Below are 88,229 nucleotides of genomic sequence, written 5' to 3'. Positions count from 1 at the left end.
TTAAACATAAAAAATATTTCTTATCCATCGTCCCGATGGATAACCCTACCAGCTTACACAAACTTCTTGACGCTACCAAAAAGAAGGCGAAAGACGCTCAAATGTGCACGTCTTTTTCACAAAATGGGGCCATTTCGCAAAAATCGCTCCAAAGACGTGCATTATCGCTTTAGAATAGGGCATTGCGTGGCTTTTTCTAAAAAAGACGTGCATTATCGCTTTAGAATAGGGCACTCCGCGGTTTTTTCCAAAAAAGATCTGCAGTTTTGCTTGTCTTTTACACCATCCGGTAGACGATCCGGGGTTGTCCAAAAAAGTTCACTACTAAAACGAAAATCAAGGCTTATCTGCCGAATTTAAGCTGCGAAAGTTGAATTATTAAGCTCTAATATATTCAAAGATTGATAGGAATTATCTTTATTATCTCTTCCGGGTTTATTATTTTGCTTGGTAAGCTCAATGGTTCAATGTTCGTTCATAGATATACCTCTGATATTAAACTTTCTTCCTATCTGTTCCAATTGACCATCTATATAATCGAAATTCTTCAATAAACTGTCAAAGCCTTTGTTCGGAATAATCCAAGCCTACTTGCCTACTGCATCCATTCACTCTTGAGAATTTTGTAATGATTATATGGCTCCTGATCAATCTCAATCTTGTTCACAAGGTCAAACCCGCATTTTTGAATCACTTTATTGGAGGGCAGGTTATGGGTCAGAGCTACCGCGTTCAATTCCTCCACCTTCGTGTGCTCAAATAAATACTTGATTGTCGCCTGTACGGCCTGGGTAGTGTACCCCATACTTCTATGATCTCTGGAGATGGCAAACACAATCTCTCTATTTGGCGGCGGTAATTCCTCCTTTATCCCCGTACAGCACCAGCCTATAAACTCGCGGTTGCCTTCAAAATAATTCCTAGACGAAGACGAAGCTGACCAATATGCCCTCCTTCTGTGATCGCTCGGAGGAATTTTTTATTCTCGACCGTTTCATAATGGATTAACCAGTGAAGCCTTTGCTCCTTAGGAACGTTCCAATCCGGCAAATACTGTGTAATCTCGGGCTGTTGCGTCAGAGCATATAAGTCATCCAAATCTTCAACTCTATATTCTCGTAAAATAATTTCGCTGCATTCAATGGTGAACTCATCGTCCGCGCTCTTAAGCTTCTTATCCGCATTCATATAAACCCTCCTATCCTAAACTTTGCTTGATCTCCTGAAAACGACGAAGTTTGTCCGGGTTCATGACCATATAAATGTTCAAAATTCGTCTTGAGCGCGGTTCCCGGTGAAAACAAATTGCCAGAACGGCTCGCCATTGGCGGGTTAACAGCACCCCGACCTCCCCGTTCAAATGAACGGCTGCCATCTCCCCGTCGAAGGTGCCTTTGGTCTTCACGCCACGCAGGAAAGCAAGTACGCGGTCCATGCCAAAGATCGGCCTGTAGGCTGCTTTTGTTTTGCCGCCGCCATCCGTAATGAGCGTCACTTCTTCCCGCAAATGCTTGACGAGGCCTTGGACGTCCCCGGTTTGAACGGCATGAATGAACTGTTTGACAAAAAAGGCCGCCACTTCACCTGACTCTTCCTCCAAGCCCTCTGCCGGCTCCGGTGCTGCCTGATTCATCTTCTGCTTGGCCCGGCTGAATATTTTCCGGCAGTTGCTCTCGGTCCGCTCCAGCATCCCAGCTATTTCCGGGTAGCTATATCCCAAAATATCCTTCAGGATAAAGAGCGCCCGTTCCTGCGGAGACAAAGTTTGCAGCATGACCAGCAGCGCGTATCTCACTCGCTCGTCCCTTTCCGCCTTCTCTTCCGGCTGTCCATCGATGCTGTCCAGGATCGGCTCCGGCAGCCACGGGCCCACATACTGCTCCTTCTGGCGGGCACCGGACTGCAGTAAATTAAGACAGCGGTTAATTGTCGTTTTCACTAAATAGGATTTTGGGCTTACCACCTGGTTCCAATCCTGCCTGGATAAACTTACAAATACATCGTGCACGATATCTTCCGCATCCGCTACCGATCCCAGCATGCGGTAAGCGATCCGGAACAGTTGGCCTTTGTAATCGGAGTAAAACTCTTCGAGCAACAACTCCATCTCCTTCCCGTTTAATCAACCGGCACCCTCCAGACTTGATGCGCCTCTGCTCTTTCTGACATATTATACTTCTCTCTAAGCTGAATGTCACAAATCGGGGGGCTTGATTGTCTTAACTAATGCAAGCAAACATTTAATCAGGAGGAATTGGAAATGAGTCTAAGAATCAATCACTATCAAGCAAATTCTGGGGCCTACGAGGCCATGATGGCACTGGAAGCCTTCGTCAAAAAAAGCGGCCTGGATCCGGTCTTATACGAGCTGATTAAAGTGAGGGTTTCGCAAATCAACGGCTGCTCATTCTGTATCGATAAGCACGGTAAAGATATGCTGAAGAATGGCGAGAGCATCGACCGCCTCCTGCTTCTGACCGCTTGGCGTGAGGTCTCCCTTTATTCGGACAAGGAAAAGGCCGCTCTGGAGCTGGCCGAGCATGTTACCAACATTGGGGAAGCCGGAGTGCCGGACCATGTGTACGATCAGGTTCGTGCCCATTTCGACGAGAAGGAATATATTGACCTGATCATGGCGATCAATACGATCAACGGCTGGAACCGGCTCGGAATAGCTACCGGAATGTCGCCGGGCTGTTTCGTCCGCTAATTTTCCGGCTTCGAGCGGATCCGTTATTATCATAGCAATACGACAAAGGCAGGCCTACCCTCGTTATCCGAAGGATGGTCTGCCTGTTTTTCGTTCCTATCCTATTGTCCCAGTAGATAATTTGAAGTTTCCGCCCCGTGCAGCTTCTAACGTTTACTTCCCCTCCGGTTGGTGCTCCTGCTGCTCCATCACGACAGAACCGTCATCCAGTCGAAGCCAGGTGTCGAACCGTCGTTCACCGGCGTGAAGGCGAATCATTCTTGCGCCGCGCGGGAACCCTTCGCGTCCGTACGTATTGAACCCGGTCGCCCGTCCGTAACAGAGCCTGATTCCGTGAAGCCAGCCGGTATAATCGTTGATATGGTCATGCCCGACGAAGGTTCCCATGACGTCGCCCCTTTCAACCATGGCCGAGAATAATCCGCTGTTCACCTGCGGACAGCATACTTCCTCATACTTATGCCCGTAACACACCTCTCGCTCCCATACTTCGCGGTACTCAGGCAGCGGAATATGGAGAAAAGCAAGTCCCGGCAGCGGGCTGCCCCCATTCTGTGCCGTCAAGCGGACGGATTCGCGCTCATACCAGGCGACCTGGTCTCGCCGAATCCAGTCATACCCTTTGACATGCGGAATACAGGACATATTTCCGGAATCGAAGAAATAAAGCACCGCTCCGGTTTTCCCATCCGCATTTTGTATTTGTATTATATAATTTCCGACTCCGCTGATTTCGTCCGGGCCGGGTTCGGCAACCGCATAGCGGTATTCCGTCACCGCCTCCATCAGTTCCTGTCTCGTAATCTGGGCTTCCGTATCATGATTGCCGAATACTACCGCCCATGACACCTGATGATCCTCGACAACGGAAACGGCGGCGCGAAACGATTTAACAGGGTCATGACATCTTCCTGCGGTAATCACATCACCGGTAAAAACGACAAGATCGGGCTGCTCCTCCCGAATTACCATCTGCATCAGTTCGCGGGAGCGGGTATTTTCCCGTTCGCTATCCAGTCCGGGCTCTCCCCAATCATTCCAATGGACATCCGTAAACTGCGCAATCGTAAAGGTGTTATTTTCGCGAAAAGTGAACACAGACTTCATAGGAATCTGTTCCTCCCATCTTAATCTTGCAAGGATGCGGTAAGCTTGCTTGCCTTCCATTCCTGAAAAACTAACGACTGCCGTATAGCTGAAGCCAATAACCGCTCGGCTGCTTCATCGGGCAACATACCGCAATATCAATTTAATTGAATGCGCTTTCGAAGTTTAGCCGTACGCAGCAGCCACCCTGTCAAATGGAGCCCTTCCTCCGGATAAAATCAAACTAACCTTCACCCACTCCTTCACTACTCCGCCAATCTGATTTCTACATTTTTCTCCTGCAGGTGCCTGATCCATTCCGCAGGGCAATTCCGATCGGTCACAATCATCGATACTTCCTGAAGATCTGCAATTTTGGCAAATGTAGTCACCCCCAGCTTGGAATGATCGGCCAAGACGATTGCTTCTTCCGCGCGCTCGATCATTTTGCGGGAGATGCTTGCCTCGTTGACATCGTAGTCCGTAATTCCATCCACCAGCGAGATACCTCCGACGGAAATAAACGCTTTATGAACCTTAAACTGCTCAAGCATCCGTTCTGTCAGTGATCCGCCAGCCGACTGCAGCTTGATGTCCACCTCGCCACCGGCAAAAAAGATCCGTCCCGGAAACATCTCCGCCGCCAGCAGCATGGCCGAGATCGAATGTGTAACAATCGTTACATCTGACCGATCGTGCAAATAACGGATCACTTCAACTGTAGTCGTCCCGTTGTCAATCATGATCGTTTCCCCGTCTTTGACGAGCCGGGCAGCGCATCTGCCGAGCGCCTCCTTCTCCTCCCGGTGCATTTGCGCTCTTTGCAAAAACGGTGGCTCGATCATGTTCAGTCGCGTTTTGACGGCCCCGCCGTACACTTTTTTGAGCAGGCCTTCTTTTTCCAACCGATCCAGATCACGGCGTATCGTTTCCATCGAAACGTTCAACTGCTCCGATAACTGAGGTACCCGGACCTTTTCCTCTTTCATCAGTTGCTCCAGAATCGTCCTTTTCCGCTCTTCAAAGGTTAATGACATCCCTTCACCTCCTGAAATCACCAAATCGGGCGGAACTCCTCTGCAAAACCACATTCTAAATGACTGTTCTGTTGGTTTTTATCTATAATACAAACCATTCTTGACTGTTGTCAATGGATTTTTGTTGTATGATGTGGTTTTCGTATTGGTCAGCCACAAAAAAAAGAGAGAGAACCTTAACGTTCTCCCTCTTCCTTCACATTCACTCTCAAGCTAGCCGTTCCCGTTCCCAAACCTTCTGGCAGCTCTGGCACGAGCCCGTTCGATCTCGATCTCCCGATTGCGAGGCCCGGCCTCGGTCACGAGTGAATCCAGCAAACGGCGGGCCGCCAAAGCCACTTCATCGACAGCGCGATCGAACGCCTCCTCGTTCGCCTTCGAAGGCTTGTTATAGCCCGATAGCTTCCTTACGAACTGGAGGGCGGCCGCCTGTACCTCCTCATCGGTGGCCGGAGGATCGAAATTGAACAAGGTTCTGATGTTTCGGCACATAGCTTTCTCCTTTGGATAATCGTTATCTATTATCCATCTTACTACTTATTGATCACACTTGCATCCATATACATTACTTCCCACAGATGGCCGTCGAGATCCTCGAAACTCCGCTGGTACATGAATCCATGGTCCATCGGCTCGTTCGTCTGCTTTCCTCCGGCGGCCAGAGCCCGGTTAACCATTTCATCCACCTGTTCCCGGCTCTCTGCCGACAAGGCGATGATCGCTTCCGTACTCTGCGTGGCATCGGCAATTTCCTTCTTGGTGAAATCTTTAAAGCGGCTTTCCACCAGAAGCATGGCAAAGATATTGTCGTGTATTACCATGCAGGTCGCCTTGTCATCCGTAAATTGGGCATTGAATTCAAACCCTAATGCCGTGAAAAAATCAATCGACTTCTGCAAATCTTTAACTGGCAAATTAATAAAGATGTTTTTCGTAATCATTTTCATTGATATCACCTCTAGGTTTATGAATTACTTTGATTGTAGCACATGACCCGACAGCAAATTTCTTATGGATTGCTATGATGACGACAATGATAATGACAACGAAAAAGTCAAGGGAACGATATTTAAACCAACCCGATCTTTATTTATGGATGTCTGCCTGGATTTCATAAGCTGATTTGCCTCTAATTGCACTTGAAATCGCAGCTTTTTCAGAAACCGCTTTATTGATCAACCTAGCTGCGATTTTCAACTTACTTTTCGTCCATTGCCCTATTGTTCATTGAATTTACCTGCGCTAAAGCGTTTACCATCGAAGCGATGGTTTTCTTCACTCAGTGAGAGCGGTCCCGGCTCATAATGAATGGGTATGCTGAAGAACGCGATTAAGAAACTGGTTCATCAATAAAGGCAGCGAAATGAGAATGGGCGGATCGTCCAGGCGAGGTGTACGCAGCATGACCTGCTGATAAGGAACTGCGGAATAAGGCTCCACAATAATGGGCTGCCTGGACCGGGTACGCAAGGTGGTATGCGGCAGCAGAATATCCTTCGCCTGCATCCCCCAGGAAACCGATGTGGCCATTAAATAGTATGTGCCCGGCTTAACCCCCTCGAAGCAAAACTCCCCGACGGAGGACAGAAGAGTTCCGTATAACGGAATCCCTTCGGGAATAGGCTTGGCAAACAAGCCGATCAGAATGACCCCTTCGAACGGAATCTCTGACTGGATATTCCCTTCTACACGTGAATACGCGCTTGCCGATGCATGAGAGACAGACCAGCGCTCCAGCCTCTGCAAGGAACGGAAATGGTTATCCGCCTGCAGCACCTGATTCCGAAAGTCTGCCGGAGTCACGCCTACCCGTTCGGTAAAGCGGGTCGTGAAGGTTCCGAGACTCTGCTGGCCGATCTCCAGACCGATATCGCGAATGCTTAAATTCGTGTTCAATAATAAATCCTTGGCCTTCTGAAGCCGCAGGGAGGAAATATAATAGAGCGGGGGAAGCCCCATCCGCTCCTTGAAAATCCGGGCGAAATGATAGGGGCTGTAAGCCGCATAACGAGCCAGACGGTCAAGCGATAACGGTTCATAGATATGCTGGTGAATATAGGCAATGACCCCGTCTATTTCCGGATATCGGTCGGTCACAGTCCCACACCTCTCTTCTGCCGGGATCGGAATAACAGAACGTTAGTTCGTGTAATATTATATATTAATGAGCTCACCTAATCAACTGTTCAGATGAAAAAAATGGTTCCGCTGCATGAACCGTTTTTATAGAAGCCCGGGACAGCCAAGAAACTAGAGAAAAGGACCAGACAGGATCGGCAAAGTGCACGACCAAAAGAACGAAGACCAGCAAATGTGCAGGTCTTTGCAGGCATTATGGCCGATATCCGCAAATGACATGCAAAAGTGCAGGTGAATTTGGCAATTTTGGCTGGCTTTCCGCTTTTGGCGGGAAAAGACCTGCAGATTTGTCCGTCTTTCCCAAGATTTGCCGAATTCGTGCAAAAAGATTTGCACTTTTGCTCTTCTTTGGGGACAGTACCGACAAAGTGCACGTGTCTTGGCCGGGTTTTGACGGATTCTTGCCAAAAGACATGCATTATTGCTTGTCATGGATGTATGCTTCTTTACTTTCGTTCCCCGGCACTCCGCGGCCTATGGACTTTTTCGCTATATGGGATAATAACGCAAAACTTTACATACCAGCTTACAGATCATATCGATATTTTCAGATATAAAGTTCATCTATTCCCTGAGCATGGCAGCCAACAACAGGTCACCAGCCGGTAACAGGATGGTCTTGTTCTATTCTAATGCGATACAAATTCATTATCCGCGCCTGCTCCTCGCTTAGCTTCCGCTGGTCCCAGTACATATGCATCAAGCTATATTCGAATCTTCCAATTGCTCTTCATAGGTTCTGTATTGGCCGATCCGTGCATAATATATCCCTTGATTTCCGTAACAGCGGTACATTCCGTCGCTCACGGCTTCAATTTTTTGCAGAACGACAGGATACCTTTCATTAAGAAAATTCAAGATATCTTCACTCACAAGTTCGCACCTCCTCACCATCCTTCTTGGTTCCATGCAGGTTAACCCGGTTCGATCAACAAACTTCCTTACCCGTCCGTTGAGCCGGTCACAGTGCTCTACTGCTGTTCCTTAGTCCAATAATTCCTTCATATAAGCTTTGCGGTTCTCTAAAAATCTCCTCGTGATTTGATAATGAGAGGTTTCCTCGTACGGGATCGGACGAATTGGCGGTTCGTCAAAATGATAAATCTCCGCATCGGGATAGCCAAGCAAAATGGGAGAATGAGTGGCGATAATGAGCTGCGAATCTTTCTGCAGCTCGTGGATGATGCTCAGAAAAGCAAGCTGCCTTGCCGGGGAAAGGGCGGCTTCCGGCTCATCCAGCAGATAGATTCCTTTCCGCCCGAACCGGTTTTGGAACAGCGCCAGGAAGGACTCTCCATGCGAATGCTCATGCAACGATTTCCCCCCGTACGCCCGGTAGATTCGCGGGTCTTCCTTGGCTATCTCGTCTATGTGGTTGGCGAAGGAGTAGAAGGATTCCGCCCGCAGGAAGAAGCCCTGGTTGATCTTGGGCAGCCACGAAAGCCGTATATAGTCCCCGAGCCTCGCCTCGGAGGCTGCAAGTTCAAACAGATTGTTCCGGCTCCCTCCCGCGGTATTAAAACCGCATTGGTAGGCGATTGCCTCCAACAGGGTAGATTTCCCCGAGCCATTCTCTCCGACGAAGAAGGTTACATTTTTCCTTAGCTTCAAGGTCCCCAAGGTTCGAATCGAAGGAATGCTGAACGGATATTCCTTGGGGTTGCGGATCTTGTCCTTCAGCAGAGTAATTTCATGAAGATACATGATCGGATGATTCACCTTTCGTTACTGCTATATTGCTTAGAAAACATAGCTTTTGCTCTATCATAACAGAAACGTTACGTCTATTACCTCCTATATTCTCCTGCGAAATCATAGATATTATCTTACAAAGTTCATAGCAGAACTATTTCGGTTGCCAAACTCTCATTTTTGCTTGGTTGCAAAATATGAACTTGCACACAACCTCAATCCTTAAACCGCGATTACTGTCATTTCTTACAATGTAAAAAATATGCTTTTTTTGTAACAACATCACTTTACGAAGCGTCATTAGTTTGAAGTAAGTTATTTATTAAGCTAAAGACAAAATATACATAAGTTTTAGTATATTCTATTGGCTAAAGAAGGCGAAAATATGAAAATCAAAAAACAATTACTTTGGACGTCTGTAGTTACCATACTTCTAGTAATCCCCAATACTTCTCATGGGGCATCTTCTAATTTAGACAGTGACGACGACCGAGAAATTCGAATTCATGCCTCCGAATCAAAGAATTCCAATGAAGATGTAGAAGAATTAAAAAAGAAAGAGGAGATGGCAAATGACTTACAGCAGTTAATTACCAATGTTAAAAATGCAGGCTTTGAACCGGATGGCTTCTATTATGATGATGATGGAAATTTAGTTCTGCAATACCAAAATTTATCGCAAGAGATTAAAGATACCGTATTGAGTAAAACAAGTTATACGGAATATTTAAAATTTGAAAAAGTGAAATTCTCAAAACAAGAATTAAAGGAAGCGAAAGACACGATCGATAACTACATCCGTTCTTATGGAATTAATGGTGTATCAGTCGTATATAAAGATCTGGAAAACAAAGTTATTGTAATTACGGATGTTAATCAAACCAATCCGGAAGAAATTAAAGAATGTTTAGCAGATGTTATCGACGAAAATATGGTAGGTTATATGAATTTGAAGTTTAAAGATCAATGAACAAAAAATCATACCGTAATAAAATGATTTATGTTTTTCCCAGGGGATCCTCCCTTTATATCAACCTTCAGATATAAACCCCTACCTTCTCACGGTGCCGAAGGAGATTTTCATGGCGGGAGCATAAGCTAAATAGGAATCCATGTTAAAAAGCCCGGAAAGCAGGACCTCAGCTTCATATTGTCTGCGTGCTTCCTCCGGGGTCAATCCCCGCTTCTCTAAAGAACGGACAAACTGCTCTTGGTTTCCCGGTTTGGCCGCGAATCCGTCCGCCTGGATAGAGCGAAACAGATCTTCCTTATCCGGCTGCTCCATCGTTTGATCCAGGAAATTCACCTTATCGCTTACTCTGCACTGCACATTCCGCAAGCCCAATTGGCTCATGTATATAGGCAGCTTAATGCCGATGTTTCCGTCTTTGCCCGTTCGGGCCCCGTCCTTCTCATACAGCTTCTGCAGGATGTCCAGCGGAATGATCCGGGAGGAGTCGGCCCCTTCGAGATGGTAGCCGGCCATGCCGGTGATCCAATGAGGCTCGAAGCAGATCACCCTTCCTTCGTCAACGACACTGTCGATCATCTTGCGGAGCATCTTTTTTGGCTCTGTCATATGTAACAGGAAGGCATGGCAAACCGCAATGTCGTACTTTCGCTCCACTTGGAGTTCTTCCAAATCTCCCGCGATAAATCTGGCCGAATAAGGCAGCGTTCGAAAAACCTCCCGAGCCGTCCGAATCAATTCCTCACCTCGATCCAACCCGGTGTAAGAGGAGCCTTCCGGCAATAGCGGCAGCAATTTCAGGCCCAGATAGCCGTAACCGTAGCCGAAATCGATCACGTTCACGGGAGCGTTGATTTTCCAAACGGTTCCCACCAGAAATTCCAAATAATCGTCATTGTAATACAGCCCTCGGGTGTTGCTTAAATAGTCCACCTTGTTATCCCAATAGTACTCGGACATCGAATCAAGCTCCTTTTTGAAAATGGACTGGTCCTACCTTGGCCGGTTGAAAAGAGAAAGCAATTTTCAAGAAGTATAAGCATCGTGAGTATACCTTCAAAGTGGTCTGGCTGAATACATGGCCGAATTCCAGATGCAGACGATGAAGCTCCGATATCCACCTTTTCCAGCAACCTGTGCTGAGCATCGGCCGCGAGCGGGAAGGATATTGGGTCAAATAAATGAGAGCCAGGGGGGTAGAAGCAAACGGAATTGTCCGGATCGCGGACAGCGGTGAAGGTCAACCAACTGGAACCTTTTTGAGATGAAGTTTGAAGAAGGTCGATGGGGAACATGGCTTTTTCCAATCATACCGGGCATCATTTCTACCATGAAATTTATGGAGATCCAGAAAGCGCCAAAAAAAGGCGGGGGCTTTATCTTCAGTCCCGCCATTCCGTTCCTCGAACCGGTTATTCAAATAGTAACAGCTACTACTTAATACTTCAAGACAAGGATAAACGGCTATCGCCGTCCTTTGGACAGGCGCGTTAACCGATGAAATATGAGAAAAACTCCTATCGGAGTATTTCATGGATGAGCGACCGCGTTTAAAGGATGTTTTTATCGCCAAATAGAATTTGAAGTTATTCAGGACGCAATAACTTATAAATTCTGATTGTGGTAAAAAAAGCTACTAACGGAGCCTCTTCGAAGATGAATAACCCGGTATTAGAAGATGCCAATTAGAAAGTTTGTTCCATTTTAATGCTTTAATGAACTTAAACTTTCTAATGTGGTAAGAACAGGTAACCGTGCTTAAGCAATGGGAGTCCCGTCTTTAACGGCCTCATCCGGACGCAGCAGAACGACATCCCCTTCCTCCGGGACCCCTCCCAGCACCAGAACTTCGGAGACATAGCCCGCTATCCGCCTCGGAGGGAAATTGACCACCGCCACTACCTGGCGGCCTGTCAACTGCTCGGGCGAGTACCTTCTCGTAATCTGCGCACTGGAGCGTTTGATCCCGAGAGGGCCGAAGTCTATCTCCAGCTTGATCGCCGGCTTCCGCGCTTCCGGGAACGGCTCGGCCTTCTTGATCGTCCCTATACGCAGATCCAGCTTCATAAAATCGTCTATCGTCGCCATTTTCATTCCTCCTCTAAAGGTCTGCCGGGAATCCTTATGTCCCGACTTTCACCAATCGAACCGTGAAGCCCGCTAGGCCATTAAGTGATTCATTGCCGGAGCAGACCCTGGAATTTTACTTTGGGGCCTTCTTTCCTTATCTATCATTTCGTTGATCCAACCGGCAGTTTCTGCGCCTCCCCGGCTGAATGTGCTAACTTCATCCATAGCAAAAGAACCGTCCACCCGGATGGACCTCCGGCAGGCATACAGCCACCCTGAAAAATTATCTTCGTCGGATGCTGCCGTGCCAGCGGAATACGGGTCTAAATGGATTTCATCCAGGTAAATGGGCTCTTTCCGATGAAATATCGAAAACTTACTGGAAAACCTACAGTTATTTTGTGCCAAAAGGGCGATATCTGCAAAAAAGCACGAATCTAAATGTAGTTTTTCCAGCTACTTCAATCATCCTCCGCCATTCACATCAATCTACCTGCATAAAATACAGTTAGATTGCCTCTCTCACGCCAAAAAAACTATACCCATGGGCATCATAGAGGAATTTCTTGCCGCAAAGCAATAAAGCTAAATCAATGCAGACAAGTAACGGATCAGCATCACCGCAATAATCCCGGTCACCACCGTACCAAGCAGGCTCCGGGTAAAATACGCCACGGCAAAAGCCGGCAGAGCGGCCAGCAGCCCGATCCACGACGGCGCCAAGGAGCCGCCGGACACCAGCAGCTCCTGAGCCAGCAAGGCGGACATGACCGCTATCGGAATATGCTGGAGCCAGCGCAGGCCCCATTCCGGCAGTTGTATGCGGCTCAGTACAACAAGCGGCAGCACCCTCGGCAGTAAGGTGACTGCCGATGCCCCGAGCAGCATCCATAGAAAACTCCATCTCACTTCCATTTCTCCACCCACACTCCTATACTTGCGGCAATCACAATGGCAATCAATACACCGGCGCTCTCGGACAGAAAGACCGATCCGGCCACCGCCACCACGACGGCGCTGATTGCAACGATGAGATCCAGCCCATATTTTTTGCGCTCGGTCAGTTGAAGCATGAACAGGCCGATGAACATGGCCGCCAAGGCGAAATCAAGCCCGTAGGCCTCCGGCGAAGCTATCCACTGCCCGAAGATTCCTCCCGCCAAATTGGCCAGCAGCCAGTTGAGATAGGCGGTCAGATTGAGTCCGAACATCCAGCGGTAGCTTCCCCTGGACTTCCCGGCCAGCTTGGTCACGGCGACGCCGAACGTTTCGTCCGTTAGCTGGGAGCCGATCACAACATTCTTCCATACGGGCAGATGGCGAAAATAGGGGGCCACCGCCGCACTCATGAGAAGATGGCGCAAATTGACAAAAAAGACAGTAAAAATAATGGCTGTGGCCGGGCTGCTCAAGGCAAGCATCCCGGCGGCGATGAACTGCGCCGATCCGGCATAAAGCAGCAGCGACATGAGGGCGATTTCCGCCAAGGATAAACCGGCCGTCTTCTCCAGCACACCGGCGGCAAATCCGATACTTAAATAACCCAGCACCGTGGGTAGGCAATCCTTTACCCCTTGCATGAAGCTCTCCTCTTGACCGGCTGGATACCGCAAAAGAACTTCCTTTTTACTCATGGTTCCTCCATAGCTGTATTTTTCTATTTATTGATTAGCTCGTTTAAAATAATGCAACTGCTCTACAGGGGGAAAGCGGATAAAGCTGCTTTCTCACCCAATACAGGGCCTGCCCATAAATGATAGGGGATTAACCCGATCCAGCATAATGTTAGCCGCACTTTACTCCAAATCATTTAGCACGTCGGGCCTCCGCCCCGTCATCACGTGCACAAGATCGGGGTTATTGCGCCAGAGAGCATCCAGCCGCTCGGGACCGAACTGTGCCGTTACTTTTTCGATCATGATGTCATGTCGGATATATTCCGTCGCCACGAGGACGAGTACGGGATCATGGGTTTTGACCGCCCAGGAGGTGGATTGATCCGTAAAATTGGCGATGATGACCTCTTCCCCGTCCCGGGCTGCAATGGTGAGGTGCCCGCCCGTCCTGTCGCGGACCACCTCGGGCGTCATGTAATCATGATGGAAAGTTGTTCCAATCGTCTCGTCCGGGGACCCGAACAGAACGGAGAAAACATGAACCCCTTCCCGCAGATGACGTTCCACTGCCGCCTGAATCATCGGAACCTGCGGCTCCCAAACCGAGAGCCATAGTTCTTTCTCAGTGCGTGCGATCATCTCTGTGATTTCATTCATGACCATCTCGTCGCTGCGGATGTGCCAGATCACGTCTATGTCCCGCTCCTGCTGCAGCATCGTCAACTCTTTCTCCAAATAGGAAAGCGATTCTTCGAACTGCTTTCTTAGCCGGTCTATTAACTCCTCCGCAGGCACCGGCGAATATTTAACCGGTTCGGAGGGCACCAGATGAACGGCCCCTTTGTCCATCAGCTTCCCCAGCACCTCGTAGATCATCGACCGGGGAACACCGGAGCGCTTGCTGATTTCATATCCCGTAACCGGATGTGTCTTCAGCAATCCGACATAGGCCTTACACTCGTACGGCGAAAAGCCGAGCTTCTGCAGTTCTTTAAAAACAGCATCCATATTTCTCGCATCCCACCCTTTATTATTGCTCCTGCTTCCTCCGACCCGAACCTTCATTCCTTTAACCGGGTTATAGAAGTTATATTTATAGCTACTATAGTTTCGGCTGAAGAAAAACGGTTCATCTCCATGTGAACCGTTAATCATTTGTGAAGGTAGATTCGCGAGAATGTAACGCGCATGATTCCGGGCCGAAAACAACAGTTGTTATGTTACTAACAACTATAATTTGAAGACATTATGCCTGTCAAGATATACCGGTCATAATTCTGTTTGGTTTCGGAACAGAATGGTTTTCCTTCTATTCTTCCCCATGAAAAAGAACTCCTCCGGCCGATAAAGAAATGCCATTCATCCCATATCTCCTCCTTATTAACCGCTTAATAACAGGAGTGTACAGGAAATTTCCTTATAACAGAAATATATAAAACCAATATATTCAATAGGAAATATCTATAAAATTTAAACGAGATGCAGGGCGCTGGGCAAAATACTCCTTCCGGAGGCTCAGCGCCCGCTTCTCTGTCCACCCAGCGGGTGAAACGCTCGATATGCGGACTTCGCACCGTTTGCGAGTTGTCGGAGCTGTGGGCGTTTACTCTCTTATGTCATATATAAATCCCGCATCATCCTTCCATCCGCATGGACCCAAACCATTTCCTGTAGATTGGCCGCAACATCTCCCGTTTCAAAATGAACGGCGACCTGCTTCTCACCCACGTTAAGATGAACCCGTTCCACTTTCGGCTCGGTTGGATACACATGAAGCACGCCGTCCTTTTCTTCGGCGCGGCAGTTCCACGTCCGCAAGCTTCCATGCTCGTCGTATGCCGCATATGCTTTGCCCAGCGCCACCTCGGCCAGGCATTTAAAATGCTCATGCACGTCGTTATCCTGCAGATTGGTCTCATGCCAATCCGAGATCATCCCGATGTACTGCTCGCCGATGACGAATTCCTGCGAAGGATATTTCAGCGTATGATGATGCCCTTCCTGCGCACGGCTCCGATCGCTTACCATCATCTGCTTGCTGATCTGCCTTGCCCGAACGTACGGGTCGGGAACAAACGCCCATCTTAACGCTCCCAAATTCATGTCGACCATCTGCACGCAGCTGCCCAGCGCGTTCATCGTCTGCTCCAAATAGTACAGCTTGCCGGTCAGCAGATAAGCATACCAGGTGCTGTAGGTGCGCCAGGAAGTCCAGGCATGCGGCGAATTCAGCATATTCGGCTGGATGGCCACGTCATATTGCGATTCCCAGAACCGTCTGGTCGCCCCTCTTTGGCGTCCGTCCGGGATCAGAAGATTGGCCAGGCACTCATGTCCGTCCACCAGCTTCAGCGCCGCTTCCCGGTATACGGCACGCTCATTCTCCGGCTGCATCAGCGCAAATAACCCGAGCTGCAGCGCACTGCAGCTAATCATGCCGTCCTCATAAGTCAGCTCGCCTTCCGTATCGATGTCGCCGTCCGCCGCCGCCAGCTCATCCATCGCTCTGCGCACGGAAGCGGTATGCCGGACAAGCCGTTCACGCCATAGCGGATCATCGGCGGCCAAAGCTTGTTCCGCCAGGATCAGCTCCATCAGGCTCTTCGCCGGATAGATCACCGACGTATAATGTGTTTTCCCGGCGCGGTAGGAGCCGTCCGGGTGCTGTGCATGCCGTATGAGCCAATCCGCCAGATCGGAGGCTCTTTGCAGTACGGCTTCATCCCCTGTCGCTTCGTAGCGGTCGACCAGAATCCCCACCATGGAGCTTACGTTCTGGATTCTGTGCTTCACCAGCAGCGGTTCATGGCTTTCCATATCAAACATCAAGGGGTAAATGGATTCCATAATTTGCTCCGTCCGTTCCAGCAGCTCCCGATCCGGAAAATACTGCTGTGACAAGTAGAGCGTATACAGCCCGTACCAGCTTTCGCAGTGCGACGTCGCTCTCGGCGGATAGACAAGCGCCGCCGCCCTCGCCTTGTCCATAAACCACAGCCAGTCGGGTCTGACGGAAACAATCGCTTCGCTCTGCTTGCCCGAGCTATTCTCCACATCGATCCGGATATGCCCCCGGGCCTCCCCTGCCTGGATCAATAGCTCATATTTATTCCCGCCGGCTGCTTCCGGCCGCACTGTCATCCGCTGCCCATCCGGCATCTGAATCCGCGCCGTGACGCTCTCGTCGGAATGAATAATCATGCGGGTGCTTTCACCTTTCGCCAGCGTCGTCCGTGCGATTTCCAGCATGGGAGCGGCACAGACCGGCGCAAGCGCCGGCAGCAGCCCATCCAGACGCTGAAGCGGAATCAGCCGGAGCGTCCATTCCTTCGTCTTGCCCGGAAGCAGTTGGAACTGCGTCTGCGGGTGGCGCTCAGGCAGGGGGCCTGCATGAAGGAAATCAATCGTAAACGTTTCGACGCGGTGGCCGCCCCATTCCAGTTCCCCTTCCATGTAGCCGACGTTGTACTGCAGGCTCCAGGACGCTATCGGCTGCGGGCATGCAAGGGCGATAAGCGCCCCTTCCGGTCTCATGCAGTAGCCCCAGAAATGCGTTCGCTCGCACCGCAGCAGCGTCGGGAAAAATTTATCATTCCAATCCGGGAACTTCTCCATATAGGAATCGATTCCGGTCATCAGCCCCAGCGATTGCGGCTGCAGCGGAAGCCTTCCCGTATTGGTGACGGCCGCGCTAACCGCCAACTGCCCGCCTATACTGTGATAGCGCAGCGAACATTCCAAAGCGCCCGAGCCTCCCGCAAAAACCGCCTCATCCGTCTTCTGCGCATCAAGCGTTACGCCGATCACATGTTTTTCGCCGTTCCATTCCCCTACCCACGTGAAGCCGGCAAACGGCCCTTTTCTGAAATCAACATCGATCCAGCCTTCATCCGACAACAGCCGCATGCGATCCACCTGACCGTTCCGGTGCAGCGCAGCTTCCCAGCGGGGACCTCCGATCCGGATCAAAGCATCCTGTGCGGGTAATGACATGATTGACTTCCTCCTCTATCGGTTCTGGAATTGCGGTATCGCACTCCTATTCTTTTACCGAGCCCAGCATAATGCCATGAATGAAAAAACGCTGTAAAAACGGATACACCACCAGAATCGGCAGCATCGAAATTACGATTTTCGCCGCATTTAATGTTTTATTGGACAACTGTGCCATCTGGCGCAGCTCTTCCGTCGTCATGTTATCCGTGTTGATCTGCACCACCAACTGCTGAATGTAGGTTTGCAGCGGATAATTCTCCTGCTTGTTCATCAGGATAAGCCCGTCAAAAAACGAGTTCCAGTGACCCACGATACTAAACAGTGTGATGGTCGCAAGCACGGGCACCGACAGCGGCAAATAGATTTTGATCAACATATACCAGGGTCCGGCCCCGTCCATCATCCCGGCCTCATCCATATCCTTCGGGATGCTCCGGAAGTAGTTGACAAGCAAAATGACGTTGAACACCGGAACGGCCGTCGGCAGCACCAATGCCCAAATCGTATCCAGCAAGCCGTACGACTTGATCGTAACAAACCAGGGAATCAGCCCGCCGCTAAACAGCATCGTAAATACGATAAACCACATATACACATTGCGGAAGCGGAACTGCTCCGGTGTGCGGGACAGCGGATACGCCATCATGGCGCAGACGACAAAGTTGATGATCCCTCCCAAGATAACCCGTTTGAGCAAAACGCCGAATGCCGTGAAGAAGGCCTGTTCCTGCAGGATTTTTTTGTAAGAGGAAAGCGTAAAGTCCACCGGCCAGAAGGTAACCATGCCTGCAGCCACTGCGGCCTTGTCGCTAAAGGACACCGCAATCGTGTACCAGATCGGAAAGATACACAGCAGTGACGAAATGACCAATATAGCGATAATTATGGTATCCGCCGTACGCGACATCAACGTGACATTTCTAACCATAACGATCCGCCCCCTTAGAAAATGCGGTAGTTGGCGAATTTCGACGCCAGCACGTAGGAAAGGATGATAAGCACAAAGCTGATGACCGATTTCAGCAGGCCGACAGCCGTTGCCAGACCGTATTGAACCTGCAGCAGACCGGCGCGGTAAACGTAGGTGTCGATAATGTCGCCGGAATCGTATACGAGAGGATTGTACAAGTTGAAAATCTGGTCAAAACCGGCATTCAGCACATTGCCCAGGCTCAGCGTAGCCAGCAGGATGATCGTCGGCTTCAGGCTTGGCAGCGTAATATATCGCAGCTGTTGAAGCCGGCTGGCGCCGTCGATTGCGGCCGCTTCGTAAAGCGCCGGACTGATCCCTGTGAGCGCGGCCAAATAAACGATCGTCCCGAACCCGAACTCCTTCCATACATCACTGGCCACGACAATCCCCGGGAACCAGTTATTGCTGGCCATAAACATGATCGGTTCCATGCCGAAAACGGCCAAAAGCTGGTTGATCAATCCGTCCATGGACAGCAGGTCGGTAATAATGCCCGCCAAGATAACCCATGACAGAAAATGGGGCAGGTACACGATCGTCTGGACGCTGCGCTTAAACAGCACCGTTCTGACTTCATTCAGCAACAGCGCAAATAAGACAGGCACCGCCAAATTGGCCACAATTTTGAGCACGGCGATATAGATCGTGTTAAAAAAGATTTTGCGGCTGTCAGGCAGCTCGAACAAATAACGGAAGTTGTCCAGCCCGACCCATTCCGAACGCCAGAAGCCCAAATTCGGCTTGAAGTTCTGAAACGCGATCGTAACACCGAACATCGGTACGACGCTGAACAAGATCAGCAGCACGATCCCCGGCAGCAGCATCAGGTGATAATGAAGCGCAAACGGCTGTTTTTTCATCGTTCTCTCTCACCTCTCATCGATGATCGGAAAGGGCGGGGAAAGGCAGGCGGTCCTTTTGCTTTCCCGCGCCCGTATTGAACTACTCCCCAAGCGCATCCCGGACTTCTTTTGTAATTTGTTCGCCGCCCAGCTTCTTCCACTGCTCAACGAAGTTGTCAAACGCATCCAGCGGCTCTTTGCCCATAATGATCTTCAGGAATGTTTCTTTCTCCATCTTGTTGAGGGTGGCGTTCTTCAGCTCCATCGTTTTGGTTATGGAAGTAAACAGATTCTCCTCGGGCTTGAGCGGACCATGCAAAGGGTCGCTTCCAACCGTGTAGGCGTAAAACGGCTGCCATGCCCCCAAATCCTTGGCCGGATCAAAATCCGCGGCCTTGGCTTTCGCATAGATTTCCTGCATTTCAGGAATCATATCCTCCGGCTTGGCTTTGCCTTCCAGCACATCTCTGAGCATATCGTGCTTACGCGTAACCGTGTCTGCATTTTCAATAACAAGCCGCATTGGCCAATATCCCGGATTCACCCGGTTATCCAGTTTTTTCGCATCCGGATCTATTCCCCTCTCGGCGGCCACCGTCGTATTCACGGCGATCATCACCGCTTCCGGATGCTTGATCCCTTTTTTGACCACCACGAAGGAATTGCTGACCGGAACGGTATGCGTTCTGAAATTTCCCTCGGCATCCAGCGGTGCGGCCAGCGCGATCCAATTGGATTTCGGATCGTTTTTCACTGCGTCGCCAAGCGGCCCCCAAGGCATCCACCACGGGCCAAAAAACATGCCGGCCTTGCCGCCTGCAGTCAGCTCGAAAGCTTCCTTCCGAAGCGCAAATTCCTGATCGATCAGCCCTGCGGCATACCAATCTCTCAGCTTGGCCAGGGCATCTTTCACCTCGGGTTGGATCGAGCCGTAGGTGATCTGACCTTCTTTATCTTTTATCCAGTAGGTCGGATAAGCCCCGAAATAGCTGAAAATCGAAGCAAACCCGTTATTCCCGAAAATAAGATCCGTAGGCGAACCTGGCAGTCCGACCGTATCGGCCTTGCCGTTGCCGTCAGGGTCCTTTTCGATAAAGGCGTTGGCAACAGCCTCAATGTCCTCCATCGTTTTCGGCTCCTGCAGCCCCAGCTTATCCAGCCAGTCTTTGCGCACCCACAGAAAATACGGAGCGTCGCCCTGAGGCACGATATTCGGAATCGCCATCAGCTTGCCGTCGAACGTTGCTTTCTCCAGCGCCTTGCCTTCCGTTGTAGCATAAAAGTCCTTAACCTGAGGCGATGCATATTTGTCATAGACTGCGGTCATATCCTCCAATTGGTCCGCTTCCACCATTTGCCGCAGCTCTTTCTCGCCGACGACCATCACGTCCGGAATATCGTTGCTGGCAATGGCCACTTGAACCTTCTGGGTGAACGGATCGCCGCTTTTGGCGGTGAGCGTGTAATCAAATTTAATGTTGGTCTTGTCGAAAATATAGCGGGTGAACTGGTTGTTATCTACGGTGTCCTCTGCCGGAAGGGTCTTGTCCTCCGGATTCAGCGGCTTGGCAATCGTGAGCGTTACAGGCTCGGGGAATTTATAGAATGGGTCCGCCGGCGTCTTTGCTTCTTCTGTTGTGGAAGCCCCCTGATCTTTTGCCCCGCATCCGCTTGCGAGCAGCACGGTACTTGCCAGAACTACAGTCATCCATTTTTTCACGAAAACTCCCCCTGTCTCATAATTGTTTGCGCTTACAACTCCCTTGGCGCAAAGCCGGCGGAAGTCGTAAGCCTTACCATTATTGTAGCTTCCGCCGGAGTTGCGGGAGTTTCATTTCGTCGTCAGATCAGGCCTCATTTCTTATGCTAAAATCTTTCCTTCTGGCTTTCCCCTGAATCTTTCAATCATTTGTGTACCTGCTTGCGGATCATTTGCAGACCCCAATCGGCAAATCATCGGCTATGGGGAGCCGCCGGCTGCCGTCAGGCCGCCCTACTTGCTTGACCGATAGGCGCTGGGAAGCATCCCGGTTTTGTCCTTGAAGACACGGCTGAAATATTTTTCATTCGGATATCCGGTCTGTGTCGCGATCCAATAAATCGGCTTGTCGGTGTCTCGCAGCAGCTTCTTGGCCCAATCGATCCGGGCCCGGCGGACATATTCATTGAAGGATACGCCAACAATATCCCGGAAGCACTGGCTCAAATAGCTTTGGCTCAAATTGACTTCCCCGGCCACCTCCCGCAGCGTGATCTCCCTGCTCAAGTCCTGATGGATGATCTGGGCCGCTTTCCAGACACAAGAGATGACTTCCTGAGAGTAGGAGGGTTTAAATAAGTAGGATGCAAGCTCCTGCCGCAAGCCTTCCAGCCACCTCTTCCAGGTCTGCCAGGACAGTTCTTGGCGCGGGGCCGTCCAGGTTTCTGCCGAAACGACACGTTCCCAGCGGGTAGAGGCCATTATAAACAAAGTCCCCAACTGCCGCGGGGGCAGCTTCATCGCTTCGAGCGTAGCCAAGTTTTCTTCATACTGCCGATCATGAATCACCCACTGCAAGCTGGACCAGACTTCCTGAAGCGCCTGTTCTTCTTCGAGGGAGACCGGCCTTCGGCCCGTCGTCTCCCGCAGCTGCTGAAAGCTCCTTCTCCATACCTGCGGAGCATCAGGGTCCCATTCATAAAACATAAAGCGCTCCCTGTACTCCTGAAGCGTACGGATCACCTGGCTGCCGCCCCCGGAGCCGATGCCGTCAAGAAGCATGGCGACCCCGCCGCAAAGAAAAGGATCTTTTAGTAAGAAGGCCTTACATTCCTCCGTCCATTCTCCTTCCTCACAGGGCAGAAACCAAATCCCCGGAGCGCTTTCCTCCACAGGCTTGCCGCGGTAAACCGGACTGCACATCTGTCTGTCCCCATCGATACAAGCCGCCAGCCATACGATCGCCCGATCCGGGGCCGCTTTTTCATTTTCCGCCCAGGCCCGCGCCTGCTGCTTCATTTCATATTTGATGCGCTGCTCGATTCTGCTCAGCACCTCTTCCATTTTGTCCTGCTGCAGCTCCGTTTTGGCAATATAATCGATGGCCCCAAGCCGAAGCGCTTCCTGTATATATTCAAAATCCTGATGAAACGTCAAAATAACCGTCCAAACGCGCGGATAAAGCTGCCTTACCGTTCGGATCAACTCGATCCCGCTCATCCTTGGCATGGAAAGATCGGTAATCAAGAGATCCACTTCCCGGTTGCTTAAAAACGCAAGCGCATCCTCCCCATTTCCCGCTTCCCCGATCACCTGCATTCCGAACTGCTCCCAAGGCATCAATGATATAAAACCTTTCCGCACAAGCCTGTCATCCTCAACAATCAATACGCGCATAAGCTACTCCCCTTTCCCGGTTGTTGACGACGGAATCGTAATGATAATGCTTGTCCCTTCCCCGCTGCGGCTTTGAATGTCAATTCCGGCCGATTTGCCGTATTGGTATTTCAGCGTCCGGATGACGTAGGGCATACCGATTCCCATCCCGCGCCGTTTATGGGCCGAATCGTCCCCCTGCAAAAGCCGCTCTGCCTCTTCCGGAGACATGCCCGCCCCGTTATCGCTCACTTCAATCCGGATATGCCGCCCCTCCCGGCTAATATCGACCCGAATCAAGCCGTCATCGGCGATACCGTGATACAAGGCATTTTCCACCAGCGGCTGCAGCATAAACCGCGGAATGCGAATCTCGAGCTGTTCTTCCGGAACCGAAATGCGAATATCAAAATGGAACTGATATCGGATCTCCTGAAGCGCGATATAATCCTTCAGCGCCTCCAATTCCTCGCGGATCGTGGCCGTCTCGCCTTTGCCCAGATTATAATGGAGCACGCGGTTCAGGGTGGATATCAAGTGGTCGATGTCCTCCTGCCCGTTTAACCTTGCCTGCCAACGGATCGTGTCAAGCGTATTGTGGACGAAATGCGGGTTGATCTGGGAAATCATTTTTTCCACTTCAAGCCGCGATTCATTCCTTTCATTCTCCTTGATATCCTCGATCAATTGAATGACGGTCCCCTTCATTTCATGAAAACACCGGAGCGAATAGTCAAACTCATCCGTTCCCGTTAATTGGAGTTTCCCTTGCGACTGGTTCTGCATCATCAAGCGGATTTCACGGTTAAGCCGGGTAAGCGGCCGCATGACGATTCTCCAAATCAACCAGGCGAAGCCTAAACTGACGAATAAAGATACTACAGCTACCAGTCCAAACTGCATAAACCAATTCAAAATTTCATGCTTATAAGATTTCATCGGGATGACGGCTACAACCCGCCAGCCCTGATTGCTTGCTTCTTCAAACACATATTGGTTTCCATAAACGGAACGGCCGCTTCCTTCCTCTTTCGGATCCAGCTTCATTCCCACCGGAAAAGCCGACGGTTTCTCGCTGTACGCAATCCGGTTGTCCGTATCCACAATGAGGTGGTATACCTCCATGCCGTACTGCATTTTATTAAACACGGTGTCGACCAGGCGGTTATCGGTCTCCATATAGATGTACAATTCCTCAAGATCCGGATAATCGATTTTACGCGTGATGGACATGACCTTCCGGTCAAATTGCGCATTCAGCGTCTGGTGCGGCCCGTAATAAGTCATGTCCTGCAGCTTCGTAAATACCGGCAGCGCGTCGGGGTCGATTCCTTCTCTCACCTGCAAATTGGGAAATAAAATCCGGTTTGTCCCCTGCACGTAATAGAACATCAGCCCTATATTGGGGTTGGTCGATGTCAGCAGATTCATTTCGGTTTCGATTTTTCCTGCCAGACTCTTGCGGTCATACGGATGATCATTAGACATATAGGCGTAAATGTCCTTTCCCACGCGCCCATCAAAAGCAAGATTCTGGGAAGCGTAGTTGAGATTGCCGAGTACATTTTCCAGAGACACCCGGACCTGCTGCAAATTGCTGTGGATTCCGTTCGTAATTTTATTCTCCAAAATGGTGTGCATGGACGTATAAGAAATGATACCGATTAAAAGCAAAGGAATAAACGTGCTGAGCAGAAGTACGTTAACAAGCTTCCGTTTCAGGGAAGTAGGGATAATCATCCGGCGCAAGCGCCGCTGGAGTGAAGACAGCCTGTCCATCTCGCAACAGCCCTTCCAATAGGTTTGTAAAGGTTTTCAAAAACAGCCAAACTGATTTCCTAAATTATAAAGTTATTTCCTGCCTCAGCCTAGCCTTGATGTCACACAAATTTTGAAACCGGCATAACCTTATCTGGATAAAAGCAATCCCCCGAATTCGTTCCGAGGAATGTTACGAAGCGCTGAAGCATGCTAAACAGCACCTCCGGCAGGGTATCATTTCCCGCCAGGAAGGTGCTGTTTGCCACCGAGTGATGTTCGCCTGATTGATGTTCGCCTGATCGATTATACGGAACGAAAAATAAGCGATCAGGAAGCCGAAAACACCTGCTGCCTGAGGCAGTCCGATGTTGGTACTGAGCATATATTACATTATAACCTCACCTAAGAAGTGAACCGTTAGCCTAACCCTTACCCTTGCTTGCGCCCCGATCTGAACATGAGGAAGAACAGATACGGCGCCCCAAGCAATGCGGTGACAATTCCGGACGGAATGTCCCTCGGAATGAGAATGACCCGGCCGATCCAATCCGCAGCGGCCAGCAGGACGGCACCCAGCAGCGCCGAGAGGACCATCGAGCGGCGGTGGTTGGAGCCGGCCAGCATGCGGGCCGCATGAGGAGCGAGCAGGCCGATAAAGCTGACCGTGCCGACAGCCGAGGCGGCAATGGACGCGAGCAGAACGGCGATCACGGAAGCGAGCAGCCGGGTATGGCGAACCTTCAGGCCGAGCCCGATCGAGCTCTCGTCGCGGAAGGCGAGCAGATCCACTTTGCGGCCGAGCCACCAGCCGAGCGGCAGCAGAACGGCGAGCGTCGGAGCCAGGCGGCCGATCTCGGCCCAGCCCCGGCCATAGGTGCTGCCGGCCATCCAGGCGAGCGCCGGTGCGGCGGTCATCTTGGCCTGAATGATCAGAATCTGGATCATGGACGAGCCCGCCGCGGCTACCGCTATGCCGACAAGCGTCAGGATCACCGGGTTAAGCCCCCGCCTCCAGGAGACCGCATAGACGATGGCCGAGGCGGCGATGCCGCCAACCACGGCTCCGACCGGCATCCAGCCGTGGAGCTGCGGCGCGGCGATCAGCACCAGGATCGCCCCGACCCCGGCGCCGCTCGTGACGCCGACGATTTGCGGGTCGGCAAGCGGATTGCGGACCGCGCTCTGCATCAGGCTGCCGCTAACCGCCAGGGCGACTCCGGCCAGACCGGCGGTCAGCAATCGGGGCAGGCGCAGCTCCAACAGAATTTGCCGGGTGAAGTCTTCTCCGCGCCCCGTCAGCACTGCGAACACATCGGATACGGGAATATGCAGCGTCCCGCTCGTCAAGCTGCCGATCCAGACAACGGCCAGCAGCCCGCTGAGCAGCACAATCCATACGGGATAAGATATCCTCGGCTGCCATGCGCCCATCCGGATGGATTGGCCGCCACCGGAGCCGGAGCCTCCCCCGGCTCCCCGCGATACCCGCAGCGCCAGCCAGATAAGCCAGGGGGCGCCAACCGCGGCGGTGACCGCCCCTGCGGGCAGCTCTCCGTAGGCGTTCACGAAGGTGCGGGCTATCGTATCCGAGCCGACCAGAATGGCCGCGCCCCAGACGGCGCTGACCGGGATCAGCCAGGCATGCCGCACCATACCGGAGAGGCGGACCAAATGCGGGGCCAGCAATCCGACGAAGCCGATGGGGCCCACGACGCTGACGCTGACGCAGGCCGCCAATATCGCCATGGCCATGGCCAGAAGCCTCGTCTTTCCAACCTTCTGCCCCAATGATTTTGCCGTTTCTTCATGGAAGGACAGCAAATCCAACTGCCGCGCCGCCAAACTGACGGCAACGATTCCCCCGATGATCCAGGGCCAGCTGAAGAGAACCCCGCTCCAGTCGTTCTGCTTCAACGAGCCTGAACCCCATAGAAACAGGCCCTGCGCCGTTTCTTGATTAAACAGGAGAAGGGCGCTGGTGAGCGAAGAGAACACCAGGGTGACGATCATTCCGGACAACGCAATGCGGATTGGAGTTCCCTGACGCCCACCGGCCATTATATAAACGACCAGCGCCGCGCAAGCACCTCCCAATACAGCGAAGGGAAGCGGGTACGTATGCAGCAGTGCCGGCCAGAATATCGTGCCAAGCACTACAACGAAGTAAGCCCCCGCGTTGACCCCCAGCGTCGTTTCGGAGGCGAGCGGATTCCGCGTTACCGTCTGCATGAGTGCGCCGGAGACGGCAAGCGCCGCCCCCGCCAATATTCCCATCACCGTTCGCGGAAGCCTGACCCCGCGAATCAGGTGGTGATCCGATATATCCTGCGGGAACAACAGCGCTTGGATAACGGAACTCAGCGAGATCTCGGCAAGCCCTTGCGTCAGACTGACGAACGCGATCAACCCTAGAACCACCAAGCCTCCGGCCAGCATCCAGAGCCCTTTCCATGCCCCGGCCTTCCCCTCTCTTAGTGCGAAAGCGGGCTTCGGGCCGGCGTCCCGGGCCATATCTCTTCCGGCCGACATCATTTCGTTAACAATTCGGCGGTTTTTTCAGCCATAATTTGTGCGGACAACGGTCCTCCATACGGCCACATGTCTCCGCCGAGAGCGTAGATTCGGTTTTCCTTGACGAAGTCAAGGCCATTCCATACCGGATTATTCTTCAACTGATTGTCAATGACATTGTCGGTTTCTTGGATGATATGCAGGAAGTTGGCTTCCTGCAGAGCCGGCAGTGCCTCGACATCCGTGAGCGTAAACCCGTACGCCTCGAATTTCGCGGGCTTATACGCATTGGTCAACCCGATATGCTCCAATATTTTGACAGCGGTGGAGTTATCCGTAGATAAACGAAAATCGACCGAGTTCTGGTTGCTGTATGCCATGGCGAGCACAAAAGGCCGCTGATCCATGCCTTTCGCCACGATTTTGGATTTGGCCTCTTCATAGGTCCGGTTCAGATCATTCAGAACCTTGTCCGCCTCCTCCTTTTTCCCCAGCACATCCGCAATTTCCTTGAATGTATCGATCATCACCGAATACTGATCCCCCTGGCCTTCCGCCGGATACGGCTCATAGACAAGAGTGGGAGCAATGCTGCTTAATTCCGCATAGTTTGTTTCCACATTTCTCTTCAATCCGAGAATAAGATCCGGCTTTAATGCCATAATCGCTTCCAGATTGGGAGCCAGACGATCTCCTACATCCACAACTTCCGGAGCAATCTCTACTGGAAGACGTACCCATTTCTTCATATTCTGAATATCCGCAATGCCTACCGGCTGGATGCCCAGCGCCAGCACATCTTCCGCGACGCTCCACTCCAGCGCAACCACTCGCTTGGGTGTACCTGTGACGGGTGTTTCACCCAATGCATGTTTAATGATTCGGACCCCGCCATCGGCTGAACCGGCTTCCGGAGAGGCTGCCGGACTCTGATTCGGAGAAGTTGCCGGTGCCTGTCCCGACGGCTGGCTGCAGGCGGCCGCTAACAGCAGCAGGCTGAGAATAATGACGGTTTTTGGCCATTTAAGAAAACGCATAATTTTATCCCCCAGTATAAGTGTTGTGAAACCGCTGCGGTCCGACTCACAGCTTAGCAGGTCACCGCAGTCCGGATAAAGTTTTTTTGCTAGTTGGTAAATAAGTGCTTGATCAGCTCGCGGTTTCGCTGTTTGAACAGCTCGTTATGCGAAGAAACCATCCCGTACGCCTTCGCCTCCGGGGAGATATACTGCTTCGCTTTGTTAACCGCGTTCGCGGCATCCTGGAAGGCACCTGCTATCAAATGCAGCTTCCCTGCATGATGCAGAATATCGCCGGCGGCATAGATGCCTTCCACCGAAGTTTCGCTCATCGGGCTCCCGGCTATGTAGTATTCATTTTCCATCGCCAGCTTCACTTCGCTGTTCTTAAGCAACCCGTTGTCGCGTTCATATCCGTGATTAATAATGACTTCATCTACCGCCAGCTCGAGCTTCGTCCCATCTTCAACGTGGTTCAGCACAACGGTACCGATCGTTTCGTGATCCGGTGCGGCCACCAGCCTGTCAATCGTTGTATTCAGCAGACAATGGACGGAGCTGTTCAGGAGCCGGGATACTTCGGCTTCATGGCCTTTCAGCATATCTTGCCGATAGGTTAAATAGACTTTCTTAGCGATGGGCTCCAATTCGTTGGCCCAATCCACAGCCGCATTGCCCCCGCCCGAAATTAGAACGGTCTTCCCCCGAAAACGGGCCAGAGATTTCACCGTATAATGCAAATTCGTGACCTCGAATCGTTCCGCCCCTTCAATATTTAACTTTGTCGGTTGTAAAATACCTCCCCCAATGGCGAGAATAACCGTGCGCGAAGCATGCTTTCCCCCGGATGCCGTGTGCAGGATGAAGTGCCCGTTTTCGTCTTTGGAGATGGATATGACTTTCTCGCCAAGCACCACCTCCGGGCCGAAGGTCAGACCTTGCGCCACCATCTGCTCGATGAGCTGCGCGCCGGTCACCGGGGTCAGACCGCCGACATCCCAGATCATTTTCTCCGGATAAACATGCACCTTCCCACCAAGAAAAGGCTGAAATTCAATGATTTTCGTGCTCATCTCCCGCAATCCGCTGTAAAAAGCCGAGAACAGCCCCGCAGGCCCGCCCCCGATAATCGTTACGTCAAACACAGGGTATGTCTCCATCTTTCCGTCTCCTCTTGTTCCAATTTGTTAGCCTTCAATGCTGCCAAGTGATGCAAAGCTGCCCGCCTTATTTTTTTTGCAAATGATACTCATTCTCAATAGATTTCGGAATTATCGCCGTCCTCATAATACGGACAGCGTATTTAGCGTCTTGTTGGAATCAAATATGTAGGCTGGATTAGCTTCTTCTCGCGATTAAGGATTTTTATGCAAATTATGGTCCGGGTTGGCCCGAGCCGCTCCTTAAGCGGACGCTTCTTTGCGTTCCGCCTGCACATACGGCTGCTCATGATGGCCGCCGCCCTCTATCGATGCCAGCTCAAAAGGCAGGCAAAGCGGTACTCCCGTCCTCGGATCCGGAATGATGTCCGCTTCGATGCCGAACACTTCCCTTAGCACTTCCTGCGTCATCACTTCTTCCGGAGCTCCTTCGCTCACAATGCTTCCCTGCTTGATGGCAACCATATGGTGGGCGAATCGGGTGGCATGATTGAGATCGTGAACCACCATGACGATCGTTCGGTCCTGCTCTTCATTGAGACGCTGCAGGAGTTTAAGCACTTCCAATTGATGTGCCATATCGAGGAACGTCGTCGGTTCGTCCAGGAACAGCATATCCGTTCCCTGCGCAAGCGCCATGGCTATCCAGGCCCGCTGTCGCTGGCCCCCGGACAACTGATCCACAGGCCGATCACTGAAGGCGTTCATTCCGGTCACTTGAACCGCCCAGCGAATGATTTCCTTATCCTCTTTCGTAAGCGAGCCGAATCCCTTTTGGTGTGGAAACCGGCCGTAGGATATCAACTCGGATACCGTTAAGCCATCCGGTGCCACCGGATTTTGGGGCAGAATCGCAAGCTGTTTGGCGACGTCTTTGGTAGGCTGGCTGTGAATCGACTTGCCATCCAGATATACAGTTCCCCCATTTGGCTTCATGATTCGCACCATTGTTTTCAGAATCGTCGATTTTCCCGATCCATTCGCTCCGACCAGCGCGGTTATTTTCCCCTCGGGAATGGACAGGTTCAAGTTCTCCACAATCACCCGGTCGGAATAACCGATCGTCAGTTGTTCGGTGTATAAACGTTTCATGGCCACACTCTCCTTGTCAAGCTTCGCAATACAGGCGGACCAGCTTATCTAATTGATAATGATTATCATTATTGATTATTACCATATGCTGCTATCCTTGTCAACAGATCCAGACAATAATTAGCATAAATTTTTTACAGAATATAAGCCGCAAGCAAACAAAAAAACCTGACCTTGTCGTCAGGTTCGTCTTAAATCGTTTGTTCACTAAACAATTTTCTCCGATTCTGTGGAGATTGCAGGTTTCTTATTCCGTTGATTGACGAAATCCGTCTTCATGTTCGGTCACCGTTTCCTGGCCCAGGCTGTTTAAAGCCTTCCAGCAGGAGAGAAATAACCGTCATCGTCTCTTCCAACGGCTGCCCTTCTTCCGGCATTTGCGCCATCCAGAGGGCGGCTTCGTTCATGGCCCCCGAGAGCGCATGGGTTAAAGCCTCGATAGATACAGGCTTCAGGTAGCCCTGCTGCTGCATCCATTGAAGCTGGTCGCGGAGCAGCCGCATAGAGTTCTGCTCATCCATCCTGCGCCAAGCATCCCAGCCAAGGACAGCGGGCCCGTCTATAAGCATTATTCGTTTGTTATGGGGTTCGACAGCAGCCGCAACAAAAGCGCGGCAGCCAAAAATCAACTGCTCCCACACATCCTCGCTCCTGGCTGCCTCTGATTCCACGCGCTCCGCGACTTCGCTTTGCACCGCTTCCAGCACTGCCAGAAATAATCCTTTCTTATTGCCGAAATGATGATAAAGCGCCCCGCGTGTCAGCTTCGCTTCCCGGACAATGTCCTCCAGAGCCGAATCCGTATATCCATATATTGTAAAGTGCTTCCTGGCCGTTTCAATCAGCTTGTGAATCGTTGCATTGGTTTCTTCCTTGTTTCTTCTCACTGTTCCATCTTTCTCCTGTTTATTTGTTTATTTCTTCCACCATCTCTTCGTCCTTGGGATATAGATTTCAGCTTTATGCATTTCTTCGTTAAAGCTTGCGACCACAGCTTGCAGCCGAATGTTCCCCCTCATCCTCCCTACATTAGCCTGTCATCTTCATGGGTCGATACCTTGCCGGCTACCGCTTAAGCCTGTCCATCAGTGTCAAGGCATCCCGATCTCCGGATTTCACCAATGACCTCAACCCGTGACGAACTATCCAGACGTAGTGCTCACCGCCGTTTTTCCCATTCTCACGCACCCATTCCAAGGTAACCTCCTTATAGTCCTTCGTCAAATCATTCAGATGGTTGGCTACCGATTTTCGGACATAGAAGGATGGATCATGGAGCAACGGCTTCAGCAAAGCCAGATTATGGGCGGGGTCGCCATGAATGACGCCAATTCTTCTTGCCCAGGGGAGCCGCGGTCGCGTTCCTTCACTGACCAGTCGGCGGACATGGAGGTTGACATCCTTCGTCCACCGGCCCAAAGTCCGGAAGCATTCATCCGGATAAGCGGCCAGAAATGGGCGTATGGCATATTCGGACGTATGCCGCTTGGTAATTTCGTACAGGGCATTCATGGAAAGTTTATAATGTCCAAGCCCGTACTTTTCCACAAAAAAAGCGACCGGCATCAGAAAGTAGCCATTCTTAAACATCCCCTCCTCCGTTTCATTCTCCGGTCCCAGGATACTTAAGAGGATGCGTAATGACTCCGGGTATTCCCGGGGCAAAGCCTTATGTAATTCATCGGTGATGAGAGCCACCCTTCCCTTAAGCTCGAGCGGTCCGACCTGACGGGCCACGGATTGAACGAAGGTTTCTGTTGGAAAATCCGGATAGTGCGGCCGGATTAGGCTGGCAAGATGATAAGCCAGTTCCTCGCCAAAATAATACTTCAATGCCACCGTATCGCCCATCACTTGACGCCCTCTTCAGCAGATGACCATATCTTCTCCACATATTGGACACTTTCTTGCTCCGACGGCGGAATGATCTTGATCACATCGATTAGAACGCCATTAGGATCACATGTTATAAAATGCCTCTGACCAAATTCTTCGTCCCGAATATCCAGCTCCAGTGGCAGCTTCTCATCCAAAATCAGCCTCTGATATTCCGCGTCCACATCATCCACCTCGAAATTAAGGATTAACCCCTGCGAAACCTTGCGGTATGCTGCCGGTATGGTTGGGTGATAAGCATCCAACAGAGCCAGCTCGAAAGGAACGCTGCCCCGAGTCATTCTTAGACTAACATACCATTCGGCCTCATAGACCTTTTCAAATCCAAAGTAACGGGTATAAAACATCGCACTTGGTGCTACCTTCTCCGTTAGAACGACCGGATAGAAGCTGTTAATTTTCATAATAACGTCCTCCTCGTATTGGAATTAACGAATTCACCTTAACATACATACAGTATGTATGTAAATAATTATTTTTAATTGTTATCAAAAAAATTGTTCTCCCTCCTCATTAAATGGCCAGCAAAAATGGAGAGAATCGCTTCTCTCCATTCATTCCTTCACAGCGTCTGCTATCAGGGATACGAAACCCAGATTTCCTTCCTTGTTCCGATGATCATACCTGTAAGACCTATAAATAAAGCCTCCCTGCGGATCCCACTCACGGTAGTGAAACCGGCCCCCTTCATCGCAGTATTCCAGCAGCCGTACTTTAAACCCGGCTTCCTCGAACATTCGGGTCAAGCTTATATAGGTATGCACAATCTTGTGGCTGGCTGCGGGATGATCCTTGGGGCCCGGCCCTCCAATCTGAACCATATTTTGGTACCATTCATTTTGGAAAAAGCCGTCCGGAACGGCGCATCGAATGTATCCTCCATCGTTCAGGAAGTCATAACAAATCCTCGCAGCCTCTACTCCCTCTTCATACGTAAGATGCTCCCACACATGCTCGGCCAGAATCACATCCGCTTTTCTCGCATCCCCGAAGCTCTGCTCCCAATCGCGCCGTTGAAGTAAATTTAATTCGTCCTCCTGGGTTTGAATCCATCCCGGGTAATTTTGCGACGAAGCCCCGATAATGATCTTTATGGCTTCCGTTGGGGCTACATGAGTGAGATCGATCATAGGCAATCCTCCTTCCTTCCTCAGAAAATGTTGGATATCATCGTTGTTGCCAGTCTGCACTCTTGCCGGCTTTAGAACTTTATTCAAATCAGCCGGAGAAGTCCTGCCGATTTTACAAAGGCGTGAAGCCATGGATTCAATTGGTTTCAATCCGCATTCCCAATTCCTTCAATTCACTCAGCGCTTCCTCCGTATCCCTTTCGGGATTCAACAAGTGGACCGTCTCTTCCGTAATGGGTGAATCCTCATAAAATCTTGTAACGATATCAATCGGAATCGGCATATCGAAGTAAGCTTCTGCCCAATCTGCGTAATCCTCCGCTGTTTCAAAAATCGTCCCCAGCAAAAATCCGGAGCCACCGTCTTCCCCAGGAGGAATATCCACCTCTCCGGTCCTCCAGACAGTGTCTTGGTTCTCACGCCATATGCAGAAGGTGACTTCTTCTTTCTCCAGTTCTTCCGCTTCCAATAAGGACAGCAGTGAAGCGGGGACCTCTTCGTAAATTCCCAGCCAAACCTCATATTCATCGCCGGCATGCGGACTTAACGCAGATTCGTGATCGAATCCTTTGATAATCGTGCCATCCTCCGTAAATAACGCAAACAAATGATCACCTGCACCGTTATCGATTTTCGCAAGCGTAACGCCCGGTGCCCATTGCGGGATATAGTGGTGGTATCGAAGCCATTCCTCCGGACACAGGATCAAGTCCAGAGCCGCCGCAACAAGCAGCCGTTTCCTCAGTACTTCGGGTGTAGCGAGCGATTTCAAATCTATCATATGATTGATTATCCTCCTTCTTCTTCAGCTGACCGGATGGTCCATCTCCCGATGGCTCCAGAGGCGCTGATCTTCCCAATCTTTATCATGCGCACCCACGAAGCTCCTAAGTTCCAGCAAGGGACCTTCAGCCTCCTTCATGCAGCCCCGCCTTTGCGACAGCGGGGGAGTTTTCCATAAGAGTATACCTTTGCCTCTATTGTTTTGCCGAGAAATACTCTTTTTCCAGAATAGAGAAATAAAATTGATCCGTCCAACGGTTATTCCAAAAAAGCTCTTCCTTAAAAACGGCTTCTTTAGTCATGCCGACATGTTCCATAAGTGCCGCTGAACGAGTATTGTTGGAATTGCACATACCAACGACTTTATGGGCTTGCAACTGTTCGAAGGCAAAGGTCAGTAAAAGCCCGGCCGCTTCCCTTCCATAACCATGCCCCCAATATTCGGGAAGCAGGGCAAACCCTATTTCCCAGCTCTTTCTATATTCGCTGTAGCTCCAAATTTGTGCCAATCCGATAGGCGTATTCCCCGTATCCTTGACTAGCCTTATAATAAAATCGTAGCTTGTCGCTTCATCGGCATCATTGATTTTTTGCAAATATTGTTCCTTAACCGCCTCTTCATCCGACTCTACTTCTTCTTCATAATGCCATAACTCTTCATCGCATTCTATCCTGCATATAAAATTCAAATCATGAACGGTCACTTTATCAAGGACCACTTGCTTTCCGATGATCTCCATGAAACATATCTCCTTTTTACTATAGGCCCCCTGCCGATAAATGATCATATCCGAATTTATTCCATATAGGTGGGCCAAGTCCTATGCAAGTATATTAAACTATTCTATCTTTCATTAGTAGTCCAAAAATGATTATATTCCGGCTTCCGCACGAAATTCTTTCCCTAGCCCAATCGGGCTTATTATGGTTTCTCGCTGCCTCCTGATTTAAGGGGGTACAGGTAAGAAGGACTAGAGCGACGATCTTACTGAAGCTAAATGAAATTCCTTCCGCAAATGTTGGAAGTACAAAAAAACCCGCAAATCATGCGGGTTTAACTCTTGCTGTATGCCCTTATCTTCTATTCCCCCGGCAATTTGGACGGCTCGCTGCCGAACCATTTCTTATACAAGGCTGCGTAAGTTCCGTCTTTGACGACGGCTTCAATCCCGAGATTAACCCTCCCGATGTATTGATTTCGCTTCTTGGATACGACGCCATAGCTTTCTTTGTTCAGCACTTCCCCTACTATTTTCACTTTGCCGTCCCCGGATTTTTGTATAAAATCATGGGCATTGCGCTCGTCGAAAACTACAGCGTCTACCTTTTTATCCTTCAATTGATCGTAAGCTTCGGTAATGGAAGGGAAGCCTCTGATTTCCTTGATTCCCTTAATATCGCCGGTATAGGTATACGCCGTCGAACCGAGCCTGGTCGCTACCACCTTTCCTGCCAGATCATCCTCGGTTTTGATCGTTTCGTTGTCCGAAGCCGTGAGAATGACCAGCCCGGTCTGAAAATAAGGGTCGGAAAAGGCAAATTTCTCCTTACGTGCGTTGTTGATCGTCATCCCGGCGATAGCAAGATCGACTTTGCCGGATTTAACCGCTTCATTTAATTCCCGGTAATCCATCGGAATCAGCTCGTACTTCAGGTTCGCTTTCTCGGCGATAGCTTGCCATAGCTCTACCTCGAACCCTTTGCCTTCCCCTGCTTCCGTATAAGTGAACGGACGGAAGTTGCTCTCTATCCCGACTTTGACCGAATTGTTGGTCGTACATCCTGCCGACAGGATCATCAGCAGTAGAAAAAAGCCGTAAAGCCCCCGCTTGCCAAGCATTCCAACACTCATCGCCTTTTACCCTCCTTGCTTAGTAAACATAGGTATTATTTGTTAATCGCTGGAAGGTTATGCACTATTCCTCTGACCAAACTCCATTTCGGGGGAATATGACTTGAGCAAAAAAAACAGCCCGGATACTGTAGAAACAGCATCGGGCGGTAAGCATATGTTTTATTCATTCTCTCAGCAAAGTTGGAATTAGCCTGTCGTTGTCCCCGTATATCTGGCCGTTAATTGTTCAATTTTTTCATTCAGCTCTGCCAGAGAAGCGTGATGTTCCGATGTAACCGGCAGCAGCGGCAGCCGGGGTTGACCGGTCTCGATGCCCCGCAGGCTCAAAATATACTTACAAGCTCCATATAAGGACGGGTAGCTCAGCAACTTCTTGATGATCTCGTTGATTTGATTCTGAAGCACCCGGGCCGCTTCAATTTGATTTGCCTCATAGTAACGGTTAAGCGTGCAGAAGAGCTCCGGCATGACGCCGTAAGTGCCCCCGATCCCTCCATCCGCTCCCATAATCCTCCCGGCCAGAAACTGCTCATCCGGCCCGTTAAATACAAGGAAGTGTTCTCCACCGGCCGCTTTGAATTGCTGTAACTCGAACGTGCTTTCTCCGGACATTTTCACGCCGATGACCTTATCCTGTTCAGCCATCCTTCTAAGCAAATTCATCGTCAGTTTGAACCCTGTCGTTTGGGGAATATTGTAAATAATGAACGGCAGGGAGGTGCTGTCGATCATCTGCTGCCAATGTGCTTCCACGGCCTTCTCCGATAGCCGGTAGTAAATTGCGGGGATGGCGGACACGGCATCCGCACCGCATTGCTCGGCATGCTTGCACAGCTCGACACTGTCCCGCGTGGAATTGGCACCGACATGGACGATTACGGTTAATTCTCCTTTAACCTCTTCCATGACCGCCTCCACCACCTGCCTTCTTTCGGCTACGCTTTGCAAAATTCCTTCCCCGGAGCTGCCTCCAACGTACAAGCCCCGGATGCCGGTCGTTACATAATACCGCGCAAGCTTCTTCACTCTGGCCAAATCAACATTTCCGGCTTCGTCATACGCGGAATACATGGCCACGTAGATGCCTGCAAACTTCGATGCCCAATCCATCTCCATCATCCTCTCATTCCTTTTCTTGGACAGAATAGGCACGCCGTGCCGTCTTCGACCGCGTCCGCTGTTAACCAAACCGGGCTCTTTTACAGCTACACGGCAATTTTGTAAACAATCTTACTCACCGGCTGCCCGCTTGCTTCCTTATCTGATTCATGGGCTCCGACCAAATGAGCATCCTCGGGAAAGCACAAGAGAAAGTGCCCCTTCTCTAAATAACCGCTGAATTTACAGGTCGCCGTCACTTCGCCGAAATAGATATCCGCTTCGGTGTCATAAGCCGTTGAATTGCTCAAGCAGTCAACAGGGGCGATCTCCACATATTCTTTACCTTCCAGAACAACGTGTATATCGATAAACCGTTTATGGGCCTCGTATCTTTTTTCTTCCTTGGGAACCGTGGTAAAAACGATCGTATTTTTCCGGAAGCCTGCCCCTTCTGCGAATTCCCCGTGCAGGTTGCACAGCATGTCCCGGATGGCTCCCATTAAACCCGGATGATCGAATCGATATAATCCGGCATTCGCGATTTTGTCATAAATCATTGAGCGGCAGCCTCTCGTCCGGTAATTTCTATGACGCTTACCTTCCTGTCTTCGGCAAGCGACAGAGTCAGGGCATCTGCCGTCGCAATGGAAGCTCTGGCGGCGGTTCCGTCCAGCAGCGGCTTGAATTCTTCCTCGACTTCCGCACCTTGCATAATGCTGTGGAAATAGGCCATTTCCTTCTTCATTATGCTGTTAAGCCACATCGGAGGCGTTAGACTAGGTTTGCCATAGGCGATCGCCCCGTCCGTTTCCAGCCCTTTATAAATCCGGGTGCGGTCTTCGTCCTCCTCCTTCGATTCATGTAACAGGAACCTCTCTTCTCCCTCCGGTGTCTTCAGAACAACCTTGACATCCTGCAAATCGATCAAGATAGCTCCCAAGTTACCCTGGATTTTGACATAATGATCGCTCCATCTGAAGGCGGAGCCGTATTGCAGCGTCGCAAAGCGCTTGTTAGGGAACTCCAGCGAAATGAACAGCATATCCTCCTCATCGCCAAACTGCTCTCCCTGATGAGCAACATTTCCGCCTGTCATGCAAACTCTCTCCGCAGGTCCCATCAGAAACTGAATAAAATCCAGCTCATGGATATGGTGGTACAGATGGCCCCCCGAGATTTTCCGGATTTTCTTCCAGCTAATCTCCGGCTGCGCCTCCTCCCAACCATTCCGTTCGGCGTGGCAGAACAGAATTTCTCCGATTTTGCCTTCGTTAATCAATCTTTTGGCAGTCCGTACCCCATTCATAAAGTTCATGACATGACCGGCCATGAAGATAAGCCCCTTCTCCTTTGTTCTGCGGATCATTTCGCTGCAATCTTGATAGGACAGAGCAATGGGCTTCTCACAGAACACATGCTTGCCATGATCGGCTGCACACAAAACGGGCTCCTTATGGTAACCGTTTGGCGATGCGACGATGACCGCATGCACATCCGGCCTGCTGCACAGAGATTCTATGCTGGGCTCAATATCGCAATTCAATTCCTCGGCTAACGGTTCGGCATTAGCGGGATCATAAACCGCTACGACCCTTGCGCTTTCCAATTGATGAAGGATTCTTGCCAGACCCGCACCGAAATAACCTGTACCTACGACAGCATAATTAACTGTATTCATTTATAATGACTCCTTCCAGAATGACAAATTTACTTTACAGATCCTTCCGCCAAACCGCCGGCGATCTTCTTCTGTATCAGCATGAAGAACACAACCGAAGGCAGGATGACAATGACGGATGCCGCCATCATTTCTCCCCAATCGAGAATTTCCGAACCTGTCAAGGAATATAAAGCTACGGAAATCGGCATTTTTTCCGAGCTGTTAATAAGCAATAGAGCAAACAAAAATTCGTTCCAGGTGTTTATAAAAGTATAAATGGCAGTGGCAACTACGCCCGGTGCGACAACCGGCAGGACCACCTGGAGAAAAACCCGCAGCTTCCCTGCTCCATCAACCCTCGCCGCTTCCTCGATCTCGAGCGGAACCGTTTGGAAAAATCCGATAAGCATCCATATAGCGTACGGAATCGAAAAGGAAAGATACGTAATAACCAGACCGGTCCATGTGTTCACCAATCCTATCTTGATGATGATAATGGAATAGGGAACAGCAAGCAGAATCGGCGGAAACATGTACGTCGTAATTAACAGCTTGGTCATTTTCTTGCCAGTCCTTGGAAAGAACCGTACGATTCCGTAAGCCCCCAAGGAGGAAACGACAATCGTAATTAACGTCGCACATAATGAAACTATTAGACTGTTTTTGATATTCGTTGTGAAATTCAAATTGTTCAGCACTCTGCTGTAGTACTCAAACGTCAGTTCTTGCGGGAAGAACGACAGAGGGTGGCTGGCCATTTCCCCGGACGATTTGAACGAGGACAGAATGATCCAGATCAGGGGAAAGACGGCTGCGACAGCCAAAATTGAAAGAAAAAGATACAGCAACACTAGAGTAAATTTATTTTTATTTACACCGGCCATCATCGATCCTCCCTTTCCCATTTATTGAGCAGTCTGAAGTACAGCAAGCAGACAGCCAACAAGAACAGCAGCAGGATAACGGTTATCGCCGACGCCACTCCAAGCTGTTTCAGCCCCCACCCCGCCTTGTAAGCGAAGATAGGCAGCGTAGTCGTCAAGTCGGAGGGGCCTCCGCCGGTCAGCAGGTACAGGAGATCAAAGTTGTTGAATACCCAGATCGTCCTTAGCACCAGAAGCAATCCGATCACTCCCCGGATGTGGCGGATCGTAATCGCCCAGAACGACTGCCAGGCGGTCGCTCCGTCCATCAGAGCCGCTTCATACTGCTCCATCGGAATCGTCTTGAGCGCTGACAGAATGTTCACCATGAACAGCGGTGCTCCGAACCATATATTTATGAAGACGACGGCGCCGAATACGAACGCCGGATCAGCCAACAAATTCATATTCTGGTCCGTTATCCCGACTAACGTCAATAAATTCGGAACAAATCCATACACATCGTTAAAAATCCACTTCCATGAAAAAGCGATGACGATCGCCGGGAAAGCCCATGGAATAATAAGCAGCGTGCGGAAAAACCCCGGAAATTTGGGGATCTTGTTAAGCGCCAATGCCGCGGCAAAGCCTACTAATAATTGACCCGCTATGGACAGGACCGTCCATTTGATTGAATTAAGAAAGGCTCTATAGAAGTCCGCATTGGTAAGAACAAATTTAAAATTGTCGAGCCATACCCAGGAATAATTCAGTTTGATCAAGTTTTTAGACGTGAAGCTGAAATAAATACTTGAAAATATAGGATAAATTAACAATAGAATGACGATTAATATGGCAGGGAGGACAAAAAGCAGCCCTGTCACGTTCCATCTTTTCGCTTTTCCACCACTGGAAATCATCGATGTCACTCCTTCTTTGAAGGCTATTTCAAACAATCTCTCCTTCCTAAGCAAAGCTTAGTTAACCGTTGAACAAGTCTGTCTGCTCGATAGACTTCTGGATCTCCTCAAAAAATAGGGGGGACTTCCCCCTATTTTCAGTTGGCTAATTGAAATAAGTCATTAAGCTCTTTTTCCGCTTTCTGTGCCGCTTCTTCCACTGGCACGTTCTTCAGCACAACGTCCTGGAACATCTTCTCGATAATACCTTGGCTGGTAATAATTCCAGATTGCAGCGTCGGTTTGTACTCCATGCCAATCGCTGTCCCCTGATCGACAGCATCGCTGATTACTTTCACCGCGTGGCTGAATTTCTGGATCGTCGGTTCATTCAGGAATTCGGGAGCTTCCGCAATATCCTTCATGGCCGGCAGCATTCCTGCAGGAACCGAATGCAGAAACTTGATATACCTTTCCTTCTCGTACAAGCTTTCCACGAACGCCTTGGCAATTTCGGGATGCTTGCTGTTTTTCCATACAACCATCGGAATGTTGGATGTTTCTATGCCTTGGGCCGGGTCTTCCGCATTTACTTTCGGTATCGGAGCCGCATCGATTTTGTCCAACAGTTGCGGAGAGTTCGTTTCTACGCCGCCGATCTGGAAACCGCTGTTAAAGTCGAAGGCTGTTTTACCCTGGTAGTACAGAGTGGCCTGATCCAGCACCTTGAAATTGACGGAGCCGTTCGGAGAAGCTGCTTTATACATTTTGACCCAGTAATTAATACCGTCGATCGCCGCCTTGCTCGTCAGATTCGCCTTGCCGTCCTCCGTAATCAGAGTATCTCCGGCCGAGCGGACATACAGGTTCAGGAAGCGTGTCGCCATCATATCTCCCAGCCCCATCGGAACGGATAACCCGTAAACGTCCGGCGGATTGTTAATTTTGGTTGCAGCTTCATACAGCTCGTCCCATGTTTGCGGAACCTGCAAATTCGCCTGCTCCAATAAATCCTTGCGGTACCACATCACCTGGGCATGCGAGTATAGCGGGATGGAATAATTCTGCCCATCCAGATCCCCTTCTTTCAGAGGAGCTTCATAGAAGCGGTCCCGACCGATATGATCGATCACGTCATTAAGCGGAAGGATAGCGTCGGCATCCATCATCTCTACGACATGATTCGGCAATGCCGTGCTGACATCCGGAACTTGTCCCGACAGCAGGCCTGTCGTCCACTTCGTGTAAAACTCAGGCCATGCGAAGGTTTCGATCGTAATTTTAACCCCCGGATGCTCATCCATAAACGATTGCGCGGCTTCCCGCATGAAATCGTTTCTTGCCCCCTGGGTAAAAGAATGCCATAGCACGATTTCGCCTTTTAAAGCTCCATCGTCACCGGCTGCCGGCTGCTCCGCATTTTTGCCGCAGGCCGTCGTCAAGAGAACCATGGCGGCTGTCAATATAAGCGGCAGTTTTCTTTTCATGTGCAGTGACCCCTCTCTGTAATCAAATAATGCTACTGCTTCACACACGGATTACCCTTGAAGAATGCGGTGCAAACGGCCTGTCCCTCCCTCAATCAGTATCCGCTTACACCATATTCAATATACGGTATTGAAGTGTGCTTGCTTGACCTTCCATGTCTTTAACAATATCAAACTGCAGAGAGGGCTTGAATATAGCAAATCAATCAATCCTAGCACTAATCGATCATACGATCCTGTTTTACCCAACTAATCTCTCGCAAGCTGTCTGTATGAATGAGGGGATACGCCGAAATGCTTCTTGAATAATCTGGAGAAATAGTTCGGGTCCTCAATCCCGACCATGTAAGCAATATCCGAAATTCGCTCGTCGGTTTCCAGTATTTTTTTGGCTGCTACAACCATCTTCAGCTCAATCAAAAATTCACTCGGTGATTTGCCGGTATGCCGTTTAAATAATCGGCGGAGCGAAGAGGAGCTGATGTGTACCATCTTGCTCATCTCTTCAATACTGATATTCGAATGGTAATGGTTGATCATATAATCGAGGACGATTTCCACCCGATTATCATTCTTGCTGTCCGTCTTTAATTTCTTAGGCTTGCGGGTTCTATTCGGAGACGCCTCCGATTGGTTGACCATATAACCGACAATAAGCTCCAGATACCCTCTCAGAAGAAAGTTTTTTCCCCGGCTGGGGGCATTCTTTTCCTTAACCATCCACTCAAAATAACGGCCGATCTGGGGATCGTCGCACTTCACTTTCGTGTCGAAGCCAAGTATTTCCGACCATATCGTGCTGTCCTGCAGCGGAAAAGCAGCCGTAAAGCGGACACTCGTAAAAGTAAATTCATCCGACAGCGCCTCGCAAAACAAGGTGCTTCCCTGCGGAATATAGACCAGCTCATCCTGCTCCACCTCATATGTCATCTCATCAATAATGAATTTGGCCTTCCCTTTGTGAATAAACCGGATCATCGAATAAGGAAGCATTGTTTCGTAATAAGTCCATTTTTTCGGAAAAGAGTACTTTTCGGCATACAGGTAATTTAATCTGAGCGCCATCAGCAAGCTGTTATCCGTCATGAAATCCACCCCTGTTTTTTGCGATTGCAGGTTTTTCTAACCACTCATTATTGCGATATAATTAGGGTTAGCATAAAAAACCTCCTTATCCACATAGTGGACAGGAGGCGCTATTGAATCGGGAAGCACTCCCTTCCCATTCAAAAATTGATAATCCAAAATTTCAGCATAATATTGTGAGCCATTCGAAGATGATCTAGCTTCTAGATCTCGAGGCTTTCGCCGATACCTAACGCTTTCCCTTCGATTCCGACCTCTTTCAGCATGTCAACGAAGCGGTCGGGATCCTGAGCGATAACCGGGAACGTGTTGTAATGCAGCGGGATGACCTTCTTGGCCCGAACCCATTGTGCAGCAAGGACCGCATCTTCCGGACCCATCGTGAAATTGTCGCCTATCGGAAGCGCGGCCGCATCGATCCGGTTTAATTCCCCTATCAGCTTCATGTCCCCGAACAAAGCGGTATCTCCGGCATGGTACAGCGTTTTGTCCCCCATCGTCAGCAGAATTCCCGCGGGCTGTCCGGCATACAGGAAGCTGTCGCCTTCCCGCAGGGAAGAGCCATGGAAGGCCAATGTAAACTTGACCCTGAAACCGTCGAATGAATAAGAACCGCCAGTGTTCATCGCATGAACCTTGGCTCCTTTCTGCTCGCAGTAGCTTGCCAGCTCGAAGTTGGCAACAATGGGACAATCATTCGCTTTGGCAATTTCCAGAGAATCGCCAAAATGATCATCATGTCCATGCGTCAGCAATACGGCATCTACGCGAAGGTCGGCAGGACGGATCCCCGAAGCGGGATTCCCCGATATGAAGGGATCGATAATAACCCGAGTTCCTTCATGTTCCGCCAGCAGACACGAATGCCCGTAAAACGTGATTTTCATTGTTATCCTCCTCTTTCCATCCAAATTCATTCCTTCTACCATTCTAATTAAAGACGGGGGCAAACTCAAATTATCTGCCGCTAGCCAGCCTCAGTACGCGAATGTCCATGAACCGGCGCCGTCCTTCCAGGAATAACCGGTTTGCCCTTGGGTAAAGCACCGAACAATACCCAGGAATGCTTCATATACTTCTGCGCCAGCGCCACAACTCCCCAGGATGCTCCGAGAGTAACCGCAAATCCGCCGGCCACATAAGCGTAGTATAATTTCGGATTATAGCTGGCGGGAAGCAGGGAATAATAGAACAAAATCCCCGCATGAATGATATAGATTCCAAAGGAGGCCATGCCAAGCCGATACAGAACAGTTGTCCAGAAAGGGCTTAGTAAACGATAGAGCCCGGCCGAGAGCTGAAGCAGGATTAACCCGGATGTATAGCTATGTAAGAACCATAGACCTTCGTATACCAGTCCATGGGCAAAAACATCGTAAGCCCTGGTCCGATACCACAAGTACACATGGCTTAAGCTCGCGCCCGCCCATACTATCCATAATGGAATCCAATAGAAGGCCTGCCGGCTTAACAGCTTTTTCCAAGTTACTTCTATCCAGCCTTTAATGGCATGATAATGTATTCCGAAGAATGCCCCGAGCAAATAATTGGACATATAGCTCGTCGCCAGAAACGATTTATCCGCATAATTCCAATAGAAATAATCCAGCAGAACAAAGATCCATTGAAGCACCAGACCGATCCAGATCAAATGCTTGGCCAGAAGCTTAATCCGCTGCAGAAGCCAAAGGAAGAACGGAAACAATAAATAAAATTGAATGCTTATGAAAATAAAATACAGATGGTAAAACGCTTTCCCCATCACCAGAGCAGACCAAAAATCGGCCAGCGATACATTCTGAAAAAACTGATTCCAATCTTCCCCATAAGAATAGTACATCTGGATCGTATAATAATAAATCGAGCAAATCAGGTAAGGTACAAGTATGTATAATAATCTTCGCTTATAAAAGGTGGCGATCAGCTTCTTATCCATCTTGCGATCATAATAACTGTAAAAAAGAACGAAGGCGCTTAGAAAAATAAATGTCGTTGTCCCAAATCGGTTAAATACATTAATGAAATTGAAGAATTGATACATGAATGATTGTTTATCAATGATTTCTCCAATCGGAAGGGATGAGACATGTACGAGTATTACTCCTAGAATGGCCAACGCTCGAACGATGTAGATGACATGGATTTGCTCCTTCTGACTCGTTCTTAGGTGACCCAAACCGGCCACTCCCCCTTTGCTGCGGTTCAAGAGTGCCTGTTGCTTGATAAGCCTTTCATTAATGAATACAATACCGCAAATCGGCGGCTAAGCCTTCTTGACCCGATGATTATTTAAAAATGATGTCTTTCTCCCGCAAGGTCAGCTTCCTGGCCGCAATGTCGAGCACAATTTTGCCGCTCGCAAGCCCCCAGATTCTGCTGGCGAACCGTTCAGCCAATTCCACATTGTGAAGCGTACAGATGATCGTCACCTGCTTCTTGCGGCTGATGTTCCTCAAATCTTCCATCACCCGGTTAGCGGATTCAGGCGGCAAGCCCGTGACCGGCTCGTCAGCGAATAAAATCTCGGTCCCCTGGACGAGTGCCTGTGCAATGGCGATCCTCTGTCTCTCTCCTCCGCTTAGTTTGGATGTCTTCTCCCTGGCCTTATCCAGCAGTCCCACATGCTCCAATAAATCCATAGCCTCGAGATGGTCGTCCTTGGCTGCAATCCTTGTTAGAAACCGGAAGACAGACGTATTTTTATAGCGGCCGCTCAAGACATTCTGGATGGCCGTCGAATTCAGATTCAAATAAGGTTTTTCCTCAATCATGGCCCATTTACGCCGCATCTTCATTTTCTCGACAAAGTTCAATTCCGTAATGTCGCTGCCTTCATAGATGTACTGCCCTTCGCTCCAGGATTCCTGCAAGGACAAACAACGGAGCAAGGTCGTTTTACCGCTGCCGCTTCCTCCAAGGATGGCGATGAAATCCCCCTTGTCCGCTTGAAAGCTTATCTTGGAAAGCACTTCGTGCCCGGATTCAAATCGTTTGGTAAGATTGCGTACGATGATCATTCGCGAGCTCCTTTTCTCTCTATATTCGTGTATAAGTATGGCGTACCTGCTATCATCTCCTGTCAGCTCTTTGATACCTTTTACCCTTCGTCGAAAGTTTTGATACCTCTACTCTCTGTAGAAAGTTTTGATACCTCTTACCCTCCGTGGAAAGTTTCGATACCTCTTACTCTCCGTAGAAAGTTTTGATACCTCTTACACCTCCGTAGAAAGTTTTGATACCTCCTACCCTTCGCCGAAAGTATGGAAGGATTTTTGCCATGGAGACAGGACCGTTCGGTTTCATAGAAATTTTACCATTAACCGGCCCATAATCCTAGAGCCGCAGCAACAATCGTATGACAATCGTAACAAAGTAGTCATAACACAACACTCGGGAAGCATTCTACATAAGTTAAATACTCTACGTTAATACTCCAGCGTCCGATTTAGCAAACCTGCACTTTTAGGGCTGCTCCTCGAGATCTAACTTACTCGGTTCCAACAAACTGAAGGAACGGGCGAACGAACCCAACCCGTCCCTTCCAAAATCCGCTCAGCCAGCACTTCCCTTTTCTTTCGCTATCAGCCTCCATTATACTGCTAACGCGCAGATTCAGTTGGAATGGCTGTCTTCACATCTCTTGGACTGTTATCCCCTTTGTTCAGGAACCGTACCCACTTCCTAATTTTCAAACACTCCACTTAGCTCACTTGATTTGTTGATCTACTCTCCCCTGCCTCTGACTGTTATCCCCTCTGTTCAGGAAACGTACCAGTTTCTCAATTTTCGGCTGTTCCCTTTTAGCACATTTCATTCGATGATTGCCACCTCTACTTGCCTTTGACTGTTATCCCCTTTGTTCAGGAACTGTACCCACTTCCTAATTTTCAAACACTCCACTTAGCTCACTTGATTTGTTGGTCTACTCTTCCCCTGCCTCTGACTGTTATCCCCTCTGTTCAGGAAGCTGCACCGCTCCTTGATTCTTCAACTGTTCGTTTTGCCGGGCTTGATTCGTTGGACTGCTCTCACTCTGCCTCTGACTGTTATCCCCTCTGTTCAGGAGGAGTACCCCTACCTGCTTTCAACCTCTATCCCATATAATCGGTTGGCCTACTGACACTTCCTTGCCTTATAACACTTCGTTCATTCAAATTGGAACCGATATCCTTTCACTTCAGGAAACCTCAATGTTCCTCTAAATTGGTAAGTCTTTTGTTTTTTAATCAATAATTCCTACTTTTTCTAACCAAGTTGAGATGTACCAGGCGCTGCAGTAGACTTTATGAGCTAATGGGAAAATTACAGTTCTGAGTCATTGGGATAACGGACAAAAGTGTGGTCGAGTCGCGTATCTGAGCTATTGGGATAACGGTCAGAAGGCTGATTGAGCTGCGTATCTGAGTCATTGGGATAACGGACAAAAGTGTGTCGAGTCGCGTATCTGAGCTGTTGGGGTAACGGTCAAAAGGCTGTTTGAGCAGAGTAGCTGAGCTGTTGGGATAACGGTCAGAAGGTTGATTGAGCCGCTTATCTGGGCTGTTGGGATAACGAGCAAAAAACCGATTGAGCTGCCATGTCTGAGTCAACAGGATAATGGTCAAAAGAATGGTTGAGCTGCATGCTGTAGGAGCTTCCAAATCAAATGAGCCTGTATTACGGAAAATGATAAACAAATTTCAGACTCCTTCTGAATCCATAAAGCTGTAGTAAAATCATTATTCACAGTGCTGATCGGCCACCGTCATGGCACCTAGATCTGAGTGGCACCTTACGCGGAGCTTCAGCATTATTAACTGTAAGATTTACCGATCGACATAGCCAGCAGCTCGGCAATATCATAGGTGGCCATTTCATCCTCCTTGCCCAGCGCCTTCGTCCCGTCGCCAAGCATTGTCAAGCAATAAGGGCAGGCACTTGCGATTACTGTTGGTTGAACTGCCGCAGCCTGTTTTGTCCTCTCGACATTAACTCTTGTTCCTTCCCTCTCCTCCAGCCACATCAGGCCGCCCCCGGCGCCGCAGCACATGCTGTTATTTCCGCTCCGTTCCATTTCTACCAGCTTCACGCCTGGAATTGCCGACAAAACGATACGAGGCGCATCATAAACGCCGTTATATCTTCCCAAATAGCATGAATCATGGTATGTCACTCTTTCCTCTAATGACTGCGTCGGCACGATCCTTCCCTCTTGGATCCAAAGCGCAAGAATCTCTGTATGATGATAAACCTCTATTCGGGGAGACAAGCCAAAATCAGGATATTCGTTCTTGAATGAATGGTACGCATGCGGATCGATCGTGATGATCTTCTTGACCTTATACTGATGGAACAATTCGATATTGCTGCGAGCCAGCTCCTGGAATAAATACTCATTCCCGAGCCGCCTGGCGGTATCTCCGGAATTTCCCTCTTCGTTCCCTAAGACAGCGAATGATATTCCGGCTTCGTTCATAATCCGGATCATCGACCGGGTAATCTTCATGCTTCTTTTATCATAAGAGCCCATAGAGCCGACGAAAAATAAATAATCGAATTCACCGGCCTCCTCAATAGAAGGAGCGTGGTCCCCGTCGACCAAGCCGCTCATCCAGCCGCTCCGTTCACGCCGATGGATGCCCCACGGATTGCCTTGACGCTCAATGTTGTTCAACGTCCGCCCCGCTTCGGAAGGAAGCTTGCCTTCGGTCAGCGCCAGATAACGACGCATATCCATAATCATCCTCACATGCTCGTTGGCGACGGGACACTGGTCCTCGCAGTTCCGGCAGGTTGTGCAGGCCCACAGCTCCTCTTCGGTAATGACATCCCCTATCAGGTTAACCTCCGAATCTGACTCCGCCTTCACCATTTCTGCAGCCTTCATCCTTCCCGATCCGGCGCCGGTGCGGCTGCCAGCCTCTGCCATGGAACGAGACGAAAGGGCGACACGATTCGCTTCCGAATTCGCAAAGGCGAAAGCGGGCATCCAGGGGGTGCGTGACGTGATTGCTGCTCCACGGACGGTCAGATGATCGCGCAGCTTCACGATCAATTCCATTGGAGATAACATTTTGCCGGTAGTGGAGGCCGGGCATACATTCGTGCAGCGTCCGCACTCCACGCAGGAATATAAATCAAGCAGTTGATTGCGGGTAAACCGCTCAATACGACCTACTCCGAATTCCTCGGCGGTCTCGTCCTCCAGATCAATCGGCTTGAGCTTGCCCGGCGGCCCCTGCGTTCTCCAGAATAGATTAAACGGAGCAAACAGCAAGTGAGCATGCTTGGATTGCGGCACATAGACAAGAAAGGCCAACAATATCAGGAGATGAAGCCACCAGAATAAATAAAACAGCAGCTCCGCCGCGCCCGGTCCGATTCCACCCGTCCATGCGGCGATCGTGGAAGATACAGGACTATAGACGGAGAACGGCTCCCCCTTCCAGATTGCCCGCATGCTTTCCGTCAGCAGCAGCGACAGCATAAGGCCGGTAATAAAGAGCAGAACGACAGCCGGCTTCCAGCCCCGCTTCAGCCTTTTTAATTTTTCAATATATCGGCGGTAGAACGCATAACCCACCGCCAACAAGATAAGCACAATCGTTATTTCCTGCAGCAGTACAAAATAGCGATAGCCGCGGCCAAGCGGCAGATGATGCTCCGGCGCAAGTCCCCTAATCAGCAGATCGAGCGCACCGAATTGAAGAACGATAAATCCGTAGAACATGACGAAATGCATCCAGCCGCTGCGCCTGTCCTTCATCAAAGTCCTATGCCCAAGCATCTGAACCGCAAGCTCGCGAAAGCGTTCCCCGGTTCGGGCTTCCTCCGTCTCCTCTCTTCCTAACCGGATAAATAAATAACGACTGTACATTACATGAGAAAACAGGAACACTGCATAACCAACTGCCACGACAAAACCGATCCAATGAAGCCATGCCCATCCGGTCACAGGTTTCACCCGCCTTCCCCTAAATCAATCGGTAGGATCCGGTACCGAACGAACCGATCACTCCTTCCTCACTGTACAAGCTGGCTTGAGTTGTAACGATTTTGCGGGAAAGATGCAGCACTTCCCCTACTGCATAATTCATCCCTTTCTTAAGCGGTGCGACATAATGAACGTTCAGATTGGTCGTTACGATTCTGTCATTGGGCTTGGCGAGCATTGCCGCCAAACCCATGACGTTGTCCAGCAGAGAAGCATGGACCCCTCCATGCAAAATCCCGATATGGTTCATATGTCTGTCGCAGGCTTCCAAAGAGATGACCACCTTGCCATCCGCGAAGCTTACCAGCTTCGCCCCCAGATCTTCCCAGAACGTTCCTTGCACGTCCTGTTCGAGCTTCCGGGCCAAAGCTTCCCAGTCCAACGGCTCGTTCATCTCAGGTCCTCCATCGTTATGTGGTTGGTCCGGGGAGAGATTCCCTCTGCCCTAAGCGCTCCCCGGCATAAAGCGATCAAGCTTAGCTTCGTTTCCTGCGTATACACATCCAGTCCCATTTCGATTCTTCTCAGCGCGGTAAATCCGACCATTCCGAACAGGGCGCTAGTTAAAGTAGGGATGCTGATTGCCGGGTCAATCCAGCCTTCCCGCTGAAGCTGTTCAAAGAATTGCTCCATAGTGCGGAAATAACCGCAAATTCGCTTTTGGATATCCTGATGAAGCGACTTGGTCCCCCATGACTTACTCATAAGCAGTTGGCACAGCGACTGCTCCCGGTCAAAAAATTTCAAATGCACCTTCAGCAGCTTAACCAGCATCTCTTCGCGGGAAATCCCACTGCGGATTACCGGCTGGATCTGACCGAGCAGCCGTTCGATCCCTCTCTCTACGACATATAAGAACAATTCCTCTTTCGTTGGAAAGTAGTAGTACAGCGTTCCCTTGGACACTCCTGCCAGCTCAGCGATGGAATCCATCGTTGTCTCGCTGAATTCCTGATGGGCGAAAGCCGTCAGCGCTCCTTCGCAAATTCTTTCCTTTTTCGTCCGGGTATCCATATCTTTCCCTCTTTGCGCGGACTGGGGCGTTCCGTTATTCCGGTTTATCACCCCATCCGAAGAACCTTTCCCGGGCTTACCGGCTCTCCCGTTCACTCCGGCTTGTTGTCCGGACGCCGTATTCTGCACGTCCTCCAGATCTTGCAGAGCCATTCACAGCCCTCCTTCCCGATTGCCCCCGATGCACCCTTATCCCCAGGATGAACGCTGCCTCACTATATACCGAACCTCAGGGATTAATTCCGCTTCGTTTACGAAGATTTTCGTCACACTACGTGGTATATCCCCCGGAAGCCAGAATTCGGGAAGCGATCCTTCTCTTCGTTCCAATCGCATCCAGCGGAGCCCAGCGGCTCAGCTTCTTGAGAATCGATATTTGGACCTGCTGACGGTCTCCCTCTTCCATAGCAAGAATCGCCGTTCTCGCCCGGGACTCGATCCGCGCGAAGGCTTCATGAACGTACACCGATGCCATTTCCGCTTGGTTAACCGCTTGATCCGGCCCGTTGCGGCCCATTGTTTTTCTGGCGCGCAGTACGGCGGACTCCATCGCAAAAACTTCAATGATGACGTCGGCCAAACACTCTACGATTTCCTGCTCCTGCTCCAGCTCGAATCTGTACTTCTCTACGGCGGAGCCGCCCACCATCAGAAAAATCTTCTTGGCCGCTTCTATCATCGCCGACTCGCGCGCGAGCGGTTCCTCCTCCATCATCATCTGCGGAATATAAGTGATCAGCTCCTGCTGTAGTTGCTGAGTAACATCCATCAGGGGGAGCTCTCCTTTTAACGCTTTGCGCAGAAGGGCAGCAGGGATAAGCAGGCGGTTGATTTCATTCGTCCCCTCAAAAATCCGGTTAATTCGCGAATCCCTATAAATTTGTTCAATTTTATATTCCTGAATATAGCCGTATCCTCCATGAATTTGAACTCCTTCATCCGCGGCATAATCGAGCGCCTCGGAAGCAAATACTTTGTTGATCGAGCATTCGATGGCATATTCCTCGATCGCCTTGGCCGCCTTCCGGCTGTAATCCGGCGCCGCTTTGTCAAGCTTGCTCATACTGGCATCCATCAATCCCCCGGTGCGATAGACCATGCTTTCCATAACGAATGTGCGGATAGCCATATCGGCGAGTTTTTTGCGAATCAAAGGGAACTCTGCCAACGCCTTGCCGAACTGCTTCCGCTGTTTGGCATAATCCACCGCCAGACGGATGGCCCACTTGGCGGACCCGAGACAACCGGCAGCCAGCTTATACCGGCCTATGTTAAGAATGTTGAAGGCGATCACATGCCCGCGGCCAATCTCTCCAAGCACGTTGTCGACCGGCACGGGGACATCCTCCAGAATAAGCGGCCGGGTCGAGGAGCCCTTAATCCCCATTTTCTGTTCTTCCGGTCCGGTCGATACGCCCGGATAATCCCTCTCAACGATAAATGCGGTGAACTTATCCCCATCGATCTTGGCATATACGATAAACACGTCGGCGAAGCCTGCATTGGTAATGAACTGCTTGGAACCGTTCATCACATAATGCTTACCGTCTTCGCTCAATACGGCTGTCGTCTTCGCACCAAGTGCATCCGAACCCGAGGAAGCCTCCGTCAGGCAATAAGCGGCCAGCTTCTCTCCGCTTGCCAGCGCCGGGAGGTAACGCTGCTTCTGTTCCTCGCTTCCGAACAAGATGATCGGCAGGCTGCCGATTCCGACATGCGCCCCATGCGACAGAGCGAAAGAGCCTCCCCTGACCAGCTTCTCTGTAATCAGCGTCGAGCTGATTTTATCCAGATCGGTCCCCCCGTACTCCTCCGGTACGTCTGCCGCCAGCAATCCCAGCCCGCCGGCCTTCTTCAGCAATTGCACCGTCAGGTTTAAATCCTGCCGTTCGATCTGTTCTTCGTGCGGGACCACTTCCCCTTCAACGAAATCTTCCGTCAGTTCGGCGATCATTTTCTGTTCCTCGGTAAAATCCTCCGGGGTGAATACATCGTCCACATCCGGCGAGGCTAGCAAAAATCCTCCGCCGCGATTAGCCAGCTTACTCAAACCGCTTCCTCTCCCTTCTTCCCTGGGAAACTGGATTTTCAATTAGCCCTTATCCCCCATGGCCGCCAAGACGGCACCAGTGACTGGTGAAGATGATGGCTATTTGTCAGGTTAATGGATAAATTCAAACACTCCCGCCGCACCCATTCCTCCGCCGACGCACATGCTGACGATTCCGTAACGGCTTCTTCTTCTCCTTCCTTCATGAAGAAGAGTTGTCGTCAGCTTGGTTCCCGTGCAGCCCAGCGGGTGGCCGAGCGCGATCGCTCCTCCATTAACATTTACCTTCGCCTCGTCTATCCCCAGTTCCCGGATGACATATAGACACTGCGAGGCGAATGCTTCGTTAATTTCGTACAGATCGATCTGCCCCGCGGTCAAGCCGGCGAGGCGGAGCGCCTTGGGGATGGCCGCTACCGGCCCGATGCCCATGACCTCCGGCGCCACTCCCGCGACGGCGAAGGAGCGGAGTACCGCCAGCGGCCGCAAGCCAAGCTGCGCCGCCTTCTCGCCGGACATGACGACTACGGCCGCGGCCCCGTCGCTCATTTGCGACGTGTTGCCGGCTGTCACCGTTCCGCCGAGGCGGAAAGCCGGCTTTAGCTTGGCGAGCGCTTCCGGCGACGTATCCGGCCGCACGCCCTCATCCTCGGCGAACACGAATCTGCGCCGTGCAGGCTCACCGCTTTCGTCCACGATCGCCTCCTCGACCGTCACCGGGACAATCTCGTCCCGGAATTTGCCGGCTGCGATCGCGGCGGCCGCTTTGCGGTGGCTGGATACGGCGAAGCGGTCCTGCTCTTCGCGGGTGACGCCGTACCGGGCCGCCACTTCCTCGGCGGTGTGTCCCATCGACATGTACATTTCCGGCCGATGCTCCACCAGATGCGGATTGGGCATTGGCTTGTAGCCGCTCATCGGCACATGACTCATGCTCTCGACCCCGCCGGCCACCATCACATCCGCGAAGCCGCACATGATCCTCTCCGCCGCCGAGGCGATCGACTGGAGCCCGGAGGCGCAGAACCGGTTCACGGTCTGTCCCGGGACTCCGTCAGGCAGTCCGGCCCGGATCGCCACGATCCGCCCGAGATTGAGCCCCTGCTCCCCCTCGGGCATGGCACAGCCGAGGATAACATCCTCCACATCGGCTCCCGAGATGCCCGGTGTCCGCTTGACCGCCTCCTGAACGGCGGCCGCTCCCAGATCCTCCGGCCGAAACTGCCGGAGAGACCCTTTATGCGCCTTGCCTACCGCCGTCCGGACGGCGGTTACAATGACTGCTTCCTTCATCGCTTGGCCTCCTGTCCGTTCGGCCTGCCGGACGCAGGCCTTCGTTTAATTTCTTAACGGTTTGCCTTTAAGCAGCATGTGCTGCATCCTCGCCTGGCTCTTGGGTTCCCCGCATAAGCTGAGGAAGGCCTCCCGCTCCAGGTCGAGCAAAGCCTGCTCCGACACGACCGCATTGGCCGGCCTCTGGCCCCCGGTTAACACATGGGCCAGCTTGCGTCCGATCAGCTCGTCATGCTCGGTGATATGTCCCCCGCCTCTCATCTGATACAGAGCCATCTGGAGAACGGCTCTGCCCGGCTCCCCTACGACCCGGCAGCTCTCTCTTTCCGGAGGGGAATATCCGGCATCGGAGAGGGCGATGATCATCCGTTTCGCGTCGTATAGCTGGGAGTCCCGATTCAGCGAAATGCGATCCGTCGTTCGCAAATATCCCAGCTCCTTGGCTTCCTGAGCGCTGGTCGAAACCTTGGCCATGCCTATCGTTTCGAATGCGCGGTTGACGAAGGGCTGCAGGTCGACCTTGCCGTCGTAATCGACGTTCCGGGTAAAACGCATAAGCAGCTCCTTCGTCCCGCCGCCCGCCGGAATCAATCCGACCCCGGTTTCAACCAGTCCCATATACGTTTCGGCGGAGGCTTGAACGACGGCCGCCGGAATGGCCAGCTCGACCCCGCCTCCCAGCGTCATGCCGAATGGGGCGGAAACGATCGGCTTCTCGAAATATTTAATAGCCATGGAGGCTTCCTGAAATTGACGGATCATCCGATCGATCTCCAGCCAGTTGTCGTCCTGCGCTTCCATAAGCAGCAGCATGAGGTTGGCTCCCACGCAGAAATGTCTGCCTTCGTTAGCGATAACCAGCCCGCGATAATGGCTCCGCACCTCCTCCAGCGAACGAAACAGCATTTGCAAAATATCCGGGCCGACGGCATTGTTCGGAGAGTGGAATTCCAGGCAGGCCACATCATCTCCCAGATCGATCAAGCTGGCGCCCGCATTGCTCATCAGGACAGCCCCCTGCCGTTCTTTCAACGAACGCAGAGACAGGAACTCCGGCCGCCGGGAAAGCTCTTTGGCCTGGCCGCCGGGGAGGAAATAGAAGGTGCGCCCCTCCTTTTTCTCGTAGAAGGAGGTTCTGCCTGCGGCCAGCATATCCTCTATCCAGGACGGCAAAGTCTCCCCTTCGTCCTTCATTCGTTTGGCCGTCCGCTCCACTCCAAGGGCGTCCCAGGTCTCGAACGGTCCCAGCTCCCAGTTGAACCCCCATTTCATTGCCTCATCTACGGCCAGAGGGTCGTCGGCAATTTCCGGAAGTTTATAAGCCGAATAGAGCAGCACCTTTTTCATGACCGTCCAGACGAAGCGCCCTCCCGGGTCCCCGGCCTCCGTCAGAACACGCAGCTTTTCCTTCAAGGTTTTGGCATTGCGCGCGGCTTCCAAGGAGGGAAAGCGCGCTTTGTCCCTTGCAATATAAGACCCGGAAGCCGCGTCCCATTGTTCAATAACCTTCTCCCCGCCCGTGCGGACCACTTGATAGAAGCCGCGACCGGCTTTCTCGCCGATTTGTCCGTTCTGCAGCATTTCCTTCATTACGGCAGGGACCTCGAAGGCAGCCTTTTCCTCCGGGTCGCTTGCCTGACGGTGGACATTGTTTGCCACATGAACGAACGTGTCCAGACCCACCATGTCCAGTGTGCGGAACGTAGCGCTTTTCGGCCGGCCCAGCACCGGACCGGTGAGGGCGTCAACCGCCGATACGGACAAGCCGTGCTTCGCCATTTCGTGCATGGTTACCAGAAGCCCGTAGGTTCCGATCCGATTCGCGATGAAATTCGGCGTATCCTTAGCAAGGACCACTCTCTTGCCCAGCCGGCTCTCGCAGAATCTCTTTACCGCCGCCACGGCTTCGGGATCGGTCTCCTCCGTAGGAATTAACTCCACCAGCTTCATATAACGGGGGGGATTGAAGAAATGCGTTCCCATAAAATAACGCCGGAAGCTCTCCCCTGTCTGTCGGGACATGGCCGCTATGGAAATCCCGGAGGTGTTGCTGCTGACGATCGTCCCGGTTTTCCAATGCTTCTCCACCTCCGCGAGGAGCTCTTGCTTGGCCTCCAATTGCTCCACGATCGCCTCGATCACCCAATCCGCCTCTCCGACAGCGGTCAAATCCTCCTCGAAGCTTCCCGCCCGGATCCGTTCCAGGACGCGTTTCGAATACAGCGGGCTGGGCTTCTGCCGTGGGAGCTGCTCCAGAGCCGTTTGGGCCAGCCGCTGCCCCCCTATTTTGCGGTCCAGCATAGTGACAGACAGGCCCGCATTGGCCAAATGAGCCGCTATAGCCGCGCCCATCACCCCAGAACCTAGCACAACCGCCTTTTGCAAGGTCCGCTCCATCGGTAACTTAACCTCCTTTATCCGAATATTGAAAGTAAGATCATTCCATGTCTACACATAAGCAACGACAGACTGCGCAGGTTTCTCTCCCTCTTTAGCCTTCTTTAACGTTATACTTTGACCGGTCAGTATAATAATCCCAAGGCGAGACGGAAGAACCCCACCTTCATCGACTGCCCCGGAACGCTCCTCATGTGAGCCTTGACAACTCTCAAAGGAATCCAGGGCTTTGATCCAGGACTAACCCGTTTCCTTTATACAGCTATGCCGAAGGTTTCTGCTTTATGGTAGCTTCCTCCGGCTCGCTGTTACCCGTGTGGAGTAAAATAACAGCACGGAAGCACGCTGTGCCTATTTTTCCTTAATCAAATACCAACGGCCAAGCAATGCCTCGATTCAGTTACTCGGTCCGACTGTCCCGGAGGTTTCTTTCCTCTTCGGCCAATGCCCTGCGCAGTACTTTGCCTACGAGCGTCTTCGGCAGCTCCGTGCGATATTCATAGACACGGGGGACTTTGTACGAGGCTAACCGTTCTCTGCAAAATTGCTCCAATTGCTGCTCCGTCGCCTGCTGACCTTGACGCAGAACGACGAACGCCTTCACCGTCTCTCCCCGGTATTCATCAGGAATCCCAATGACGGCCGCCTCCTGGACCGCAGGATGCTGGTATAAGACCTCCTCAATTTCCCGCGGATAAACCTTAAGGCCGCTCGCATTGATCATTTCCTTCTTGCGATCGACAATATAGAAATAACCGTCCTTATCCATGTAGCCCATATCACCGGTTGCAAGCCAGCCGTCCTTGAGGACGGATGCCGTTTCTTCCGGTTGGTTCCAGTACCCTTTCATGACCTGCGGTCCCTTGACCAGCAGCTCACCAATCTCACCGGGCTCGGCGGGCTCTCCGTTATCCAGCATGATAACCGCTTCGGTATCCGGCCATGGAATACCGATGCTGCCCTGCACTCTCCTCCCCCATATCGGGTTCGCGTGAGTAACGGGCGATGCTTCCGTCAACCCGTAGCCCTCCACGAGCCTTCCGCCGGTCAATTGCTCGAAGGTTTGCTGAACCTGCAGCGGCAGAGGCGCAGATCCGCTGATGCAGCATTCGATAGAGGAAAGATTATAGCGACTTAATTGAGGATGATGAATAATACCGACGTACATGGTAGGTGCTCCGGGAAACAAAGTAGGCTTTTCTTTATCAATCAGCTTCAGCAGCATGCCGGCTTCAAATTTGGGAACCAGCAGCATTCTGGCCGCCAGATATATCCCCAAATTCATACAAGTAGTCATCCCGTATACATGGAACAAAGGCACCGCCGTCAGTATCGTTTCCTGACCTTTGCGGATACGGTGAATCCAGGATGCGCACTGGATAACATTAGCGACCAGATTTTCGTGTGTCAGCATCGCCCCTTTGGCCGTTCCCGTCGTTCCTCCTGTATACTGGAGAACGGCTACATCCTCGGACAAGTCGACCTCTGTCCTGACCGGCTTCGGGGAGGAGCGCGCCATCAATTGCTTGAACATCCGAATGTTCTCCGTTTCCGGGTCAAGCCGTCTGCCGGCTCCTTGCTTTTTTTGCACCAGGGGATACAGCATATTTTTCGGAAAAGGCAAATAATCCTGTATTCCGGTTACGATGATGTTATTCAAATTTACCGATTGCGAAGCCTTCTTCACTCTCGGATAAACCAAATCCAGACAGACAATCGTCTTGGCCCCGGAATCCGTCAGATGCCGTACCAGTTCCCGTTCAGTGTACAAAGGATTCGTCTGAACTACCGTGCCCCCCGCAAACAATATCCCGTAGTAACCAATGACGTACTGGGGAACATTGGGAAGCATCAAGGCTACCCGGTCTCCCCTCCGAATCCCGAGATGGATCATCGCATTGGCAAAACGGTAAGCGGAATCGAGAAGCTGGCGGTAAGACAGCTTCTTGCCCATGAACAGCACAGCCTCATGGTTCGGATAATGTTCGGCTGCCTCCAGTAAAAAATCGGTTAAAGCGACGGACGGATAATCGAGCCGCTGCTGTACTTCCGGTTCATAAGAAGATAGCCACGGTCGGTTCGTCATGTTTAACCACCTGCCTCCGGTTAATCACTTTACGTTGCCAGCATTTCTCTAAAGCGCTCGGTCAGAAGAGGCACGATTTCGAATAGGTCGCCGACAATTCCGTAGTCTGCAACTTGAAAGATAGGCGCTTCCGGGTCCTTGTTGATCGCGACGATCACCTTGGAATTGGACATTCCCGCCAAATGCTGGATGGCTCCGGATATCCCGCAAGCGATATAGAGGTCCGGGGTGATCACTTTCCCGGTTTGCCCGATTTGCAATGAATAATCGCAATACCCCGCATCGCAAGCACCGCGTGATGCCCCGACGGCAGCTCCCAGCACATCGGCCAATTCTTGGAGCGGTTCGAAGCCTTCGGCGCTTTTGACGCCTCTTCCGCCGGAGATCACAATCTTGGCTTCGCTCAGGTCAACCCCCGCCAACGATTTGGAGATTACTTCCTTGACGACGGTCCGCAAATCTTTAATATCCACGGCAAAAGGAATTTCCCGGCAGCCGTGGGAGCTCTGGTGCTCCTCCACCGGAATATTGTTGGGGCGAATCGTGACAAACCATTTCCCCGCGGCAAATCTCCGGCTTTCGAACGCTTTACCCGCATAGATTGGCCGTATGAATACGGGTTCTCCGTCCTTCCATTCAAGGCCCGTGCAGTCGCTGATCAGCCCACAGCCCATTCGCGCTGCGGCTCGAGGCGCCAAATCTTTACCGATCGCGGTATGCGGCAGCAGAATGACATCCGGATCATCGTGAACGATCAACTGCGTCAACGCTTGGGTATAGCCGTCCGGGGTGTACCGGTCTAATTCGGCATGCTCCGCCAAGTACACCTGGTCCGCGCCATGCATGGCCAGCTCAGCCGCCAGCGGCTGATGACCCTGCCCGAACAAAGCGGCGCTGATCCGGCCTCCTTCCGACAACCGCCGCGCGGCCGTCAGCGCTTCGAAGGTCACATTACGAAGCTTCCCATCCTTGACTTCGGCAAGAACAAGAACCGATCGTTCCATTCCATACCTCCTTATCCAATCACTTTGGCTTCGTTCCGCAGAAGATCGGCCAATTGCCGTACCTGCTCCTCCGCTGTCCCTTGCAGAATACGGCCAGGGGGCTTCTCCGGGGGAAGCCTTTGTTCGACCCTATGAGTCTTGGGCTCCGCTTCCTCTTTAGCCAATCCAAGCTCTTCCGCCTCAATAACGTCTATTGGTTTTTTCTTGGCTTTCATAATTCCAGGAAGAGACGGATATCTAGGCTCATTCAATCCTTGCTGGGCTGTGATCAGGAGAGGCAGGGAAGCTTCAACCACCTCAATATCCCCTTCGACATCCCTTTCCACCACTGCCTTGCCGTCTTCTAACCTAAGCTTTACCGCTGTAGCTATATGAGCAATTCCCAGCTCTTCCGCCAGTCTCGGTCCCCCTTGCGAAGCCCCGGAATCGATCGCCATTTGTCCGCAGAGGATCATGTCGTACTCCATGGACTTGATGACTGCCGCCAGCTTCCGTGCAGATGTGTATTCGTCATTACCGTTCAGTTCTTCGCGGATATGAACTGCCCGGTCAGCTCCGACCGCCAAAGCGGTGCGCAGCGCGGCCTCTACACGGTCAGGCCCGAGACTGACCGCGATCACCTCTCCTCCGAACTGCTCCTTCAGACGGATCGCCTCTTCCAGTGCATATTCGTCATAAGGATTGATGACAAATTTCACTCCCTCTTCCGACACGGCCCCGTTGTCCAGCGTTATCTTCTCTTCCGTGTCAAACGTTTGTTTGATGCAGACGACCGTTTTCATAGCTCCTCCTTCCCCTTTTGCAAACTTGTTTTTGCCCAATAACCGCTTGAGCCGGCTGCTCTTCAGGGTCCCCCTTTAATCCTATGGGCGACAGCTTGCCCGACATTCCGCTAATCTCCGACATCGTCGGCCACTTTTCAAGACAAAGTGATGGCGCAAACTAATCTGATGATTCGTTTTAAGGAGATGGTTTGGAGTTTGGAGTTTGGAGTTGGGGAGTTTTTGATAGATCACTTATTGATGATTTGTCCGCTTGTTTCTGATGACTATTGGTTTTTCGATGTTCGGATTTTAGTGGATTGTTGGTCTTCGCTGAGGTGACTGAGGCGGATGGATGGGTTCCTGGGGTTATTTGGATAAGTTCAGTGCTTGAAATTGATTCGGGGTTGGTTACGGATTTTACACCAGGCAAAGCTGCGTTCGATCTTTTTGTGCCGGCTCTTATCTCTTTCAGTGTCCTTTTGGCTGTTATCCCCTCCACTCAGCTCTCTTTCGTATCGGGCCCTATCTCTCTTTCAGCGTCCTTTCGGCTGTTATCCCCTTCGCTCAGTCTTTTTCATATTGGGCTCTATCTCTCTTTCAGCGTCCTTTTGACCGTTATCCCCTTCGCTCAGCTCTCTTTCGTATCGGGCCCTATCTCTCTTTCAGCGTCCTTTTGGCTGTTATCCCCTTTGCTCAGACTTATTCATATCGAGCCGCATCTCTCTGTCTGCGTACTTTTGACTATTATCCCTTTCGTTCAGAAAATTTCTATGGAGGGGTGCCTCCGATTTGTTGTGGGGGTGTGATGCGATTTTATGGTGGCTAGGTGTTAGGTCGGATGTTTCGGACCTGTGGGAGGAAAATCGAATTTCTGAGGGCGCTGTTTCAGTTTTCTGGAGGGTAATTCGGATCTCGAGGAGGGATACATATTTTTAAGGAGAGACGATTCGTGCCTGTTCAATAAAATGAAAAGAGGAGTCTGATGGAATCTTTTCATAGAAGCATTCTGAGTCAAGGGGATAACAGTCCAAGGAACCGACAAAGGAATAAATGCTCGAACATCAGGAGTAATATCTTTCTAGGTTACTCTCAATGTTACTCTTTCCCAAACGGATTCCTGATTCAACGGGATAACAGTCCAAGGCCCTCACTATAGAGACAAATGAGCGAGCATCGAAAGTGAAATCCTTCCTTTGGCTACTTCAATGCTACTCTTCCCAGATAGATCCTGGATTCAATGGGATAACAGTCCAAAGGTATGTGTATAAAAGGAGCTGGGATCGAGAAATCCGAAATCCTGCTGAGAAAAAATAAATACCGTCCGAATAAACGAACGGTATGACGTAAATGATTCCTTCTGTCCCTTATTGTGATGGTTGCAATTTCACTAATTTCTCCATATTTCCCTTATACATTCAATATCTTCTACTACTATTATGACCCAATCCTTATTATCAGCACACTTTAAGAAGCCATCCAATATAAAATTTCCGCGAATATCTTATGTACTCGGTACAAACACAAACTTAACGCAACGATCTCCCGCTGCCTCGCGTGTTTTGTTTATGAACCGACCCGATGCGAGCATGCCGGTTATTCGGCAACCGCTCGAGCCTGGACGGGCAAGGATACTTCAACGACCGTCCCTTCGTCAATTTCGCTATAAACATTGACAGTCCCGTTATGCGCTTCAATAATTTTGTAGCTCAACATCAGGCCGAAGCCAGATCCTTTCTCCGATGGCAAATAATAAGGCTCGCCCAGCTTATCCAGCCTCTCTTCCGGAATGCCGGGACCATCGTCTTTAAACTGGATGGATATCCGATCCGGACTGCTTAAGCAGACGGAAACTTCCAATGTTCCTCCGTTAGGCATTGCCTCGATTCCGTTCATCATTATATTCACGAAGGCTTGGATCAACTGCTCCGCCTCACAGTGGATCGGAGGAAGGTTCGGCTCAATCTCCGTCATCATTCTGACCTTGTTATGAATCGCCTGCGGCTTCAAGCGGTCCACGGCCTTCCAGATTAAATCGTAAATTTTCCTCCGTTTAAACTGAACGGAATGCGGTTTGGCCAGGAGCAGAAATTCATTAACTATGAAATTTATTTTCTCGATTTCAGACTGCATGATATCAAGATACATTTGATTATCGCTATTCTTGGTGCGCATTAAATGCAGGAAGCCCTTAAGAGAAGTGAGCGGGTTTCGAATTTCATGAGCAACGCCGGCGGCCAGTTGTCCGGCAACCGATAGCCTTTCCGATTTTCTCAGGCGCTCTTCGTTTTTCTTGCGTTCGGTAATATCCACCACAGTACCTATCCAGGCGGGCTTTCCCCGAAACATAATACAAGCTCCATGGCCCTCCAATTCCAAAATGGAGCCCCCGTACCTTGTCCCGCGACACTGGAAATGCATGTTCTCTTCCCATTCCGTTACCTTGTCTAATTTCAAGTGATCCGCAGGATACATAAACTCCTTCAAATCGCGCCCCAACAGTTCCTTCCTCGGATAACCGAACATTTTTGCAAAATGGGGATTAATATAGATCAATTGTCCGTTCTGATACAAATATACGCCTACTTGCGCCTTCTCCACCAGCTTATGGTAGAGCGCTATGTCCCGCTCGGGAATGTCCGATAACTCCTGGGAACGCAGTTCTCGTGGGTGAATTAACCGCATACGGGAGGAATTGCGATGGGGCCTGCCGCCTCGCAGGAAGGCCACTCTCCTATGCTCCGAGCTATTGGTCTCTTGAGAAGGAAAGGCAATCTTGACTTTCTCTATAGGTTGTACAGAAGGGGTTCTGAGGTCTGCCTCTTCTTGTATACAAGCACTGTATTCCTTAGAATCGGGAATAAACTGGAATAAATATATTTCAGGTTCGGAAGCTGTATTCTTCATCACGGACAGGTGCATAGATATTCGAACTTGCTTTCCGTTCATAAGCATCCATACCAGCTCCAGCTTTGCACTGTCTGTTTTTCCGTTATACAGATCGAATAGACGGTTCTGGATGATCGGCCAGGTATCCGGCTGAAAATGCTCCTGTATCCTCGACGAAACGAGCTTGTGTTCACTCTCTCCTAATAAGGTGCTTAAAGGAGAATTAATGGCGAGCCATTTGCCGGACAAGTCGACAAGTCCCATTCCGATATTGGAATGGTAGAATATATGGCGAAAGCCGCCGCTGAACGACCATATTGAGGGTCGGTCATCTACATCCAGCTTATGTTCCGCCGCCTCTTGATCGTCTATAATATCTTTTACACAATCTTCACTCAATGCTATTCCTCCGAACTAATGGAATCCAAGTCATTCCAATAACGGAATATTACTACATACGAAGTTAATCTTCTTTACAGCTTTAATACGTAAAAAGATTCTTATTGGCTTAACTGCCTTTAAGCTCGTTTTCTATCTTCTTGCATGCCGGCCTAATCCTTCAGAAGACGGTATCTACAGAAAGTATATGAATGGTTTGGGTTCTATCATGGTTGTTCCGCATAGCGTGATCTCACCATATGGTATTCCAAGTATGAATAAAATTCAATCATGTTTAAGACCCTTTAACAGGTATACTTGTATACAAGACTGATCATCTTATACTAGTTTAGTGATGATACCTGTAAGAAGCAAGACTGCTTTCCAACATTCTCCAACATTTTTCACAATTAATGCCTTTATCGGAGTTTTCATAAGCAGAGACGAAAAAATCTATTTACTTGACTACAATAATAAGTGTATAATACAATGTTTGGGTTACTTTCTTTACATTTAAAACAAGGTGGTGCTTATTGATGAGCAAGGATCTATCCTATCGTATCCTGCTATATTATAAATACGTAAACATTCCCGATTATGAGCAATTTGCCGCAGACCATCTTCAGTATTGCAAGGAATTAGGGGTCAAAGGAAGAATTTTGGTAGCGGAAGAAGGCATTAACGGGACCGTCTCGGGAACCATTGCCCAAACCGAGAAATATATGCAGGATATGCATAATCATCCTCTATTTAAAGACATGGTGTTTAAAATCGATGAAGCGGAAGGACATGCCTTCAAAAAAATATTTGTCCGTCCCAAAAAAGAGCTCGTTACCTTCCGTCTGGACAAAAACCTCGATCCTAACCAAATCGGCGGAAAACGTTTATCACCGGCCAAGTTTTACGAGATGCTGCAGAAGGAAGATGTCATTGTCCTCGACGGACGAAATAATTATGAATACGATATCGGTCATTTCCGTAATGCCATTCGCCCGGATGTGGAATCGTTCCGCGAATTCCCGGAATGGATCCGCAACAATCTTGCGCAGCATAAAGACAAGCCGATCATCACCTATTGTACAGGGGGAATTCGCTGTGAGAAGCTTACCGCATTCATGATTGAGGAAGGGTTTCAGGACGTTTCCCAACTGGATGGCGGAATTGTGACTTACGGCAAGGATCCTCAAGTGCAGGGCCGGCTGTTTGATGGGAAATGCTACGTCTTCGATGAGCGAATCTCCGTCCGTATCAATAACACGCCTGAGGATGTTGTGATCGGGCGCTGCCACCACTGCGGCAAACCGGAAGACCGTTACATTAACTGCGCCAATGATTTTTGTCATCTGCAGCATATATGCTGCGAGGAATGTGAAGAGCTTCATCACGGGTTCTGCTCCAAGGAATGCGAAGAGAAGGAATGGAGCCGCTGCGAATCTTGATTATCCTTTCATTTCCCGTCATACCATCAATATAGAGAAAAGGCATCTGATCGATTGTTCGGATGCCTTTTCACGTTGTCCCTCATTCTTTTAACGAGCCCAGCAATGCCCCTTTAACGAAGTATTTTTGCAGGAAGGGGTACACTACCAGTATCGGTATAGTCGTAAATAAGATGACACCCGCCTTCATCATTTCCGGGGTCGCTTCCATAGCTACCTCCACCGCTGCGGGTGCGGCCCCTCCCATATCCTGCTCCAGAATTAGGCTGCGCAGCACAAGCTGAAGCGGGTACAGCTCTTTGCTTCGGATGTAGATCAAGGCGCCGAAATATGAGTTCCACATTCCGACTACGTAAAACAGCGACAAGGTTGCGATCACCGGCTTGGAGAGCGGAATGGCAATCCGCGCATAAATTCCATATTCGCTGCAGCCGTCCATCTTGGCCGCATCGAACAATTCGGAGGAAATCCCTTGCAGGAAGGTCTTCATAATGATGACCGAAAAAGCGTTGAGCGCCCCGGGAATGATCAAGGCCCATAAAGTATTCTCCATTCCCAACGATTTAATCAATAAATAGTTAGGGATCAACGGCGAGGTGAATACGAACGTAACAAGGATGAACTTCAGAATCCATTTGCGGCCGGGCATAATGGACCGGGATAGCGAATAAGACAGACTGGTGGTCAACAGCAAAAAAATGAGAGTCCCCATCAAGCACATATAAATACTGATTCCCAATGCGCGCCACAGCGTATCCATGCCGAAAATTTGTTCATAAACGGACAAATTAAAGCCCTTCGGCCATAAATAAACGAGTTTGGCATTGGCATAGACCGGCGAGCTCAAAGAAATCGCAGCCAGATGGATTAACGGAGCGATCATTGTTAAACAGGCTATAATCAGGAAGAGCCCGTTAACGATGGGAAAAACCCGGTCCGATTTTGACAGATTCATGGCGCTCCTCCCCCTTTAATAAATACTTTCACCGGTCGTTCTTCGGCTTAGCTGATTCAGGAACATGACCAGGCTGAGTCCGATAACGGATTGAAACAAACCAATCGCCGTAGAGAAGCTGAATTGGGCACTTAACAGACCTACCCGGTAAACATAGGTGTCGATCACTTCCCCCACTTCGCGGTTTAACGGATTCAGAAAAATAAGAACCTGTTCGACGTTGGCTTCCAGAACACTTCCTACTCTCAGCAAGAACAGGATGATAATGGCAGGCAGCAACGACGGCAGCGTAATATTCCACATTTGCCGCCACCTTCCGGCTCCATCCACCATGGCGGCTTCGTATAAATTGGGATTAATCCCCGATAAGGCAGCCAAATAAATGATCGTTCCCCAGCCAATTTCTTTCCAGATAGAAATCGTAATGATCAGCGGCCGGAAATATTGCGGATTGCCGAGAAAATCAACGCGACCCGCTCCCAGCCTCTCCAGCCATTGGTTGACGATCCCTCCATGGTCCAGAAGATTGATGAAGATTCCCCCTACAATAACCCAAGAAAGAAAATGCGGCAGGTAGAGTAATGTTTGAACCGGACGCTTGAACCACATCGTCCTGACTTCGTTCAATAGCAAGGCCAGCAGGAGCGGCGCGGGGAAGCCGAAAATAATTGAGTAAAAGCTCAGCAATATCGTATTGCGCAATATATTGAAAAACTCGTCATAAGTAAACATCGCAATAAAATGCTTTAAGCCGACAAAATCACTTCCTGCAAACCCTTTGAATAAATTGTAATCCTGAAAGGCAATCCAATTACCGGCAAGCGGGATATATTTGAAAATGAGAAAATGTAATATTCCGGGCAGCGCTATAATCAGGAGGGCGATCCGATCGCCTTTTATTTTTTGCATTCCGCAACCTCCTATAGGGTCAGTGGAAAATAAATTTATCCAATGGCATGGACTCGTTTGTACGGAAGGCGGCCGGCCCGAGATAACGGCACAGCCGCCTGATTGTCCCTTTGGAAGGCTTCGGCAATCCTCAGCCCTTTATTTCTTGTGGAAGCTGTGGTACCAGTCCGTAGCTTCCTTGATTGCCGCGTCCCCGCCGCGCCTCTTCCATTCGCTTACGAAATTGTCGAACGCTGCGTCGACATCTTCCTTGCCGGTAATGACCTTGGCGAACATATCCAGGAACAGTGTGCCGGAATTCGTGCCTACTGCCAATTCGGGATGCGTCTTCAGCGATTCGAGAACCGGCATATGAAGACCGTCATTAGGCGTGCTGCTGTTCTTGGCAATCTCTACCCCTTTCTTCAGAAACTCCGCATCCGGGTGAGCTTCAATCAAGGATGGGAGCATCCTTCCGTCGCCGCGGGGGTTGATGGACAGTTGATAGAAAATGCTGGCGTCGTTCTCGTAATTTGCCGGAGTCTTGGGATCCCACTTCACTTTGCCGTTCTCTTCGGTGTAATTGACATCCTTGATGCCGAGGGAGAAGAAGGTCTCCGCCTCATCAGACCATGCCCAGTCGATAAACTTGATGATTTCCTCCGGGTTCTTGACCTTGGACGGAATGACCCAGACGAAATAAATCTGATCGCTTTGGGCCGTAATGCCGCCTCCTTTAGGCCCTTGCGGAGGCATAATTGCGCTTAGCTTGACCTCGGGCTGATTGACGAAATTTTCGGGCTGCCAGTTAGACATATAGTTGATTATGTCGTGCATCCACAGGCCGGCTTTGCCCTGCTTGATTCCGGCTTCCCAATCGGCACTCTTGTTGGTAAACAGGTTCGGGTTGATATAGCCTTTGTCATACAGCTCCTTCCAAAATTTCAAGGCATCCTTCATTTCCGGAAGCACCATGCCGGGAATGAGCTGGCCGTCCCGGTAATACCATTGGTTAGGGGAGGCACCGAACTCACGGAAGAAGACGTCCGAGAACTGAAGATTCTCCCTCACATAAAAGCCGTATTCATCATTGGGATCCCCGTTACCGTTCAGATCGTTTGTTTTCACCGCTTCAAAGAAAGCCAAGAACTCATCCAGTGTCTCGGGCACCTTCATCCCCAGCTTATCTAACCAGTCCTGGCGGATATACATCACTCGGGAAGCCGGCAGAGCGGACAGGGCAGGAATCCCGTAAATTTTACCGTCTCGGCTTACCCGGGTGCTTTCCCACGCCTCTTTCGGAATTTTACTCTTGATATTGGGGCCGTACTGGTCGATCAACGGTCCCAGTTCATGGAATACTCCTTGCTGCAGCGCCCCGGGATGCATCGTGGAATCGATGGAATCGGTCCGGATTAAATCAGGCAGATCCCCGGAGGCAAAACGTACCGTCAATTGCTGGATATAATCGTTGCCATGGCCCAGAAACTCGAATTTCAGATTGTACCCGGACAACTCGGACAGCTTCTTCACATAGGGATCATTATCCTTGAGCTGCATGGCATATTTCGCATTGGAGTGGGATAACAGGATGTGAATATCCTTATTGACCGCCTCCCCGCCCGGGCCGCCCCCGCTTGCCGGCTTGCTGCCGCAGGCGGACACCATGGCCGCCGCAGCCACTAGCGCGCTGACCGATACAGCCAGTCTTTTGCTTATCGTCTTCCCCATTGTTGTAACCCCTTTCATTCTTTAGTATGGTGGAATCCGCGCTGAATCTCTGCGTTGTGAGCCTACTCTAACCTGTTTCGGTTTGATCAGGCAATAATCACTTTTTTCAGACGGACGAAAATATTGATAAATGCCCGGCAAATAACGATAAATGCCCGAAATCATTGAAATTTCGGGCTAAAGCTTAATCGTTCCTCGCATGTTTGCGGTATTCTCCCGGGGGAACGCCGCTGATCTGCTTGAAGGTTCTCGAGAAATTCTGCACATTCGTATACCTCAGCCGCTCGGCAATTTCCTTGATGGACATGTCGGTATACTCCAGCCATTCCCTCGCCTTCTTCATCCGGTATTCGATTAAATACTCGCTAAAGTTCTTTCCGGTCTCTTCCTTGAAAATCCGGCTAAGCTGTGAATCGGACATCTGGAAGGAATTCGCAACCTGCTGAAGGGACAGGTCGCTGTCGAAGGAATCATGAATAAATAAAAGGGTTTGTTGGGCAATTTTTTTCTGCTTTGACCCGGATTCGGTCTCCAGTTGTTTCACAATGGACGGAAATAACTCATTGCTCATCCACTTCCGCAAATCCTCCAATGTCGTGAAGCTGTACAGCGTCTTGTACGGAGGGTAGTCAAAAACATCGTGAAGATCCTCCTTGATTTCATGGAAAACATACTCCAGCTCTCCAAGTAAATAAGAGAACAAGCCCATCACGGTTTCGGACGACTGCGCATATTGAGGGATCGCTTCGACCAATTGCTGCAAGTCACGGTTAGCTCCATTCAGATCACGCTGCACAAGCGAATGGACTATCTGCTTATGCAGCTGAAAAATCTGGCGGCTGGAAGTTCTCACGGACGGCCCGATATCATCGTCACTCAGGGTCACATTATTGCCCAGAAGCAGCCTGTAATTCAACAAGGTCAAAGCCTCCTGATAACTGCTTGTCAATCTGGAATAATCCCTGCAGGCCGGACTGATGGAAACGCTGACAGTAAACGGAAAATACCGGCCCACATTATGTCTTACCTGATCGGCCCGTTCTCTCACCGCAGCTTGAAATTCTTCATTCGGCATGTCGCTGCCGATCATGATAACGATCTGGCCCTGCTGAGAGGTGAATACGATGCAGGGCAGCTTCTCCGCAAAGGTCTCTTCCGCTACCTTCTTCAATGCATAATGAATAAGAGGCAGCTCCTTCTCTCTATAGGCTTCCACCCATTGTTTATACTCGTCCACGGCAGCAATGCAAACCTTGAATAAAGCCCCCTTCAACGGCAGGTCCCATTGCTCTACCTTGGCTCGCATTTCCGCCTCCGTTATTTCCCCCCACAGAAGCTGCTGGAAAATCCCTGCCCTAAGATCGGGGATCTGTTCCTTCAGCTTGTCCTTAAGCTCCCCGTTCGTTCTCAACATATGCAGCATGAAAGAGTCCAGAGCTTGCAATTCGTCCCTATGCTTGTCCTCCCATTTGCCCTCTCCCGAAATCGTTTTTAATAGCTTCTCTATGGGATGATAGAACCTGCGCGAACCGATTAACGCAATCATGACGGAAAGCAGGCCCATGGCACCCATAATGCCCCAGGTGAACCCCCGGATGGAATCGGCTTTGCGGGTTAAATCGGCCTTGGGGATCATCAGGATGTAGGTCCAATCATTAAGGCTTGACTTCAGAGATGCAACCTGATACTTTTCCCCATCCAAGGCAATCTCCATCGTATCGGGAGGCTGCTGCCACCATTCGTGCATACCGGGGCTGCCGCTTAAGCGTGTCCCAATGTCTTTCTCGTTCCGGCTGACGATGACTTTGCCCGACGGGTCGACCACATACAATCTACGGTTGTCTTCCAAATTGAGCTTGTCGACAAACTGCAGAATTTCGCTAATACTGACATGGAGTATGATCACTCCGTCAGTATAATACGTATGCAGCGGTATCGGCCGGAACAGCAGCAAATCCTCCTGATTCGGATAAGTACGCGGTGTAATAATAAAGGAGGAATTGTATTGGGGCTTCTCGCTGTCCATCATTTGGTTGAAATACTCAAAAGAAGCTTTGGCCAGGTCGGAGTAAACCATTTGGTAGCGCTTACTAATCATTGAAACTTCAAAACGAATGGAGGAAAAGCTCTTCTGCTTGCGGATGGTTTCAATCATCTCGAACGATTGATTGACATTATCGGCCGACAGGCCTTCATTCACCGATTTTTCCAGAGTTAAATTAGAGGAAAGGCTGATGGAAGCAATGTTCAGGTTGATGATAAAATCGTTGAGCTGATTTTTGATTTGATTCAAGACCATTTGCTGAGTATGGTCCACTTCCTCCTGAATGACCTTGGTAACCCGGTAGGAAGCGGCAAATCCAATGAGAAAAACCGGCAGAATACTGATCAGCAAAGAATATACCATCAGCTTTCTCTTGTAGGAAAGTCTTGCCAGGAACGTAAAGAAAGGATTCAAAGTTTTCCCCCCGAATGACATGGAAGAGAGGCCAAGCCTCCCCATTCATTTTTTCTTTAAGTCTATCTATTTGGATGGATTTGTCAACGGATACTGAAGCTGACCTTTCGTGGCATATTTTATGAAGCTCTTGGAATAATAACCATAACTTCAAAGTATAGGAATGGTGGTTATGGTAAATACGGGGAAAATTTCCTTCATTCAAGCAGCTTCCATCATCATGCTTACTGTCGGATTGACCAACCACGTAATGATTATCCCTATTCTTCTGGATGAAGCGGGGAGAGATTCCTGGATTTCAGTCATTATAGCCTCCCTGGCCTACATTCCTATCATCATTTGTATACATTACATAATCAAAAAAACCGGGCAAATGTCGATCAGGGACTGGCTCAGCGATCGTTTCGGCCGTTGGGCCACCTGGCCTTTCTTACTTATCTTCATAGTATATTTTGTATTCATGGGCGCCTTCACTCTCAAAGATACGAATACATGGACTATCTCTTCCTATCTTCCGGGAACCCCCCCGTTCGTCCTGTCACTTTCCGGTCTGCTGCTTTGTTCCGTTGCGGCTTATTCCGGCCTTCAGGCCATCTCCATCACGTCGGGAATGCTTCTGCCGATCGTCATTCTCCTCGGTTTCTTCGTCATGTCCGCCAATTTCGAGCACAAAGATTACAGTTATTTATTTCCTCTATTCGAGTATGGCTGGACACCGTCTTTGCGCGGGGCTTTCTTCGTGCTCTCCGGATTTAGCGAAATCGTAATTTTGCTGCTTATACAGCATCGTCTGCGCAGGAAAGTCAAGCTATGGCACATCCTTCTGCTCGCGATCATTCTGGCGTGGCTAACGTTAGGTCCCACCATGGGATCGATTGCCGAATTCGGGCCGGGCGAAGCGGCTAAGCAGCGCTATCCCCCATTCGAGCAATGGAGGCTTGTCAAGGTTGGCCGATACATTGAACATCTCGACTTTTTCTCTATTTATCAATGGTTGACCGGCGCTTTTATCCGGATCAGCATCACCCAATTTCTCATTCTGGAACTGTTGGACGTCCGCAAGAAGCTGGCACGAGTGATCGTTCTTTTCGGCTTAGGCGTCATCACATTTTTTATATGTGAACTGCCCTATAGCGACCCCGTATTTCTATCGATTTTGAAAAATTATTACTACCCATATTCGTTCTTTATGATGATATCGGTCATCCTTATTCTAACTTTGCTGGCGAGCTTGTCGCGAAGAAAAGGAGCGGGCAAACATGAAATGGATTCCAAAATGGATGACTCCGCCGGACACGCAATCCAGGAGCGGAGCGAAGGCAGCTACCCACTGGAATGAACAAAAGATCCGAAAGATGTTCTCCCATTGTGACGATGTTCAAATTCAATATTATCAGTTCGGTAATCCTCCCGTGCAGTCGGCTGTTTTGTTCGTCTTCTGCGAGGTCATGACAGACGAAAAGATGATTAATGAGATGGTGCTCCCCTCTTTGCAGGACTTGCATGCTTTAACACATTTTCGAAGCGTGGAACAAATCCAGCGGGAGAAGAAGCTGGAGCTGAGCGAAGAGAATGACTCCTCTGATGCCGATCTGGCTGGCAAAGTGTTCGAGGGCAAGCTGCTTATTTATTTTGTAGACAATTCCTCCTTGTTTTCAGTGGATGTAGCCAAAATTCCCGACCGGCAGCCGGAAGAGTCCAATGCGGAAGTTTCGATTCGCGGGCCGAAGGACGGTTTTGTGGAAAATATTTCAGTGAATTTGGCCCTGATCCGTAAGAGAATTCGCAGCAACAGCTTGGCCTACGAAAAATATATTATCGGCACCCGGACGATGACTAAAGTAGGATTGCTTTACATACAAGATGTTATCAATCCTCAACTGTTGGAGGAAGCCAGAAAAAGATTAACGAGCATGAACATCGCAGGGCTTTACAGCACCACCCAATTGGAATCGATGATTGCCGATTCCAGCTTCTCCATATTTCCATTAATGGGGTATACGGGGAGACCCGATTTTGTAGTCGAATGCCTGATGAACGGACGGTTTGTCGTGCTTGTCGATGGAAATCCTTCGGCAGTTATCGCCCCATCCGATCTGATGCTCCAATTAAAAACGCCGGAGGATACGCACTTTACATTCCTGAATGTTGCCTTCGGACGGCTGATCCGCTTCATCAGCTTGTTTGTAACGCTGCTGCTGCCGGGGTTTTATATTGCTCTGCTGACCTTCCACCAGGATCAGATTCCCTTTATGCTGCTCGCCACGATTACTTCATCGCGAATGGGGATTCCTCTGCCGGCTGCACTGGAAATGTTTCTTACTCTCGCCCTGCTTGAATTGTTCCGGGAAGCCGGGGTTCGGCTGCCGTCGGCCATTGGGCAAACGATAACCGTTGTCGGCGGATTGATTATCGGGGATGCGGCTATCCGGGCGGGCCTGTTCTCCCCATCCATGATTGTCATAGGGGCCATCACGGCAGTGGCCGGCTCCACTCTAGTCAGCCAGGCTCTGTCCGGGACGCTGAATGTATTACGACTGATTATTCTGTTCGCCTCTTCCCTGCTTGGAATGTTCGGCTTCCTGTTTTCATTCTTTGCTCTCGTCCTGTATTTGGCCAACCTCCGTTCGTTTGGGGTTCCTTATCTGGCCCCGCTATCGCCGCCTACTTTCCGGGACATCCCGGAATCTGTTCTGCGGATTCCATGGAGCCTGCGCAAGAAACGTCCGCAATATCTGAAGACCAAAAACCAATCGAAGCAAGGAGAGGGATCTTCTTGAAAAATACGGCAGGGAGAAGAGTCCGCCTAATGCTCTGCCTTGTCATGATATCGATCATGCTAAGCGGCTGTTGGAATTACCAGGAGCCTCAGAGCTACAGCTATATTAGCGCTTTGGGCCTGGAGTACGTAGATAAGGAATACATTACCTATGCCCAAATATTGGACTTCTCGAGTATTGTCAGGCAGGAAGGCGCCTCGGCGTCCCAGCCTACGCCTATTTACATAGGAGAAGGGAGAGGGCGGACCATTACCGAAGCGATGAATCAATTATATTCCACTTCGCAGAAGCAAATATTATGGGGACATATTACCGCCTTGGTCGTTTCGGAAAATGTGCTTAGACATGGAGTGGAAGAAGCTCTCGATTTAATCAACCGTTACCGGGAGGTGCGGTACAACACTTGGGTGTTCGGCACCAAACAGCCCATTGAAGAATTATTCGCCTCCACTCCCCTTTTCAATGCGAACGCTCTGGTCTCCATCCTGCATGAGCCGGCAAATACCTATAAGCAAAGATCCATTATTGAACCGGTTTATTTATACCGTTTCATCCAGAGATACCGGGAGCCTGGGGAAACGAGCTATCTCCCTTCATTGACAACCAATACGAATCATTGGATCAGCAGTGAGAAAGACAAACTGAAGAAGCACAAGCTGCTTCAAGTGGACGGCGCCTATTTCATCCGGTCGGACGGCTCGTTGGCCGGATGGATCAAAAATCATGACCTGTTTGGCATCCAATGGCTTAACAGGCATACGGCACGTGCCCCCGTGACCCTTTACAGGGATAATGATTTGTTGGCTGTAGTTGTATTGACTAGGCCCATATATGAGGTTGAAGCCTCATTTCATGACCATAAGGTCTACTTTAACATCGAAGTCAAATTGAAGGGAATCGTTAATGAATTACACGAGAACATCTCCTCCGCCGAGCTGGAGAAAGCAACGGAAGAAGCCATCCGTTCACAGATTAGAAGAACTTTCGATGAAGGGATGAAAATACGTGCGGACATCTTTCGTCTGGGGGAAGTTGTCTACCGGGATCATTTGTCCAACTGGAAGAACATACGGGAAACCCGAGATCTGGTCGTGGAACCGGACAGCCTTAAACAGATTAAAGTGAAAGTTAACATTAGATCAAGCGGCAAGTACAAACTAAGAACGTGAGGTTTGGCCGATTCCCGCGGATGCGTAAAATCCCTACCAACATAAAAGGCCGCTGACGCGGCCTTTTCTTTTATCCGTGATTGATTGTGTTCGTTCCATAATGCCAGATTTGGGCGGCCGCTCCGATGACACCCGCGCCGCTCCCTATTTCTGCAGGAAGCAAAGTTGTTGCCTTCCACATCGCGGCTCCCGTTCTTCTTCCGGTTTCCTCTCTTAGAGCCTCGAAGAAGGCCGGTCCCGCTTCAGATACTCCGCCGCCGATAATAACCGCTTCCGGATTCAGAGTGTGAATGACACTGCTTATATGAGTGCTTAATGCGCTAATGACTTTAGCCATCACTTCAGAAGCATGAGGGTCACCCGAATTCCAGGCAGCAATCACTTCCCGCGAATCGGCCTGCCATTCCGGCTGCCAGCCATTCGCGTTAATCATCTCTGCCGCAACTCGGGCTATTCCTGTACCGGAAGCGTACAGTTCAATACATCCGTGATTGCCGCAGCTGCATCGAGGCCCGTTGAAATCGACCGAAATATGGCCGAGCTCCCCGGCTCCTCCGAAAGCGCCCCGGACCAAACGGCCCTCTTCAACTATGGCTCCGCCTACACCGGTACCCAGCGCGATACATACGAAGCTGTTATAAGGGCGCGCCGCCCCGAAATTTTTCTCCGCGATGGCAATCACATTCACATCGTTATCGACATACACCGGCAGCCCAAAACGCTCGGTGACCTTGTCGCGAATCGGAGTTCCGGTCCAACCGGGTAATGTATCGACGGCAAAAGCGACCGTACCGCTGCTGAAGTCGATCTGACCCGCGCTTCCTATACCGATGCCGACCACATCGCCTTCTCTGCGTACATCCTTCAGCCGGCTCAAAATATCGGCAATGCCGTTAACCATCTTGTTCAGCACAGCGGCTGCGCCTTGCTTGGCCTCGGTAGGAACGATGGATTCAACTACCGTCTGCCCGGAACGGTCTATCGCGGCCAAATGAATTTTGGTCCCGCCCAGATCCACTCCAATGGCCAGTTCATTCATTCTAAGTCCCCCGTTCATTCACCATACCCATAAGATCATGTAATGGATTACTTCGTGCCCGTGACTTCTTGAACAGCCCGGACGAACCGCTTCGTAATTTCCATCGGGCGGGTAATCGCCGACCCGATTATAACAGCGTAAGCGCCTTGACGGAAGCATTCCTGGCACTGCTCAACCGTCCAGATTCGTCCCTCCGCGATGACCGGTGTCCGCTTGAGAGCCGCCAGTCTGCCGACCAGCTCAATATCCGGTTCGGACTGCTGCAGACTATAGCTCGTATAGCCGGACAATGTCGTTGAGACCAGATCGACCCCAAGATCCATCGCATGGACTCCTTCTTCATAGGTGGAAATATCCGCCAGAATAAGTGTTTCTGGAAAGCTCTCGCGAATACGGGAAATCAGCCCCTCCAAAGTCTCCCCATTCGGCCGCTGCTGTCGGGTAGCATCCATCGCCACGATTTCGGCACCGGCCTCGATTACTTCCTTCACTTCCTGGAACGTAGGCGTTATATACACATCGGAATCCGGGTAATCTTTCTTGTACAGTCCGATCACCGGAAGGGAGCAAGCCTGTTTAATTGCCCGAATATCGACGGGGGTATTGGCGCGTATGGCTGCAGCTCCACCACGCTCTGCCGCTTGGGCCATCGCCGCCATAATATGAGAGCCGTACAGAGGCTCATCTTCCAGTGCCTGGCAAGAAACAATACATTGGTTATACAAGGATGGGATCAAAGAGTTCTTCATTATAATTCTCACTTTCCTTTTCGGTCTTTTACTCTCTACTTTTTAAGTATACATCCCTATACCGAAGAAAGAAAGAATTTTCCTTCCAATAATTTAAATAAAATGAACTTTTGCTCCATTTTCCTTGTTAACTATCAGTATTGATCGGCCAGCAGCTCATCAGTATAGCTTATCGGACACCGCCTTCGCTGTTTTCTCCAGAGCGGCGTAGGTCCGATCCTTCTGCCGGAGAGCGACAACGGTCGATAAAATATCCAGAAGATGGATCTGGGTCAATTTGGAAGAGAACGCGCCTCCTTGCAGCGGGGTTTCTCTTGACGTCCCCAGAAGCACTGCATCCGCCTGCTGGGTGACAGGGGATTTCCCGTGGTTGGTAATACAGAAAATAAAAGCCCCATTGGCCTTGGCAATCGAAACTGCATTCACCACATCCTTCGTGCTCCCGCTTGTAGAGATCACCGCCACTACGTCATTCTTGCCGACCAGTGCCACATTCATGGCCATCATATGGGAATCCATCACTGCGTCCGCCTGAAAACCGAGGCGCATAAACCGGTACTTGGCATCCATGGCCGTCAATCCCGAGGAGCCGACTCCGCAGAAGAACAGTCGGTCGGCACGAATGATGGCATCGGCCACCTTGTTCAGATGCTGCTCATTAAGGAGTGACAGTGCATTGTGCAGCGCTTGAGTGTTATGGGCCGTTATTTTTTTGGCGATGGTTTCCATATTATCGTTCTCTTCAATCTCTCCCATAATTTGCTCCGCCGGGCTGGCCAAATCCTGGACGATGGACAGCTTGAATTCCTGGTAGCCTTTAAACCCCAGCTTGCGGCAAAGCCGGATGACGGAAGTTTCCCCCACGTCCGCCTTCTCCGCGAGGTCCGTTATCGTATAGAAGACAGCGGCCTCCGGATCCTTCATAACGGTATCCGCAACCTTCTTCTCCGATTTGGTGAGAGAGGAGTAAATGCTGTTGATCATAAGCAACGAGTTGTTTAAATCCGATATCTTGTTCGTCTTCATAGTTCAGTCCCTTTGTCTTTGAAATGATTTTGTTCCGGGGATGGATATGCGGGAAGCACAATATCCACGGTTGTCCCCTGGCCTAGCTTACTTTTAATTTTAATGGTCCCGTGATGCATCTCAATAATTTTATAACAGACCATTAATCCGAGGCCAGTCCCCTTCTCCTTCGTTGTATAAAAAGGCTCCCCCAATTGGGCCAGCCGTTCGGGCGAGATTCCCGAGCCCTGATCAACTATGCGTACCTGCAGCTTTCGCTTGTGATCCTGCTTGACTCTTATTTGAATGATCCCGCCATGATGCATGGCTTCGATAGCATTCTTGAGAATATTGATAAAAACTTGCTTCATTTGGTTTTCATCACAATGGATCAACGGAAGGTTCTCTTCCGCGTCCATCCGAATTTGAATATTGTTCATGATGGCCTGGGTGTCCAGCAGTGGAATGACGTCATAGAGAATGCGGCGGACGTCTTTCGGCTGGAATTCTATGACCTGAGGTTTGGCAATCACCATGAATTCATTCACTATGTAATTGATTCGATCCAGCTCGGACAGCATGATATTGAGATACTGCTCCTGTCCCTGGTTCTTGGCTTTAAGCAGCTGGACGAAGCCTTTGAGAGAGGTTAACGGGTTGCGGATTTCGTGAGCCACGCCTGCCGCCAATTGCCCGACGACCGACAGCTTATCGGATTTCCGCAGAAGCTCCTCCGTTCGTTTTCTCTCTGTAATATCCATAACCGTGCCAATGATCGCCGGCTTCTCCTTGTATGTCGTCATCGTCCCGTGCAGCTCGACATCCACCGCCCTGCCATCCTTATGCAAGGCACGAAAATAAAAATGGACGCTTCTGCCCTTACGATTGCGGAACTTGCTCAGGAACAGGTCATGGTCTTCCGGATATACGAAATGCATCACATTCTTATGGAGTATTTCTTCACTTCGGTATCCCAGCATCTCTGCACATCTGGGATTAACGTAAGTGATTTCCCAGTCTTGTATCAAATATACTCCTACAAGAGCCTCTTCTACAAGACTGCGATACTTTTCTTCCGCTTCCAACAGGGCGTCTTCGGCCTTCTTGCGAGCCGTAATGTCGCGGGAGACGATAACGACGCTTTCTACCCGGCCGGATTCCCCGATCACGGGAATGCCGCTTGCCTCCAGAAACAGGGACTGATTTTCGGAAAGGGCATACCGGTATTCAAACCGGCTGGCTTGATTCGTGTTTACCATCTCCGTAAACCTCTCACGAATCTTTCTGCGATCCTGGGAGTGGACCATCTGTTCTATTCTCCCATGCAGCTCCGGCTCTTTACCGAGAACATGCTTAAAGGACGGAGACGCATAAGTCATCCTTCCGTTTCTGTCATAAATGGCGATGAGATCCGTCATATTTTCCGCGATCAATCTGTACTTCGCTTCACTTTCTCGCAAAGTCTTCTCCATCTTAACCCGCTCGCTAAGATCTCGTATCATTGCCGCGAAAGCATTGACCTGTCCCGTACCATCCTTAATTGGAGAGATGGTGACGCTGATTTCAATTACGGTGCCGTCTTTTCTCCATAGAGCGACATCCGTTCCGTTCAAGGGGCCGACATGAAGAACATGATCGCAGGCCCGCTCCAATTTGTCCCATTCATGAGGAAGCATCTCGGAAATATGACGGCCGACCACTTCCTCCGCTGTCCATCCGAACATTTTCTCGAAAGCGGGGTTCACCTGAAGAACGGTGACAGCCCTGTTAAAAATGACGATTGCATCCGATGTATTCGTGAATAGAGATTCAAGCTGCTCCTTGGTTCGCCGCAGCTCTTTCTCTGCCCTCTTGCGCTGGGTGATGTCCCTGCCGATGAAATATATGCCCGTTGGCATTCCGCGGACGATGATCGGGACAAATTTGACCCCCAAATCCATTGCCGTGCCGTCTTTGCGGTAGAAGACCATCTCACAGCTTGCCGGTTCTCCGCGAATCGTCTGCTCCAGACAGCCCTTGGTCCGCGAAACATCGGCCGGATCGATCATGCTTAGCAAATTGATTCCGATTAATTCTTGGGCCGAATAGCCGCTTAGCTGTTCCATAGCCGGATTGGCCGTTTGGATAGCGCCGGATAAGTCGAGGGAGGAGATGGCTGCCGGATTGTGCTCCACCAAGGAATCGCAGTGCTGTTGAGTTTCCTTTGAACGGTCGATTCCGTCTCCCTGTTCCCCTTTTTCTTCCATCCGTTGGGAAGAACTCTGAATGGGAGAATCTTTTTCTTTCCGCACATAACCCCGACGGGATATCTTTAAAGGCACTCCATTGCGAGCGCTTCCAGTGATCCTTCTTCCTTTTGAATGAAGCCTTATCATTTTCCTCACCCTAGTCCGATATTTTCTAACTAACCATCTGTGGTGACTTACATCTTGTAGCTGCCTTCCCCCTATAACCCCTAACAAATAAACCAAATTACGCGATTTGAAACAGTTCAGGCCGTTCTCCGGAAGCGAAAATATGATCATCTGCCTTTAAATTTTGAGTATGTATGGTGGCAAGAAGAGGGTATCTATACCGAGAAGCGCTATACTGGCGAGAGTATGTATTGAGGCTGCTGCAAGGCAATTTGGGAAGCTCCCGGGAGCAATGTCCCGGGCCCAATCATCAATTATTCAGGATGGATTCAATTTGTTCTAACGCATCGTTTGGGAGACTTACCCCGGACGCCACTGCGTTCTCCTCCACTTGCTGGACTCGGCTGGCGCCTATGAGCGCGCTGGAAACATTGGACTGACGCAAAATCCAGGCGATGGCCAACTGAGACAGGGTTAACCCTAATTCGTCAGCTATTTCACGGATTCGAGCCACCTTGAGCAGGTTGTCGTCATGCAAATATCTTTGGATCGTCTGCTTTCCGCTGGAGTGGGTGGCCCTGCTGTCCGGAGGCACATCTGTCGCATTCTTGTATTTTCCCGCAAGCACTCCTTGAGCCAAGGGGGAATATACGACCTGACCGATCCCAAACCGCGTACACGCGGGAATCAGCTCCTGTTCAATCGCTCTATTAAACATGTTGTATACCGGCTGACTGGCAACGATCCGATTCAGGAGCTTCCGGTCTGCCAAATGGACAGCTTCCGCAATTTGTGCCGCCGTCCAGTTGCTTACTCCGATATAGAAGACTTTGCCCTGTGTGACCAGGTCGTCCATGGCACGCAGCGTTTCCTCCATCGGTGTGTCCGGATCAAAATGATGGCAGTAATAAAGATCTATATAATCCAGATTCAACCGTTTCAAGCTGGCTTCGCACTGCTCCATAATGTGCTTGCGAGATAAGCCTCTGTCATTCGGCCCTTCCCCCATCCGCCCCCACACCTTGGTAGCAATCACATACGATTCCCGGGCATATTTTCCTAAAGCTTGTCCGACTACTTTCTCAGCCTCTCCGCGCATATAAATATTAGCTGTATCGAAGAAGTTGATGCCCAGCTCATAAGCTTTGTCTATAGTCTCATGGGCTCTGGCCGAATCGACATATCCCCCTTCTCCATAGGTCAACCAACTACCCAAACTGATTTCACTTACTCTCAGTCCGGAAGCCCCCAATTGACGATAGTTCATTTCGTATCTGCTCCTTTCGAAAACGAATGGTTATCCTTCTCGAGTGCAGGGCACCGAATTTACCGCGTTGAAGGATTATTCCTCACTGCCCAAGTTTATAGCTGCTTGGTTCTTCCCCATTATTATACTTCAAAGAGAGTGAAAAATGGAGAAAATTGGATAAAAAAACGTTGAATATTCTAAAAATGTTAAACTCATCTTCCTCTTCATAATTAAATTTTACTTTTACCCTGCATACAAATTCCGTTACAATGAATTAGAAGGCGGATAACAAGCCGAGAAAGAGCTATGAAAGCCATGAAAGGGGAGATTGGGGATGAATTCGATTATCGATAGGGCATTTAAGGAAATGATGGAGAACTGGCAGCAAATGAGCGTCAGTTCTCCGGAAGATTCCGAAGCGGACGCGGACCGGTTTCAAAATAGCTTCTATAAGCTGATAGAGCTGGTTAGAGACTGGATCGAAGGAATGAAGCGCAGGCCGAGAAATATGGAAGAAGCTTTGGCGCTTCCCGAGATCGCTAAAATGATCGAGCTTCTACCCCCTCCTCTTTATTTGAATTTTGAGACGGAGCTGGAATGTATTTTGGAAGGACATTCGAGGGTGGAAGACACTTTCGATGATTAACTACCGCAATCTTCATCCGGCATCCGCAGGCGATCGGTCAAGTAAGAATGGCAAACAGATCCTTCCCGGGCGAGATGGTCTGTCATCCGGATGGAGAATTAGAAATCAGGAGTGGACTAATGATGGGATATGAAGAACAAGTCGCCATGGAATTGCGGCTTTGGGCACGGAACTTGGCCAAGAAAGAAGGAGTTCTGGAATCGACTTCCAAAGCATTCAGCAACAAAATCAACAATGTCCTGCCCAAGAAAGTCCACGCAGCGTTGACCTCCGCGATCAAAGGAATCGTGCAAGCTTCTCTCGTCGGCGCAAAGTACACTCCTAAGCGGCCGGTAGCATACGGCATTACGCTGGAGGAGAGAGACCGCCAGGCGGAGCAGCTGACGAATGTATACAAGAAAGTAGCGGCCGCCGAAGGAGCGGGTACCGGAGCCGGGGGTCTTCTGCTGGGAGCAGTGGATTTTCCCGCGCTGATCGCCATCAAGATGAAGTATTTATTCGAGATGGCGCATATTTACGGCTTCGATACCTCGGACATGAACGAGAGGCTCTATATTCTCTCAATCTTTCAACTGGCCTTCTCCAGCAGAGAGCACCGGCTGACGGTGTTTGAACGGATGAAGAATTGGGAACATCAGCATCACGAATCATCAGGACGATTCAATAACAGCGACGAGATCGACTGGCAGAAGCTGCAGCAGGAATATCGAGACTCCCTTGATCTCCGCAAACTTCTCCAGTTGGTTCCGGGAATTGGAGCTGTAATTGGAGCTTGGGCCAATTACGGTTTGCTGGAGGATCTGAATGTGGCAGCCAAGAACAGCTACCGGATGCGAATTCTGCAGCGTCATAATGGGCTCTCCTCTGCGGAACTGTAGGTACTGCAGGTTCCCCCTATCCGCTTATAACGGCTTGCTTGCCTTGGCAGAGCCCGTCGGAGCTTCGGCCTGCGGCTTCTCCTTGGGCCGCAGCAAGCAAATAAGCACCATCGCGAAACAGACTGCACAGGCCGCACCGAACAAACCTTTTATCCTTCCCGTCAACTCAACCGGATCTACTGCGGTTGCCCCCATTCCGCCAGCCATAAGTACCGCCATTCCGATCCCTATAATCATTCCGAAATAACGGATCAGAGCCAGCATACTTCCTATCAAGCTTATTTTTTCGGGCGGGGCCGCAGACATAATTTCGGCATTATTTATGGCTTGGAACAATCCCATTCCTACCCCAAATAACGAAAGATGAAGCGCAATGCCTATGGGGTGGATTCCACCGCCCCAGATAATAAACAGCATGGAGATAGCGCAAATGGACGCTCCGACAATAGTCGGATAATACGCCCCGTACTTATCTCTATACCATCCGGAAACGGGTGATGCGATTCCGAGAAATACCGGCTGCAGGGCAAGCATCAGCCCCACTGTGCGGGTCGGGTACTCCAACACTTGCTGCATGTAGAAGGTTATCGGAATTAAAGTGGACATTTGAGCAACGTTCATTAACAGCGAGGCAGAATTGCCCACCGCCATCCCTCGATTGGTATATAATACTTTGTCAATCACCCCATGGGAGATTTGCCTCTCATAGAGAAACAGCAGTACAAGCAGCACGGTTCCGGAAGCATACAGTGCAATGATTGTGCCGGTGAAGCCCTTGCTTTCACCATATACCGCCCCCAGCAGCAGAAGCGACGTGCTGATAGCCAGCAAAACCGAGCCTATTACATCCAGCGGCTGATATCCTCGCTTGGTATCCCGGGGAAACCATTTGAGCCCGCACAGCAGGGCCAAGAGACCTAGCGGGACATTGATCAGAAACAAGACGGACCAATCAGCCCATTCCATCAGCAAACCTCCGACTGCGGGTCCGGACAGAGTTCCGATCGAGATCACAACGGCATTCATCGCCAGTGCTTTGCCAATTTCATGATTGGGAAATAATTTGCGCACCATCGCCTGGCTGTTCGACAGAATCATCGAGGCCCCTATTCCTTGAACGATTCTGGACACAATCATAGAAGCCAAATTAGGTGAATAAGCAGCAAATAAAGATCCGACCGCAAATACCAAGAAGCCGTAGCTGTAGACTTTACTGCGGTCCATCCGGTCGGACCATTTGCCTAATATCGGAAGCAGGGCAACCATAGTCAGTAAATAAGAGGTAACAACCCATTGAACCTGGGCCAACGGGGCCGCGAACTGTTCGGCCATTGTCGGCAGCACTACGTTAACAATACCCACATCCAACGTGGACATAAAGGTTCCCAGATTGACTATTTGGAGGATTGACCAACGACTTTTAATTACGTCCATATCCTGGCACCTTCTTTGTGACCGGAATCATTCCAAAATAGCTGTAGAGATTTCGCATCAGGTTAGAGGCGAAGCCGTCGCGAAACCATTAAACGGCCTTCCTCTCTCTTCATACAAAAGAAGGCCCTTGAACGGGAACGGACCCGTTCAAGAGCCGTTTCGGGCTTACCGATAACGTTTGATAAATTCTACAGCCTTGCGGATATCCACTTCCGGCTGATCCCCTACTTCCCGCTCGATCGTCAGATAGCCTTGATAACCGATTTCCTGCAGAGCGGCAAAATAAGCGTCAAAATCAACCTTTCCTTCTCCAAGAGGAACTTCTTTGAAAATCTCTCCCGATGCCACCATTTGCGCAATTTTACCATGATCCATCGGTTCATATCCAAGCGCTCCATAAATTTCGCGCGGGTCCACTTCCTTGTAACGAATACCATCCTTAACATGGGTATGTACAATGTAATCCTTTAGCAGCTTGACTCCCTGTACCGGATCGTCTCCCGTCACCATAACCATATTGGCCGGATCGAAGTTTACGGACACGCCTTTGGAGCTTAACGTATCCAGGAATGATTTCAGATGCTCAGCCGTTTCCGGACCCGTCTCAATCGCGAAATAAGCATTCATGCTGCTTGCGTATTGACTTAATTCTTCACAAGCCTCCTGCATCACAGCAAAAACCTCGCTATTACGGTCGTTGGGAACAATTCCGATATGAGTCGTTACTACATTCGTACCCAGATCCATGGCCAAATCTAGAATTCGTTTAGACTTCTCTATTTTAGCGGGATTTTCTGTCTTGTCCTGAAAACCGTGACCTCCGAGGTCGCCACACAATGCGGAGATTTCAAGACCGAGTGATGCAATATAGTCCTTAAGCTCTCTGCGTGCTGCCGCGTTAAGGTTAGCGGGATCCATCTCTCCTTTTACGGCATAAATCTGAACTCCCTCAGCCCCAACCTCTTTGGCTTTCTTCAGCCCTTCTCTAACTCCAATTCCAAAACTATCCACAATGACTCCGATTTTATTCGTCAGCTTCAAATCCTCCACCCCAATCTGCAATATTAATTATCTGATGAGCCAGTGTGAATCCGAGAGCGGCTCTGTTTACAAATTCCGCAGCCAGATAAACGTTCGACGAAATACTTGACAAAGCGTTGCCTGCCTGCAAGCGTTTACCCAGATGCTGAAGACTTCTCCCGGTTTGCCCCTGTCTTCATCAGACAAAAAATGAGTTCCCCTATAGTGTATAAGTGGTCTACGTGCTAGTCAATCCTTTCCAAATATAATATTTAACGAGATATTTTGTTTTTCAATGGAAAAGCTGCAGCTGCGGGCTTTTAATAGTTGTAGCATTTATTTTTATCGTTTCTAACATTACAAATGATGTTTGCAATCAGGATTATGATCGAGATAAACTTTCTGTTTATTGACATAGCCCCTCAGAAACCTTACATTTAAAATAGGACATCGTTATATGACTACCATTGTACTATCCTGATGGTCCTGTGTTGGGACGATGATCTATTGCTCTGTCCCTGGACTGCTTCTGCGGATTTCTTTGTTCTTGATTAGGCGGACCCAGGTTCTTTTTGCTGTCCGTACAATATCGTCGGAGGTTAGAATTAGAATGAATGTACACATTTTTTCATCCAATGAAGAACTGAACGAAGCGGCAGCCGGGCTGCTGGCCGCCACGCTTCATACGAAAGCGAATGCAGTACTTGGCCTGGCGACCGGATCCACACCGGTCGGTGTTTACGAGAAGCTGGTAGAGCTCTATAAAAAGGGAAGCGTCAGCTTCAAATCGGCCAAGACCTTCAATCTGGATGAGTATGTTGGACTGCCCCGAGATCACTCGGAAAGCTACTACACTTTTATGAATACCCGTTTATTCCAGCATATCGATCTTCCGGCAGAGAATGCCCATATTCCTAATGGCAATGCCGAGATTGTTCAAGAGGAGTGCGTCCGGTACGACCAAATGATCGAACAAGCCGGAGGAATTGACATACAAATTCTGGGAATCGGCCACAATGGACATATCGGGTTCAATGAGCCTGGCCCAACGCTCCAAAGTGCTACCCATCTGGTCGATCTCCACGAGGAGACGCGAAAGGCTAACGCTCGTTTTTTTGATTCCATCGATGATGTTCCTGTCCAAGCAATTACCGTAGGTCTGGGGACCATTATGAAATCGAAAACCATTCTGCTGCTCGCGAAAGGCTCGGATAAAGCAGAAATTATGCATAGAGCATTGAGAGGCCCTATTGACCCGCAATGCCCGGCATCATTCCTTCAACTGCATCCTCAACTGATCGTTATGACGGATTCCGAAGCAGGGAGGTTATTAAAATGAGCGCCAATCAAATTCTCATTACCAATGCTTCAGTAGTTACGGAGGAAGAGGTTATCAGCGATGGAGAAGTGCTGATAGAAGGAGATAAAATTGTATGGGTTGGATCCCGTGGGAGCCGTCCTGAACTGACGGAATCCTTCTCGGGAACACGTGTTGACGCCAAGAAAGGCTGGGTAGTTCCCGGCTTTATCGATGTTCACGTTCATGGGGGATTCGGTCATGACTTCATGGATGCAACCCAGGAATGCCTGGATGGAATTACCCGCTTTCATGGCCAGAACGGAACGACCTCCATGCTGGCCACGACTGTAACCGGCCCTCATGATGCTTTATCCCGCGTATTGGAGGCTGTCAGCAGCTATAGAAGCAAGGAAATGCCCTATGCTCAACTGATCGGTGTTCACTTGGAAGGCCCGTTCATCAGCCATAAATGGCCGGGTGCGCAAAATCCTGAGTTTATCGTTCCTCCTCAGAAGCAATGGCTGCAGGATTGGACTCAACAATATCCTGGTTTGATCAAAATGCTTACCCTCGCACCCGAAACCGAAGGTGCCTACGAATTGATCGAGTGGCTCAAGGCTAACGGCATTGTAGCAGCCGCCGGACATACAGATGCCACTTATGAAGTGATCGAGGAAGCGGTGGAGCACGGCCTGAAGCATGCGGTCCATACTTTTAACGCAATGACCGGACTTCATCACCGGAAGCCGGGTACGGTCGGCGCTGTCTTGACGGATGACCGAATCAGCGCGGAAATCATCGCAGACGGCTTTCATGTCCATCCGGGTGCCATCCGGCTGTTGACCCGGGCTAAACAGAGTCATAATTTGATGCTGATTACAGATGCCATGTCTGCCGCCGGACTGGGTAACGGACAGTATAGCCTTGGAGGGCTCGCCGTCACCGTTAAAGACGGAATGGCCACCCTAACAGAAGGTAACAGTCTGGCAGGAAGCACCCTGACTATGATTTCTGCTTTCCGTTACATGGTGAATACGGTGGGAATATCCGTCCAGGAGGCGAGTGTTTTGGCAAGCGGCAATCCGGCCCGTATGCTCGGAATGGACGACAAGCTGGGAAGCCTCGCAGTGGGCAAGCAAGCGGACATCCTGCTTCTCACTCCTGATCTTGACATCTCAAGCATTTGGGTTAAGGGAAAACAAACCGTTTAATGACAACTTCAATGGGCGGCTAAGCCCGAAGAAGGTCACATACAACCGCCCGGCGGCCGCCGGGCGGTTACTTATGTCTAGGAACGCCTCTCGACCACTCAGTTCCGTTTGGTCGTGTCATTATCTCTTTCCCGGCCCATTTGACTGTTATCCCATTCACTCAGTTTCTTATCTGCATCAGCTTCATACATCGCCCCCTTTTGATTGCTATCTTGTTTCTGCTAAAGCATAATGCCTAAAAGCTGACGGTGTTGCCTGTCCGGGGATTGACGAATATAATGTCCATATCT

General features: G+C 50.2%; 73 protein-coding genes and 1 pseudogene. 10 read left to right on the top strand and 64 right to left on the bottom strand.

Annotated features, from left to right (window positions below):
• Positions 1-595: 595 nt before the first annotated feature.
• From ACTHRH_RS18375 to sigJ, 3 genes are read right to left on the bottom strand one after another with little or no spacing between them, the layout of a single operon-like run.
• Positions 596-871: a GNAT family N-acetyltransferase gene (locus ACTHRH_RS18375; RefSeq protein ID WP_440416931.1), complete on the bottom strand. Its 276-nt coding sequence runs from the start codon at positions 869-871 to the stop codon at positions 596-598.
• Between the two features lie 17 nt (positions 872-888).
• Entirely contained in the window at positions 889-1,188 is a 300-nt protein-coding gene (locus ACTHRH_RS18370; protein WP_313960564.1) for a GNAT family N-acetyltransferase, read from the bottom strand.
• 10 nt (positions 1,189-1,198) lie between these two features.
• On the bottom strand, positions 1,199-2,098 hold the full coding sequence (gene sigJ, locus ACTHRH_RS18365; protein WP_440416926.1) for an RNA polymerase sigma factor SigJ: 900 nt from the start codon (positions 2,096-2,098) through the stop codon (positions 1,199-1,201).
• Positions 2,099-2,260: 162 nt separating this feature from the next.
• Here sigJ and ACTHRH_RS18360 point away from each other — a divergent pair, with 162 nt between their 5' ends.
• The gene (locus ACTHRH_RS18360) at positions 2,261-2,710 is read left to right on the top strand and encodes a carboxymuconolactone decarboxylase family protein (protein ID WP_144933790.1); all 450 of its coding nucleotides are present in this window, start codon (positions 2,261-2,263) and stop codon (positions 2,708-2,710) included.
• Between the two features lie 153 nt (positions 2,711-2,863).
• Here ACTHRH_RS18360 and ACTHRH_RS18355 read toward each other — a convergent pair whose 3' ends face one another.
• From ACTHRH_RS18355 to ACTHRH_RS18320, 8 genes and pseudogenes are all read right to left on the bottom strand, one after another.
• On the bottom strand, positions 2,864-3,817 hold the full coding sequence (locus ACTHRH_RS18355) for a metallophosphoesterase family protein (protein ID WP_144933791.1): 954 nt from the start codon (positions 3,815-3,817) through the stop codon (positions 2,864-2,866).
• A 245-nt stretch (positions 3,818-4,062) separates the two neighbouring features.
• Positions 4,063-4,833, bottom strand: coding sequence for a DeoR/GlpR family DNA-binding transcription regulator (locus ACTHRH_RS18350; protein WP_144933792.1), 771 nt, complete (start codon positions 4,831-4,833; stop codon positions 4,063-4,065).
• A 213-nt stretch (positions 4,834-5,046) separates the two neighbouring features.
• A complete protein-coding gene (locus tag ACTHRH_RS18345; RefSeq protein ID WP_150960587.1) occupies positions 5,047-5,325 on the bottom strand; it encodes a DUF2277 domain-containing protein in 279 nt (92 codons plus the stop codon).
• 41 nt (positions 5,326-5,366) lie between these two features.
• Positions 5,367-5,780, bottom strand: coding sequence for a VOC family protein (locus ACTHRH_RS18340; RefSeq protein WP_144933794.1), 414 nt, complete (start codon positions 5,778-5,780; stop codon positions 5,367-5,369).
• A gap of 352 nt (positions 5,781-6,132) precedes the next feature.
• Positions 6,133-6,930 (bottom strand): helix-turn-helix domain-containing protein, encoded by a 798-nt coding sequence (locus tag ACTHRH_RS18335; RefSeq protein ID WP_144933795.1) that lies wholly within the window; start codon positions 6,928-6,930, stop codon positions 6,133-6,135.
• Positions 6,931-7,567: 637 nt separating this feature from the next.
• Positions 7,568-7,687: pseudogene (locus ACTHRH_RS18330) on the bottom strand (protein kinase); the annotation flags it as partial.
• Positions 7,672-7,845 carry a hypothetical protein gene (locus ACTHRH_RS18325; protein WP_191964413.1) on the bottom strand — a complete coding sequence of 58 codons (174 nt, stop codon included), beginning with the start codon at positions 7,843-7,845 and terminating at the stop codon, positions 7,672-7,674. The pseudogene ACTHRH_RS18330 and the gene ACTHRH_RS18325, both read right to left, overlap by 16 nt.
• A 111-nt stretch (positions 7,846-7,956) precedes the next feature.
• A complete protein-coding gene (locus tag ACTHRH_RS18320) occupies positions 7,957-8,676 on the bottom strand; it encodes an AAA family ATPase (protein WP_150960598.1) in 720 nt (239 codons plus the stop codon).
• Between the two features lie 373 nt (positions 8,677-9,049).
• Between ACTHRH_RS18320 and ACTHRH_RS18315 the strand changes: the two genes are divergently transcribed.
• Positions 9,050-9,634 carry a hypothetical protein gene (locus ACTHRH_RS18315; RefSeq protein WP_379286258.1) on the top strand — a complete coding sequence of 195 codons (585 nt, stop codon included), beginning with the start codon at positions 9,050-9,052 and terminating at the stop codon, positions 9,632-9,634.
• 81 nt (positions 9,635-9,715) lie between these two features.
• On the opposite strand, the gene ACTHRH_RS18310 is transcribed toward ACTHRH_RS18315, so the two are convergent.
• From ACTHRH_RS18310 to ACTHRH_RS18105, 42 genes are all read right to left on the bottom strand, one after another.
• Positions 9,716-10,594, bottom strand: a complete 879-nt coding sequence (locus tag ACTHRH_RS18310; protein WP_379286259.1) for a methyltransferase domain-containing protein — start codon at positions 10,592-10,594, stop codon at positions 9,716-9,718.
• Between the two features lie 798 nt (positions 10,595-11,392).
• Positions 11,393-11,722: a chaperone CsaA gene (gene csaA / locus ACTHRH_RS18305; protein ID WP_150960583.1), complete on the bottom strand. Its 330-nt coding sequence runs from the start codon at positions 11,720-11,722 to the stop codon at positions 11,393-11,395.
• A gap of 567 nt (positions 11,723-12,289) precedes the next feature.
• The gene (locus ACTHRH_RS18300; RefSeq protein WP_144933800.1) at positions 12,290-12,619 is read right to left on the bottom strand and encodes an AzlD domain-containing protein; all 330 of its coding nucleotides are present in this window, start codon (positions 12,617-12,619) and stop codon (positions 12,290-12,292) included.
• Positions 12,610-13,338, bottom strand: a complete 729-nt coding sequence (locus ACTHRH_RS18295; protein WP_150960582.1) for an AzlC family ABC transporter permease — start codon at positions 13,336-13,338, stop codon at positions 12,610-12,612. Before ACTHRH_RS18295 ends, ACTHRH_RS18300 begins: the two co-directional genes overlap by 10 nt.
• A gap of 162 nt (positions 13,339-13,500) precedes the next feature.
• On the bottom strand, positions 13,501-14,328 hold the full coding sequence (locus tag ACTHRH_RS18290; protein ID WP_440416921.1) for a TrmB family transcriptional regulator: 828 nt from the start codon (positions 14,326-14,328) through the stop codon (positions 13,501-13,503).
• 603 nt (positions 14,329-14,931) lie between these two features.
• On the bottom strand, positions 14,932-17,313 hold the full coding sequence (locus ACTHRH_RS18285) for a hypothetical protein (RefSeq protein WP_440416919.1): 2,382 nt from the start codon (positions 17,311-17,313) through the stop codon (positions 14,932-14,934).
• A gap of 46 nt (positions 17,314-17,359) precedes the next feature.
• Positions 17,360-18,244: a carbohydrate ABC transporter permease gene (locus ACTHRH_RS18280; protein WP_440416917.1), complete on the bottom strand. Its 885-nt coding sequence runs from the start codon at positions 18,242-18,244 to the stop codon at positions 17,360-17,362.
• A 14-nt stretch (positions 18,245-18,258) separates the two neighbouring features.
• Positions 18,259-19,149, bottom strand: coding sequence for an ABC transporter permease (locus ACTHRH_RS18275; RefSeq protein ID WP_225312817.1), 891 nt, complete (start codon positions 19,147-19,149; stop codon positions 18,259-18,261).
• Positions 19,150-19,231: 82 nt separating this feature from the next.
• Positions 19,232-20,851, bottom strand: a complete 1,620-nt coding sequence (locus ACTHRH_RS18270; RefSeq protein WP_260982005.1) for an extracellular solute-binding protein — start codon at positions 20,849-20,851, stop codon at positions 19,232-19,234.
• Positions 20,852-21,124: 273 nt separating this feature from the next.
• On the bottom strand, positions 21,125-22,507 hold the full coding sequence (locus ACTHRH_RS18265) for a response regulator transcription factor (RefSeq protein ID WP_440416914.1): 1,383 nt from the start codon (positions 22,505-22,507) through the stop codon (positions 21,125-21,127).
• Positions 22,508-22,510: 3 nt separating this feature from the next.
• Positions 22,511-24,265, bottom strand: a complete 1,755-nt coding sequence (locus ACTHRH_RS18260) for a sensor histidine kinase (protein WP_379286272.1) — start codon at positions 24,263-24,265, stop codon at positions 22,511-22,513.
• Between the two features lie 411 nt (positions 24,266-24,676).
• A complete protein-coding gene (gene fhuB, locus ACTHRH_RS18255) occupies positions 24,677-26,776 on the bottom strand; it encodes a Fe(3+)-hydroxamate ABC transporter permease FhuB (protein WP_440416929.1) in 2,100 nt (699 codons plus the stop codon).
• Positions 26,776-27,795, bottom strand: a complete 1,020-nt coding sequence (locus ACTHRH_RS18250; RefSeq protein ID WP_144933807.1) for an ABC transporter substrate-binding protein — start codon at positions 27,793-27,795, stop codon at positions 26,776-26,778. Before ACTHRH_RS18250 ends, fhuB begins: the two co-directional genes overlap by 1 nt.
• An 89-nt stretch (positions 27,796-27,884) precedes the next feature.
• Positions 27,885-28,937, bottom strand: a complete 1,053-nt coding sequence (locus ACTHRH_RS18245; RefSeq protein ID WP_440416911.1) for an NAD(P)/FAD-dependent oxidoreductase — start codon at positions 28,935-28,937, stop codon at positions 27,885-27,887.
• A 243-nt stretch (positions 28,938-29,180) separates the two neighbouring features.
• Positions 29,181-30,029 carry an ABC transporter ATP-binding protein gene (locus ACTHRH_RS18240; protein WP_144933809.1) on the bottom strand — a complete coding sequence of 283 codons (849 nt, stop codon included), beginning with the start codon at positions 30,027-30,029 and terminating at the stop codon, positions 29,181-29,183.
• Positions 30,030-30,304: 275 nt separating this feature from the next.
• Positions 30,305-30,916 carry a TetR/AcrR family transcriptional regulator gene (locus ACTHRH_RS18235; RefSeq protein ID WP_144933810.1) on the bottom strand — a complete coding sequence of 204 codons (612 nt, stop codon included), beginning with the start codon at positions 30,914-30,916 and terminating at the stop codon, positions 30,305-30,307.
• 178 nt (positions 30,917-31,094) lie between these two features.
• Positions 31,095-31,880 carry a DNA alkylation repair protein gene (locus ACTHRH_RS18230; protein WP_144933863.1) on the bottom strand — a complete coding sequence of 262 codons (786 nt, stop codon included), beginning with the start codon at positions 31,878-31,880 and terminating at the stop codon, positions 31,095-31,097.
• Positions 31,880-32,329, bottom strand: coding sequence for a VOC family protein (locus tag ACTHRH_RS18225; protein WP_144933811.1), 450 nt, complete (start codon positions 32,327-32,329; stop codon positions 31,880-31,882). The genes ACTHRH_RS18230 and ACTHRH_RS18225 overlap by 1 nt, the downstream gene beginning before the upstream one ends.
• A 150-nt stretch (positions 32,330-32,479) precedes the next feature.
• Entirely contained in the window at positions 32,480-33,055 is a 576-nt protein-coding gene (locus tag ACTHRH_RS18220; RefSeq protein WP_144933812.1) for a class I SAM-dependent methyltransferase, read from the bottom strand.
• Positions 33,056-33,191: 136 nt separating this feature from the next.
• Entirely contained in the window at positions 33,192-33,836 is a 645-nt protein-coding gene (locus ACTHRH_RS18215; RefSeq protein WP_440416907.1) for a hypothetical protein, read from the bottom strand.
• A 196-nt stretch (positions 33,837-34,032) separates the two neighbouring features.
• Complete coding sequence (locus ACTHRH_RS18210) at positions 34,033-34,578, bottom strand: GNAT family N-acetyltransferase (RefSeq protein ID WP_144933814.1); 546 nt, start codon at positions 34,576-34,578, stop codon at positions 34,033-34,035.
• 341 nt (positions 34,579-34,919) lie between these two features.
• A complete protein-coding gene (locus ACTHRH_RS18205) occupies positions 34,920-35,690 on the bottom strand; it encodes a transporter substrate-binding domain-containing protein (protein WP_144933815.1) in 771 nt (256 codons plus the stop codon).
• A gap of 189 nt (positions 35,691-35,879) precedes the next feature.
• Positions 35,880-36,803, bottom strand: a complete 924-nt coding sequence (locus ACTHRH_RS18200) for a dihydrodipicolinate synthase family protein (protein WP_144933816.1) — start codon at positions 36,801-36,803, stop codon at positions 35,880-35,882.
• A gap of 95 nt (positions 36,804-36,898) precedes the next feature.
• Entirely contained in the window at positions 36,899-37,351 is a 453-nt protein-coding gene (locus ACTHRH_RS18195) for a YhcH/YjgK/YiaL family protein (protein ID WP_144933817.1), read from the bottom strand.
• On the bottom strand, positions 37,348-38,472 hold the full coding sequence (locus tag ACTHRH_RS18190; protein WP_144933818.1) for a Gfo/Idh/MocA family protein: 1,125 nt from the start codon (positions 38,470-38,472) through the stop codon (positions 37,348-37,350). Before ACTHRH_RS18190 ends, ACTHRH_RS18195 begins: the two co-directional genes overlap by 4 nt.
• Before the next feature lie 29 nt (positions 38,473-38,501).
• Positions 38,502-39,338 (bottom strand): carbohydrate ABC transporter permease, encoded by an 837-nt coding sequence (locus ACTHRH_RS18185; RefSeq protein WP_222126605.1) that lies wholly within the window; start codon positions 39,336-39,338, stop codon positions 38,502-38,504.
• Positions 39,338-40,237 carry a carbohydrate ABC transporter permease gene (locus ACTHRH_RS18180; protein WP_144933820.1) on the bottom strand — a complete coding sequence of 300 codons (900 nt, stop codon included), beginning with the start codon at positions 40,235-40,237 and terminating at the stop codon, positions 39,338-39,340. The genes ACTHRH_RS18185 and ACTHRH_RS18180 overlap by 1 nt, the downstream gene beginning before the upstream one ends.
• 137 nt (positions 40,238-40,374) lie before the next feature.
• Positions 40,375-41,703: an ABC transporter substrate-binding protein gene (locus tag ACTHRH_RS18175; RefSeq protein WP_144933821.1), complete on the bottom strand. Its 1,329-nt coding sequence runs from the start codon at positions 41,701-41,703 to the stop codon at positions 40,375-40,377.
• A gap of 249 nt (positions 41,704-41,952) precedes the next feature.
• Positions 41,953-42,789: an AraC family transcriptional regulator gene (locus ACTHRH_RS18170; RefSeq protein ID WP_144933822.1), complete on the bottom strand. Its 837-nt coding sequence runs from the start codon at positions 42,787-42,789 to the stop codon at positions 41,953-41,955.
• 203 nt (positions 42,790-42,992) lie between these two features.
• Positions 42,993-43,676 carry a metal-dependent hydrolase gene (locus ACTHRH_RS18165; RefSeq protein WP_144933823.1) on the bottom strand — a complete coding sequence of 228 codons (684 nt, stop codon included), beginning with the start codon at positions 43,674-43,676 and terminating at the stop codon, positions 42,993-42,995.
• 80 nt (positions 43,677-43,756) lie between these two features.
• A complete protein-coding gene (locus ACTHRH_RS18160) occupies positions 43,757-44,965 on the bottom strand; it encodes an acyltransferase (protein ID WP_186328235.1) in 1,209 nt (402 codons plus the stop codon).
• A 109-nt stretch (positions 44,966-45,074) separates the two neighbouring features.
• Positions 45,075-45,806, bottom strand: a complete 732-nt coding sequence (locus ACTHRH_RS18155; RefSeq protein ID WP_144933825.1) for an ATP-binding cassette domain-containing protein — start codon at positions 45,804-45,806, stop codon at positions 45,075-45,077.
• Between the two features lie 1,775 nt (positions 45,807-47,581).
• On the bottom strand, positions 47,582-49,723 hold the full coding sequence (locus ACTHRH_RS18150) for a (Fe-S)-binding protein (protein ID WP_379286455.1): 2,142 nt from the start codon (positions 49,721-49,723) through the stop codon (positions 47,582-47,584).
• 19 nt (positions 49,724-49,742) lie between these two features.
• Positions 49,743-50,156 carry a PaaI family thioesterase gene (locus ACTHRH_RS18145; RefSeq protein ID WP_144933826.1) on the bottom strand — a complete coding sequence of 138 codons (414 nt, stop codon included), beginning with the start codon at positions 50,154-50,156 and terminating at the stop codon, positions 49,743-49,745.
• Positions 50,153-50,929: a TetR/AcrR family transcriptional regulator gene (locus ACTHRH_RS18140; RefSeq protein WP_260982008.1), complete on the bottom strand. Its 777-nt coding sequence runs from the start codon at positions 50,927-50,929 to the stop codon at positions 50,153-50,155. The genes ACTHRH_RS18145 and ACTHRH_RS18140 overlap by 4 nt, the downstream gene beginning before the upstream one ends.
• A gap of 118 nt (positions 50,930-51,047) precedes the next feature.
• Positions 51,048-52,826 (bottom strand): acyl-CoA dehydrogenase family protein, encoded by a 1,779-nt coding sequence (locus tag ACTHRH_RS18135; protein ID WP_260982009.1) that lies wholly within the window; start codon positions 52,824-52,826, stop codon positions 51,048-51,050.
• A gap of 111 nt (positions 52,827-52,937) precedes the next feature.
• A complete protein-coding gene (locus ACTHRH_RS18130; protein WP_379286289.1) occupies positions 52,938-54,119 on the bottom strand; it encodes an acetyl-CoA C-acyltransferase in 1,182 nt (393 codons plus the stop codon).
• A gap of 45 nt (positions 54,120-54,164) precedes the next feature.
• Positions 54,165-56,516: a 3-hydroxyacyl-CoA dehydrogenase NAD-binding domain-containing protein gene (locus tag ACTHRH_RS18125; RefSeq protein ID WP_440416900.1), complete on the bottom strand. Its 2,352-nt coding sequence runs from the start codon at positions 56,514-56,516 to the stop codon at positions 54,165-54,167.
• A gap of 400 nt (positions 56,517-56,916) precedes the next feature.
• The gene (locus tag ACTHRH_RS18120; RefSeq protein ID WP_440416898.1) at positions 56,917-58,602 is read right to left on the bottom strand and encodes a long-chain-fatty-acid--CoA ligase; all 1,686 of its coding nucleotides are present in this window, start codon (positions 58,600-58,602) and stop codon (positions 56,917-56,919) included.
• Positions 58,603-58,631: 29 nt separating this feature from the next.
• On the bottom strand, positions 58,632-59,606 hold the full coding sequence (locus ACTHRH_RS18115) for an electron transfer flavoprotein subunit alpha/FixB family protein (protein WP_379286295.1): 975 nt from the start codon (positions 59,604-59,606) through the stop codon (positions 58,632-58,634).
• A gap of 11 nt (positions 59,607-59,617) precedes the next feature.
• Positions 59,618-60,388 (bottom strand): electron transfer flavoprotein subunit beta/FixA family protein, encoded by a 771-nt coding sequence (locus ACTHRH_RS18110; RefSeq protein ID WP_144933831.1) that lies wholly within the window; start codon positions 60,386-60,388, stop codon positions 59,618-59,620.
• A 1,575-nt stretch (positions 60,389-61,963) separates the two neighbouring features.
• Entirely contained in the window at positions 61,964-63,655 is a 1,692-nt protein-coding gene (locus ACTHRH_RS18105) for a PAS domain S-box protein (RefSeq protein WP_379286298.1), read from the bottom strand.
• A gap of 515 nt (positions 63,656-64,170) precedes the next feature.
• On the opposite strand from ACTHRH_RS18105, the gene trhO reads away from it, so the two are divergent.
• Positions 64,171-65,073, top strand: coding sequence for an oxygen-dependent tRNA uridine(34) hydroxylase TrhO (gene trhO, locus ACTHRH_RS18100; RefSeq protein WP_144933833.1), 903 nt, complete (start codon positions 64,171-64,173; stop codon positions 65,071-65,073).
• 82 nt (positions 65,074-65,155) lie between these two features.
• On the opposite strand, the gene ACTHRH_RS18095 is transcribed toward trhO, so the two are convergent.
• The 4 genes from ACTHRH_RS18095 to ACTHRH_RS18080 all read right to left on the bottom strand — a co-directional run bounded on the left by ACTHRH_RS18095 (position 65,156) and on the right by ACTHRH_RS18080 (position 71,105).
• Positions 65,156-66,028 carry a carbohydrate ABC transporter permease gene (locus tag ACTHRH_RS18095; protein WP_379286300.1) on the bottom strand — a complete coding sequence of 291 codons (873 nt, stop codon included), beginning with the start codon at positions 66,026-66,028 and terminating at the stop codon, positions 65,156-65,158.
• 15 nt (positions 66,029-66,043) lie between these two features.
• Complete coding sequence (locus tag ACTHRH_RS18090) at positions 66,044-66,937, bottom strand: ABC transporter permease (RefSeq protein WP_144933835.1); 894 nt, start codon at positions 66,935-66,937, stop codon at positions 66,044-66,046.
• 138 nt (positions 66,938-67,075) lie between these two features.
• On the bottom strand, positions 67,076-68,647 hold the full coding sequence (locus ACTHRH_RS18085; RefSeq protein ID WP_186328236.1) for an extracellular solute-binding protein: 1,572 nt from the start codon (positions 68,645-68,647) through the stop codon (positions 67,076-67,078).
• A gap of 184 nt (positions 68,648-68,831) precedes the next feature.
• Entirely contained in the window at positions 68,832-71,105 is a 2,274-nt protein-coding gene (locus ACTHRH_RS18080) for a helix-turn-helix domain-containing protein (protein WP_379286303.1), read from the bottom strand.
• Positions 71,106-71,277: 172 nt separating this feature from the next.
• Between ACTHRH_RS18080 and ACTHRH_RS18075 the strand changes: the two genes are divergently transcribed.
• Genes ACTHRH_RS18075 through ACTHRH_RS18065 form a run of 3 tightly spaced genes read left to right on the top strand, consistent with a single transcriptional unit; the run spans position 71,278 to position 75,054 of the window.
• Positions 71,278-72,444, top strand: a complete 1,167-nt coding sequence (locus ACTHRH_RS18075; RefSeq protein WP_440416893.1) for a GerAB/ArcD/ProY family transporter — start codon at positions 71,278-71,280, stop codon at positions 72,442-72,444.
• A complete protein-coding gene (locus tag ACTHRH_RS18070; protein WP_440416891.1) occupies positions 72,365-73,885 on the top strand; it encodes a spore germination protein in 1,521 nt (506 codons plus the stop codon). The genes ACTHRH_RS18075 and ACTHRH_RS18070 overlap by 80 nt, the downstream gene beginning before the upstream one ends.
• The gene (locus ACTHRH_RS18065) at positions 73,882-75,054 is read left to right on the top strand and encodes a Ger(x)C family spore germination protein (RefSeq protein WP_186328239.1); all 1,173 of its coding nucleotides are present in this window, start codon (positions 73,882-73,884) and stop codon (positions 75,052-75,054) included. Before ACTHRH_RS18070 ends, ACTHRH_RS18065 begins: the two co-directional genes overlap by 4 nt.
• A gap of 70 nt (positions 75,055-75,124) precedes the next feature.
• Here ACTHRH_RS18065 and ACTHRH_RS18060 read toward each other — a convergent pair whose 3' ends face one another.
• From ACTHRH_RS18060 to ACTHRH_RS18040, 5 genes are all read right to left on the bottom strand, one after another.
• The gene (locus ACTHRH_RS18060) at positions 75,125-76,093 is read right to left on the bottom strand and encodes an ROK family protein (RefSeq protein ID WP_379286313.1); all 969 of its coding nucleotides are present in this window, start codon (positions 76,091-76,093) and stop codon (positions 75,125-75,127) included.
• Between the two features lie 47 nt (positions 76,094-76,140).
• On the bottom strand, positions 76,141-76,842 hold the full coding sequence (locus tag ACTHRH_RS18055; RefSeq protein ID WP_186328240.1) for an N-acetylmannosamine-6-phosphate 2-epimerase: 702 nt from the start codon (positions 76,840-76,842) through the stop codon (positions 76,141-76,143).
• A gap of 159 nt (positions 76,843-77,001) precedes the next feature.
• Positions 77,002-77,868 carry a MurR/RpiR family transcriptional regulator gene (locus tag ACTHRH_RS18050; RefSeq protein WP_144933842.1) on the bottom strand — a complete coding sequence of 289 codons (867 nt, stop codon included), beginning with the start codon at positions 77,866-77,868 and terminating at the stop codon, positions 77,002-77,004.
• Entirely contained in the window at positions 77,865-80,093 is a 2,229-nt protein-coding gene (locus ACTHRH_RS18045; protein ID WP_186328241.1) for a PAS domain-containing sensor histidine kinase, read from the bottom strand. The genes ACTHRH_RS18050 and ACTHRH_RS18045 overlap by 4 nt, the downstream gene beginning before the upstream one ends.
• A 418-nt stretch (positions 80,094-80,511) precedes the next feature.
• The gene (locus ACTHRH_RS18040; protein ID WP_440416888.1) at positions 80,512-81,468 is read right to left on the bottom strand and encodes an aldo/keto reductase family protein; all 957 of its coding nucleotides are present in this window, start codon (positions 81,466-81,468) and stop codon (positions 80,512-80,514) included.
• Between the two features lie 316 nt (positions 81,469-81,784).
• Between ACTHRH_RS18040 and ACTHRH_RS18035 the strand changes: the two genes are divergently transcribed.
• Both ACTHRH_RS18035 and ACTHRH_RS18030 read left to right on the top strand, forming a co-directional pair.
• Positions 81,785-82,096: a hypothetical protein gene (locus tag ACTHRH_RS18035; protein ID WP_144933845.1), complete on the top strand. Its 312-nt coding sequence runs from the start codon at positions 81,785-81,787 to the stop codon at positions 82,094-82,096.
• Positions 82,097-82,215: 119 nt separating this feature from the next.
• On the top strand, positions 82,216-82,974 hold the full coding sequence (locus tag ACTHRH_RS18030) for an EcsC family protein (RefSeq protein WP_379286323.1): 759 nt from the start codon (positions 82,216-82,218) through the stop codon (positions 82,972-82,974).
• 24 nt (positions 82,975-82,998) lie between these two features.
• Here ACTHRH_RS18030 and ACTHRH_RS18025 read toward each other — a convergent pair whose 3' ends face one another.
• Both ACTHRH_RS18025 and ACTHRH_RS18020 read right to left on the bottom strand, forming a co-directional pair.
• On the bottom strand, positions 82,999-84,408 hold the full coding sequence (locus ACTHRH_RS18025; protein ID WP_440416885.1) for an MFS transporter: 1,410 nt from the start codon (positions 84,406-84,408) through the stop codon (positions 82,999-83,001).
• 165 nt (positions 84,409-84,573) lie between these two features.
• A complete protein-coding gene (locus ACTHRH_RS18020; RefSeq protein ID WP_379286326.1) occupies positions 84,574-85,449 on the bottom strand; it encodes a sugar phosphate isomerase/epimerase family protein in 876 nt (291 codons plus the stop codon).
• 589 nt (positions 85,450-86,038) lie between these two features.
• Here ACTHRH_RS18020 and nagB point away from each other — a divergent pair.
• The gene (gene nagB, locus ACTHRH_RS18015; RefSeq protein WP_144933848.1) at positions 86,039-86,767 is read left to right on the top strand and encodes a glucosamine-6-phosphate deaminase; all 729 of its coding nucleotides are present in this window, start codon (positions 86,039-86,041) and stop codon (positions 86,765-86,767) included.
• Positions 86,764-87,939: an N-acetylglucosamine-6-phosphate deacetylase gene (gene nagA, locus ACTHRH_RS18010; RefSeq protein WP_144933849.1), complete on the top strand. Its 1,176-nt coding sequence runs from the start codon at positions 86,764-86,766 to the stop codon at positions 87,937-87,939. Before nagB ends, nagA begins: the two co-directional genes overlap by 4 nt.
• The last annotated feature ends 290 nt before the right edge of the window (positions 87,940-88,229 follow it).

Origin of the sequence: Paenibacillus sp. SAFN-117 (assembly GCF_051966115.1) — a bacterium.
Classification (GTDB): domain Bacteria; phylum Bacillota; class Bacilli; order Paenibacillales; family NBRC-103111; genus Paenibacillus_L; species Paenibacillus_L residui.
This window is presented reverse-complemented; position numbering and strand designations above follow the sequence as displayed.

Bases quoted from the DNA above. Each gene is read 5' to 3' on its own strand.
- ACTHRH_RS18225 (WP_144933811.1), bottom strand. From the start codon at position 32,329: ATGAAAATTAACAGCTTCTATCCGGTCGTTCTAACGGAGAAGGTAGCA.
- ACTHRH_RS18265 (WP_440416914.1), bottom strand. From the start codon at position 22,507: ATGCGCGTATTGATTGTTGAGGATGACAGGCTTGTGCGGAAAGGTTTT.
- ACTHRH_RS18275 (WP_225312817.1), bottom strand. From the start codon at position 19,149: ATGAAAAAACAGCCGTTTGCGCTTCATTATCACCTGATGCTGCTGCCG.
- nagB (WP_144933848.1), top strand. From the start codon at position 86,039: ATGAATGTACACATTTTTTCATCCAATGAAGAACTGAACGAAGCGGCA.
- ACTHRH_RS18120 (WP_440416898.1), bottom strand. From the start codon at position 58,602: ATGACGAACCGACCGTGGCTATCTTCTTATGAACCGGAAGTACAGCAG.
- ACTHRH_RS18360 (WP_144933790.1), top strand. From the start codon at position 2,261: ATGAGTCTAAGAATCAATCACTATCAAGCAAATTCTGGGGCCTACGAG.
- fhuB (WP_440416929.1), bottom strand. From the start codon at position 26,776: ATGTCGGCCGGAAGAGATATGGCCCGGGACGCCGGCCCGAAGCCCGCT.
- ACTHRH_RS18085 (WP_186328236.1), bottom strand. From the start codon at position 68,647: ATGGGGAAGACGATAAGCAAAAGACTGGCTGTATCGGTCAGCGCGCTA.
- ACTHRH_RS18145 (WP_144933826.1), bottom strand. From the start codon at position 50,156: ATGAACGAGCCGTTGGACTGGGAAGCTTTGGCCCGGAAGCTCGAACAG.
- ACTHRH_RS18025 (WP_440416885.1), bottom strand. From the start codon at position 84,408: ATGGACGTAATTAAAAGTCGTTGGTCAATCCTCCAAATAGTCAATCTG.
- ACTHRH_RS18285 (WP_440416919.1), bottom strand. From the start codon at position 17,313: ATGTCATTACCCGCACAGGATGCTTTGATCCGGATCGGAGGTCCCCGC.
- ACTHRH_RS18050 (WP_144933842.1), bottom strand. From the start codon at position 77,868: ATGAAGACGAACAAGATATCGGATTTAAACAACTCGTTGCTTATGATC.
- ACTHRH_RS18300 (WP_144933800.1), bottom strand. From the start codon at position 12,619: ATGGAAGTGAGATGGAGTTTTCTATGGATGCTGCTCGGGGCATCGGCA.
- ACTHRH_RS18190 (WP_144933818.1), bottom strand. From the start codon at position 38,472: ATGAATACAGTTAATTATGCTGTCGTAGGTACAGGTTATTTCGGTGCG.
- ACTHRH_RS18110 (WP_144933831.1), bottom strand. From the start codon at position 60,388: ATGAAAACGGTCGTCTGCATCAAACAAACGTTTGACACGGAAGAGAAG.
- ACTHRH_RS18090 (WP_144933835.1), bottom strand. From the start codon at position 66,937: ATGCAAAAAATAAAAGGCGATCGGATCGCCCTCCTGATTATAGCGCTG.
- ACTHRH_RS18340 (WP_144933794.1), bottom strand. From the start codon at position 5,780: ATGAAAATGATTACGAAAAACATCTTTATTAATTTGCCAGTTAAAGAT.
- ACTHRH_RS18035 (WP_144933845.1), top strand. From the start codon at position 81,785: ATGAATTCGATTATCGATAGGGCATTTAAGGAAATGATGGAGAACTGG.
- trhO (WP_144933833.1), top strand. From the start codon at position 64,171: ATGAGCAAGGATCTATCCTATCGTATCCTGCTATATTATAAATACGTA.
- ACTHRH_RS18155 (WP_144933825.1), bottom strand. From the start codon at position 45,806: ATGATCATCGTACGCAATCTTACCAAACGATTTGAATCCGGGCACGAA.
- ACTHRH_RS18310 (WP_379286259.1), bottom strand. From the start codon at position 10,594: ATGTCCGAGTACTATTGGGATAACAAGGTGGACTATTTAAGCAACACC.
- ACTHRH_RS18170 (WP_144933822.1), bottom strand. From the start codon at position 42,789: ATGACGGATAACAGCTTGCTGATGGCGCTCAGATTAAATTACCTGTAT.
- ACTHRH_RS18060 (WP_379286313.1), bottom strand. From the start codon at position 76,093: ATGAATGAACTGGCCATTGGAGTGGATCTGGGCGGGACCAAAATTCAT.
- ACTHRH_RS18350 (WP_144933792.1), bottom strand. From the start codon at position 4,833: ATGTCATTAACCTTTGAAGAGCGGAAAAGGACGATTCTGGAGCAACTG.
- ACTHRH_RS18040 (WP_440416888.1), bottom strand. From the start codon at position 81,468: ATGAACTATCGTCAATTGGGGGCTTCCGGACTGAGAGTAAGTGAAATC.
- ACTHRH_RS18355 (WP_144933791.1), bottom strand. From the start codon at position 3,817: ATGAAGTCTGTGTTCACTTTTCGCGAAAATAACACCTTTACGATTGCG.
- ACTHRH_RS18250 (WP_144933807.1), bottom strand. From the start codon at position 27,795: ATGCGTTTTCTTAAATGGCCAAAAACCGTCATTATTCTCAGCCTGCTG.
- ACTHRH_RS18140 (WP_260982008.1), bottom strand. From the start codon at position 50,929: ATGGCTCTGCAAGATCTGGAGGACGTGCAGAATACGGCGTCCGGACAA.
- ACTHRH_RS18055 (WP_186328240.1), bottom strand. From the start codon at position 76,842: ATGAAGAACTCTTTGATCCCATCCTTGTATAACCAATGTATTGTTTCT.
- ACTHRH_RS18030 (WP_379286323.1), top strand. From the start codon at position 82,216: ATGATGGGATATGAAGAACAAGTCGCCATGGAATTGCGGCTTTGGGCA.
- ACTHRH_RS18175 (WP_144933821.1), bottom strand. From the start codon at position 41,703: ATGAAAAGAAAACTGCCGCTTATATTGACAGCCGCCATGGTTCTCTTG.
- ACTHRH_RS18095 (WP_379286300.1), bottom strand. From the start codon at position 66,028: ATGAATCTGTCAAAATCGGACCGGGTTTTTCCCATCGTTAACGGGCTC.
- ACTHRH_RS18215 (WP_440416907.1), bottom strand. From the start codon at position 33,836: ATGATAGATTTGAAATCGCTCGCTACACCCGAAGTACTGAGGAAACGG.
- ACTHRH_RS18245 (WP_440416911.1), bottom strand. From the start codon at position 28,937: ATGGAGACATACCCTGTGTTTGACGTAACGATTATCGGGGGCGGGCCT.
- ACTHRH_RS18195 (WP_144933817.1), bottom strand. From the start codon at position 37,351: ATGATTTATGACAAAATCGCGAATGCCGGATTATATCGATTCGATCAT.
- ACTHRH_RS18180 (WP_144933820.1), bottom strand. From the start codon at position 40,237: ATGATTTCCAGTGGTGGAAAAGCGAAAAGATGGAACGTGACAGGGCTG.
- ACTHRH_RS18185 (WP_222126605.1), bottom strand. From the start codon at position 39,338: ATGGCCGGTGTAAATAAAAATAAATTTACTCTAGTGTTGCTGTATCTT.
- csaA (WP_150960583.1), bottom strand. From the start codon at position 11,722: ATGGCGACGATAGACGATTTTATGAAGCTGGATCTGCGTATAGGGACG.
- ACTHRH_RS18320 (WP_150960598.1), bottom strand. From the start codon at position 8,676: ATGTATCTTCATGAAATTACTCTGCTGAAGGACAAGATCCGCAACCCC.
- ACTHRH_RS18295 (WP_150960582.1), bottom strand. From the start codon at position 13,338: ATGAGTAAAAAGGAAGTTCTTTTGCGGTATCCAGCCGGTCAAGAGGAG.
- ACTHRH_RS18290 (WP_440416921.1), bottom strand. From the start codon at position 14,328: ATGGATGCTGTTTTTAAAGAACTGCAGAAGCTCGGCTTTTCGCCGTAC.
- ACTHRH_RS18205 (WP_144933815.1), bottom strand. From the start codon at position 35,690: ATGAGTGTTGGAATGCTTGGCAAGCGGGGGCTTTACGGCTTTTTTCTA.
- ACTHRH_RS18345 (WP_150960587.1), bottom strand. From the start codon at position 5,325: ATGTGCCGAAACATCAGAACCTTGTTCAATTTCGATCCTCCGGCCACC.
- ACTHRH_RS18045 (WP_186328241.1), bottom strand. From the start codon at position 80,093: ATGGAAGAAAAAGGGGAACAGGGAGACGGAATCGACCGTTCAAAGGAA.
- ACTHRH_RS18070 (WP_440416891.1), top strand. From the start codon at position 72,365: ATGAAATGGATTCCAAAATGGATGACTCCGCCGGACACGCAATCCAGG.
- ACTHRH_RS18075 (WP_440416893.1), top strand. From the start codon at position 71,278: ATGGTAAATACGGGGAAAATTTCCTTCATTCAAGCAGCTTCCATCATC.
- ACTHRH_RS18130 (WP_379286289.1), bottom strand. From the start codon at position 54,119: ATGAAGGAAGCAGTCATTGTAACCGCCGTCCGGACGGCGGTAGGCAAG.
- ACTHRH_RS18370 (WP_313960564.1), bottom strand. From the start codon at position 1,188: ATGAATGCGGATAAGAAGCTTAAGAGCGCGGACGATGAGTTCACCATT.
- nagA (WP_144933849.1), top strand. From the start codon at position 86,764: ATGAGCGCCAATCAAATTCTCATTACCAATGCTTCAGTAGTTACGGAG.
- ACTHRH_RS18230 (WP_144933863.1), bottom strand. From the start codon at position 31,880: ATGGGCGATACGGTGGCATTGAAGTATTATTTTGGCGAGGAACTGGCT.
- ACTHRH_RS18200 (WP_144933816.1), bottom strand. From the start codon at position 36,803: ATGGATTGGGCATCGAAGTTTGCAGGCATCTACGTGGCCATGTATTCC.
- ACTHRH_RS18315 (WP_379286258.1), top strand. From the start codon at position 9,050: ATGAAAATCAAAAAACAATTACTTTGGACGTCTGTAGTTACCATACTT.
- ACTHRH_RS18260 (WP_379286272.1), bottom strand. From the start codon at position 24,265: ATGGACAGGCTGTCTTCACTCCAGCGGCGCTTGCGCCGGATGATTATC.
- ACTHRH_RS18240 (WP_144933809.1), bottom strand. From the start codon at position 30,029: ATGAAACGTTTATACACCGAACAACTGACGATCGGTTATTCCGACCGG.
- ACTHRH_RS18210 (WP_144933814.1), bottom strand. From the start codon at position 34,578: ATGGAGATCATCGGAAAGCAAGTGGTCCTTGATAAAGTGACCGTTCAT.
- ACTHRH_RS18280 (WP_440416917.1), bottom strand. From the start codon at position 18,244: ATGGTTAGAAATGTCACGTTGATGTCGCGTACGGCGGATACCATAATT.
- ACTHRH_RS18165 (WP_144933823.1), bottom strand. From the start codon at position 43,676: ATGAAAATCACGTTTTACGGGCATTCGTGTCTGCTGGCGGAACATGAA.
- ACTHRH_RS18115 (WP_379286295.1), bottom strand. From the start codon at position 59,606: ATGGAACGATCGGTTCTTGTTCTTGCCGAAGTCAAGGATGGGAAGCTT.
- ACTHRH_RS18220 (WP_144933812.1), bottom strand. From the start codon at position 33,055: ATGATCGATCTCACTCATGTAGCCCCAACGGAAGCCATAAAGATCATT.
- ACTHRH_RS18125 (WP_440416900.1), bottom strand. From the start codon at position 56,516: ATGGAGCGGACCTTGCAAAAGGCGGTTGTGCTAGGTTCTGGGGTGATG.